Below are 115,343 nucleotides of genomic sequence, written 5' to 3' on the forward strand. Positions count from 1 at the left end.
CGAGAATGCGGTCGCCGATATGACCTCGCTATTGAACCGAGGCTCCATTCCGCTCTCCAAGTATGCTTCGTCCGTGCAGACGACGTATACCGATTATTTGCGACTCTTTATGCTGCTGCATGGCGGCTCCGCCGGTCAGATCGCCAGGAGCATCGCCGTTATGGAGTCGGCGACGGGACTCGCGTTCGAGCGCCTCTACACCTATGTAAGCGGGGAGGCGGCCGCTTCGCTCCGCCTGTGGTTTTTCCCGGGCATCGTCAAAGTCGTCGGCAGAACCGGGAATTGGGGAGGGAAGGTGACGGGAGACCGGTATGAAGTCAACTACCAGGCGGACGACGCTTATCAGTGACTCCCGCGAAGGCTCCATCACCTTGGAAGCTTCGCTCGTAACGCCTTTATTCCTCTTTGCCATGCTGTTTCTTATCTATCTGATCCAAACCTCGGTGACGGCGATGGCGCTGCACGGGGCGCTTTCGCAGACCGTCCGGCAAGCGGCGGCGGAGTGGTATCCGATATCGGCGGAACTCGATTCTATCCGCTCCTCTTCCGTCTACCAGAAAGAGCAGGAATGGGAACAGAAGCTGGAGGATGCGGGCCAGACATTGGCTCAATTCGGGGATTTGCTCCCTTCTCCGCTAAGCGATTGGGTCATGCAGGCGGAGGACGGTTCTTTTTCATTGGAGCAAGCGGCAGCGAAAAAGACGTTCGAGGTTTGGGCAGCACGCTATGCGGACCAGGGTGTCCTGGATTCGTCGCGCCTGTCGATCGTTTCCGCCGGCATTCCGGCGGAGGAAGATCGAAACGACGCGTACCTCTCGATCGAGGCGGAGTATCGGCTGCCTTTTCGCATCCCGTTTATCGGTCAGCCGTTGTCATTAAGCGAAGCGGCAAAGGAACGGGCCTGGATCGGGGGCTCTCCGTCGACAGCCTTGCTGGAGAAGCCGGAGGCGCGGCAAGGAGATTTGACGGTCGTTTCGATCGAGCCGAGCCCGGTCACGCGAGGCCATGATGTCACGTTGACGTTGAAAGCCGCGCCCGGAGAGAGCGTCGACCTGACGGTTTATTACAAAAGCGGCGAGAGTCAGGCGAAGCATTTGGGCAGGGCGACGGCCGACGGCGCGGGACAGATCTCTTGGACCTGGCATGTGTCCGGCAATACGACGCCGGGAGACTGGGACTGGGTTGCCGTATCGGGGAGCGGAGCCGAGCTGCGGCAGAAGTTCAAGGTGGTGCCTGCTTCCAAGTAGCATGGGGATCAGTAGGGAGGAGAACGATGAACGGATTGGAATGGGCGGCAGCCAGCGTCATGCTTGCGCTCGCATGCTGGACGGACGTTCGGCGGATGGAAATTCCGAATCGTCTGACGGTGTTTTTCGCTTGCGGAGGATTCGTGTACCAGACGGCGGCAAGCGGATTCGACGGATTGAAAGGGGCCGTCTTGGGCGCGGCTGCGGGGCTTTTTCCATTGCTGGCCATGTACTTGCTTCGCGGGATCGGCGGAGGCGACGTCAAATGGTTTGCGGCGTTCGGGACGTGGGGCGGTGTATGGCCGGTCTGGAAGCTGATGGCTTTGTCGATGCTTGCGGCGGGAGGGCTGGCGCTGGCCGTGCTGATCGTCCGGTTGGTGCCCGCATGGAGGCGAGCGCTGGCGCGGATCGAGTGGCCATGGCAAAAAGGGCAAGAACAGGCGGGCGCGGCCGCCGCGGCAGGAGGCACGGCGTTCCCCTTTATGCTGGCCGTCGTTCCCGCGTTCGTATGGCTGGCGTTCATTTCATGAGAGCGAGGAGAGATTTCGTATGGACGGTTATCGGGTTCGATTCGAGCATGGCCGTGGACATCGAATGGTGCTGGAAGGGGAACCGCCTATCCGGCCCGAGGAGCTGGACCGGCTGCAACTGCGGATGCTGACCCCTTCCGCGTATCCCGGGCTGCTTCGGCTCGAGACCGAAGAGCTGGACGGCTCGGTCGCGTTCCGCTATTCGCTGTCCGGAAGAAGAATGCTCGCGGCCGTGCTGCGCTCCGGCCGCTGGACGATGGGGGAGGCGGTCGCGACGCTCTGCAGGCTGGCCGAAATATTGGAGCAGGGCCGGGAATATATGCTCGACGTGGAGCGTTACGCCCTGGATGACGAATGGATATTCGTCGGCGAGGAAGGGCACGATCTGGCGCTCGTCTACGTGCCCGTTCAAGGGCGCCAACCGCCCGTCTCCGTCGCCGCCGCCGTCGAGAAATTAATCGTACGCTGGGTCATGAACGTCGAAGCGCCCGACGGCGCCGCTCTCCAGCGCTTGCTCCGGTTGACGGCCTCTCCCGATTTTTCGCCCGGCGCGCTTTTAAGGCTCGCAAGGGAGATCTTGGCCGACCGGGCCATGAGCGGAGATCGGAACGGGCCTAGAAAGGATGCCGCCCCGGCGGAGGAAAAGCCCCTGGCATTCTCCGTTCCCCAGGTTGATGCCGTTCCTGCTGCCCGCCTTCCTTCGGCGAATCGAATTCGCGGTCAGGAACCGGTCGCGGAGCCCAAGCCTTACTCTCGCCTTTCCCTGTCGGATCCGCATCATCTTTCCGGACTGCTGGGAGCGGAGAGAAGCGGCGAGAAGCAGGAGAAGAAGACGTTAGCGAATCCAGCTGCCGATCACTCCCGAAGGCGCGTCCTGATGCTGACCGGGACCGTCATGGTTCTGGCGCTCATCTGGAAGTTTCTGTACATGCCCCATCCGGACAGAAGAAGCCTGCTGATCGCGACGGGGCTCAGCTTGCTAACGATTGCTGCGGCGTATGGAATATGGAAAGGCAACGTTTGGGCAAAGGCGAACCGTTCCTTGTTTGCCGGCCGAGAGGGTGCCGAGAGCGACAAAATCGCGGACGTTCCGGGAGACGCTTCTGGCGTTCGGGAGGAAGCGCTGTGGAGCCGGTCGCGGGCCCAAGCCGGAATGTGGCCCCGAGAGGAAGCCGCCGCTGAACAGGAAGCCTCAAGTCGGCGGAATGGGGAGGAAGCCTCGTCCGGCGGCGCTTCGGACGGGGACCGTCAAGGGACCCGTTGGCCCTCCCGATTCGGAGAAGAAGCGGAACGGCCGATCGGGTGGGGCGGCGCTTCCGACGAAAAGGAATGGTCGAACGTTAAGGGGATGGTTCATTCCTCTGTCGGCGCCGAGAGTGCGGGAAGCGATCGGACGGGATTTCGCGGTTGGCAAGGAGGCGGAGGAAACGAAGAGCGCGAGGGTAGCCGGATGGCGTGGTCGGATTGGCCCGCGGAAGAACGGGTGGGCTTCGATTCCGTACCGTTAGAGCCGCATACAAGCTGGTTGTCTGCGGACGGGAACGAGACGGCGCTGTTGCCGGCAGATGGCTCGCTTTCCGCCAAAGAGCCTTTTCTCGAATGGGAATCTGACGGCGTCAAAAGAAAAATACGTCTGCAGGGGGAGTCGATCGTAATCGGACGCTCCAAAGATGCGGCGCAACATGTGGACGAGACCCAAGGCGTCTCCCGTGCTCATCTGGAGCTGGTGCGGGGGGAAGGAACGTGGCGAGCGAAAGATTTGGGATCGCGAAACGGCAGCTGGCTGAACGGAGTGCCGATGGCCCCTTACGAGAGCTATCCCCTTCAGGAAGGGGATAGCATCCAGATCGCTTCTTCTCTCTATCGCTTCAACTGCGGCTGAACGAGAACGAGGACCGCCGAAAGCAATCGGGGTCCTCGCCTATAGGGGCCGGAATTCGCTGCGCTGATCCTTGCGGCGATTCACTGCGATGCCGTGCCAAGTTAGTCTAACGAAACTATGCGTTCTTATTTGGCCATAAAGTCAAAGATTCACATTATAACGAATCTGAGCGATCTTATTTGCCTCGGATTATCCAGGACACGGGAGGCGTAAGCCCAATAAGGTCTCTCAAGTTCGTTACTTTCGGAAATCCCTTGATTTTTACCGAATAGCGTCGTTCAGATTCGTTAGAGCGGCGGTGGCCCCAGGGCCCGCCTCTCAACCCTCTATTCGAAAAGGCGGAGGTGATTCACTCAGCTTCAAGAGAAGTCTATTCACCCGATTTCAAGAGAAGTCTAATCCTCTGATTTCAAGAGAAGTCTATTCACCCGATTTCAAGGGAAGTCCACTCCCCTGATTCAAGGAAAGTCTATTCACCCGATTCAAGATAAGCCTCTCCGCTCGAGTTCAAGAGAGGCCGATTCGCCAAACTTCCAGGGCTTCCATTTCAACTGCCGGAATGTCGGCCCGTCAAGTCGCGAAGCGCGTCCTCGAGCTTGGGAAAAGCGAAAGTAAAGCCGTGTTCCAGCGCCTTTCGAGGGTAGGCGTGCTGCCCGGTCAGCAGCAGGACCGACTGCTCGCCGAGCGCTTTTTGCAGCACGAACGGCGGCACGTGCAGCCAATGGGGCCGGCGGGTGACCCGGGCGAGCGTGCGGCCGAACGTGTCGTTGTTGACCGGATCGGGAGCGACGGCGTTGACCGGCCCCGACAGGTCGGGACGATCGAGGCTGAACAGGAACAGCGAGACCAAGTCCTGAAGGTGAATCCATGGGAACCCTTGCGTTCCGCTCCCCATGCGCCCGCCCACGAAGAAGCGATAGGGCAGCCGCAGCAGCGGGAACGTGCCGCCATTGCGTCCCAGCACGAGGCTGATGCGCAGCTTCACGATCCGTTCGACCGGAATTTGGTCGACGGCCTCCTCCCAGGCGATGATCGTTCTGCCCAGAAGGTCTTCGGGCTGCGGCGGATCATTTTCGTCGAACCAGCCGGGTTCTTCGGAATCCGGAATCGAGTCGTTCTCCGCAGCCGAAGGATTGCCGGCGATGTCCGAATCGAACCGATTGCGCTCTTTATCCTTCGGTCGAAGCGAGGCCAGGAGCTCCTCCAGATCGAATTCCTCCGAAGAGGAGCCGGAAGCGCCGGGTTCGCCGGCAACGGACGCCCAATCGTCATCCTCGCGCAGATCGGCGGCACGGGGATTCGCCGCCGGCTGTTCCGTTTCGACCGATTCTTCCTTCTGCGACTCGACCGAATGCCGATTGAAAGCTTGCGTTTCCTGCGCCTGCGCACGGTACTCGTCGGCAGAGGATTCCCCCGCATGAATATCATCCAAGTAAAACTCGTGCGAATCAAGCTCCGTCGAGCGAACGGGCTGCGGGCCTGCCGCGGGCGGTTCGGCCGGCGAAGACGCGTTTGACCGCAACGCGTCTCGTTCCGTCTCGGGATGCATGTCCGCAACGCCCTCGTCTTCGCGACGTTCTGAGGCGGAAGCGTCATTTCGCTCCGGTCGGGCTCCATACGTGAATCCGCGAATCCCCACTTGTTCCGCCTGGCTGACGAATGGACGCGGCCGGTCATCCTGTTCGGCTTCCCATTCCTCGCGCCAATTGCCGATGTCGTCTCGTTTTTTCTTCATTTTCATTTTCTTCGGCTTCGGCGCGAATTCGGGTTTGACGATCGGCGAGTACGAATGTCCGTAAAGCGAAATGCCGGAGGCATTGACCAGCACCTTCGGCGGCTCCGGCATTCGTTTGACGATGTCGGCGATATGCAGGGCGGTCTGGGTGCGCGAGACCAGAATGCGGCGCTTGGCCTCTTCGGTCCAGCGCTTGCTGATCGTCTCGCCGGAAAGGCAGACGATGGCGTCGATTCCGCTCCACCGTTCCGGCCGCTCGGACCATTCCTCCCAAGTAACATACAAAAGGCCTGCAGCCGGAGCCGCAGGCAATTGGCGCGTGACAATCCATACCTCGTCCCCGCGCTCCAGCAGAGCCTCGGAGAGCGCCGTTCCGATAAAACCGGTACCTCCGCACAGCATTACGCGCATTGAATCGCTTCCCTTTTCTCCGTTATTGCTTGTCGATGCTGACAATGGTGTACTGCTTCAAAGAATTGCCGTCCGACACGATGGTCGTCTCCGTATATTGGAATTTGACGGCAGTTCCTTCTTCCCAGCCGGACAGCTTGTCCGCGATGGACGGATCGATCCGGAACGGAGTCGGTTGTCCGTTAAATTGAATTTCGATGGAATTGGCGTCCCCCAATCCATTGTACGTTCCCGTTCCGTCCAGCGTATCCGCGGACGGAGACGGAGACGGAGTCGGGGATGGGGAGTCGTCCGGAGAAGCGACGGCCGGGTCGCTGGCGCCGGGATCGGAGGGAAGCGTCGCGCTTGCGCTCGCACTCGAGCTTGCGCTCGGGGTTACGGAGGCGCTGGCGTTCGAATTGTCTTTATCGCTGCTGCACGCGGTACCCATCAATAGCATGGATAGAACGGCAACGGTCCAGGCTGAATGCTTGCCGATTCGGTTCATGATGAAACACCTCCAAGAGTTGGTCCGATTTCTAGGCTGTTAAAATAATCCCTCAAGAGGTTAGACGACCGGGACGCCTAAAGGTTTCGTTTTTTCAAATTCGGCCGGTCTAGCCGAGCAGATGGCGATAAGGCGAGTAGTCGATCTGGTTTTTCTCCAGAAAGCTGATCAGGAAGCTGTGGTCCCGCTTCGGCGTCGCCAGTATGTATCCTTCGATGCAGTGGTCCACCGTGACTTCCTTCGCGCCGCTCTCCACCGCGACCTGGCCGATCCGGGCGGCGATGGAATGCTTGGCGATGTCCCGGAACGGCGCCGGAACGGGAGCCGCGAGCTGTTCCAGCATTTCCTTCGACTGGTCGGTCCAAAGCGGCCGGCTGCGCTCTACCCAATAGTTCTGCCAGTCGAGCTTGGACTTGCCGTCGCCCTTCGGCAGCACCTTCAGAAACTTGCGGAACATGAAAAAACCGCCGATGCTGACGAATACGACCAGCAAGAAGGCCCAAAAGGCAATGAAGTACATTACCCAATCGGGAGCGGATTTCATCTCGAATCACCTCGAATTCAAATTATACCGCATTTTCGGATCGATTTCGACGTTTTCGCCGCATGCGGGAGCGTGATGGCCAGGGGATATTTTTCGGCGTTGAAATCGGTCGGTATTTTCAACATTCGGCCGCAACGGCCTTATGGCATAATGGCGGTGGCGGTTTAAGACGGCAATGGGGAGGCGGAGAGGATGGAAAGGCGCGATTACGGAAATACGGGCATGTCGGTCAGCGCCCTAGGTTTCGGAGCGGCGGAGATCGGTTTTATTGGGGCGGACGCGAAGGCGATCGAACGGCTGCTCGGCAGCGCCCTGGATGCGGGGCTTAACCTGATCGATACGGGCGAGTGCTACGGCGACAGCGAAGCGCTGATCGGGGAAGCGGTCGGACACCGCAGGAGCGAATACTTTTTGTTTACCAAATGCGGCCACGGCAAGGTTGCCGGATATGACCGGCCGGACTGGGAGCCGGCGCTCCTGGAAGAGACGATCGACCGCAGCCTGCGGCGGCTGCGGACGGATTGCCTGGACGTCGTGCATCTGCACAACTGCTCGGAGGAGCTGCTGCGGCAAGGCGACGTGATCGACGTGCTGCTGCGGGCCCGGGAAAAGGGCAAGATTCGGTTTCTGGGCTACAGCGGCGATCATTTCGCAGCGCTGTACGCGGCGACGTGCGGAGCGTTCCAGTCGCTTCAAACCTCGGTCAGCATCGCCGACCAGGAAGCGATCGAGCTGACGCTGCCGGAAGCGCGCAAGCGGGGAATCGGCGTCGTCGCCAAGCGTCCGATCGCGAACGCGGTCTGGACGGCCCCGGGCAAAGTCGAGAACGAACGCCATCGGGAATACGCGGAGCGTCTCGGCAAACTGGATTACGATTTTTTTCGCGAACGGCCGGAGGAGGCGATCGGGATTGCGCTCCGCTTCACCTTGTCGGTCCCCGGGGTTCATTCGGCGATCGTAGGGACGGCGAAGCCCGGCAGATGGGAGGAGAACGCCAAGATTCTGGCAAACGGTCCGCTCGAAATCGAAGAATACGAGGCCATCCGGACGGTATGGCGAGAGAGAGCGGAGGCCGGCTGGCGCGGATTGGGCTGACCGAAGGCGGCATCGGCAACAGAGGGCGAATGGCGAGATGCGGGATTCGGCGCGAAAGCGTCGGGGCCGCATCCCGCTTTTTTTATGCCCTGCGCAGATTCTGCCAGGTCTTTCTTCGCCGCGAATCTTTTTAAGAGGCTAGGAACCTGTTACAATAAAGGTTGATTTAAAGGGCGTCCCGGGCCGAGCGGAAAAGAGCGCGGGCGCGAAAGGAGAAGACGATGCTGAAGATCGGATCGCACGTTTCTTTTTCGGACAAAGGGTTGCTGACCGCAACCGAGGAAGCCGTCTCATACGGTTCCAGCACGTTTATGATTTACACCGGCGCGCCGCAAAATACGAGGCGCAAGCCGATCGAGGACTTATACATCCCGGAAGGCAAGGATGCGATGACGTCGGCGGGCATCGACGAGATCGTCGTGCACGCGCCCTACATTATCAATTTGGGCTCTTATAAAGAAGCGACGTTCGATCTCGCGGTGAACTTCCTTCAGGAAGAGATTCGCCGCACGCACAAGATCGGCGTCCGCAACATCGTGCTGCATCCGGGCGCCTACACGGAAAAGGATCCCGAATACGGCATCGCGCGGATCGCGGAAGGCTTGAACGAGGTGCTCGACGGCACGAAGGAAACCGACGTCAACATCGCGCTGGAGACGATGGCGGGCAAGGGAACGGAGATCGGGCGCAGCTTCGAGGAGCTGGCGGCGATCATCGAGAAGGTCCGCGCGAACGACCGGTTGACGGTCTGCATGGACACGTGCCATATGCACGACGCGGGCTACGATATCGTAGGCGATATCGACGGCGTGCTCCGGAAGTTCGACGACATCGTCGGGCTGGACCGCGTCGCCGTCGTGCATGTCAACGACAGCAAAAATCCGCAAGGTGCGGCCAAGGACCGCCACGCGCCGATCGGCTCGGGCTGGATCGGCTTCGAGGCGATCGACCGCGTCGTTCACCACGAAGCGCTGCAAGGCCGGCCGTTCGTGCTGGAGACGCCGTGGATCGGCAAAAAGGAACGGCCGATGTACGAAGCCGAGATCGCCATGCTGCGCGCGGACGCGGAAGATCGGTTCGGCGGCGAGTTCATGGAGGATGTCGAGCGGCTTCATCATTTTTACGCGAAGTCGGACGTCGTGCCGCGTCAGTACGTGCTGCAGACGTGGGACCTTCTGAAGTCGGATGCCAAGGCGAAGAAGGCGGACCCCCGCGAACCGATGGAACGGCTCTACGACATGATCAAGGAGAACCGGGTGTTGTCCGAAGATTACAGCGAAGAGCAAGTGAACCAGCGGCTTACCGCAAGCCTGGCCGGCAAGGAATGGCTGGCGAAAGTATAAATCAGCATTTTCAAGAAGGAAGAGGTTTTGGAAGATGAGTCAATCGGTCTATCAAACGCAGCGTCCCGCCGAGGACAAGAGCAGCCGGGCGCGCATGCTGATCTCCTGCCCGGACCGGGCGGGCATCGTGGCGACGGTGTCGCATTTCCTGTACGAGCACGGAGCCAACATCGTGCAGTCCGACCAATATACGATGGATCCCGAAGGCGGCATGTTCTTCATGCGGATCGAGTTCGACCTGGACAACCTGGAGAGCTCGCTGCCGACGCTTCAGGAGGATTTTACGCGGGTGGCGGACCGATTCTCGATGAAGTGGAGCGTCTACCGGGCGGGCCGCCGGAAGCGGATCGCGGTGCTCGTCTCCAAGGAGGATCATTGCCTGCTGGAGCTGCTGTGGCAGTGGCAGGCGGGCGATCTCGACGCGGAGATCAGCATGGTCATCAGCAACCATGACGACATGCGCTCCTTGGTGGAATCGTACGGCATTCCGTACCACCACATTCCGGTTACGGCGGACACGAAGGCGGAAGCGGAGCGCAAGCAGCTCGAGCTGACGGAGGGGAAAATCGACCTGATCATCCTCGCCCGCTATATGCAGATCGTCACGCCGAAGTTCATCGAGCGGTTCCCGAACCGGATCATCAACATCCACCATTCGTTCCTGCCCGCCTTCGTCGGGGGCAAGCCTTACCACCAGGCGTACAGCCGGGGGGTCAAGCTGATCGGCGCGACCGCCCACTACGTGACGGACGAGCTGGACGCCGGCCCGATCATCGAGCAGGACGTGCAGCGGGTCAGCCACCGCGAGAACGTGAACGAGCTCAAGCGGATGGGGCGCCATATCGAACGTACCGTCCTGGCGCGCGCGGTTCGCTGGCATGTCGAGGACCGGCTCGTCGTCTACCAGAACAAAACGGTTGTTTTCATTTGACCCGGGCACGGACAACCGGCGCTTTCGCGGCTTTACCGGCGAAGCGCCGGTTGTCCGTACAAGTGTGGCATTGGCAAGGGTCGCATGATACAATAGGCAAGACTGGCGCAGCACCTCCGGAGATCGGGAAACCGACGATCCGGGGCCGGCCATGAACGTTCGTGCAAATGATGGAGGAGGCCAAACAAGGTTATGACAGTAAGCTCGAAATCGATTGAACAGCTATCCGTAACGACGATCCGCACGCTCGCGATCGACGCCATCGAGAAGGCGAAGTCCGGCCATCCGGGCATGCCGATGGGCGCCGCTCCGATGGGCTACCAATTGTTCGCCAAGACGATGACGCACAATCCTTCCCGCCCGGATTGGATCAACCGCGACCGCTTCGTGCTGTCGGCCGGCCACGGCTCGATGCTGCTCTATGCGCTGCTTCACTTGAGCGGCTACGATCTTCCGCTGGAAGAGATCAAGAACTTCCGCCAATGGGGCTCCCTGACGCCGGGCCACCCGGAATTCGGCCATACGGCCGGCGTCGACGCCACGACCGGTCCGCTCGGCCAAGGCTTCGGCATGGCGGTCGGCATGGCGATGGCGGAAGCGCAGCTCTCCGCCACCTATAACCGCGACGGCTATGCTCTGATCAACCATTTCACTTACGGCATCTGCGGCGACGGCGACCTGTCCGAGGGCATCTCCGGCGAAGCGGCTTCGCTGGCGGGTCACCTGAAGCTCGGCAAGCTGATCATGCTGTACGATTCGAACGACATTTCGCTGGACGGCGAACTGAGCCTGTCGTTCTCGGAAAATGTGGCCAAGCGCTTCGAAGGCTACAACTGGCAGGTGCTTCGCGTCGAGGACGGCAACGATCTGGACGCCCTGGCCAAGGCGATCGCGGCGGCGCAAGCCGAGACGACGAAGCCGACGCTGATCGAAGTGAAGACGGTCATCGGCTACGGTTCCCCGAACAAGGGCGGCAAGGGCGGCCACGCGGGCCCGCACGGCTCTCCGCTCGGCACGGAGGAAGCGAAGCTGACGAAGGCGTTCTACGAATGGGACGAGCCGGAATTCTTCGTTCCGGAAGAAGTTCGCGCCCACTTCGCCGAAGTGAAGAAGCGCGGCGAAGAGGCTAACGCGGCTTGGGACGCGCTGCTCGCGAAGTACAAAGCGGCTTACCCGGAACTGGCCGCGCAGTTCGAGACGGCCGCCTCCCGCAAGCTGCCGGCCGGCTGGGACGCCGACCTGCCTTCCTATACGACGGAAGACAAGCCGCTGTCGACCCGCGTCGCTTCCGGCAACGCGCTGAACGGCCTGGCCAAGAACGTGCCTCATCTGGTAGGCGGCTCCGCCGACCTGGAGAGCTCGACGATGACCCACCTCAAAGGGCTGCCGATTTACAAAGCCGGCCAGTACGACGGCCGCAACATCTACTTCGGCATCCGCGAATTCGCGATGGCCGCGGCGATGAACGGCATCTCGCTGCACGGCGGCCTCAAGGTGTACGGCGGCACGTTCTTCGTGTTCACCGATTACCTTCGTCCGGCGGTTCGCCTCGCATCGATCATGAAGCTGCCGGTCGTATACGTGCTGACGCATGACTCGATCGCGGTCGGCGAAGACGGCCCGACCCACGAGCCGATCGAGCAGCTCGCTTCGATCCGCGTCATCCCGGGACTGACGGTGATCCGTCCGGCCGACGGCAACGAGACTTCCGCGGCATGGGCTTACGCGATGGAGAACACCGCGAATCCGGTCGCGCTCGTGCTGACGCGCCAGAACCTGCCGATTCTCGAAGGAACTGCGGACAAGGCTCGCGAAGGCATCCGGAAGGGCGGCTACATCGTCTCCGAAGCCGCGAACGGGCAGCCGCAAGGCATCCTGATCGCCACCGGCTCCGAGGTCCAGCTTGCCGTCGCTTCGCAGAAGGCGCTGGCGGAGCAAGGCATCCACGTGCGCGTCGTCAGCCTGCCGAGCTGGGATCTGTTCGACAAGCAGCCGAAGGAATACCAGGGCAGCGTCATTCCGAAGTCGATCAAGGCTCGCCTCGCGATCGAGATGGCTCACCCGTTCGGCTGGGATCGCTTCGTCGGCGACGAAGGCGCGGTGTTGGGCATCGAGACGTTCGGAGCTTCCGCTCCGGGCGACCGCGTGATCAAGGAATACGGCTTTACCGTCGAGAACGTCGTCGACCGATTCAAGAAGCTGCTGTAAGGACTTGGGGGAGGAACAACCGATATGTCGCAGTTCGATAACGTATCCGTCGTCAAGGCGGCCAACATCTACTTTGACGGCAAAGTAACGAGCCGAACCGTGATCTTCGCGGACGGCACGCGCAAGACGCTCGGCATCATGCTGCCGGGCGAGTACGAATTCGGCACCGGCCAGCCGGAATTGATGGAGATTCTGGCGGGAGAGCTGACCGTTCAGCTTCCGGGCTCTCAAGATTGGATCTCCATCTCCGGAACGGGCGAGTTCACCGTGCCGGGAGACTCCAAGTTCAAGCTCAAGATCGCGCAAACGACCGACTACGTCTGCTCTTACCTATAAGGGCGGCGGGAACGGCTCCTTCGGGAGCCGTTTTTTTCTTTGCCGCGGGCGGGCCAACCATAAAAAAACGCTGACTGTATCTGTCAGGGGGAATCGTGTACAATGCAGGCAAGGGGTGAGATCATGAGCGGTAAATCCGGCGAATTGCCCATTTTGTTTTTCGAGAATCCCGCATCGCTTATCGAATGGCTGGAGGAGAATCACGCCGCGTCTCCGGGCTTCCGGCTGAAGCTGGCCAAGAAAGGCTCCGGCTTGAAGTCGGTTACATACGACGAGGCGATGGACTGCGCGCTCCGGTACGGTTGGGTGGACAGCCAGAAAGAAGCGCTCGACGACCTCGCCTGGCTGCAGCGCTTCACGCCTCGCGGACCGCGAAGCATCTGGTCCAAGATCAATCGCGAGAAAGCGGAGCGGCTCATCGCCGCAGGGCTGATGAAGCCGTCCGGTCTGGCGGCGATCGAAGCGGCCAAGCGGGACGGCAGATGGGACAAAGCATACGCCTCTCAAAGTATCGCCGAAGTGCCGGAAGATTTCGCCGCGGAATTGAAGCGGAATCCGAAGGCGGCGGCGTTTTTCGAAACGCTGGACCGGCAGAACCGCTACGCCATGCTGTTCCGCATCCATCAGGCGAAAAAGCCGGAAACCCGGGAGAAGCGGATCCGGGAGTTTATCGGCATGCTCGAGCGGGGCGAAACGCTGTACCCGAAAGCCAAAGCCAAGAAGGTCTGACGATCGATGTCCAAAGCGACCAACATGCTGTCCATTCTGTGGCTGCTTCGTTCCGGCGGGAGAATGACCGCCCAGCAGCTGGCGGACGAGCTGGAGATTCACATTCGCACCGTTTACCGCTGCATCGACTCGCTGTGCGCCAGCGGCGTCCCGATCATCGCCGACCCGGGGCGCAGCGGCGGCTACCGGATTTTGGAGACGTTCTCCGAATCCCCGCTCCTGTTCGACCTGGACGAGCAGAAGGCGCTTGTCCACGCGTCCACGTTCGCCCAGGAAGCGGGCTATCCGTTCCAGGAAGCGCTCGTTCGGGCGATCGACAAGCTGAAGCGGTATACGAACGAGAAGCAGCTTACCCGGATCGAGAGGCACCTGGAGGGGCTGTCGGTCATTCAGACGCCGGCCGGCGAGAAGGAGCAGGAGCGGCTCCGGGTGCTGGAAGAGGCGGCCGCCACAGGCATAACAGTCGAGATGACGTACGACAAGGGCAAAGGCGCAGGCCCTGAGGCGCGACCGTTCGATCCCTATGGCATCGTGCATTGGAAGGGGAGCTGGTACACCGTCGGTTATTGCGGCCTGCGCCGGGAGATGCGCAGCTTCCGGACCGACCGGATCATCGACCTGCAAATGACGGATCGCCGCTTCGGGCGCCCGGCCGCCTTTTCCGCGAAAGAGTTCCTGATGAATCAGCTGCTTCCGGACGCCTTGGCTTCGGAAACGTTGGTTCTTGTGCGGATTCGCGGGCACGAGCATGCGCTCGAAGAGCTCGGCCGCCATTGGCTGTTCGGGCACGCGCAGACGGAACGGGGAGAAGGCGAAGCCGTGTACCGGCTCGGCCTGTCCTCTCTGCTCACGTACGTGCCGTATTTTTTGCTGCCGTACGGGCGGGCAATCTCGGTCGTCGAGCCGTACGAGCTGATCGAGAAGCTGGCGGAAGTCAGCTCCGGCCTCGCCGATCACTACCAAGCGATGAAAGATCAATCCAAATCAAGAAAAGGATGAGGATCATGAGCAAATTCGCGATGTACGGAAAGTTTACCGCCCACCCCGGCAAAGGGGACGAACTGGCGAAGATTTTGCTGGAGGCGGCGGAGCAAAGCAAAGACTTCGACGGCTGCGAGCTGTATATCATCAATACGGCGGAAGAGGATCCGGACACGATCTGGGTGACGGAGCTGTGGCGAGACGTCGAGTCGCACGACGCTTCGCTGCGCCAGGAGGGAGCCGGAGAGCTCATCCGGCGCGCCCGTCCGCTCATTGCCGGCGTTCAGCCGATCAAGCTTCGCCCGCTCGGGGGCAAAGGGTTCGACCGTTCGAATTAACTAGACGACGGGCAAAGGTCCGATTTTTTTGCAAAGGATGAGAAACCGATGGACTTCCAACCGCTGTCCCGCTTTATCGATCGCCTGACTTCCTGGCGCATTCCATGGGCCGAAGTAACGGTCATGCGCGGCAACGAGACGATTTTCCGTTATCGCAACGGCTATGCCAATCTCGAAGAGCAGACTTCCATCGGCGACCGCGGAATTTTCAACCTTTACTCGCTGACGAAAATTCTGACCTGTACGGCGGCGCTTCAGCTGTTGGAAAAAGGCGCTTATCTGCTGAGCGATCCGCTGTCCGCCTATTTGCCGGAGTACGCCGACATGACGGTGCGCAGGACGCTGGAGGACGGCCGAACCGTTCTGGAAAAGGCAGAAAGACCGATCACGGTGCGCGATTTGTTTACGATGACGGCCGGATTCTCTTATGACCTCGGAGCGCCCTCCATCCGAGAGGTTAAGGAGAGTACGAACGGCAAGGTGCCGACCCGCGAATTCGCGAGGGCGCTGGCGAAGGAGCCGCTCCTGTTCGAACCGGGCACCCGCTGGAACTTAGCTTATGCCACGACGTTCTCGCCGCGCTTGTCGAAGCGGTGGACGGAAGGCGATTCGGCGCATACGTAAAGGACGAGATTACCGGGCCGCTCGGCATGAGCGACACGGGCTTCGAACTGTCGGAAGAGCAAAGAGGCCGTTTGCTTCCGCAGTACGAATACAACGACGCGCTGGGCAAGCCCGTGCGCAAGGACGGGAACGGGTTCCGGATCGGCACGGAGTTCGAGAGCGGCGGAGCGGGGCTGCTGTCGACCGTCAGCGATTACGCGAAGTTTCTGAGCGCGCTGACCCATCGGGGCACGAGCCCGGACGGTACTCGCATCCTGTCCTCGGCAACGGTGGAGCTGATGCGGACGGATCATCTGACCGAGAGCACGCGCGGCGATTACAATTGGGGGCAGTTAGCCGGCTACGGCTACGGGCTCGGGGTCAGAACCCATGTCTCCAAAGCCGGCAGCGGATCGCTGAGCCCGCTCGGCGAATTCGGCTGGAGCGGCGCGGCCGGCTGCCTTGCGATCATCGATCCGGATTCGCGGCTGACCGTCCTGTATGCGCAGCATTTGCTCAACAACCAAGAGCCCTATGTCCATCCGCGGCTCAAAAATATCGTCTACGCCTGTCTTTAAAAAATACTGACCGTAATTGTCAGGGGACGCTCTTTATAATGTCGTTGTAAGGCTAAATCGACAGGCGGAGGCGGTACAAGCATGTTTACGAAGATCGACGATTTCTTGAAGGAATGGGAGACGGATACCGCGGTCACGGAGCGGGTGCTGGACGCGCTGACCGACGAATCGCTCGGCCAGCCCGTGACGGACAAACACCGGACGCTGGGCGGCATTGCCTGGCATCTGGTCCAGTCGTACAACTATATGACCGGGCTTGGACTGGAATATGACGAGCCGCTCGCGGGCGATGAGATCCCGGCATCGGCGGCGGTTATCGCTTCCGAGTACCGGCGGATGAAGGAAGTTTTCCGGCGGGCGCTGACCGGCCAGTGGACGGACGAGACGCTTCGGCGTACGGTTTCGATGATGGGAGAAGAGTGGGCCAACGGAGCTTCGCTCCGGTTCACTTTAAACCACGAGATTCATCACCGCGGTCAAATGTCGGTGCTGATGCGCCAGGCGGGGCTGCGCGTGCCCGCCATCGCAGGCCAGACCCGCGACGATTGGATCGACATGGGCAGGGATCCTTTGCCTTGAGCCGCTGACGCCGAGCAGACGAAGACGCACCGCATCCCGCGGATTATCCGTGTGATACGGTGCGTCTTGACGTTCAAAAAGAGTAACGCCGCCCAATCAACGGCCGATGCGCTTGCCGATCCACTCCTCGTACACCCGGCTCAGCGCCGCCAGGTCGTCGTCGCCGTATCCTTTGGCGTCGCCGGCCTGGAACATGCTTTTGGCGGCTTCAAGCATCGGCGTCGGAACGCCCATGCCGTCGGACAGGACGGACGCGAGCCTAAGATCCTTGAGCATCAGGGAGAGCGCGAACTGGACCGAATAGTCTCCGGCGACGATCTTCGGTCCTTTCAGGTCGGCCTGCTTGCTGGCCGCTCCGCCGCCCTGGACGACCCGAACGAACGACTCCATGTCGAGCCCGCCTTTGGCGGCGATCGCCATCCCTTCGATCAGGCCGGCGGCGTTGATGCCGACGATGGCATTGTGGCCGAGCTTGGCGGTCGCGCCGCTGCCGCTCTCGCCCATGCGGATAATTTCCCGGCCCATGGCGAGGAAAATGTCCCGGCACGCTTCGATCGTCTCTTCGGCGCCGCCGACCATGAACAGGAGCGTCCCCTGGATCGCTCCGTCCTTGCTGCCGGTCACCGGCGCGTCGAGGAAGGAGCCGCCGGCTGCGGAAGCGTCCGCCGCCAGCCGGCGGGCGAGCGCCGGCGAGATCGTGCTGCTGTCGATCAACTTCGTTCCCGGCCTCAGGCCGTTCAGAATGCCGTCCGCGCCGTAGTAGATTTCTTCGACGGCGCTGTCGTTGCTGACGATCGTGATCACGACGTCCGCTCGATCGGCCGCTTCCCGCGGCGTGGCGGCGACGGCCGCCCCTTCCGAGGCAAGCTCGTCCGCTTTGGCGGGGGTCCGGTTGTAGACCGTAACGGCGTACCCTTTGCGAAGCAGGTTGGCGGCCATCGGCAGCCCCATCGTGCCCAAGCCGATAAATCCGATTCTCGACATGCTCTGGTCCTCTCCTTTTCGGATTGACTCGTATTTTCTGATTATAGACCACCCGCAACGGCAAAGGAAGGACCGGCAGGTCTTAACGGCAAGGCAAGGGGCCGTTCCCTTTTCGTCGAAATCCGCCAAAAACGCCCTGTCGAATTTATCGAGATCCTCATAGGTTTTTGCCAAAGCTTGTATCTCGGTGCCCCGTTGAAGTATGCTAAGGCTATGGTCGCAAGGCCCGAAAGATCGTTCACGAAGGGAGCTTGTTCAAAGTTGAGTCAAAGCATTCGTCTGGACTATTCCAAAGCGCTGAAGTTCGTCGGTCAGAACGAGATCGACAACCTGGCGCCCGCCGTCAAGCTGGCACACGAGCAACTGCATAACGGAACCGGGGCAGGCTCCGATTACCTGGGCTGGATCAACCTTCCGTCCGATTACGACAAGGAAGAGTTCTCCCGTATCCGGCAAGCCGCCAAGAAGATCCAATCGGATTCCGAAGCGCTCGTCGTCATCGGCATCGGCGGTTCCTACCTCGGAGCCCGTGCCGCTATCGAGATGCTGTCGCATTCGTTCTACAATACGCTCTCCAAGGAACAGCGCAAGACCCCGCAGATCTTTTTCGCCGGGAACAACATCAGCTCCACCTACGTAACGCACCTGCTGCAGGCGCTCGAGGGCAAGGACTGGTCGATCAACGTCATCTCCAAGTCCGGCACGACGACCGAGCCGGCCGTGGCGTTCCGCATCTTCCGCGAAGCGCTGGAGAACAAGTACGGCAAGGAAGCGGCCAAGGGACGCATCTATGCCACGACGGACAAGTCGCGCGGCGCGCTGAAGAAGCTGGCGACCGAAGAAGGCTACGAATCGTTCGTCATTCCGGACGACGTGGGCGGACGCTATTCCGTGCTGACGGCCGTCGGCCTGCTGCCGATCGCTGCCGCCGGCATCGACATCGAAGAGATGATGCAGGGCGCTCAGGAAGCGGCGACTCTTTACAACAACAGCAATTTGAGCGAGAACCCCGCTTACCAATACGCGGCCATCCGCAACGCGCTGTACCGCAAGGGCAAGACGGTCGAAATTCTCGTCAACTACGAACCGGGCCTGCACTACGTATCGGAGTGGTGGAAGCAGCTGTACGGCGAGAGCGAGGGGAAAGATTTCAAAGGAATTTACCCGGCGTCCGTCGACTTCTCCACGGATCTGCACTCGATGGGGCAGTTCATTCAGGAAGGCAACCGGATCATTTTCGAGACGGTCATCCAAGTGGGCGAAGTGAAGGAACAGATCACGCTGAAGAGCGATCCGGACGATCTGGACGGCCTGAACTTCCTTGCCGGCAAGACGCTGGACTTCGTCAACAAGAAGGCGTTCGAAGGCACGATCCTGGCGCATACGGACGGCAACGTGCCGAACCTGGTCGTGCAAATTCCGGACATGACGCCGCGCTCGTTCGGCAAGCTCGTCTACTTCTTCGAGATCGCCTGCGGCGTCAGCGGCTACCTGCTCGGCGTCAACCCGTTCGACCAGCCGGGCGTCGAAGCGTATAAAGTGAACATGTTCGCGCTGCTCGGCAAGCCGGGCTTCGAGGACAAGAAGAAAGAACTGGAAGCCCGGCTGTAAGAGGAGACCGGACGTTCCATATCCGTAACGAAGGGCTGCTCCCGGATGAGAATTTGCCGGCGGGCGCCCTTTTTTTATTCATTAAGAATTTATAAATTCCCGGGGCCCCCGCAAAGTACCTGAGTAAGCTTCGAAGCTAAGCCCCACTTTGTGGGGTTATCTTATCGTGTCGATAATTTTGGGATTTTGGCTGAAAACGGCGGCAAATCGCCATCCGATCCTGTACAATATGAAAAGATGGCAAAACAGTTCGGTCGCACGAGGAGTGGAGTCCCGATGGTTCGCAGGCTTGCGGCGGTTTCGGCGCTATTGGTCTGTCTGCTGCTGCCCGCTTATTCCGTATACCTTTCTCTATCGTCCGAGCGGGGGCCCGTCGCTTCGGCGGGGCTTATCAACCTGAGCCATTGGGATTTCGACGACAAAGGAACGGTAGCGCTGAACGGAGAATGGGAATTCTACCGGAATCAGCTGCTGACGCCGGCTTCTTTCTCGTCCCATGCGGCGGAGCGTCCCCGGCGAACGGCTTTTGCGGATCTGCCGGGCACGTGGAATTCGTATATGGGCGAGGACGGCGAAGCGACTCCTTACGGTTACGGCACTTACCGCCTTCGCGTTCGCCTGCCGGGAAACGGGAGCGAAACGTGGGGCATCTATACCGATTCGATCCGGCTGTCCTGCCGGGTGTACCTGAACGAATGGGAGGTCGCCTCCTGCGGCCGGCCGGACTCTTCCCCGGAGCGGGACAAGGCGGCCAACGTTCCGGAGGTCGGGTACGCTGCGGTGAACGGGAACGAAGTCGATATTCTCGTGCAAGTATCGAATTATTTATACGGATCGGGAGGAGTCGTCTCCCCGATTCTGTTCGGCGAGCAGAATTCCGTAACGAAGCTCAGGGAATGGAGGACGCTGCAGGATCTCATTCTCGTCGCGGGCTTCATCGTGCCGGCCGTTTATCTGCTGCTGATCTACCGCAACCGCAGGCAGGAGAAGGGGCTGCTGCATCTCGGCGCTTTCGGCATCTCGGGCGCCTTCTTTGCGCTGACGCACGGCGAGAAGCTGATCTCGGATGTGCTTCCGGGCCTTCCCTATGAGTGGATTCTGAAGCTGCAATTGATATCCACTACGTTCGGCTATTATTTTCTGCTGCGATACTGCGCGGGCTCCGTTCTCGGGCGCGGGCACCGAACGCTGCTCCGCGTCATGGGCGGCTTCTGCCTGCTCTCTTTGGTGTTGTCTCTTCTCCCCTACGGCCTATACGGCAGGCTGGAACCGATCATGTTCGCTTATACGCTGTGCGCTATCCTGTACACGTTGTACCTTGTCGTTCGCAACCTGAGAAACGGCCGCAGGTCCGTACTCGAATGGATCGGCATGCAAAGCGTTCTCGTGATCATCATCCTGATCACGATGTCCGTATTCGGCGGCTGGGAGACGCGAACGACCGTCACCTTCGAAATGCTCGTGTTCGTGCTGTCGCAGGGAATTTTGCTGGCCGGCCGCTTTTCGAGGTCGTTCCGGGACGTGGAGCAGCTGTCCAACCGGCTTCTGACGCTGGACGGCCTCAAGGACGAATTTCTCGCGAGCACGTCGCACGAGCTCAAGACGCCCTTGCACGGCATGATCAACATGGCCGATTCGCTGCTGCAGGGAGCGGCGGGGCCGCTCAACGACAAGCAGGCGCGGGATTTGTCCATGATCTCTTCGACCGGCCGAAGACTGTCCCTGCTTGTCCGCGACATTCTCGATCTGGCGCAGCTGAAGAACGGCGGCACCATGATTCTGAGACGCAGGGCCGTGCAGCTTCCCGCCGTGGCGGCATCGGTGCTGGAGGTCGTCAAGCATACGACCGGCGGCCGGCGCATCGCCTTCGCTCAGCGCTGGCCCGAAGATTTGCCGCCGCTGGAAGCGGACGAGGACCGGCTGGCGCAAATTTTGTACAACCTGCTCGGCAACGCGGTCAAGTATACGCCTGCCGGCGAGGTGACGATCTCCGCGCGGACGAACGAACGGGAGGCGATCGTGACGGTGTCGGACACGGGCATCGGCATTCCGGCCAACAAGCTGGACGGAATCTTCCTGTCGTTCGAGCGTCTTGGCGTGGAACATGAGCTGGGCGAGGAGGGCACCGGTCTCGGACTCAGCATTACGAAGCGTCTCGTCGAGCTGAGCGGCGGCCGGATCTGGGTCGAATCGACCGTCGGCGTCGGCACTTCGTTTCATTTTACGCTCCCGCTGGCGTCGGCCGGGACGGAGATCTCGGCGGAGAAGCAGCTTGCTGCGGCAGCGGAGACGGAAGCGGAGGTTCCGCTTCTTCCGGAGGAGTCTTCTCCCCCAAACGGGAAAGCCGTCACCGAAGGCACGGTGCTGATCGTCGACGACGACCCGGTCAATCTTCAGGTGCTCGTCAACCTGCTGTCTCTTGACCGCTACAAAGTGCTTTTGGCGGAAAGCGGGGAAGAAGCGCTCCGAACGCTTCGGGGAGGCGCCGGTGCCGACCTCGTCATCGCGGACTGGATGATGCCTGGCATGTCCGGCCTGGAGCTGTGCCGCGACATCCGCAAGCGCTACCCGCCGTCCGAATTGCCGGTGCTGCTGTTGACCGCCCGAACGAGGCCCGAAGACGTGCTCGCCGGATTCCGGGCCGGCATCAACGACTTCCTCGGAAAGCCGGTCGATTCCGGAGAATTGCGGGCGCGGGCGAGGACGCTGATCCAGCTGCGCAAGTCCGTGCAGGAGACGATCCGCACCGAAATGGCGTTCCTTCAGGCGCAGATCAAGCCGCATTTTCTGTTTAACGCGCTGAATACGATCATGGCGACGAGCCAGGTCGACACGGACATGACGATGGAGCTGCTCGGCGAATTAAGCCGTTACTTGCGCGGCAGCTTCGACTTCCGGAACCGGGAGAAGCTGACGACGGTAGACAAGGAAATCGAGCTCGTGCGCTCGTACTTGCATCTGGAGCAAGCGCGGTTCGGCAGCCGGCTGCGGGTGGAATTCGAACTGGACGAGGACCGAAGCGCGGCCATCCCTCCGCTGACGATTCAGCCGATCGTCGAAAACGCGGTTCGCCACGGCGTCATGGGCAAGGTCGAGGGCGGAACGGTTCGAATCTCCGTACATACGGGCAATGAAGGAACGACCGTCGTCGTGTCGGACGACGGGACGGGCATGACGGAGGAGCGTGCCGCGAACCTGCTCTCCGGGCCGGGAGAGGCGGCGGGCGGCGTAGGCGTCATCAATATTCACCGCCGTCTGCTCGCCTTGTTCGGCCAAGGACTGCTTATCGAGAGCGAGCCGGGACGCGGAACGACCGTTCGTTTCTCGGTTCCGCGGGAAGGCGTCTGACGCGGCGAAGCTTTGTCGAGAGAATGGAAAATAGAAAGGAGGAGGCGGCATGCTGCCCGAATACGCAACGGTCAGACAATACGGAGATAGCGAGATCGTCATCCGCAAATCGCGGTTTATCGGTCACGCGATGCCGGCAGGGAGCGAGGAGGAGGCGATCGCATTCGTCGAGGAGATCCGCAAACGCCACAAGACGGCCACTCACAACTGCTACGCCTACATGGTCGGGGAACGCGATGAGTGGCAGAAAGCGTCGGACGACGGGGAGCCGAGCGGGACGGCCGGCAAGCCGATCCTGGAAGTCATCAAGAATCGCGGGCTCCAGAACGTAGCCGTTGTCGTCACCCGGTATTTCGGCGGCATCATGCTGGGAGCCGGCGGGCTCGTCCGGGCGTATACCGACGGTGCCGTGGCCGGCATCGAGGCCGCCGGTCCGGTCGTGAAGGTGCTCCACCGCGAGGTGGCCGTCGAGGTCGATTACACCTGGTACGGCAAGCTGGAGAACGAGCTGCGGGCGCGCGAAGCCCGGGTGTCGGATACGATCTTCACCGACCGGGTGCGGGTCGTCTGCTGGCCGAGGACCGGGGAGGCCGAGCGGTTCGCCGCCTGGATCACCGACCTGACGCAAGGTCAGGCGGTCGTGGAGCCGGGCGGAACGAACTACTGGATCGACGGGGAATGAGCCGAGGGCTCGTCCGGGATCAGCTTCACGAGGAACTCCCTCGTGCGGGGGCCGTCGAATTCGCAGAAATAGATGCCCTGCCATCTCCCGAGCAGCAGTCTCCCTCCGGAGACGATGACGGTCTGCGAGGTGCCGGTCGTGATCGCCTTCAGATGGGAAGCGGTATTTCCTTCGGCATGGCGGTACTTGGGATGCGTCCACGGGTACACTTCGTCCAGGCGCATCAGCACGTCCCGCTTCACGTCCGGATCGGCGTTCTCGTTGATGGCGATACCGGCCGTCGTATGCGGGCAGTAGACGATCGCGATTCCTTCCTTCATGCCCGAGCGGCGGACCGCCGCGTCCACTTCCCGGGTAATGTCGATCATCTCGTCGCGCTTCGACGTTCGAAGCTGCTCTTTATGGACCATGCGTCGATTTCCTCCTTTGAGCGTTTTCCTCGATTATAGCGAAATTCCCGCCCATGATACCAGCATGAACAAAGCACCTCGTATAAGCAATCTGAATAGCCTTCATTAGGAAACTTGATAAAACTGTGAACTTTGAGCGGATTTGCATTGACGGCAAGATATCGTTTCTGCTACAGTATCAATACCTACTAAGTTAATAGGAATTATGTTTTTGTGCTACGGCTCGATACGCCCGGGAGGTTCGCATACGTGACGAACATGCTGCAGAACCGATGGTGGAGCTGGGGATTTCGCAGCGCCATCCTTTTGTATTTCATTTTACTGATCGTTTTTCCTATCATCGGAATTTACGGGCAGTCCCTAACGAACGGCTGGGCTGCCCTTGTCGATAACTTAACCGAACCGATCGCCTGGAAATCGGTGCTCCTCACCGCGAAGCTGGCGTTGTTCGCCACCATCATCAACATCCTGATCGGCACGATGGCCGGTTGGGTTCTCATCCGTTACCGGTTCCCGGGGAGAAGCTTGCTCAACAGCATGGTCGATCTGCCGTTCGCGCTGCCGACCGCGGTCGTGGGGCTGATGATGCTGCTTCTGCTCGGTCCCCGCAGCGAGGTCGGGCATTGGGCGGATTCGCTCGGCTTCACGATCCTGTTCCATGAGCCGGCCATTGTCGTGGCTATGGTGTTCGTGACGTTCCCGTTCGTCATCCGCGCCGTTCAGCCGCTGCTGGAGGAGATGGACGCGTCCGAAGAGGAAGCGGCGTATACGCTGGGCGCTTCCCGCGCGAAGACGTTCTTCCGCGTCATCCTTCCGGCGATGGTTCCGGGCATCATGAGCGGAGCGATGCTCGCTTTCTCGCGGGCGCTGGCCGAATTCGGCGCGGTTGTCCTCGTCGCGGGGAACATTCCCGGACGGACGCTTGTGGCATCGGTCTACATTTACGGTCAGATCGAGAGCGACAACCCGGCCGGCGCGGCGGCGGTCTCCGTGCTGCTGCTTACGTTCTCGTTCCTCGTCCTTTGGCTCGTCAGCTACGTGCAGTCGAGGAGGACGGGACGATGAAAGCTCTGTGGATTACCCTTACGTTTATCGTCTTTGCGCTGCTGCTCGGCATTCCGGTCGTCCGCATCGCCGGCGGCGCTTGGGACGACGGCTGGAGCGGCTTCGCGGCCGGGCTCTCGAGGCCCGAGGCGGTTCATGCGCTGATGATGACGGGACTGATCGTCGTAATCGTAACGGCGGTCAACGCGCTGTTCGGCGTTATGCTCGCCCTTTATCTCGTCCGCGCGAAATGGCTCGGCACCCAGCTGAAGCGGATCATGAACAGCATCGTCGATTTGCCTTTCGCGGTGTCTCCCGTCATCGGCGGGCTCATGATCGTGCTGCTGCTCGGTCCGGATACGGCGCTCGGCTCGCTGCTGAACAAAGCGGGCGTGCCGATCGTCTACGCGCTCCCGGGCATGGTGATCGCCACGCTGTTCGTGACGTTCCCGCTCATTGTCCGCGAGGTGATGCCGGTCCTTCAGGAGATCGGCGATCAGCAGGAGGAAGCGGCCCATTTGCTCGGCGCTTACGCCTGGACGACGTTCTGGCGGGTGACTTGGCCGTCGATCCGGTGGAGCGTCGTGTACGGCGTCGTGCTGACCGTCGCCCGAACGCTGGGCGAATTCGGCGCGGTGCTCGTCGTGTCGGGCAACATCATCAACAAGACGCAGACGGCGACGACGCTCGTGTACGAGGATGTCGAGAACTTCAATCTTACGGCCGCGAACGCGGTCGCGCTCGTGCTGGCCGCATGCTCCATCGGCTTGCTGCTGTTCATGGAATGGGCGAAATCCCGGAAAGCTAGCTGAAGCGGGAGCCGCTCTTGAAGAAGGAGGGAGGCCGCATGCACGTAGAGGTGCGCGGTTTGAATAAGAAATTCGGCGATTTTCAGGCGGTTCGGGATGTGGAATTCGCGATCGGCAAAGGACAGCTGATCGGGCTGCTCGGTCCGAGCGGCGGCGGCAAGACGTCCATTCTGCGGATGCTCGCGGGGCTCGAGAAGCCGGACTCCGGCGACATCCTGTTCCACGGCCGGCGCGTGAACGACCTGCCGCCGCAGGAGCGGGGCATCGGCTTCGTCTTTCAAAACTATGCGCTGTTCAAGCATATGACCGTCGCCGACAACATCGCCTTCGGCCTCCAGGTGAAGAAGTGGCCGAAGCCGAAGATCAAGGAGCGGATCGCGGAATTGGTCGAGCTGACCGGACTGGCCGGGTTCGAGAAGCGCTTCCCGCACCAGTTGTCCGGCGGACAGCGGCAGCGCGTGGCGTTCGCCCGGGCGCTGGCTCCGGAGCCGCAGCTGCTGCTGCTCGACGAGCCGTTCGCCGCCATCGACGCCAAGATCCGGCATGAGCTGCGGTCGTGGCTCCGCGAGATGATCGACCGCCTCGGCATCACGTCGATCTTCGTGACGCACGACCAGGACGAAGCGATCGAAGTGGCCGACGAGATCATGATCATCAGCAAGGGAAAGGTCGAGCAGAAGGGAACGCCGTGGGAGATTTACAAAAATCCGCAGACGCCGTTCGTCGCTTCTTTTATCGGAGAGTCGACCGTCATCGAGGATATCGCTTCCCTGAAGGGCTTTGAGGCGGCAGCCTCATGGCCCGGAACGAAGGGGCTGATTCGGCCCGAGTATATCGAAGTCGGCAAGGAGAACGAGTTCATTCTGCTCTCCGCCACCGAAGCGGGGCGGGTCAGCCACGTTCACTTCCGCGGCAGCGAGTGGCTGGTGGAGGTACAGGTCGGAGAGATCAAGCTGGTCACGTACCGCTCCTTGGAGAAAAAAGTGCTGCAGCCGGGAGAAGAGGTGCGCGTGCTCGTGCATCGGGCGTACCTGTTCAACGATAACGACAATTGGGTGATGGAGAACAAGCTGAAGGAAGATCCGTTGCCGGTTCATATTTAGGGGAGGCCAGCCATGATTCGGGGAAGCCGACAACAGACACGCCAGACTCGCCGACATCGCGTCCTGCCCAGGCTGGCCGGACTCGCCTCCGTCCTGACGCTGGCATTGGCCGTTAGCGCATGCGGCGGCGGGAACGGGGGAGCGGGGCAGGCGTCGCCGGGATCCGCCGGCGGAGGCAAAGGAAGCGTGACGCTGGTCATCGGCGCATACTCGGTGGCGAAGGACGCGCTGCAGGAGATCATGCCCGAATTCCGCGAGGAATGGAAGCAGAAGACCGGCCAGGACGTGAAGTTCCAGGAGTCCTACGACGCATCCGGCACGCAGGCGCGCGCCATCGCCGGAGGCTTTGAGGCCGACGTCGCCGTCCTGTCCATGGAAGGCGACATCGACAAAGTGGAGAAGGCCGGCTTGATCAAGAACGACTGGAGAAGCGGCCCGGACGGCGGGATGATTACCCGGTCCATCGTCGTGATGGGAACGAGGGCAGGCAATCCGCTCGGCATTCGGGATTTCGACGATTTGACGAAGCCGGGCGTCAAAGTGCTGTACCCGAACCCGGATACGTCCGGCGGAGCGCAGTGGGACATCAACGCGATCTACGGCGCAGGACTCAAAGAGTCGGAAGACAAGACCGGCGCGAAAGATCCGGCCGCGGCGAAAACGTTCCTGGCGGCGGTTCATCGAAACGTGGAATCGATGGACAAGAGCGGCCGGGCATCGATGGCCGCGTTCGAATACGGCGTCGGAGACGTCATCGTCACGTACGAGAACGAGCTGCTTGCGCGCATCGCCCAGGGCGTGAAGTACGACGTCGTCACCCCAAGCCGCACGATTCTGATCGAGAACCCGGCGGCGGTCGTCGACGTCAATGCCGACAAGCACGGCGTACGTGCGGCGGCGGACGCTTTCGTCGCCTTCCTTCACGGCGAGAAGGCGCAGGAGATTTTCGCGAAGCAAGGCTTCCGCCCGATAGCCGCCGACGTAGCGGCCGAATGGCAGAGCAAATTCCCGCAGCCGAAGGAATTGTTCGACATCGGTTACCTGGGCGGCTGGGACGAAGTGCGCAGCACGCTCTATTCGAGCCGCGGCGTCTGGTACCAGGTGCAGGCGGGCCGCTGATCCTCCGGTATGCGTTGCTATTTATCACAGCCTCGGCTCGTCCGGGGCTTTTTCATTTTGGAGCCAGAGCGCCATCGAGAGCTCGTCCCGCTCGACAACCAGGCCGCTTCGGGCCAGGCGGTACGGTTCTCCTTGCAGATAGACCGTCTGCACCATCCGAAGCAGGAACAACAGCTGCTCTACGTCGGAACAGTCGTACTCGTGAGGCGGCAGATCCGGGCGGTGCCAGACGACTCTCATGGCTTGTTCTCCTCTTCCTTGGCTTTGTCCTTGCGGCTCTTGAATTCCATCACAAAAGCGAGAACGACGCCGGGAATGAACAGAACCCACAGCCACCACGTCATCTGAAGCATTCGATCAGCTCCTCCCGAAAGTCGGATTTTCAACCAATAGACGCATTCTTTTGAAAATACTTCAATCCCCCCTATTGTAACTTGTAAAATATACCTATTTCAAGGGCATTATTGAAGAATCGTCAACGTTCTGTTGAAAAAATGTCGAATCTCTTATACTGATACCTATGAGAGGTGAAGCGGATGTCGTTCGGAACGCGGTTAAGACAAGCCCGCAACGAGAAGCATCTGACTCAAAATCAGGTAGCGGTCAAGCTGGGGATCGACTTTACGACCATATCCAAATACGAGAACGACCGGTCACAGCCCGATAACGAAATCTTGAAGGAGCTTGCCGGGATTTATGAAGTTTCGCTCGATTGGCTGCTGAAGGGCGATCGCAAGGAGGAGCCGGCTTCCGGCAACAAAATTTTGGTGGGCGGAACGGTCGAGGAGCTGACCGACGAAGAGGCGAAGCATCTGCTGGACAGCCTGGAGATGTTCCGGCTGCTGAAGGCGAAGCGGGAGAAGGAACAGAGACGGGACGACTTGTACCGGAACAAATAGGCAGAGATGGCCGAATTCGACCAACGCCGCCCGGATGCGATATAATGAATTATCAAAGTCCAAGCAGGAGGTTCCCCTTTGCCGAAACCAAGCAGCATCAAGACCGTTCAACTCGTTCTTTATTTCAAGCTGGCCCTGATTCTGTTCTTGCTGGTCCTGGCGCTGCTGCTGCTCGTCATTCCCGACAGCTTCTCGGGCGGCTGGAGCAGCTACCGGTCCAAGACGATCCATTCGATGTTCGACTTGCAGCCGGATGAGTACAAGGCGGGACACTTCGGAGTCGTAGCGCTTAATTTGGCGCCATCCATCGTATTTACCGGACTGACGCTGTTTTTCGTCCAGAAGCGGAAGCGCATTCTAGCGATCGTGCTCTCGCTGCTGGTGCTGTGGTTCTCTTCCAGCAACATGATCCAGCTGGTGCTCTCGTTCGCCGTCGTCGTGCTGCTGTTCACGCGCTCTAGCCGCGCTTATTTCCAAGGAAATGCGGCCGCCCTGGGGCCCGTGGACGTGGAAGCGGAGGTAGTGGAGGAGCAGTCGGAGGACGACTCGGAATCGGACGATGACGAGCAAGACGAGCCGGAAGCGGATCGTTCGCGCGAGGACAAGCCTCGGGCACTGCCGGGGGCCCGGCCGAAGCCCAGCGCCGATCCCGTCGTCGAGATTCGCGAAGCGGCGGCAGACGATGCGGAGACGATCCATTCGCTGATGATGGAAGCGTTCGAGGAGTACCGCGCGGCGGTGCCTCCGTCCAGCGCGCTCGACGAAACGGTCGATTCGATCCGCGAGGCGTTGGAGAGCGGGCAAGAGGAAGCCGTCATCCTGACCGAAGACGGCATCCCCGCCGCAATGGTGCGGTATCGTTATGAGGAAGACGCGATCTATTTCTTCCGCCTGTCGGTCATTCCGCCGAGACGGAAGCGCGGTTACGCGCGGAGGCTGATCCAATGGGTCGAGCAGCGCGGCCGGAGCAAGGGGCTGCCGATCAGCCGCTGCAAAGTCCGTCAGTCCGTCTCCCGGAATTTGATGCTGTACGAGAATATGGGCTACGAGGTCAAAGACCAGGAGCTCGTCGTTCGTCCCGAAGGATCGGTCAAAGCGCTGATCCTGGAGAAGAAACTCGGGCCGTAAACAGAGCGCGGAAGTCCAATACGAATGAAGAAGGACCGAGGGCGAGCGCCTCCGGTCCTTCTGCCGTTTATTCCGCTTCGCTTCTCAGCAGTTCGTGCAGAAAGCCGGAAATTCGGGAAGGCGCCTCCGCCCGTCGGGCGGCCTCGGCGAGAAGACCGACGTCCTTCATCGGAATCTTGCTCTGGCCGAACGGCGCTTGCTTCTGGGCGATCCGTTTGCCGTAGCTTTGATAAATCGGGGCGTTGAACAAGGTTTGCGTCAGCATGTCGGCGACGGCGACCGGATCGACTCCGTTCTTCTCGGCGATCGTGAGCGCTTCGCCCAGCGAATGCCCGGCGGAGACGATCAGGAAGTTGCCGACCAGCTTGACAAGCGTCGCCGCTCCGGCTTCTTCGCCGAAATCATAAAGGCCCTCTCCCCCCATCGCCGCCAGGATCGGCCGAACCCGATCCTTGGCGTCCTTCGGTCCTGCCAGCGGGATCAGCAGCTTCCGCTCCTCGGCCGCCTCCGGTCTGCCGAAGATCGGCGCTTCGACCAGCGTGCTGCCGCGAGCGGCATGGATCGAAGCCAGCTTCCTGGATGTCTCGGGCGACACGGTGCTCATCGAGATATGAATGCCGCCTTGGCCGAGATTTTCCAAAAAGCCCTCGCTCATAACGACGCTTTCCAACGCCTCGTCATCCCATACGAGAGTCGCGACAACGCCTCCGGCAGCCACGGCGTCCGCCGGGCGGGCCGCCAGCCGTGCTCCCTGCGCGATCAAAGGCTCCGCCTTGCTCGCCGTCCGGTTGTATACCGCCAGCGAATAACCGGCTTGAAGAAGATTGGTTGCCACCGGCAGTCCGAGCCGGCCCAGGCCGATAAATCCGATCGTTTCGCTCATTTTCTTCTTCCTCCTCAAAAGTATTAACATTACGTTAACGTCATGTTTTGGCTAAAAAAATTAGCGGCGTTCTTGCTCTCTCTCCTCGAGCCAGCGTTCGAAGCGCTCGATATGGGCCTGAAGTTCCGTGCGGAATTGCTGCAGTCCGCCGATTTTCTCATCCGTCTCGGCCAGATGTTGGCGCAGGATGGCGAGCACCTTCTGTTTCGGCTGGACACCGCTGGAATCGGTAAAATAAAGATCGATCACGTCGCGGATCTCCTCCAGGGTCAGCCCGAGCTTCTTCAACTGGTCGATCTTCCGCAGGCGCTCGACGGTCTCGTCCGTGTAATAATGCTGGCCGGCGCCTTCCCGTTCGCCAGGGGGGATGAGCCCGATGCTCTCGTAATAGCGAACCGTCCGCGGCGTGACTCCGGCCCTTTCCGTCAAATCGCCGATGCGCATGCGGCCTTTCATTGCGGTTTCCTCCTTTCCTTTAAACATTACGTTAACGTCATGTTGAGATGATAGCATGTCCCTGCGGCAAAGTAAAGGGACACCTCCGCATGCGGCGGATGGCGACAAGGGAGGGGCTTTTGGCTGTTTGCTTCGAAATCCCGTTCCCTCAGGAAGGCGGTGCCGGCGTGTGAGATGTCTTTTTTGCCTCGAAATCCCATTCCCTCAGGGAGGGAGTCTAGAGGAGGAAGCCCAGGGGAAGGAACCCAATGAAAGGAGTCGAGGGAATCTGGGGAAGGGAGTCCAAGAAAAGGGGGCTGGGAAAAGGATCGAGGGGGGCTCGAGCCTGAGAAGCCAGACTCGAATACTCGCCACAGGAAATGTTACGTCAGGAAACCTGGGACGGATGGTGGAGAAGCGGAAGGGTGAGCGCCTGTCCCCAAACCCGAACCCGATCCCAATCTTGCCCCGAACCCGATCCCAATCTCGGCCCCGAACCCGATCCCGATCCTGTCCTGAGCGAAGGGGATTTCGAAGAAAAGAGAGAAAAAGGGATCAGGCTATAAGAAATGTCGAAAAATGTCGAAATTTCAGTCCGATGCTTGGAATAGCAAACTCCGAGCCTCTTCAGACTTGGCGGCCCAGCACGAACTTCTCCAGCACGTGGGCGACGCCGTCTTCGTTGTTGCCGAGCGTGACGTAGTCCGCGATCTCGCGCAGAGCCGGGACGCCGTTCGCCATGGCGACGCCGAGGCCGGCGGCCTCGATCATCTCGCGGTCGTTCCAAGCGTCGCCGATCGCGATCGTCTCCTCCATCGGGATGCCGTAGTGGGCGGCAAGGAAGCGCAGGGCGTGACCTTTCGTGCCTTCCCGGTGCACGAATTCCAGGAAGTTGGGCTTCGACTTGGTCAGATGAACTTCCTCGCTGAGCCGGCCGCGCAAAATCGGCAGTAACGAGTCGAGCTTCTCCGGGTCGTCGATGATGATTAGCTTCGTATGACGGCCTTCCGGCAGACGGTCGAAGAGCGGCTCGACGACATACGGAATCGAGGATTGCTTGGCGTACGCGAAAAGCTTGTCTCCTTCATCGAATGCGTACAGACAGTCGCCGATAAACGTTTGCAGATAAAGGCCGTGCTCGCGGGTGTAGTCGTACAGTTTGCGCGCTTCCTCGACCGGAACGGATCGTTCGTACAGCGTCGCTCCGTCCAGCAGATTGCGGATGAGCGAACCCTGATACGTGATAATCGGGACGTTCAGGCCGACCTGCCGCGCAATGAGCTGCGCCGAAGCGAACATGCGGCCAGTGGCGATCGTCAGGTGAACGCCTTGCGCGATGGCCGATGCCATCGTTTGCTTCGTATGTTCCGTAACGGTCAGATCGTCGGTCAGCAGCGTATCGTCCAAATCCGCGGCCACCAAACGGTAATTCGTATGGGTCATGATCTTGACTGTCTCCTTTTGCGTCATTCGGCTGTCAAAGCTCGTCCTTCGATTGTAAAGCATGCCGGAAAAGGCGGCAACGGTCCGTCCCGGAGGTTTCCCGACCTTAACTCCGTTCCGAGCGGGACGAGAGCCAGTCGCGAACGACCGAGAAGACGGCTTCGCGGCCGGACTCGTTATGCAGTTCGTGGCGATAGCCCGGCCATTCCATGAACGTGCAAAGAGTTCCGGCTTGCTCGGCGAACGAGCGGCTGGCGGCAACGGACGTCACTTTGTCGTCTCCGCCGTGCATCAGCAGGATCGGCGTGCGAAGCTGATCCGCATGACGAAGCGCCCAGAGCCCCGCCCGTTGAACGCCGAAGAAAAAGCGGGCCGTAATGTGGCCGTGGCCCAGCGGGTCTTCAGAGATCCGGCGGGCCATCTCCGGATCGGTCGTCAACCGCTCGACGACAAGCGGGCGATGATTGGAAAATTGCGGGTAGATTCTCTCCAGCAGCCGGCCGGCGATCGCCGTGACGGGAGGCGGGTCGAACGCCAGCTTCAGCCACGGGCCGACGACGACGGCGCCCGCAAGCGCAGGCTGGCGGCGCAGCAAATAATTGAGCGTCACGTTGCCGCCCATGCTGTGCCCGTACAGAAAAGCCGGCGCCTCGGGATACCGCCTGCGCGCCTCTTCAAGCAGCCTTTCCGGCCCTTGAAGCAAGTCCTCGTAGTTCGGGACATGGCCGCGTTTCCCCGGCGTGCGTCCATGCCCGAACTGGTCGAACGCCCACACGACGTAGCCTTCCTCGGCCAGCATGCGGGCCAGATGGTCGTACCGTCCGGCGTGCTCTCCCATTCCGTGCACCAAGCCGACGAATCCGCGGACCGTACCTCGCAGCTCCGGCCGCCACTCGCAGGCGAACATGCGGGCACCGTTTTCCAGCGTCCATTCCGTCTCTTCAAACCTCATTCCGCCGCCTAACCCCTTTCTTTGCGCGCGACATCGCTTCTCTTTTTGTATCCCATTTCCAAACCGAATGCAACGAAGCGTTCGCAACTTTCCCGCACCGTGCATCGTCTGGTTAACAGAGAGAGACCCGGACGGTGCCGCAGATGCCGCGCCGCCGCAGATAAAGAATTTCAAGGAGGGCATTTTCCAATGACTTCAACGCTGACCAAAACGCTTCTCTCGCTCGCTTCCGCCGCCGTGCTGGCCGGCATGCTGGCCGGCTGCAGCGATAACGACGGCAACGGAAACGGCAACAGCGCATCCCCGTCGTCGTCCGCATCGTCATCCCCATCCGCATCGTCATCCTCTTCCGCGACGTCGTCCCCGTCCGCCTCGCCCACGCCGTCCGGCCCGGCGCCGACGCAATCGTCCGCTCCGTCCCAGGACGACGGCGACAGCGCCGCGCTGCTGGCGGCTTTCCAGGCCAAGGTCAAAGCGGGAGCAAGCGCGTCCGAGCTGAACAAGCTGCTTGACGATTCGATTCCGAAGGCGAAGCCGGAAGATGCGGACGAGATGATCCGCGAGATGATCGCCTACTATGATTCCCATCTTCAAGACGCCGGCAAGCCGCTCGAAGCCCAGGACGTTCAGCAGAGCCTGCTGAAGCTCAAATGGCCGTTTACCGTTAACGATATCAAGGACGAGAAGGCCCGCAAAGCGGTGGAAGAGGTGACGGCCGGCGGATACAAGCTGGAGACGGCGGAAGGCTCTTTCTTTCCGGTCGTCGACTACGGCAAGCTCAAACGGTTCGATGACCAAGTATCGGCCGAGATGAAGGATTACGTGGCGCTCCTGGCGACGGAATCCGATGCCAAGACGGCCTCCGACGGCGCTTTGGTCATCTCATGGGACGAATTGGCGAAGCGGGCCCTCGCGGCGGAAACGTTCGTCAAGACGTATTCCGATTCGAAGGAGAAGGACGCGGCGGAGCAGCGGTTCCTGCTATATATGAACGACTACCTGGTCGGCCTTCCCAACACGCCGATTTTCGATTTCGACACGTTCAAGTTCAAGGCGGAAGTGAAGACTTCGTACGAAAAGGTCATTTCCGAGCATCCGGATTCCGCGGTCGCGACGATGGCCAAAGAACTGCTCGACATCCTGCAGAAGACGAACGGCGCGGTGTTCACCAAAGGCAAGAACGGACAGCAGGTCGACGTGCCTGAGGTGAAAACATTCCGCGACAATCTTCAGAAAGAAGCCGCCAGTCTCCTGTCGTCTTCCGCCAATGCGAATAAATAGACGCCAAAATCGCACATTCGCAAACCGCCCCTTTTCCGCGCGAAATGAATTACAATAAGGGATGGAAAACGTTTTACGTTCGTTTTGACATCCGAAGCGCGGAGGGGTTTGATTTGGCCAAGTTGCAATTCCCGCAAGATTTCGTATGGGGCACCGCGACGGCTTCTTACCAGATTGAAGGAGCGGCCGGGGAGGACGGACGCGGGCCGTCCATCTGGGATACTTTCTCGCATACGCCGGGCAAGGTCGTAAACGGCGACACGGGCGACATGGCCTGCGACAGCTATCATCGTTACGAGGAAGACGTGGCGCTGCTTAAGAAACTGGGCGTCAGCGCTTATCGGTTCTCGATCGCGTGGCCCCGCATTTTCCCGCAAGGGACGGGCGAAGTGAACGAGAAAGGGCTGGATTACTACCGCCGCGTCGTCGATGCGCTGCTCGCCGCCGGCATCGAGCCGGCCGTCACGCTGTACCATTGGGATCTGCCGCAGGCGCTGCAGGACAAAGGCGGATGGGCGAACCGCGATACGATCGACGCGTTCGTGAAGTATGCGGAAGTCGTTTTCAAGGCGTTCGACGGGAAAATCAAGCAGTGGATCACGTTCAACGAGACGTGGTGCGTGTCGTTCTTGTCCAACTACATCGGCGCCCATGCGCCGGGCAACACCGACCTGCAGCTTGCCGTCACGGTCGCGCACAACTGCATGGTCGCGCACGGCGAAGCGGTGAAGAAATTCCGCTCGCTCGGCATCCAGGGCCAGATCGGCACGACGCATAACCTGTACTGGTTCGAGCCGTACACGACCAAGCCGGAGGACGTCGCCGCCGCCCATCGCCAGCGCGCTTACAACAACGAATGGTTCATGGACCCGACGTTCAAGGGCTCCTACCCGCAGTTCATGGTCGACTGGTTCCGGGAAAAGGGCGCCGAAGTGCCGATTCAGCCGGGCGACATGGAGACGATCAGCCAGCCGATCGATTTTATCGGCGTGAACTTCTACAGCGGCGGCTTCGGCCGGTACAAGAAAGGCGAAGGTCTGTTCGACTGCGAGGAGGTTCAGGTCGGCTTCGACAAGACGTTCATGGACTGGAACGTCTATCCAGACGGACTGTACAAGGTGCTGTCGTGGGTGAGGGAGGCGTATGGGGACGTGCCGATCTATATCACGGAGAACGGCTCCTGCTACGACGATACGCTGACCGCCGACAACCGCGTCCACGACGCCGAGCGCGCCGAGTACTACAAGAAACATTTCATCCAATGCCACCGGCTGATCGAGTCCGGCGTGCCGCTCAAAGGCTACTTCGCCTGGTCGCTGCTCGACAACTTCGAGTGGGCGGAAGGCTACAAGAAGCGCTTCGGCATCGTCTACACCGACTACGAGACGCTGGCGCGCCACCCGAAGGACAGCTTCTACTTTATCCAGAAAGTCATCCAAGACGGCGGGCTGGACGTCTAGTCGTCCAGGACGGCGGACGGTCGGGACGCCTGGTATCCGGGGGCAGACCGGATGCCGAATGCTCGCGTTGCTCAATACTTCGGAAGCCCGAGCGATCGGGCTTCTTTCCTTTTGTGTCGATGCATGATATCGTCCATGAACAGGAAATTCTCCCTTTATCGCTCGGAAGGTGACCATACAGGTCGCATGAACCGGAAATCCTCCGCTTATTTCAGCCATTCCGCACCAACTACCGTCTCCGACCAAGAATATAAGGAGATTTTCCCTTAAAAGCGGGAAAATCGGCGTTGGAGGACGAAATGTACGGAGATTTTCCGGTTCGTGAGGCTAACCTCCAGTCAAAGTGCAAGAAAACCGTCGACTCGGCCGGGAACAAGCTCGTATTGGACTACTCTCTGACTGGCGCCGCGAGCGATGGGAATGAGGATCCCTTTATCACACATTTTTCGCAGCATTAACGACGCCGATTTGGGATCGATTTCGAAATGAGCTGAAACGTCGACAGGACGAACGGGTCTCGCGAGCTGCAGCGCCAGCCGGATAATCTCCTTCTCCGCGAGCAAAGCCCGGGAGACGGGAGCGCGTCCGGGAAGATAGCGGCTGAGCGCCATGCGCAGCAGGCTCACGCAAAGCTCGGGCCGCTGCTCTACGTCGTCGTATGCGAAGGAGAGGACGCCGAAGCCCATGCCGTGCAGGAACGTTTCGCGATTCAACTCCGCGCAATATTTGAGCCTGTCCATGTCGCGAACGTGCGGTCCGTAGCCTTTCACTTCGAACAGCAGCTTGACGTGCCCTGGCAGCCAGGCGAAGTCGGCGAAGTAGGAGCGTCCGCGCCAGTCCGGCACTTCGTACTCCGGATGCAGATGGTCGAACTGCCCGAACAGCGGCCACCAGACTTTCCGAGCGAACAGCTCTTCTCCGTGGCTGTGCCCGCGTTCCAGGCGGCCTTTCCGTTCGCCCGTTCTTCGCTGCAAATGATGCCGGATCCAAGCATCGTGTGCCTCTTCAAAGTTCATGGGGAACATGCTCCTCTCGTCTGCTTCGGGAATAAAAAAGAACGTCCCCTCCTCATCGCGCCAACGCGAAAGGCATGGGACGTTCTTCGTCTCTTGGAGCCAATTATAGCGAGAAAAGAGGGTGGCAGCAACGGGCAACGTCAGGCCGGTCGCCTTCGTCTGCGTTCGCGGTCTCGCCCGCGATACCCGCGGAGCCGACTCTGCCATGCTTACGTCCGAGGTCTCGCTTGCGCGACTTGCGGAGCCGACCCCGCCATGCTTACGTCCGCGTTCTCGCCGGCGATACTCGCGGAGCCGACTCCGCCATGCTTACGTCCGAGGTCTCGCCCGCGATACTCGCGGAGCCATCCGGTTCTCGGCTTTTACAACGCCAGCCGCCATCCGTTACAATAGAATCAACTTGCAAGACAGAAAGGAACCTGGCCATGAACGTCGTCCTGGCGACGCTGAACGCGAAATACATCCATACCTCGCTCGCGTTGAGGTGCCTCAAAGCCTTTGCCGAGCCCGAGTTCAAAGTAGACGTTGCCGAATATACGATCAAGGACCCGCCGATGGCGATCGTCTCCGACCTGTACCGGCGAAAGCCCGACGTGATCGGCTTCTCCTGCTATATTTGGAACATCGAAGAGACGATCGTCGTCATCGACATGCTGCGCAAAGTGCTGCCGGAAGCGACGATCGTGCTCGGCGGACCCGAGGTATCCTACGACACCGAAGAGTGGATGCGCCGGCTGCCCGCGGTCGACCATATCGTGATGGGCGAAGGGGAGGAGACGTTCCGCGACCTGCTCCGAGAGTTGGCCGGAAGCCGCAAGTTCCACTTCGCGTTCGGGCTCGCCTACCGCAAGAACGGAGAAATCGTGCTGAACCCCGGCCGGCCGAAGCTGGACCTGGGCACGCTGCCGTCGCCCTACCGCTTCGCGGAAGATGTGCCGGCGCTTCCGAATCGGATCGTCTACTTCGAGACGAGCCGCGGCTGCCCGTTCAGCTGCCAGTTCTGCCTGTCCAGCATCGAGGTGGGCGTCCGCTATTTCGATATCGACCGGGTCAAAGCCGATCTGACCTACTTGATCGACAGCGGCGCGAAGCTGATCAAGTTCGTCGACCGGACATTCAACATCAAGCGGGATTACGCGCTGGAGATGTTCCGGTTCCTGATCGAGAACCATCGAGGCTGCGTGTTCCAATTCGAGATCACGGCCGACATCATGAGGCCGGAAGTGCTCGATTACTTGGCGGAGCATGCGCCGCCGGGCATTTTCCGGTTCGAGATCGGCGTCCAGTCGACGAACGACGAGACGAATCTCGCCGTGAAGCGCCGCCAGAATTGGTCCAAGCTCGTTCGCACCGTCACCAAGGTGAAGGAGAGCGGGAAGATCGACCAGCATCTGGACCTGATCGCCGGCTTGCCGCACGAGGATTACGACCGGTTTCGGCAGACGTTCAACGACGTGTTCGCGCTGGGTCCGGAGGAGCTGCAGCTGGGTTTTCTGAAAATGCTGCGGGGAACGGGACTCCGAATCGAAGCGGAAAAGCACGGCTACGTCTATATGGATCGCGCGCCTTACGAGATTCTCGGCAACGATCTGATGCCGTTCTCCGATCTGGCGCGGATCAAACGGGTGGAGGACGTGCTCGAGAAATACTGGAACGCTCATCGGATGGACCGGACGATCTCGTATTTGACCGGGGAGGCGTACCCGTCCGCATTCGATTTTTTCCAAAAATTTGGCGACTACTGGGAGGAAAAAGGCTGGCAGCGGATCGGCCACCAGTTGGAGGATTTGTTCGCAAGGCTATGGGCGTTCCTGAGGGACGACGCGAACCCGGAAATGGATCTCGAATTGACCCTCGGTCTCCTGAAAATCGATTACTTCCTCCAGCACAAGTACAAACCGCGCAAGGTGTGGTGGGAAGAACGGGTGGACAAGGACGAATGGGCGGGCTTGCTCCGGGAAGCGGCAGCCGGACTCGGAATGGAGGAGCGGGAACTCGCCAAGAGGGCGGCGCTGGAACGGCTGCCATTCGACTACGCCGTCTGGACGGCGGAAGGCCGGGTGTCGCGGGAGAACGAGACGCTGCTGGTCGTTCTGTATGGGGGCGAAGAGGCGCCGCCGAAGCTCGTTTCGCTGGCAAGGGGCGGAAGCCGCGTCGGCCGGGCAATTCGGTAGACGGAAGGGCGACGCGTTCCGTTAAGACACGTTTCGCCTCTATCCGGGGCCCCGCCGATTCCGCGATTCGACGGAAGGAGGCCGCGCGCCGTGCCATTGCCGAAGAGCTGCCGCTCCGAGCCGGACGGTTGCTAGGCCTGCAACGTCCATCGGAAATAAAGCTGCAGTTTCGCGAGAGGCAATTCGAATCGGCCGGAGGGCCGGGCGGAATGCCTCTTTTATTTGCGCGATTCGGGGATCCGGCGGTTCTTATGTTGACGGATGAAGTCATCAGATGATACGATCTATTTGGTTATTATCAAGAACTTAGTTTAATATATTAAACTTAGCTAAACAAATCGATTCGCCTTGCCGCGGATCGCTCCTGAGGAAAGGGGAGACCATCTTGAACTTGTTGATTACCGGCGCCAATCGCGGGCTCGGGTTTTGGCTCGCGGTTCGCGCAGCCGAGCGCGGCTGCACCGTTTACGCCGGCGTGCGTAACGCCGTGTCGCCGAATCCGGGCTTGATCGCTTTGTCGGAACGTTTTCCGGGGAAGGTTCTTATCCGTCAATTGGATATTACGAACGATCGCGATGCCGAGCAGCTGGCGGAATCGCTCCGGGAGGAGAACGCGCGATTGGATGCGCTGATCAACAACGCGGCCATTCTGCTCGGGCGCGCCGACGGCATCGATACGCTGAAGCCGGCCGATGTCGCCGCTTCGTTCCAGGTGAACGTCGTCGGTCAAATTCGGGTCGTTCAGCACCTGCTTCCGTTCTTGGGCGGCGAATCCGGCGGACAAATCGTCAACGTTTCCTCGGGCTCCGGCAGCTTTCACCATGCCCGCGGCGGCGATTATCCGTACGGCATGTCCAAAGCGGCGCTGAATATGTTCACGAAGCAGCTGCACCTGCAGCTTCAAGATCGCGGCGTGCACGTCTGGGCCGTTCATCCGGGATGGATGCAGACGGACATGGGCGGCCCGCAAGCGCCGGACGATCCGGCCCGGAACGCCGATCTTCTGCTGGACTTGATCGACGGCACCCGCCCTCTGCCGCGGGAACGGTTCTACGTCGACCTTGACGGCGCGGACATGCCGCTATAAGGCTTGAGGGGCAGCCGCGTGTCCAAGCTGGATTACCGAAGTTGGCCGCTCTCGCTGAAGATCAGCGTCGCCTTCTCCGCGTTGCTAGTCGTCATTCTTTCGCTGACCGGCTTCAACTCTTATCGCGTTTATCAAACGGCCATGCAGGATCAAATCAAAGAGTATGTCCCTCAAGTATTGACCCAGATCAACAAGCATCTGGAGACGTATTTCGACGAAGTGAACGCCGTATCGAAGCTGCTGGACGGCGCGACGCAGCAGTTCGAAGAGCTGGGCGTTTGATCGGGGGCCGCGCCAAGTGCCTGAGCGTACTTCGAAGCAAATAGGATGGAGGAGAGCCGCGAATGGACATCGATCGTTTCTTAACCCCGTACAAATGGGGACGGCCGGTGCTGACCGCATCGGGAGCCGAAGGCGCATTCGACAAGCATGCCGTCGATTGCCCGTTCGTGTTCCGGCACAAAGACCGATTTTACATGATGTACGTCGGCTTCGACGGCATCGGGTACCAGACGGCGCTGGCGGTCAGCGACGATTTGCTCGAATGGCGGCATCTGGCCGTCATTCTGCGGCATGGGGAACGCGAAGGCTGGGACGCCAGCAACGTGGCCGGCACTTGGCTGCTGAGAGACAACGAGCTGAACGGTCCGGCCACGCTGAAAAAGTGGGACGGAAAGTATTGGATGGCGTATCACGCTTATCCGGGCACCGGCTACGAGGAAGGCTCGGCGAAGATCGGTCTCGCCTGGACGGAGGACGAGGATTTGCTCGTCTGGAACCGGTTGGAGGACCCCATTCTGACGCCGGAGGAGGGCGCCGACTGGGAGCGGGGCGGACTGTACAAGGAATGCCTGCTGGAGCATGAAGGCACTTTCTATCTGTTCTACAACGCCAAAAACCAAAATCACGGACGCTGGACCGAGCAGACGGGTCTCGCCACCTCCAGGGATCTGACGAATTGGCGGCGTCATGAAGGCAATCCGGTGCTGGGCGTGACGCCGGACGCCTGGGACAGCGGCTTCGCCAGCGATCCGTGCGTGCTGCGCGACGGCGGGATTTGGGCGATGTACTTTTTCGGCTACGACTACAAAAAGGCGCAGGAGGGGCTGGCGCTGTCGGACGATCTGCTCCATTGGAGCAAGCATCCCGAGCCGATCATCCGCACGGGAGGCGAAGGCGAGCTCGACAGCGCGTTCGCCCACAAGCCGTCGATCATCGCGCATAACGGCGTGCTGTACCATTTCTACACCGCCAGCCGGCCGCCCCGGGAAGGGGATGCGTACGTCAACGTTTTTCCGGAGTATCGCTCGATTACCGTGGCGACTTCGCAGCCGCTGCGTTAAGAGGCAGGCAAGGAGCATTCGAACCGCACTTTCATGCGAAATGAAAGGAGCGGTTCGTTTTCATTCCGGGAACGCATTGACTTTTGGAACGTTCGGAAAATATAATTCATATATAAAAATTATTTTAATATATAAAAAGAGCTGAAACGCTTCGTGGAGGAGACACGCGGATGAAGCTGTTGGAGGATTTGCTCGTTCTCGATTTCAGCCAGTTTATGGCCGGACCGTTCGCGGCGATGCGGCTGTCCGATCTTGGCGCGCGCGTCATCAAGGTCGAACGGTCGGAGGGAGGCGACGCCAGCCGCGGGCTGACCTTGTCGAACTTGAAGGTCGACGGGGACAGCACGGTGTTCCACGCCATGAACCGGAACAAGGAAAGCTATGCCGCGAATCTCAAAGATCCGGACGATCTGCGGAAGGTGATACGGCTGATCGAACAGGCCGACGTGCTGATCGAAAATTTCCGTCCGGGAACGATGGCCAAGTTCGGACTGGATTACGCTTCCGTCCGGGAGCTGAATCCAAGGCTTGTTTACGCCAGCATTACCGGCTACGGTGCGGAGGGGCCGTGGAAGGACAAACCCGGGCAGGACTTGCTCGTGCAAGCGCTGTCGGGAATTCCGTGGCTGAACGGCAATGCGGATCAGCCCCCGGTTCCGTTCGGCCTGTCCGTCGTCGATATGTTTACCAGCGCCAACACGGTGCAGGGCATTCTGGCCGCGCTGATCCGGCGGGGCCGGACAGGAGAAGGCGGGCTCGTCGAGACGAGCCTGATGGAAGCGGCGCTCGATCTGCAGTTCGAGGTGCTGACGACGCACCTGAACGACGGCGGCCAGCTGCCGCAGCGCAGCCGGATCAGCGGCGCGCACGCTTACTTGGGAGCGCCGTACGGCATTTATGCGACTCGGGACGGTTACCTCGCTCTGGCCATGGGTTCCGTCGTCCGATTGGGCGAGCTGCTCGGCTGCGAGCCTCTGACCCGGTATCCGAATCCAAGCTCGTGGTTCGACGAGCGGGACGAGATCAAGGAGATTCTCGCTTCGCACCTGCGATCCCGCCCGACCGGCGAATGGCTCGCCCTGTTGGAGCCTGCGGATTATTGGTGCGCCGAGGTGCGGACGATGGAGGAGGCGCTCGGTCACGAAGGCGTCCGGGAGCTGGACATAGTGATCGAGGTCAGCCGACGCAACGGCGCGAAGCTGCGAACGACGAGGTGTCCGATTCGCGTGGACGGACAGCGGCTTGGGAACGAGGTGGCCGCTCCTTCGCTCGGAGAGGACACGGCCGCCGTCGACCGCGAGTTCGGGCTCGCGAGGTAACCGGGCGTGGCCGACAAGCCGCTGAGCGGGATTACGGTCGTCGATTTCAGTCAATTTCTGTCCGGGCCGTACACGGGGCTTCGGCTTGCGGATCTCGGCGCGCGCGTCGTGAAGATCGAGAATCCGCGAGGCGGCGATTTGTGCCGGCGGCTTTACATTTCCAATGTGGAGATCGAAGGGGACAGTTCGCTTTTTCACGCCATCAATCGGAACAAGATGAGCTTCTGCGTCGATCTGAAAGACGAGCGGGAGCGGCTGCCCCTCGTCCGTCTGCTGGAGAAGGCCGACGTCGTCATTCAAAATTTTCGTCCGGGGGTCATCGAACGTCTCGGCTTCGGTTACGAGGATGTACGGCGGATCAACCCTCGCATCGTATACGGCTCGATCAGCGGTTACGGAACGGAAGGCCCGCTGGCGGAAGCGCCGGGACAAGATCTGCTGGTGCAGTCGCTGACCGGACTGGCTCGGCTCGGCGAAGAAGACGGCGAAGCGCCGATGGCGTACGGCTTGGCGGTTGCGGACATGAGCGCGGGCGCGCTGCTGGCGGAAGGCATTCTGGCCGCTCTTGTCCGGAGGAGCATCGCCGGGCAAGGAGCGCTCGTCGAGGTGAGTCTGCTGGAATCGACGCTCGATCTAATGCAGGAAGCGCTCGCAGACGCGCCTGTCGGGGCTTTGGCGGCGAAGCCGGACGGGCTGCCGGCGGAAGCGCCGGTCGCCGGAGCAGCGGGGGCGTTCCGGGCAGAGTCGGGTCCGCTTCCGGCCGAGAGGCCGGACCTGGCGCCAGCGGAAATGTTCCGGGCAGAGTCGGGCTCCGAGTCGGCGAAGGCGCCAGACGTCGCACAAGCGGAGATATACCGGCCCGAGTCGGGCTTCGAGTCGGTGAAGGCGCCGGACGTCGCGCCTGCGGGAATTTACCGTACTGGGGATAGTTACATCGCGATCGGGCGGGGCGCTCCGCTGTTCGCGCTAGGTCGGGCGATCGGCTGGTTTGATGCGGAGGAACGGGTCCTCGCCCCGGCCGGCAGCCGGGCAGCGCAGCCGGGCATCAGAGAGCGGTTGCAGTCGAAGTTTGGCGAGCGAACCACGGCGGAATGGCTGGCCTCGATTGAGCAGGCGGGCATTCCTTGCTCCGAAGTGCTCGATTGGCCCAATCTGCTGAAGCATGACGGCTTCCGCGCGCTGGAGATGATCCAGACCGTCCGGCGAGCGAGCGGCGCGACTTTGGCGGCGCTTCGCTGTCCGATCCGGATCGACGGGAAGCGCTTGACCTCGGCCACGGGTTCCCCGGGCATCGGGGAGCATAATACGGCTATTTTGCGAGAGTTGGAAGGTCGCTGAGGATTTGGCTCCTGTTGCGCAAGAGAGCAACTAGATTGCTCACATTGGCTAGAATCCAGCGGATGGGTCGCAAGAGAGTAACCGGATTGCTCACATTGGCGAAATTCCGACGGATGGGTCGCAAGAGAGTAACCGGATTGCTCACATTGGCGAAATTCCGGCAGATGGGTCGCAAGAGAGTAACCGGATTGCTCACATTGGTGAGATTCCAGCGGATGGGGCGCAAGAGAGTAACCAGATTTCCTACATGGGCAAAGGAGGCGTTCGCATGATCGTCGATGCGCACCAGCACTTCTGGAACTTGGAGAAAGTCGCCTATCCATGGCTGGGGCCTCAGCACGGCGTCATCAACCGGACGTTCGAAGCGCCGGAGCTGGAACCGCTGCTGAAGGGCGCCGGCGTCGATCGGACGGTGATCGTTCAGGCGATGGATTCATCCGAAGATACGGCGTACATGCTGGAGACGACGGCCCGGCACGATTGGGTGGCGGGCGTGGTCGGCTGGGTCCCGTTGGACCGGCCTCGGGAAGCTCGCGAGCAGCTTAAGGAGTATGCGCGGAATCCCGTTTTCAAAGGGGTCCGGCACCTCATTCACGAAGAGGCCGACCCCGATTGGGTCGTGCGGCCCGAGGTCATCGAAGGATTGAAGGTTCTCGCCTCGTTCGGGCTGACGTTCGATGTGGTCGCGGTGTTCCCGAACCACCTGAAGCACGTTCCGACGCTCGCAAAACTCATCCCCGATCTGAAAATGGCGATCGACCACCTCGCCAAGCCGCCGATCGCCTCCAAAGGCTGGGAGCCGTGGGCGTCGCAGCTGGCGGAAGCCGCTTCATACCCGAACGTCTGCGCCAAAGTATCGGGGCTGAACACGGCGGCCGATCCGGACAACTGGACCGCGGGAGATTTGAAGCCGTACATCGATTTCGCGAAAAAGCATTTTACGGCGGATCGGCTGATGTTCGGCAGCGATTGGCCGGTCGCCAACCTGGCCGGCAACTACCAACGTGTGTTCGAAGCGACCCGGGAAGCGGTCGCGGATTACGGGGAGGAGGAGCGGCAGGCGATTTTCGGCCGGACGGCGATCCGGTTTTATCGGCTGGCGCTCTGACCTTCAAGAAAGGCGGGAACCGAATTGGCGGATCGATTGGAATTGGATTACAAGCCGAAGCTTCCGCGTGACAAAACCATGGGGATCGGCATCGTCGGCGCGGGGGAAATCGTACGCGAGGCTCATCTGCCCGCTTACCGGATGGCAGGCTTTCATGTGGTCGGCATCACGAACCGGACGCGCAGCCGGGCGGAGGAAACGGCGCGAAAGTTCGGCATTCCGAAGGTATACGACACCGCGCGGCAATTGATCGAAGATCCGGACGTGCAGATCGTCGATATCGCGCTGACGGCGGATCTGCAGCCCGAGATCGTGCGGATGGCGGCGCAAGCGGGCAAGCACGTGCTCTGCCAGAAGCCGCTGGGCGAGACGTACGAAGCCGCCGAGGAGATCGTCGCCATCTGCGACGAGTACGGCATCCGCGGAGCGGTCAATCAGCAGATGCGCTGGGCCCCCGGCATTCGGGCCAGTCATGCGGTTATGCAGCGCGGCTGGTTCGGCGAGCCGGTTCAAGCCGACGTTCAGGTCAACGTGCATACCGACTTTGCGGGCTGGCCGTTCTTGCGCGAGATCGAGACGCTGGAAGTGATGTATCACAGCATTCATTACCTCGATTCGATCCGCTTCCTGTTCGGCACGCCGGAAGCCGTCTTCGCCGACGGCGCCAAGTATCCCGGCCAAGCGTGCCGGGGCGAGACGCGCACGACGATTCATCTGCGTTTTCCGGGGGAGACGCGCGGACTCGTTCATGATAATCACAACAACTGGGCGCCGATGGACGACTGGTACGCGACGTTCCGGTTCGAAGGCACGAAGGGCATCATTACGGGCACGAACGGCGCGCTGTACAACTATCCGGAAGGCCGGGAGGATACGATCCGCTTCCTGTCCAAAGAGCTGTCGCCGGCGGTCTGGCACGAGCCGAAGCTGGAGGGCCGCTGGTTTCCGCATGCCTTCATGGGCACGATGGGCGAGCTCATGCGGGCGATCGAGGAAGGACGCGAGCCGGAGAACAGCGTTCGGGACAACCTGCTCACGCTGCAGATGGTGTTCGCCGCCTACCGCTCGATGGCGGAGCGCCGTCCGGTGCTTCTGTCGGAGATCGGAAAAAAAGAACCGGCTACCGGCGGCCGGACCGAAACGGAGTCGAGACCAAGTTGATCACGCTAAAAGGAATGACCTGGCGGCACGAACGGGGCATTCGTCCGCTCGAGGCGGCTTCCGAACGCTTCGCACAGCTGCAGCCCGGCGTGCGGATCGAGTGGGACGCCCGGTCGTTGAGCGATTTCGAACAGTATCCGCTGGAGCTGCTGGCCGACCGGTACGATCTGATCATGATCGACCACCCGCACCTTGGCGCGGCCGTCCGGCAGGACCTGCTGCTGCCGCTGAACGACTGGCTGCCGGAGGAGTTCCTCCGCGACCAAGCCTCCCACAGCGTCGGCCCGAGCTATGCCAGCTACACCTGGGAAAATCGCCAGCTGGCGCTGCCGCTCGACGCCGCGGCCCAGGTGAGCGCCTACCGCGCCGATCTGCTGGAACGGCTGTCGCTGACGGTTCCGCGGACGTGGGAGGAGGCCGCACGGCTGGCTCGGTCGCTGCCGGACGGCATGGCGATCGGCTTGCCGCTCGTTCCGGTTCATGCGTTCGCCAGCTTTTTTACGCTGAGCTCGCAGTATGCGAAAAAGCCGTTCTGGAGCGACGGTTCGCCGCTCCCCCCGTCGGCGGGAGAATATGCGCTCGGCGTGCTGCAGGAGCTTGCGCCGAGTCTGCACCCGCTGTCGCTGCATGAAGATCCGATCGCGATGTCGCAGCGGATGGGGGCAACCGACGAGATCGCTTATATCCCGCTCATTTACGGCTACTCGAATTATGCCCGAGACGGCTTCGTGCCGCATGCGCTGCGCTTCGCGAACATCCCTTCGGACAACGGCGCGCCGCGCGGCAGCATGATCGGCGGCGTCGGCCTGGCCGTATCGGCGCGCTGCCGCCATCCCGAGATCGCCGTCCGGTTCGTCCGGATGACGGCGGACGGTGAATTCCAGCGCACGGTTTTCGTCGAGAACGGAGGGCAGCCCGGTCATCGAAGCGCCTGGCTCGACGAGGAGGCGAACCGGCGCGCCAACGGCTTTTTCAGAGAGACGCTGCAAACGCTGGATGAAGGCTCCGTCCGCCCGCGCTTCGACGGGTACATTCAATTCCAGGAGCAAGCAGGCAGTCTGATTCGCGAATTTATCGCCGGCAACGGCACGGACCGGAAGGCGCTCGTCGCCAGGTTGAACGACATGCTGCGGGAGGCCGAAGGATGAAGGACTTCAAAGTGCCGGCTTTGGAAAAAGGCCTGGAAGTGATCGAGACGCTGTCGCAAAGCGCGGCACCGATGTCGATCGCGGAGCTGTGCCGGACGCTCGATCGCAGCACCGGCGAGCTGTACCGCGTGGTCGGATTTCTGGAGGAAAAGGGCTACATCGCAAAGGATCCCCATACCGGCAATTTCCGTCTGACGCTCAAGCTGTTCGAGTTGGCGCATATGCATTCGCCGGTGGAGCAGCTGCTGCGCGCGGCGGCCATTCCGATGCGCGAGCTGGCCGACGAGCTGAAGCAGTCTTGCCATCTAAGCGTGCTGCGCCGCACGGAACTCATCGTGCTGCATCAGGAGGAGAGTCCGCTCAAATACCGGTTGTCCGTCGAGGTGGGAGGCCGGTTCGACGCGCTCGGCACCGCCTCGGGGCGTCTGCTGACCGCCTATCTGCCGCGGGAGGAGCGGGAATGGCTGTTCGAGCGCCACACGGGCTTCCAGGAGATGTCCGATGGGGAGAAAGCGGCCCTGACCGAGAAAATCGAGCAAGTGAGAGCGGCCGGATACAGCTTCGCGGACAGCGAGTCCCATACCGGCGTCCGGGACTATGCCGTGCTGATCGGCAATCCGCAAGCCGGGTTTATGGCGGCGCTCGCCGTTCCTTGGCTGACCGTGCCGGGCGGAGCCATTCCCGAAGAGGAACTGCTCGCGAAGCTTCGGGAGCGGGCGAACGGGATCACGGGAGCGCTCGGAATGACGCCGGCCATCTGAATAATTCGCAACGTTTTCTTAAAAATGAGCGCTGTCCGCCCTCCGGAACCGAGTGTATGATGGCCGTAGATTCAACTTCGTAAAGGAGGACGGGCATGCGCATCGTCGGAATGAAAGTGGAAGGCCGGGAGCACCCGCTCGGCCTCGATTGTCCGGCCCCGGGCTTCGGCTGGTCCTATGAGGAATCGGCGGAGCGTTCGGTCCTGCAGTCGGCGTACCGGATTCGCGTGTATTCGGACGAAGCCCGTGAGGCGGCGAATGACGCGGACGTGTGGGACAGCGGAAAACGGGACGGGAGAGATCAAGCCTCTATCGTCTATGAAGGAAGTGCCTTGCAATCGGGAACCCGCTATTATTGGCGGGTGACGGTATGGGACCAGAAGGGGCGTTCGCGGGAAAGCGGGACGTCCTGGTGGGAGACGGGACTCTTGCATGAAGCCGACTGGCAGGGCGTATGGATTGGCGCGCCGGAAGGCGTAAGCGGTTCCGGCCGTCCGCTGCCGCTGCTCCGGAGGGAGTTCGCCGTCCGCCCGGGACTTCGGTCCGCCCGCGCCTACGTTTGCGGCCTCGGCCACTACGAGCTCCGTCTGAACGGAGCGAAAGTCGGCGAACGGGAGCTGGAGCCCGGCTGGACGCAATACGACCAAACGTGCCTCTATTCGGTGTACGATGTCTCCGATTGCCTGACGGAAGGGGATAACGCGGCCGGCATCCTGCTCGGCAACGGCTTCTACCATGTCGAGGGCGGCCGTTACGCGAAATTCAAAGGCTCGTTCGGCCGTCCGAAATGTCTCGTTCAGCTCGAATTGCGATATGAGGACGGAAAGAGCGAGACGATCGCAAGCGACGAAAGCTGGAGCGTCACCGAAGGGCCGATCGCCTTCTCGTGCATTTACGGCGGCGAGGATTACGATGCCCGCCGGGAGCAGCCCGGCTGGGACCGGCCCGGCTTCGTCGAAGACGGCCGGTGGACGCGAGCCGCCGCCGTTCCCGCCCCGCGCGGGACGCTCCGCAGCCAGCATGCGCAGCCGCTCAAGGTCATGCGGCGCTTCGAGCCGCTGGACGTGAAGCGGACGAAGTCGGGGGCGCGTCTGGTCGACTTCGGGCAGAATTTCTCGGGCTGGACGGAGATCGCGGTGGCCGGTCCGGCCGGGTCGACCGTTACGCTCATACCGGGCGAACGGTTGACGGACGACGGCGAACCGGATCAACGGATGTCCGGCTCGCCCTATCGGCTCTCCTACACGCTGAAGGGAGACGGCGAGGAGCGGTGGCGCCCTCGGTTCACGTATTACGGCTTCCGGTACGTGCTGATCGAAGGGGCCGCCCCGCTTGGAGACGGATCCCGGGAAGAAGCAAAGGCGGAAGCGGAGCCGCAGACAGCCCCGGCGGAAGCGGAGCCGCAGGCGGATTCGACGGAAGCGGAGCCGCAGGCGACGCTGCTCGGGATCGAAGGGCAGATGATCTATCCGGACATCGCGACGACCGGGGCGTTCCGCTGCTCGGACCCGATGCTGGAGCGGATTCACGAGATCATCAACCGGGCGATTCTGAGCAACACCAAAAGCGTCTTCACCGACTGCCCCCACCGCGAGAAGCTGGGCTGGCTGGAGCAGGTGCATCTGATGGGGCCGTCGATCCTGTACAACTACGATGCGGAAAGCCTGTTCGCCAAAGTGATGGACGACATCCGCGACGCCCAGCAGCCGAACGGGATGGTGCCGACGATCGCGCCGGAGTACGTGGTATTCCAGCCGCCGTGGGACATGTTCCGCGATTCGGTATCATGGGGAGCGGCCTATGTGCTGACGAGCCTGGAGCTGCTTCGCCGTTGCGGCCATTCCGGCAGCATGCGCAAGCATTACGACGGCATGAAGCGCTATGCCGAATACGTTTTTTCCCGCTTGGAAAACGGTCTCGTGCCGCACGGGCTGGGCGACTGGTACGACGTCGGCGAGGACGGCCCCGGCTTCGCGCAGAACACGCCGGTTCCGCTCGTGGAGACCGCGATGCTTTACGCGATGCTGACGGCTCTGGGCGAAATCGCCCGGCTGCAGGACCGTCGGGAAGATGCCGCCCGCTACGCGGAAAGACAAGCCGAGCTGAAGCGGTCGTTTAACGCCGCATACTCCAATGCGGAGAGCGGCTTGTACGCCGGAGGCAGCCAAACGGCCCAAGCCATGCCGCTGGCGCTCGGACTCGTCGAGCCGGAGCAGCGCCGGCGCGTGCTGGGCGTCTTGGTCCGCGACATCGAAGCGAAAGGCTCGCATACGACCGCGGGCGATATCGGCCACCGCTTCGTACTGGCGGCGCTGGCGGAAAACGGGCGGTCCGACGTCATCTATCGGATGACCCGGCAAACGGACCATCCCAGCTACGGATACCAGCTCGCGCACGGGGCGACGACTTTGACGGAGGCTTGGGACGGTCCGACCGTCGGCAAGTCGCAAAATCACTTCATGCTCGGACATATCGAGGAATGGTTATACAAGGGGCTGGCCGGCATCGATCCGGAATTCGAACCCTCGGCAGGAGCGGTTCACATTCGGATCAAGCCGGCCGTCGTCGGCGATTTGCGCTACGTGGACGCCCATTGCGCCACGCCGGCCGGACGGGTCGCCGTCCGCTGGGAACGGCTCGGCGAGGACGGTCTTCGCTTGCGCGCCGACATTCCGGCGAACGCTCGGGCGACCGTGCATGTGCCGGCGGTTTCGCCGGAGTCGGCCAGGGAGGAGGGAGCCGCCATCGCGAGCGCTTCCGAGCGTGCGGCTTATCTCCGATATGAGGACGGCTGCGCCGTGTTCGCGGTCGGATCGGGAACGTACGCGTTCGAGAGCGCGATCTCGCCGGGGCTTGAGCCGCAATCATCGCGAATGGAGGGAAGTGCGTGAGAACGATTTTTTTCGAGGAATACGAAACGGGGGTCGAGCGTCTCTCGGCAGGGCGCACCGTCACGGAGACGGACATCGTGATGCATGCCGGCCAAACCGGCGACTTCTACCCGCATCATATGGACGCCGAGTGGTGCCGGACGCAAGAATTCGGACAGCGGATCGCGCACGGCACGCTCGTGTTCAGCATCGGCATCGGCATGACCGCGGGCGAGATCAACCCCGAGGCCTTCTCCTACGGGTACGACCGGCTGCGCTTCGTGAAGCCGGTGTTTATCGGAGACACGATCCGCGCCAAGGCGACGATCAAGGAGAAGCGCGAGCACCCCAAACGAAGCGGCTACGGCTTCGTCGTGGAGCTTGTCGAGGTGCTGAACCAGCTCGGCGAAACGGTGCTCGTCTGCGAGCATCTGCTGATGGTCCGCAAGCGGCCGCAATAAGAGAAGAACGGAGCGTTCCGCGTGAAGCGGGACGCTTTTTTCGTTATCGACGGCTTATCGCCCATTCCTGCAAAAGTGCAGTTATTATCGGGCGAAAACGGCTATCCGACGCGAAAACCTGCAAAAGTGCAGGCTTTTGATGGCCTGGTGCCTCGACTTGGCTAGGTAACGCCGAAAAAGTTGCACATTTGCAGGAATTTCCACGCCGACGAATGATGCTTTTGCTAAAACCTGCATAATTGCAGGTTTTCGAACCGGGTGTTCATGACGAGGATGCACAAGCGATAAAAAACATCGCCTCGGACAACCCGGCGCCGGTCGCTCTTCGATTCATTAAAAATCGACATCCGAATTTTAAAATCGTTCTCTATATTTCCCCCGTCCGAAAGCGCTAGCATGAGAGTATACGATTCGAAAAGCGAGGCTGATGCGCGTGGGTTACGAGAAAATGAAGCAGCGTTTCGCGAGCGCCGATCCGCGCTTCGGGCCGGTTCCGTTCTGGTGGTGGAGCGGCGAAGAGGTGACCGAAGAACGGGTGCGGTGGCAGCTGGAGAAATTCCGCGCCGGCGGATTGAGGAACATCGGCATCATCCAACTGGCGCCGACCGGCCCGCAGTACGGTTCGGTCGGCGACCGCCCGGTGTTCTTCAGCGAAGACTGGTGGAGATTGTTCGAGGTCGCGCTGCGCGAGGCGGAGCGGCTCGGCATGTATCTGTGGTTCTATGATCAAATCGGCTTCTCGGGGGCCAACTTGCTGGCAAGGATCGTGGCCGAGCGTCCGCAGCTCGCGGGCTATCAGCTGCGGCGGTTCCGCGACAGCGGCGACATTCCCGAAGGGTCGGTCCGCTTGGCCGAGCATGACGGCTTTTGCTACGCCGCCGTGCGGCAGGGCTTCAACTGGCTCGACCCGAACGCGACGCTGCTGCTCATCGACCGCGTTCACGGCGAGTTCGAGCGGCGCTTCCCGCACGATCTCGGCCGGACGATCGCCGGAAGCTTCCAGGACGAGCTGCCGCCGCTGCCGCTCTGGACGCCGGAAATTTCCGAAGCGTACCGGGACAAGTTCGGGGAGAGCCTGGACGATTCGCTGCCGGCGCTGTTCGAGGATTTGCCGGGCGCGGCCGAGGTGCGCAGGCGGGTTTACCGTTTGGCCGCGGAGTTGGCGGAACGGGCGTTCTTTATCCCGCTCGGGGAGTGGCACGAGAAGCGGGGCATGCTGATCGGATGCGATCAGGCGGGACCGGCAAGGCGGGTCGAGGTTCACGGGGCGCAGCGGCTGTACCTGGACTATTTCCGGACGCATCGCTGGTACAATTCGGCCGGCTGCGACATGGACGGAGAGATCAAGCCGCATTCGTCGATGGTTCATTTGCACGGCGGCAAACGAGTGTGGCTGGAAGCTTTCCACTCCAGCGGATGGGGCGGCACGCTGGAAGAGACGATGCACTGGCTCGTTCCCTGGTTCCAGGCGGGAGCGACGCTTTACAGTCCCCATGCCGTCTATTACAGCACGAGAGGCGGCTGGTGGGAGTGGGCTCCGCCGGATACCGGCTGGAGGCAGCCTTACTTCGAGCACTATCCGGTGTTCGCGGACACGGTTAGCCGCGTCTGCGGCCTGTTGTCAGAAGGGACGCACGTGGCCGACGTGGCCGTTCATTATGCGTCCTATGCCGTCAGCGGGTTCCTGTCGCTCGAGGACGGCGGCAAGAACGAGCATCCGATGGCGGTGTCCAACCGGGTGCCGAACGAGAAGGTCGCGCATATCGACCGCGTCTACAAAAAGCTGACCAGCCGCTGGAACCGCAAGGAGCCGGAGGAGACCGGCGCGCTTCGCGATGTTCGGCGGGACTACGACGTCGTGGACGATTCCGCGCTGATGAAGGCCATGCCGGAAGGCGAAGAATTGGCGATCGCCGGCGAACGGTTCTCCGTCGTCGTCCTTTGCGGGACGGAGGCGATGGACGAGGCGGCGAAGCAAAAGCTGGAGGAATGGATCGCCCAGGGAGGCTGGGTGATCGCCGTGGATGTTCCCGCCGAAGAGCGGACGCTGGCGGGCGCTGCGTACGCGGAGACGCCCGAGGAGGCGGCGGCGCTCATCGACGAACGCCTGCCGAAGCGGATCGAAGGGGCGGGGATGGCGCTGCAGCGCCAGACCGATGACGCGGATGTGTTCCTGCTGCTGCCGCCGCACGGACTGCTGGCGATGCATGAACCCGCCGAGCCGGAAACGAAGCTGCCGGAATCGGCGAGCTATCGGCTGCGGACGGCGGGCGAGCCCGAGCTGTGGAATCCGGTAACGGGGGAGCGCAGGCCGCTTCCTCACAAGCGGGAGGGAGAATGGGCGGAGCTTGAGGTTCCGTTCGCCGATTGGCCGGCCGCTTTGATCGTTTGTCCGCGCGGACGGGAGGCGGATGCCGGGAAAGGGGATGCCGCCGGACGGAATGGAGACGACACGGCGCCGGACGCCTCTTTCGGTGTGCCGGACACATCCCGAAGCGTCGGCCTGAAGCCGGCCGTTCCGGCGGCACCGCTTCAAGCGGCGGGCAGCGTCGAATGGGCCGGGCCATGGAACGTAACGGCCGTGCCGACGCTGGATAACCGTTACGGAGACTTCGACTTGCACGACGAGCGTCCGGAGCTGCTCGGCATCGAGCGCCGGTCGTTCAAGGTCTGCGCCGAACGCGTCCCGGCGGAGGGCGAGCAGGCCGGCTGGCACCGGCCCGAGCTCGACGATTCGGCCTGGGCCGAACGATTGTGGAGCGAATCGGCGTATTGGCTCGCCTCCAAGGGCGAGTCGTTCGACCCGGAAGCCGCATGGCCCGTCGTGTACAGCCAGACGTTCGGCGATCTTTCCTTCCGCACATGGGCCGGCCGCATGGGGCGGGTTCCGCGCCGGTTCCTCAACCTCGGCAAGGCGGAGCCGGGAGAGACCGTCTGCGCCCGGACGCATGTGATCGCACCGCAAACAGGCCGTTATTGGATCCGCGCGGAGACGAACGCAGCGCTGACGGGACGGGTGAACGGCCGCGCGATCGAATGGACGGGCGGACCGGAAGAGATGACCGCCAGGATCGACCTGAAAGAAGGCGGCAACGAGCTGGAGCTTCTGGCGAAGGCGCGTTCTTCCGGGCTCATCCGCGTCGGCGTCGAAGTGAACCGGCAGGCGGGCGAACCGCTGCCGAAATACATCTACGTCCGCAGCCCGAACCTGCAATCGGCGCTCGTCAAGCGGCTGGAAAGCCCGTCCGGGCGAGCCGTGCGGCAGGTCCGGATCGAGTTTGCCGCCAGAGGGCGGGCGGCCTTATGCGTGAACGGAACGATGCTGACCGAGCACGGCGACTTCAATCCGTATATCCGGCAAGGCCAGGAGGAAGTCGATGCGTCGGCCTGGTGGAAGGAAGGGCTCAACGAAGTGAAGGTGACGCTTCCCGAAGGCCAGGGGGAAGTGCTCATCGACGGCGTCGTCGAATTTGAGGACGGCGGCCGGACGGTGTTCTGCACCGGCACCGATTGGCGCGACGAACGGGGCGGAGAACCGCTCGTCTACCACGAAGCGGTGCTGCAGTTCGCCGAGACCGAGACGCTCTGGATTGCGCCCCGTCCCCATCCGCTGAAGGATGTCGGCTGGCTGATGCCCGAGTCCGCGCCGGAGATCGATCCGCTTCCGTTCCTGGCCGATCCTTCCGCGATCGGCAAGCCGGTCTGGCTGCGCTTCCCGCTTCCGGCCGGAGCGGCGGAGATGACTCTCCGCTGCACGGGTCGGGCGCGCGCATGGCTGAACGGCGCCGAGATCCCGCTTCGCGGCGGCAAAGCGGAATTTCCGCCGCAGCCGGCCGGGACGACGATGGCGATCCGCGTCGAGCCGGCCGGAGCCGAATCCGAAGCGGCGGTGCTGACCGGCCCGATCCGCTTCCGGACGGCGAAGGTACAGGGAGAGCTCGGCGACTGGCGAACCGCGCTGAACCTGCCTCACCACAGCGGCGCGGTCGAGTACGAGACGACGTTCGAAACGGACGGCCGCGGTCGGATCGCGCTCGACCTCGGGCACGTGCGCGGCACGGCGGAGGTTTGGATCGACGGCAAGCCGCTCGGCGTCCGTCTCTGGCGGCCGTACCGGTATGCTAGCCGCGAGCTGGAGGCGGGGAGCCACCGTATGCGCGTCCGCGTGACGAATACGCTCGGCGCCCACTACGAGGTCGGCCGTCCGTCCGCCGTCGTCGGCGCGAACAATGCGGTCATGTACTGGACGCACAGGGATCAATCGGCCTGGCGGCCGGTATTCCCGGCCGGCGGATTGTTCGGTCCGGTGCGTCTGGCGGCAGAATGAGATACGGGAGGAACGCAGCATGATCGACCCGAAGACGCCGAAACTGTTGTACGGCGGGGATTATAATCCGGACCAATGGCCGCGGGACATCTGGGAAGAGGACATGCGCTTGTTCAAGCTGGCCGGAATCGACGTCGTGACGCTCAACGTGTTCGCCTGGGCGCTCAATCAGCCGTCCGAGGACGTCTACGATTTCGGTTGGCTGGACGAGGCGATGGACCTTTGCGAGCGGAACGGCATCCGCGTCTGCCTGGCCACGGGCACCGCAGCCCATCCGGCCTGGATGGCGACGCGGTATCCCGATGTGCTGTCGGTCGATTTCGAAGGCCGCAAGCGCAAGTTCGGCCAGCGCCACAATTCGTGTCCGAACAGCCCGGCCTATCGCCGGTTCGCCGCGGAGCTGGTGCGAAAGACGGCCGAGCGCTACCGGAACCATCCGGCGCTCGCCGTCTGGCACGCCAACAACGAGATGGGCTGCCAATGCTATTGCGACACGTGCGAGCGGGAATTCCGCAGCTGGCTGAAGCGCCGCTACGGAACGCTCGATGCCCTGAACCGGGCGTGGAACACGCGATTTTGGGGACATACGTTTTACGATTGGGACGAGATCGTCCTGCCGAATCTGCTGAGCGAGCACATGAACCGCAACCGTCCGGAACAGACCGCTTTTCAAGGGATCACGATCGACTATTACCGCTTCAACTCGGAGAGCGTGCTCGCGTGCTACAAGCTGGAATACGACATCCTGAAGGCGGCGACGCCCCGCATTCCGGTCACGACGAATCTGCACGGCCACGGCACCTACAAGCCGCTCGATTATTTCGAGTGGGGCCAGCATTGCGACATCGTAGCTTGGGACAATTACCCGGCCTACGATACGCCGACGGCGACGACGGCGTTCCGCCTCGACCTGATGCGCGGACTCCGGAACGGCCAGCCGTTCATGCTGATGGAGCAGACGCCGAGCCAGCAGAACTGGCAGCCTTACAACTCTCTCAAACGGCCCGGCGTGATGCGGCTGTGGAGCTATCAAGCGGTCGCGCGGGGCGCGGACACGGTCATGTTCTTTCAGCTGCGACGCTCCGTCGGCGCCTGCGAGAAGTTCCACGGCGCGGTGATCGAGCACGCGGGTCACGAGCATACCCGCGTCTTCCGCGAATGCGCCGAGCTCGGGGAAGAGCTTACGAAGCTGGGCGACGCCTTCCTCGATTCGCGCCTCGAGGCCAAAGCGGCGATCGTGTTCGACTGGGAAAACTGGTGGGCCGTCGAGGCTTCGAGCGGACCCAGCGACGCGCTGCGCTACGTGGACGAGGTGCAGAAATATTACGACGCCTTTTTCGAGAATCGGATCCAGGTCGACATCGTCAACGCGGAAGCGGACTTCGACGGCTACGACCTGATCGTCGCGCCGGTTCTGTACATGATCAAGCCAGGCGTCGCCGAGCGGATCGAGCGGTTTGTACGAAAGGGCGGAACGTTCGTCACGACGTTTTTCAGCGGCATCGCGAACGAGACCGACTTGGTGACGACCGGCGGCTATCCGGGCGAGCTGCGGCCGCTTCTCGGCTTATGGGCCGAGGAGATCGACGCGCTCTTCCCCGATCAACGCAACCGCATGCTGGTCGAGATGGACGGGATGCAGGCATCCTACGAGTGCGGCATTTTGTGCGACCTCATCCATACGGAAGGGGCCGAGGCGCTCGCCTGTTACGGAGACGATTTCTACAGGGGCATGCCTTGCCTGACGCGCAACGCCTTCGGACAAGGGCATGCCTGGTATGTGGCGACCAGCCCGGAGCCGGCTTTCCTGCGGGATTTCGTCAAAAAGCTGTGCGATGACCATCGGATTCGGCCGGTGCTTGCGGAAGCGCCGGCAGGCGTCGAAGCGACTTGCCGGACAAAGGGCGGAATGTCGTACACGTTCCTGCTTAACCATAACGACGAGGCCGTCTCCGTCCGGATGGAGAAAGGCGGCAAACGCGAATTGCTGACCGGCAGAGAGCTGCCGGAAACGTTCGAGCTTCCCGCCAAAGGCGTCATGATCGTCGAGCGGCCGAGAGAGGAGAATGCGCCATGCAGCTGAGCCGGGACCGCGTCGTGGCGGTATATCTGGTGGAAACGCCGCACTCTCTGGAAAAAGCGGCCGAGGTGCTGGCCGGCGAGCAGTCGACCGGCACGTTCACGGCGGTTCCGGGAGAAACGGCCGATTTGAAGAAGCGGTTCGGAGCCCGGGCGGAAGGAATTCGCCCGCTCGGAACGGCGGCCGCTCCATCCTTGCCTGGGGCTGCTATTCCGGCGCCCGGCGGCGGATACAACCGGGGGGAAATTCGCATTTCTTTCCCTCTCCACAATTTCGGCCCGTCCATTCCGAATCTGTTGGCGGCCATCGCCGGCAACTTATATGAGCTGAAGGAGCTGTCCGGCCTGCGGCTCGTCGATCTGGAGCTTCCCGCAGCGTTCACGTCCGCCTACCGCGGGCCCAAGTTCGGCATCGAAGGGACGCGGGAGCTGTGCGGCGTCCGGGGCCGGCCGATCATCGGCACGATCGTCAAGCCGAGCGTCGGCCTGTCCTTGGAGGAGCTTGGGAGGCTCGTCTTCGAGCTGGCGATGTCCGGCCTCGATTTTATTAAGGATGACGAGTTGAACGCCGATCCGCCTTACGCACCGTTCGAACGGAAGGTGGATACGGTCATGGACGCGATCCATCGGGCCGCCGACAAGACGGGCAAAAAGGTGATGTACGCCTTCAACATCACCGGAGACCTGGACCAAATGCGCCGCAATCACGACCGGGCGATCGCGGCCGGAGGCAACTGCGTCATGGTCAGCGTCAACAGCGTCGGTTACGCGGCGTTGACGGAACTCAATCGTTACAGCGAGGCGCCGATCCACGGCCACCGCAATCAATGGGGGATGCTGACTCGCAGTCCGATGCTCGGCATGGACTTCCGCGTCTACCAGCAGCTGTGCCGGCTGGCCGGCGCGGACCATCTGCACGTGAACGGGCTGAGCAGCAAATTTTACGAGTCGGACGAATCGGTCGTCCGATCGATCCAATCTTGCCTTATGCCGCTCGGCGACACCCTCCTGCCGATGCCGGTCCTCTCTTCCGGGCAGTGGGCGGGGACGGCGGTGAAGACGTATGCGCAGACCGGTACGCTCGACGTCATGCACTTGGCGGGCGGCGGCATTCTCGCGCATCCCGACGGACCGGCCGCCGGCGTGGAGAGCATGAAGCTCGGCTGGGAAGCGGCCCTGAGCGGCGAACCGCTCGCCGTCTATGCCGAGCGTCACCCGGCCTTGCGGCGGGCGATCGAGAAGTTCGGCCGGCCGGTGGAAACGGTTTCTGAGAAATCGACATTCGAATCTTAGTTTTCATCCGTTTCGGGTCCATCCGCCCAGGCTGTATCATAAAGACATCGGATGACAACGGTTTCAATCATGTTCAACATCGGTAATTCGGAAAGGAGGGGAAGCCGTTTGAACGCGGAAACGAAAAGGTTAAATGGGACATCGGTTTCCTCGGATTCGGCCGCTTCGCGCTCCATTTGGAAGCAGCTGGGCAGACAAAAATACCCTCAGCTGTTCGTATGGATCGGAATCGCTTATCTTTGCGTTTTTCATTTTCTGCCGCTGTTCGGGATCCTGATGGCCTTCAAAGACTATTCGGTCACGGACGGGATTCGCGGCATCTTCACGGCTCCGTGGGTCGGATTTCGCTATTTCGAGGAGTTCTACCACGATTATCAGTTCGGCAGCATCGTCCGCAATACGCTGGCGCTCAGCCTGCTGAAGCTGATCTTCACGTTCCCGATGCCGATTCTGTTCGCGCTCATGCTGAACGAGGTCAAGGTGCGGTGGTTCAAGCGGACGGTGCAGACGGTCAGCTATCTGCCGCACTTCATTTCCTGGGTCGTCGTGTACGGCTTGGTCGTCGTCTTCATGTCCGGAGAGTCGGGGATGATCAACCACATCCTGATGTCGGTCGGGATCATCAAGGAGCCGATCGGCTTCCTGACGAGTCCGAACAACTTCTGGGGCCTCGCCGTCGGCAGCGCGATCTGGAAAGAGATGGGCTGGTGGACGATCATCTTCCTCGCCGCCTTGTCGGGAATCGATCCGGCGCAATACGAAGCCGCCCAGATCGACGGGGCGGGGCGCTTGTCGCGGATCTGGCACGTCACGCTGCCCGGGATCAAAGGAACGATCGTCGTCGTCTTGATTCTGGCGCTGGGAAGTCTGCTCGGCGGCGGCCTGGTCGGCTCGAACTTCGAGCAAGCGTTCTTGCTCGGCAATCCGCTCAACGCGGACAAATCCGAGATCCTGCAGACATATGCGTTCCGCATGGGGCTGGCGCAAGGACGGTATTCGTTCGCCACCGCCATCGACCTCATGCAGTCGGTCATCTCGATCGCGCTAATCCTCGGCAGCAACTTCGCAGCCAAGAAGACGACGAAGACGGGGCTTTTCTGATTCCATTCGAGAAAGGAGGAGATGACGGTGCGGAGCAAAAGCTTGGAGGACCGGCTCGTCGACGGCGTCAACTACGTGCTGCTGATTGCCGTGTTTATCGCGACGTTTTATCCGTTCTGGTACCTGCTGATCGTTTCCTTCAACGAAGGGATGGATACGGCGCTCGGCGGCATCTATCTGTGGCCGCGCCAATTTACGGTTGAAAACTACTCGACCTTTCTGAACGATCCGAGCTGGATCAAAGCGTTCGGCGTCAGCGTTGCCCGTACGGTGGTCGGGGCCTGCCTCGGGTTGTTCGTCACTTCGCTCGTCGCTTACGGGCTGGCGACCAAGCAGCTGGTGCTGCAAAAATTTTATTACATGCTGTTTATCGTCGGCATGTACGTGTCCGGCGGACTCATCCCGTATTATGTCATCCTGCGCCAGCTGCACTTGCTGAACACGTTTTACGTTTACGTCGTTCCGACGATGCTCAATCTGTTTTTCCTGATCATCGCCGTTTCGTTCTTCCGGGAATTGCCGCCGGAGATGGAGGAATCGGCCAAGATGGACGGAGCGAACGAATGGACCGTGTTCGCCCGAATCATCCTGCCCGTATCCAAACCGCTCCTGGCGACGATGGCGCTGTTTCTCGGGGTCGGGCAGTGGAACTCCTGGCTCGATTCCGCCTACTTCGTGCAGAGCGACAACTTGCGCACGCTGACGTTCCGTATGATCGATATCATCAACAAAGGCAACGTGCCGCTCAGCGGACCGAGCGGGGACTACGCGTCCAAGGTGGCGCAGGTGACGCCGTTCTCCTTGCAGGTGACGGCCATGGTGATCGCAGTGCTGCCGATCGTCTGCGTCTATCCGTTCCTGCAGAAATACTTCGTCAAAGGCGCCACGATCGGCGCGGTCAAAGGCTAGGCCGACTTGGTATATTATTGGAAAGCCCGCCGCAGCCTCGCGCTCGGTCGCGCCGTTCCGATCCAATAGTATAAACTTAATTCAAGGACTTTGAAGGAGGATTACCAATGAAGGGGTCAAGCTCAAGAAAATGGGTCACGCTTGTCGCCGCATTCTGTCTGGCGATCTCGCTGGCCGCATGCGGCAGCGGCAACAACGGCAACCACGCTCAAGGGTCGAACGCATCCGGCAGCCCGTCCGCATCCGGCAGCCAGCCGGCTTCCGACGGCGGAGCAAGCGGAGGCGCCCAGGCGCAGAAGACGCTCACGATGTTCGTCGATTTTCCCTGGTGGCCGCTGACCGATTGGAGCGGCAAAATTCCCGAGGAAATCACGAAGAAGACGGGAATCAACATTAAAGTTCAAGTCGCCACCGACGCGAACCAGCTTCCGCTGATGATCGCCTCCGGCAACCTGCCCGACTTGGTCTTTACGTACGACAATATCTCCAAGATGTCGGATTCCAAAGTGTCGCTGCCCTGGCAGCCGTTGATCGACAAGTATGCGCCGGACTTCAAGATCGACGACATGACCAAAGCGGTCAACACCGTATCCGACGGCAATTATTATACCGTTCGCGACGGCTTCTCCACTCCGGAAGAGCTGGCCAAATATCCGAAAGCGTTGTTCCGCGGGGGCGGCATGGCGCTGCGGACGGACATCATGCAAGCGATCGGCAATCCGGAAATCAAGACGCTGGACGACTTCGTGAACGTGCTCGAGACCGTCAAGAAGAAGTATCCGGATATGACCCCGCTCGCGCTCACGCCGGGACAGATCGATTCCTACTTCCGTCTTCAGCTCGGCCTGCCGCGCTTTGGCTTCAATATGGCGAACGGCAAGCCGACGTACTACATCGGCGATCCGAGGCAGCTGGAGTATTACAAGCTGATGAATACGCTGTACGCCAAAGGCCTCATTACCGCCGATCAATTCACGTGGAAGGACCCGAACCAATCGAAGCAGCTCGCTCTGACGGGCAAAGCTTTCGCGTGGGAATATACCGAGACGGCCGCCGAGACGCTCAACTCCGAGCTGAAGAAGAACGGCAAAGACTTCACCTTTACGCAGCTGACGCCGATGCTTAGCGACAAAGCGGCACTGATCAACAACAATCCGGGCTGGGCCGGCCTGTTCATCACCAAGGACGCCAAGGATCCGGAAGCGGCCATCAAGTTCATCCAGTTCATGCGCAGCGACGAAGGGATGCGCCTCGGCGATTGGGGCCTCGAAGGCGAAGATTACACCATGGCCGACGGCGGCTACCCGGTTCTCAAATACAACACCAACGATATGGACGTCGTAAAAAGAGACGGCGAAGTATATTGGGGGCTGCTCGCCGACACGTACATTACGCAGGGCCTGGCCCGCTATCAGCCGGACAATCAGCCGCAATCGACGGCCGCGATGGAAGCGATGACCAAGGTGTACAAGTCCGATCCGCTGCTCGGCACGCTCGTGCCGGAGGCCGGGACGAACGAGGCGATCATCCAGTCGAACCTCGACAACATGATCAAAACCGAAGAAGTGAGAATCTTCCTCTCGAAGTCCGAGGACGAAGCGGTGAAAGCTTACAACGCGATGATGGATCAAGCGAACAAGATCGGCTTGGACAAATTGAACGCTTGGGCGGCCACGCAGTACGACAAAGCCAAAAGCAGGCTGAACAGCAATCAATAGCGTTCGTCCCCGGGGTAGAGGCAAAGCGTTTCCAGGCTTTGTCTCTGCCTTTATATAGCAAATCTGTTGTTTCGCTCTTGCGGCGGGTGTATCATGTGGAGTGCGATACGTCATTTTCGGGCAAGGCAGTGAGGCTTGATGTTTCTTCGCAACGCAGCGGCGCGGTTTCGCGACATGCGGATCGCCAGCAAAATGCTGATCGGCTATCTGGTGCTCGTCATGGTGCCGACGATCGCGTTCGGCGCTCTCTTCTACCATCAGTTCTACTCGAATATTTTCAAGGATTATTCCGAGAGCCAGCAGCATCTCGTCCAGCTCGCCTCGAACAGCTTCGAGGTCAGCCTGGCGCAGGCGGAATCGATTTATAACTTGTTTCAATATAATCCGGAAGTGACCGATCATCTCGGCGGCCATTATACTTCCGATGCCGATCAAGTGTACAACTACTTGAAGAACATTCGCCCGGTCATCAATTTCGCTTTATCGGGCAATTCCTTCATCCGTTCGGTGCAGCTTTACGTTCGGAACAAGCAGGTTCTACCCGTGCAAGGGGAGCTGGGCTACGAGAGCGACTTGACGAACCCACGGGTCGTAGATACTTTGAAAACGCTTTCTGTCAACCGAGGCGTATGGATGGCCGAGTCGAAAGCGGCGGATCAAGCGCCGACCATGACTTATTACCAGAAAATATACGATCCGACGTTCTCGTTCGAGCTCGGCGTCTTGAAAGTGGAAGTGCGCCCGGACATCATGACCGATTTTTTCAATTCGGTCGCGCCGGAGCCGAACCGCAACATCGTGTTTTATCAGGATGGGCAAGCGCTTTACCGGTCCTTGAACATCGACCTGCCCCGGCAGCAGATGGACGCTATCCTCGCACGCCTGCAGAGCGGAGACGACCATTTCTATTGGCAGGAGCACAAGCTCTTCATCAACTCGATCGCGATCAAGGGACTTCCCTTCCGCATTATGCTGATCAACGGGGTGGACGGAGCTTTCTCCCACGTCCGGGAGAGAACGATCGGCTTCGCCGGCGTGCTCGTCGGTCTCCTGGCGCTGCTCTCGCTCGTCTATTATTTGATCGTCTCGACGATTACGAAGCGGATCGTCCGCCTGGCCAAGCATATGCGCAAGGTGGACCAGGATCATCTTCCGGAGTATGTGGGGCGGGTGGACAAGGACGAGATCGGCCTGCTCACCGCCTCGTACAATCTGATGATCCGGCGCATCGACGACTTGCTCAACCGGGTACACCGCGCGGAGCTGATGAAGAAGGAAGCGGATTATCAGGTGCTGCAGGCGCAGATCAAGCCGCACTTCCTGTACAACACGCTCGAATCGATCCGCATGCTGGCCGAGATCAACGACGACGAGGAGGTCGTGGAGGCGATCTATACGTTCGGGCGGCTGCTTCGCTACAGCCTGTCTTCCGGGGAGAACGACACGCCGCTTGCGGAAGAGATCGAGAACGTCCGGCATTACTTGCAAGTTCACAAGATCCGGATGGAAGACAAGCTGAAGTTCGATTTTCGCATCGAGACCGATCTGTCCGACATTCGCTGTCCTCGGTTCATCCTGCAGCCGCTCGTCGAGAATTGCATCGTTCACGGACTGGGCAAGTCCCGAAAGGGCGGGCGCATCGACGTTCACGTGTGCAGAGAGGACGACCGGATCCGAATCTCCATCGCGGACGACGGCGGCGGCGTGCCGCCTGAGCGGCTCGAGACGATCCGCGGCGTCCTGGATAAGCGGCTGAACAAAAACAGGCTGCAAACGACCGGCTCCGGCATGGGATTGTACAATGTGAGCGAGCGGATCAAAGCTTATTTCGGCCCAGGCAGCGAGCTTCGGATCGACAGCGGTCCGGACGAGGGCACGCGTTATACGATCATTTTCCGACCCGGGAGGGATTCCGATGCTGAATCTGATGATCGTCGATGACGAACCGATCATTATCAAAGGGCTTACGAATATCGTGAAAAAGTCGAATACCCCGTGCAAAGAAATCGTCACCGCTTCGGACGGGCACGACGCTCTGGAGAAGATGGAAGCGTTCAAGCCCGACCTGCTCATTACCGACATCGAAATGGCGGAGATGAACGGGCTCGAGCTGATCCGCGAAGCGCAGGAACGGCAGCTTTGCAAACGGTTTATTATTTTGACCGGCTACGAGGAGACGGTCTATCTGAGAGAAGCGATCCGCCGCAAGGTGATCGACTACCTGCTGAAGCCGATCAACAAGGCGGAATTTCTCGGCCTGCTCTCGGACGTTTGCCTTGAGATCGTCCGCGAGCATAGCGCCGCCCGTCCGAAGACGGCGCTTGCCGAGGTCGGCCCGGTGCTTCCGGAAGACAAGCGCGGCCAGATGTCCCGCAATATCCGCAACGTGGTCGAATACATCGATTTGCACTATATGCAGGATTTGTCTCTCGATATGATCTCGGAGCACGTCGAGCTGCACCCGAATTATATCAGCAGCTTGTTCAAGAAAGAGACCGGATTGACCTTCATTCATTATTTGCATCTGTGCCGCATCAAGAAGGCGAAGCGCCTGATGCTCGAAAGCGATGAGTTCTCCTTCCAGGAAATCTCCGAGGAGGTCGGCTACGAGAACGTCCGGCATTTCTTCAGCGTCTTCAAGAAATATACCGGCGTCACCCCCGGCGAGTTCCGGGAAGGGTGTCGCCAATCTCTGCCGATGACGCACTGATACGGATTCGCTACCTTCACGTTGGGCGTGAAGGTTTTTCTTTTTTTAAGAGCTTAGAAATGATCATTCAAACCTTAAGGATGAACCCTATTTTTACCCGGGCGAAGTGCGATACGATGGGGGTGAAATCGCTATCACGCACGTGAAAGGAGCTTGACGATGGAAGGACAAAGCAAGCGGATGATCCCCGATACGCTGCTGCTCGAGGAACGGGCCGGGCACGTATTAAACGCCATCATCGGAATGGCGGACGAAGACTACGATTACATTCCGTTTTTCAATGCGAATTTTGTCTCGAAGCCGGCATTCATGACGCACGGAGACTGGGACTACGGCTCCAGCCACGGGCGGCTGATCGACGCGGCGACGCTGGCCAGGCACATGAGCGGCGAGACGTTCGGCTTGGAGACGGAGAAGCGATATAAGGAGAACCTGCTTCGCTTCTTCAAGGAAGACGGGCTGAGCTACCGCCGGAAGAATCCGCAAGGCCGCTGGGAGGAAGCGGCGAACCTGATCGATCAGCGCGCGGTCATTCTGTCGCTGACGACCTGGTTCATGGCGACCGGCGATCCGCGGGCGAAGGAAGCGGCCGACAAGCATGTCGCGGCGCTGAAGCGGATTGCCGTCAAGGAGAAGGACGTGTGGTATTACCCGGCTTCCGAATATTTCGAGGGCGGCTGGCCGTCGAAGAACGCCGTGCAGATCCGCCTGGCCCCCGATCCGGCATCGTTCTGCGGCCGGCTCATGATGCCGCTGCTGAAATATCACGAGGTCACCGGGAACCGGGACGCGCTCGAGCTTTGCGAGTTTTTCTCGGCGCTGATCGTCAAGCGGAGCGGCGTCTACAACGAGGACGGCAGCTTCAACAGCTCGCTGGCTTATCGCAGCGGGCATTTCCATACGCGGATCGGCACGTTGGACGCGCTGGCGCGGTACGGGCGGCATACGGGCGACGCTTCGCTCCTGCACTTCGTCAAGAAGAGCTACGATTGGGCGCTGACGCAGTGTACCCGCTTCGGCTGGACGCCGGGCGACATGCAGGAGCAGAAATACGAGCACGAGACGTGTTCGCTGGTCGACTTGATCTCCACCGGCATTACGCTCGCGAAGTGCGGCTACCCCGAGTACTGGGGCGTGGTCGAGCGGTTCCTCCGCAATCATCTGACCGAATCCCAACTGCTCGATCTGGATTGGGTGGACGAAGCGGACAGCAAGGAGAAGGACGTGCCGGGCATGAAAACGTACTTCAAGGTCGCGCAGCGTACGCGCGGCGCGTTCGCCGGCTATTCCGCCCCGAACGACTTCTGCTGCGACGTCAACCACGGCCGGGGCCACACGAGCGATCTTCAGCTTTGCTGCATCGGCTCGGGAACCCGAGGGCTGTTCATGGGCTGGAGCAACGCGATCGCCGAAGAGGCGGGCGGAACGGTCCGGGTCCATTTTCTGCTGAGCCGCGGCTCCAAGGTGTTGGACGTGAGCAGCTACTTGCCGCATGAAGGCAAGCTGGAGCTCGCCGTTCATCGGGATATCGCCAATCTGGAAGTGCGCATTCCCGAATGGGCCGGCTATAACCAAGTCCAAGCCGAATGGACAAGCGGCAGCGATGCTCGCGTCATTAAGGGAAATCAGCCGAGCGTCTGGGTGAAGGACGTCTTCCTGCGCTTGGGCGAAGCCAAAGCCGGCGATACGATCGTCGTCACGTTCCCGCTCAGCCGCTACAAGACGGTCGAGAACGCCGTCGGGCAGCAATTCGAGGTGGAGTGGCAGGGAGACGACGTCATTCATATTTCGCCCGAAGGCCGTTACCAGCCGCTATACAACGGCCGCCGGATTTACGACAAGGCGCCGATGCGGGAAGGCGATTACCGCCGTCCGGAGACGGAATTGACGTGGTAATGAGGGCGATGCCGGATTCGAGAAAAAGAGTCGCTTTTTACGGCGACGATTTTACCGGCTCGACGGACGCGATGGAGGCGCTGACGCTGGCCGGACTGCGTACGGTCCTGTTTCTGGAGCGGCCGGCGCCGGCGACGCTGCGGACGGAGTTCGCCGACTCGGAGGCGTTCGGAATCGCCGGGGTGAGCCGCTCGCTGACGCCTGCCGAGATGGAGCGGGAACTGCCGGAGGCATTCCGCTTGATGGCGGAGTCGGGAGCGGCGATCTGCCACTACAAAACGTGCTCTACGTTCGATTCCGCGCCCGAAGTCGGCAATATCGGCCGGGCGATCGAGCTGGCGCGGCGGACGTTCGTCCGGCAGCGGTACGTGCCGCTTCTCGTCGGGGCTCCGGCCTTGAAGCGGTACACCGTGTTCGGCCAGCATTTCGCCGCGCTGAACGGCGTCGCGCACCGGCTGGACCGGCACCCGGTCATGTCCCGGCATCCGATGACGCCGATGCGGGAGGCGGATCTGCTGCGGCACCTGGCCGGGCAGACCGATCTGCCCGGCGCTTTAGTGGACATTGTCGAGCAGTCGGGCTCGCTCGAAGAGGTGCAGGCGGCGATCGACCGCAAGGTCGCGGACGGAGCCGCGGTCGTGCTGTTCGACGCGCTCGACCGCGAGCGCCTGGCGAAGGTAGGCGGTCTGCTGTGGCGGGAGGCGGCCGCCGAGCCTCTTTTCGTTGCCGGTTCTTCCGGCATCGAGTATGCGCTGGCGGCGTGCTGGCAAGCGGAAGGGCGGACCGAGCCGCGGACGCGCTTTCCGAGCCCGGGGCCGGCCGAGCCGCTGCTCTTCGTCTCCGGCAGCTGCTCGTCGGTGACGCAAAGCCAGATCGACTTCGCGCTGGCGCACGGGTTCGCCGGCATCCGGGTCGATCCGGCCGATTGGATCGGCGACGACCGGCCGGAAGAGACGGTCCGGCAGTTGGCGCGGGAGGCGCTAAGCCTGCTGGCGGACGGCCGGAGCGTGCTGCTTTTTTCCGCGAAAGGGCCGGAGGACGCGAGCATCGCCCGTACGCGGTCCGGGCTCGCAGCGAACGGGCGGGGGAGCGCGGACAGCGGCCGGCTCATCGGGGAGCGGCTCGGTCTCGTCTGCCGGGCGGTGCTGGAGGAGCGGCCGCTTAAGCGAATCGCTATCGCCGGCGGCGATACTTCCGGCTTTGTGATGAAGCAGCTCGGCGTCTACGCGATGGAGATGGCAGCGCCGCTCGTGCCGGGAGCCCCGCTTTGCCGGGCTTATTCCCGGGACGGGCGGTTCGACGGGTTGGAGGTTGTCTTGAAGGGCGGCCAGATGGGCGGGGAAGACTTCTTCGCGCAAGTTCGCGAAGGGCGGGCTTCTTAGGCCGCCCGGGTGGTCGGGAATTTCGGCGGAATATGAGAAGGAAGGCGGTTAGACTGCCTACCTGGACGAGGCTTCACCGCCATTTTATAAGGAGGGCGTTATCGATGAAAACGGTCGTGGCCGTCTATACCGGGCAAGGGTTGGCCGAACCGATGAGGGACATCTACCGGGAACTGCTCCCGGATTGCAGAATCGTGACGATCGTGGACGACAGCCTCATTCACGACGTGGTGAAGGCGGGGCAAGTTACCCCGGCCGTTACCCGCCGCTTGATTCAATATTATCAGAACGGCGCGGAGATGGGCGCCGACGCGATCTTCAACACTTGCTCCTCCGTCGGAGAGGTGGCGGAGCTGGCGCGCGGCATAGTCGACGCGCCGATCGTCCGCATCGACGACGCGATGACGTACGAAGCGGCTTCGAAGTACGAGCGAATCGGCGTTCTTGCGACGCTCCCGACAACGCTGGAACCAACCAAGCGCCTCCTTCGCCGCCAGGCGGAGAAGCTCGGCAAGCCGGTCGCCATCGTGGACGGACTGGCGGAAGGCGCGTACGACGCGCTCGTCGGCGGCTCGCCGGAGCGGCACGATCAAATTTTGCTGGAGACGGCCGAGCGGGTCGCCGGTCAAGCGGATGCGCTCGTGCTGGCCCAAGGGTCGATGGCCCGGATGGAGGAGCGACTCGCCGCCCTCGGCATTCCGGTGCTGTCCAGTCCGTACCGGGGCGTTCTGGCGGTCAAGAAGCTGCTGGAGGAAGCCGGCCGTGGCCGCTGACCGGAAGAAGTCGGGAGCGCCGCTTCCGGACTGGTCCAACCTGGACGTGCTGGAGCGGAACACGGTCGCGCCTCATGCCGATTTGATTCCGTATGCAGACGAGGAGTCCGCGCTGGAAGCGGAACGGGGAGCGACGCCGTACGTCCGGCTGCTGAACGGCGACTGGGCGTTCTCGTACGCGGGATCGCCGGCGTTGGCGCCGCAAGGCTTCGAAGCGTCGGACTACGACGCGTCGGACTGGGATACGATTCCCGTTCCGAGCAATTGGCAGCTTCACGGCTACGGAAGGCCGCATTACAGCAGCTGCCCGTATCCTTTTCCGATCGACCCGCCGCACGTGCCGCTCGCCAATCCGACCGGCTGCTACCGCACCGAGTTTGCGATCCCGCCCGGCTGGGAGGGACGGTTCGTTCACCTCGTGTTCGAGGGAGTCGATTCCGCCTTCCACGTATGGGTCAACGGTCAACCGGCCGGTTATAGCCAAGGCAGTCATTTGCCCTCCGAATTCGACGTCACGAGTCTCTTGAAGCCCGGGCGCAACGTGCTGGCGGTGCGGGTCTACCAATGGTCGGACGGCAGCTATCTGGAGAGCCAGGACAAATGGCGGCTGAGCGGCATTTTCCGCGACGTCTATCTGATGGCGCCGTCGGCCGTTCGGATATCCGACATATGCGTACGGACGCGGTTCGACCCGCGCTTCGAGGACGCCGAGCTGGACGTCCGCATCGACGCCGAGAACCGGATGGGCCGCCAAGCCGAGGGCTTCGAGCTTCGGCTCACCTTGCTCGGAGGCAATCGCGAGACGGTGTTCGACCGGCGCATCCCCCTGTCTTTCGCTCCCGAGGACGAGAAGCAAAGCCGGCTCCGTTGGAGCGAGACGGTCAAGCGTCCGTTGCATTGGACGGCGGAGACGCCGAATTTGTATTCGCTGCTGCTCGCGCTTTATGACGCGGACAAGCGGGTTCTGGAGGTGAAGCGGGTCGCCGTCGGCTTCCGCGAGGTGCGGGTCTCCGGCGGACGCCTGCTCGTGAACGGCCGGCCGGTGACGCTCAAAGGCGTCAACCGCAACGAATTCGATCCGCGGCTCGGATTCGTCACGACCCGGGAGGCGATGGTCCGCGATATCCTGCTGATGAAAAGGCACAACCTGAACGCGGTGCGTCTGTCCCATTATCCGAACGACCGGCGGTGGCTCGACCTGTGCGACGAATTCGGCCTGTACGCGATCGACGAAGCCGACCTGGAGACGCACGGGATCCGGTTTATCGAGAACGTCGCCTACAAGGAGTCGAACGCCGCGGAATTTTTCGCCGGCGAAAGCTGGCTGTCCAGCCGGCCGGAGTGGCGGGCCGCTTACGTGCAGCGGGCGAAGCGGATGGTCGAACGGGACAAGAATCATCCTTCGGTCATCGTCTGGTCGCTGGGCAACGAATCCGGCTACGGCCCGAACCACGACGCGATGGCCGAATGGGTCCGGCAGGCCGATCCGACTCGGCCGATCCATTACGAGCGCGCCTATGAGGCGCCGGTCGTCGACATCGTCAGCTCGATGTATCCGTCGGTGGAGACGCTGATCGCGGAAGGGTGCAAACCGGACGACCGTCCCTTCCTGATGGTCGAGTACGGTCATGCGATGGGCAACTCCGTCGGCAACCTGAAGGAATATTGGGACGCAATCTATGCCCATCCGCGCCTGCTCGGCGGATTCATCTGGGAGTGGCAGGACTTAGGAGTCGCGCGGCGGTCGGAGACGGGCGAGGAGCGGATCGCGTACGGCGGCGATTTCGGCGAGGAGCCCCACAGCGGGCACTTCTGCATCGACGGGCTGCTGTTCCCGGACCGAGAGCCGAAGGCGTCGATTCTCGAATACAAAAAAGCGATCGAGCCGGTCCGAATAGAAACGGCGGACGCCAAGGCGGGACGCGTCAAAATCATCAACCGCTACGATTTCCTGACGTTAGCGCATCTGCGGGGGGAATGGCGGCTGATGCGCGACGGCGAAGCGGTCCGGCAGGGCGAGCTGCCGGTTCTGGAGACGCCGGCGGGCGCGGAGGAGATCGTTCGGCTTCCGCCGCAAGCCATAACGCCGGCGGCGGATGTCGGCGAATATTGGCTGCACGTCCGCTTCGCGTTGGCCGAGCCGACGGCTTGGGCCGAACGAGGCCACGAGATCGCCTGGGCGGATCTGCCGTTCGGGACGAGCCGCTCAGAAGCGTCTGCGTCTCTGCCCGGTGCCCGCTTCCCGTCGCCGGTCCTGTCGGAATCGGCCCGCTTGCTGACGGCGCAAGGGCATGACTTCGCGCTCGCGTTCGACAAGCTGACGGGGACGGCCGTCTCCTGGACGTTCCGCGGCATCGAGCTTCTGGCGTCCGGGCCGAAGCTAAACTTCTGGCGGGCGCCGCTCGACAACGACGTGCATCTGGCCAAGGAGTGGCGAAAAGCCGGCTACGACCGGCTCGGCGTCTGGCTGAAATCTTTTGCCGCCGAACCGTATGGCGACGATGCCGTGCGAATCATGGCGGAAGCGGCGGTCGGCGCGCGCGGCGAGCCGGTGGCTTTTCGCTCGCGCATCGCGTATACGCTGAATGGGAGCGGGGAGCTGCTGATCGAAGCGTCGATTGAGCCGCGGGACGGTTTGCCGCCGCTTCCCCGCTTCGGACTCGAGCTGGCGATGCCGGAACCGTTCGACCGGTTTTCCTGGTTCGGCCGGGGGCCGCACGAGTGCTACGCCGACCGCAAGATGAGCGGCAAGCTGGGGGTTTACGGCGGTACGGTACAGGAGCAGTTCGTCCCGTACATCAAACCGCAGGAGAACGGCAACAAGACCGACACGCGCTGGTCGGCGGTCACCGACGCGCGAGGGGTCGGCCTGCTGTTCTCGGCAATCTGCCAACCGAACAATCGGCCTTCGGCCGACGTTAACGGTTGCAGGTCGACGGACGGCTTTTTCGATACGAGCGTCCACCATTACTCCGCCGAAGATCTGACGAAGGCGAAGCACGTGCACGAGCTGACCCGCTTGAAGAAGACGATCGTCAAGCTCGACCTGGCGCAGAGCGGAATCGGCAATCACAGCTGCGGCTACGCGCCGACGCTGGACGAATATTTGCTGAAGCCGCGGCCGATGACGTTTCGAATCCGCCTGACGCCGATCTCGCTGAACGAATCGTCGCCGATGCGGGTCGGCAGACGGACGTTCGCCGGTCTATCAACCGAAGGGATGTGAACACGGATTGTTCAACAAGAAAGTCGATAAAATCCTCTACGGCGGCGATTACAATCCCGAGCAGTGGTCCAAGGACATTTGGCGGGAGGACATGCGGCTGTTCGAGCGGGCCGGCGTCGACATCGCGACGGTCAACGTCTTCTCCTGGGCGCTCAACCAGCCGGACGAGAATACGTACCGCTTCGACTGGCTGGACGAAGTCATGGACATGCTGCACGAGAACGGCATATGGGCCTGCCTCGCCACCTCCACCGCGGCGCATCCGGCCTGGATGGCGACGCGGTATCCGGACGTGCTGACGGTCGATTTCGAAGGCCGCAAAAAGAAATTCGGCAGACGGCACAATTCGTGTCCGAACAGTCCGACGTACCGGACGTACGCGGCCCGGATGGCGGGCAAGCTGGCGGAGCGGTACAAGGACCATCCGGCGCTGCTCGTCTGGCATGTCAACAACGAGTACGGGCTGCGCTGCTATTGCGACAACTGCGAGAAGGCGTTCCGGGTTTGGCTGAAGCGCCGCTACGGCACGCTGGATACGCTGAACGCGGCGTGGAACGCCCGCTTCTGGGGCCATACGTTCTACAGCTGGGACGAGATCGTGCTGCCGAGCCTTCTCAGCGAGCATCTGGATCCGAACGACGTCGACAAAACGGCGTTCCAAGGCATCTCGCTGGACTACGACCGGTTCATGTCGGACAGCGTCCTCGACTGTTACCTGGACGAACGCCGGGCGATCCGTGCGATTATTCCCGATGCGGTCGTCACGACGAATTTCCAGAGCAACGGCGCCTACAAACCGCTCGATTATTTCAAATGGGCCCCTCATCTCGACGTGGCCGCGCTCGACTGCTATCCGACGAACGACATGCCGACGAGCATCGTCGCGATGCGCCACGATCTGATGCGCGGACTCAAGAACGGCGATCCTTACATGCTGATGGAGCAAAGCCCGAGCCAGCTGAACTGGAAGCCTTACAACGCGCTCAAGCGTCCCGGCGTCATGCGCTTGTGGAGCTACCAGGCGGTCGCGCGCGGGGCCGACACGATTTTGTTCTTCCAGATGCGGCGCTCCGTCGGGGCGTTCGAGAAATTCCACGGCGCGATGATCGATCATGCCGGACATGAAAATACGCGGGTCTTCCGCGAATGCGCCGAGCTTGGGGGCGAGCTGAAAAAGCTGGGCGGCAAGCTGCTCGGGGCGCGCACGGAATCCCGGGTCGGCCTGCTGTTCGATTGGGAAAATTGGTGGGCGATCGAGCACTCCAGCGGTCCGAGCGCCGGCCTGAAGTATTTGAACGAAATGCAGAAGTATTACGATGCCTTTTACGAGCAAAACATTCCGGTCGATCTGGTCGCCGCGGATGCGGACTGGAGCCGCTATTCCATCCTTGTCGCGCCGGTGCTGTATATGGTCAAGCCGGGGGTGGCGGAAAAGCTGGAACGGTTCGTCGAAGCCGGCGGAACTTTCGTGACGACGTTTTTCAGCGGCATCGTGAACGAGAGCGATCTGGCGACGACCGGCGGTTACCCTGGAGAGCTGCGGAAGCTGCTGGGCATTTGGGTCGAGGAGATCGACTCCCTGTTCCCCGACCAACGCAACCGCATCGCGATGAAGCAGCCGTTCGGCTCATTAAAAGGCGACTACGAGTGCGGCCTGCTGTGCGATCTGCTGCATGCGGAAGGGGCCGAGATCGTGGCGGAGTACGGCGACGATTTTTACCGGGGAACGCCGGTATTGACACGCAACCGCTTCGGCAAGGGGGAAGCGTGGTACGTGGCGAGCAGCCCGGATGCCGATTTTCTAAGCGATCTGACCGGCAGCCTGTGCGCGCTTCGCGGCATCGAACCGCTGCTGGCTCCCGTTCCCGGCGTGGAGGTCGCCCGGCGCGCGAAGGGCGACCGGCAGTTTCTGTTCGTGCTGAATCACAACGAAGCCGACGCGGCGGTCGATCTCGGCGCCGGCGAGCGGACCGAGCTGCTCAGCGGCCGGATATTGAGCGGCGCGGTCACGATCGGGCCGAAGGACGTGCTCATCTTGGAAAGCGCCGTCGGGACGGCGTCCGAATAGGTCGCCAGAGTTTGAGAAGCGGCAGCCGACAACCGATCCATCAGCCTTCGGCTGACGATAACGGTTGCGGGTGACGATAACGGCTGCGTGGAGGAGGTAAAAGAGATGGACCGAGCGAATTCGACGCTCTGGTACCGCCGGCCGGCGGCGGAGTGGGAAGAGGCGCTGCCGATCGGCAACGGACGTCTGGGCGGCATGGTCTACGGAGGAATCAAGCGGGAGCGGATCCAGCTGAACGAAGATACGTTATGGTCCGGCCGCCCGACCGACGGCAACAATGCGGAAGCGTTGCGGTATTTGCGGCAGGCGCGCGACTTGGTCTTTCGCGGCGAGTATGCGGAGGCTCAGAAGCTGATCGAGCATCGCATGCTCGGCCCGTGGAACGAATCGTACCAGAGCATGGGCCACCTGGAGATCGAGCTCGGCCATGGAGAAGACGCCCGGGATTACCGGCGCGAACTCGACCTGAACGAGGCCGTCTGCCGGGTTCGTTATTCGCATCGAGGCGTGGTTTATACGCGCGAAACGTTCGTTTCCGCCGAAGATCAGGTCATGGTCGTGCGGCTGACGGCGGACCGGCCGGGCAAGCTCAGTCTCGAAGCCGCTCTGAACAGCCCGCTGACGTACCGGGTCGGGCCGAAGGACAACGACGGCCTCGTTCTTGCCGGACAGGCGCCCGATCACGTCGAGCCGAATTTCATTCAAGCGGACGAAACGGTGCGGTACCGGAACGGCGAGGGGATGAAGTTCGAAGTTCATTTGCAGGCGCTCAATAAGGGAGGCCGGCTGGAGACGCACGGCGGCCGGATCGTCGTTCGGGACGCGGACCGGGTCACTTTTCTGTTGACGGCCGCAACCAGCTACAACGGTTTTGACAAAGATCCGGTCAAAGAAGGCAAAGATCCCGGAGAGACATGCCGAAGCCGGCTCTCCGAAGCGGTTCAGATCCCGTACGCGGAATTGCGCAGCCGCCACGCGAAAGAGTATCGGCGTTATTTCGAACGGGTGACGTTTGAGCTCGAAGCACCGGGCCGCAGCGACCTGCCGACCGACGAGCGGATCGCCGCGCTGGCGGCGGGCGGCGCCGACGAGCAGCTCGCGGCGCTTTTTTTCCAATACGGCCGCTACCTTCTCATCTCAAGCTCCCGCCCGGGTACCCAGCCCGCGACGCTGCAGGGCATCTGGAACGGGATGACCCGGCCGCCGTGGACATGCAATTATACCGCCAACATCAACGTTCAGATGAATTACTGGCCGGCGGAGACGTGCAACCTGAGCGAGTTCCATACCCCGCTGTTCGACATGATCGGGGAACTTGCCGTCACCGGAGCCCGAACCGCGAAAGTCCATTACGATTGCGGAGGATGGGTGTCCCACCATGGGATCGATCTGTGGCGGTCGGCGACGCCTTCCGGCGGGCCGACGAAAGGCTCGGCAAGCTGGGCGTTCTGGCCGATGGCCGGTCCGTGGCTCTGCCGGCACCTGTGGGAGCATTACTTGTTTGGCGGCGACCGAACCTTTCTGGCCGAACGGGCTTATCCGCTCATGAAAGGCGCGGCGCAATTCTGTCTCGATTGGCTGGTCGAGGACGGCCAAGGCCGCTTGGTCACGAATCCGTCCACCTCGCCGGAGAACTCCTTCATCGGACCGGACGGCCGGAAAGCCGCCGTGACGATGGGGTCGACGATGGATTTGACGATGATCCGGGAGCTGTTCGGCCATTGTATCGAGGCGAGCCATATCCTGGGCATCGACGACGCGTTCCGCCGCTCGCTCGAGGAGGCGCGGGCCAAGCTGCCTCCGCCGCGAATCGGCCGCCACGGCCAGCTGCAAGAATGGCTGGAAGACTTCGAGGAGGCGGAGCCGGGACACCGGCATACGGCGCACCTGTACGGCTTGCATCCGGGGCGCGAGATCACGCCACGCGGGCAGCCGGACTTGGCGCAGGCGTGCCGGGTGACGCTGGAACGGCGCGCCCGCTACGAAGGGGAAGATACGATCGGCTGGTGCTTTGCCTGGTTGATCAACCTGTATGCGAGATTAGAAGACGGGGAGACGGCGCACCGGTATTTGACGAAGCTGCTGAAAAATCCGTTCCCCAACCTGCTGAACGCCCATCGCCATCCGAAGCTGGTCTTCTATCCGACCACCCTGGAGGCGAATTACGGCGCGACGGCGGGTATGGCCGAGCTTCTTCTGCAAAGCCACGACGGAGAGCTCCATTTGCTCCCGGCGCTTCCCGAAGCTTGGCCGTCCGGGAAAATCGCGGGGCTGCGCGCGCGCGGCGGCTTCGAGGTGGAGATGGAATGGGCCGAGGGGCGCCTGACCCGCGCGCGAATCCGTTCGACGCTTGGCGGAACGTGCCGCGTGCGCTGCCGCACGCCGGTCAGACCGGCCAACCTGCCGGATACCGAGTTTGAGCGTTCGTCCGGTGGAGTCATCGCGTTCGCGACTTTGGCGGGCGACACCTGCGAGATTACGAGCTTTTGAGCAAAGGGCATCCCGTACCGGCCGAAACGCCGGTCGGGATGCCCTTTCTTGATACGAAGTATCGCCGCAGTCAGGCGGAAGCCTGCCCGGCCACGTCCGCCTGCCGGTTCCACGAGCGTTTCCAGGCGCCTTGAACCGCCAGCAGCAGCAGGACGCAGACGAGAGCGATGCCGCTCAAGATAAGAAAACCGTACGTGTATGTGCCCGTCGACTTGTACAGGCTGCCGAGGATGAGCGGAAGCGCGTATCCGCCCAAGCCTCCGGCCGCGCCGACGATGCCGGTCATAATGCCCATCTCTTGGCCGAAGCGCTGCGGAACGAGCTGGAACACCGAGCCGTTCCCCGCTCCGAGGCACATCATGCCGATGAACAGCAGGGCGATGACGAGGGCAAGCGGCGGCAGCGTGGAGACGCCGGCCAGCATGAGGCAAGCTCCGGCATACAGAATGCACAGCATCCGGACGCCGCCGACCCGATCCGCCAGGAAGCCGCCGATCGGACGGAAGAAGCTGCCCGCAATGACGCACACCGTCGTGAAGTCGGCCGCATGAACGGCCGAGAGGCCGTATTGCGCGTTGAAGAAGATCGTCAGGTAGTTGGACATGCCCACGAATCCGCCGAAGGTGACGCTGTAAAAGGCGCAGAACAGCCAAGCGTCGCGCTGGCGGAGAACTTTCGAATAATGGCTCAGCGTTTTGCGCTCGGGACGGTTCGGACTGTTCTTGGCGAAGATCGAGAACAGGACGAACACCGTCAGAATCGGGATAAGCGCAAGGCCGAACACGACCTCCCAACTGCCGAAGTGCTGCGCGATGCGGTTGGCGAACAGGGTGGAGAACACGGTCCCGCTGTTGCCGGCTCCGGCGATGCCCATCGCCAGTCCCTGGTGCTCCTTCGGGTACCATTGGCTGGCCAGCGGCAGCGCGGCGGCAAACGAAGCGCCGGCGATGCCGAGCAGCAGGGCGACGACGTACAGCTGATCGAGGGAATGCACGAATTGCCAGCCCCACACGAGCGGGATCGTCGTGGCGAGCATACCGATCTGCCCCGTCCTCTTCGGGCCGATATAGTCGGCGAGCGACCCGAACACGAGGCGAAGCACCGAGCCGCCCAGTACGGGAAGCGCCACGAGGTTCGCTTTTTGCACCGCGTCCATCGGGTAATCTTGCATAATGATGACGGCCAGCGGCCCGATCAGCCCCCAAATCATGAAGCTCATGTCAAAATAGAGGAATGCGCTGAATAGGGTCGGCCTGTGTCCGCTTTGCCAGAAGCTTTGTTTGTTCATTGAATGATCGACTCCTCCCGTTCGGATCTTCCTTATCAGAAAAACCAAGAAGCCGCACTTCTCCCCGGGGGAGAAGTGCGGCTACGATGCCGACGGAGGCACGACCATGTGCCCTCCGGTATTGTTTCGGTCACGTCATTGTGAACCCAAGCTGATTATAGATTCTCTGTAAAGTTCATGTCAATATATATAACTCTACAAAATCGACAGTAAACAAATCGTGAAGTTTTACAAACGGGATCGCATTATTGTGTTATAAATATTGACGCGATAGAAGAAATTCCGTATTCTGATATCATACCGAATAGGAGCGGCACAGCGCGGTGCCCGATCAGCGGCAATGAAGCCCGTACCCATGCAGAGAGCGATGGGGCGGGCTTCTGCTGTTGTTTTCGGCCATGAGACGATGGGGGGTGAACCGATGGCGGCGATACAAGAAGCGGAAGCGGCGCTTGCGGCCACGGTGGAGGATGCTGTAGAGAGGCTGTGCCGGCAAGCGGGCGATTTGTCGGCGGAAACGGTGCCGCTGCCGGAAGCGGCGGGCCGATACCTCGCGCAGGACTGCGCGAGCCCGATTCCGATCCCTCCGTTCCGCCGGGCGGCAATGGACGGGTATGCCGTCCGCGCGGCGGACACGGCGGAGGCGTCGCCGGAGCGGCCGGTCCGGCTGACGGTGGCGGCGGAAGTGAGGGCCGGAGAGAAGGCATGGTTCCCGGCTCCGCCGGAAAAAGGAAGCGCGGTTCGGGTATTCACCGGCTCGCCCGTCCCGGAGGCGTTCGATTCCGTCGTGATGCAGGAGACGGTCGTCCGGTACGAGGAGGGCATGCGGCCGTTCGTCCGGCTGGACCGCCCGGCTCCGTCGGGGCGGCATATCGCCGAAGCGGGCGAGGACTGCGCGGCCGGAGCGGTGCTGCTGAAGCGGGGAACGGCGCTCGGCGCGAAGGAGATCGCCGTGCTTGCGTCTTTCGGCATCGACCGGGCGGCGGTGTACCGGCGGCCGTCGGTCGTCGTGCTGCCGATCGGCGACGAGCTGGAACTGCCCGGGCGGCCGCTTCCGCCAAGCCGCGTCTACGAGGCGAACGGGTTTATGACGGAAGCGAAGCTGAGATTGCTCGGCGCGGACGTGCGGCGGCTGCCGCCTATGCCCGACCATCCGGCGATGATCGGCCGGTGCCTGGAGCAGGCATGGGAAGAGGCCGACCTGGTCGTAACGACGGGCGGGGCCAGCGTCGGCAAGTACGACTATGTCAAATGGGCGGCGGAGACGGCCGGCGCCGAGCCTCTTTTCAAAAAGGTGAGAATGCGTCCGGGAACGCCGACTTCGGCCTACGTCCGAGGCGGGAAAACGCTGATCAGCCTGTCCGGCAATCCGTCCGCGTGCTTCGCGGGACTGGAGCTGCTCGTCAAGCCGTACGTATGGAGCCGGATGGGAAGGCTGAATCCTCGCAACGATTGGCGGGAGGGCAGGCTGGCGGCCGCCGTGGAGAAGCCTTGCCCGTATCCGCGCTACATCCGCTCCCGGGCCTGGATGGAAAACGGAGAGTGGCGTTTGCTGCCGCTGGCGAACGACCGATCGGGCAATATCGCGGCCTTTGCGGAGGCGGACGCGCTTGCCGTCGTGCCTGCGGGCGGCGGCGGCGCGGATGCCGGCCAGACCGTTCGCTGGTTCAGCTTGGTCGAACAGTGACTCGGGACATGCGGATCCAAACGATTATCGAAAGAAAAAGGCGGTGCGGACATCATGGAGAAACCGAGGCTGGTCGTCGTCGGCAACGGAATGGCGGGAGTGCGGTGCGTGGAGGAGATTTATCGTCTTGAGCCGGAACGCTTCGACATTACGATCATCGGGGCCGAACCGAGCCCCAATTACAACCGGATCCTGCTGTCCAAGGTGCTGCAGGGCGACGCGTCCTTCGACGACATCGTGCTGAACCCGTGGGAATGGTACGAAGAGAGGGGCATTCGGCTGATGGCCGGCGATCGGGCGGTGCGCGTCGATCCGGACGAGAAGCGGGTGGAGACGGCTTCCGGCGCGTCGATCGGGTACGACAAGCTGCTGCTCGCGACGGGTTCGTCCGCCTTCGTTCCGCCGCTTCCCGGCGCGGGCAAGCCGGGCGTGATCGCCTTCCGCACGCTGGCGGACTGCCGGGCGATGATCGAAGCCGCGGGCACGTTCCGGAGAGCCGCCGTCATCGGCGGCGGACTTCTCGGCCTGGAGGCGGCGCGGGGGCTGCTCAACCTCGGAATGGAAGTGGATGTCGTCCATAACGCTCCTTATTTGATGAACCGGCAGCTTGACCGGACGGCGGCGGATTTGCTGCGGAAGGAGCTTGAGGAGCAGGGCATGCGGTTCCATCTCGGCAAAACCACGGAGCGCATCGTCGGACGCAGGCGGGCCGAAGGGCTGGCGTTCTCGGACGGCACCCGGCTGCGGACCGATCTGATCGTCGTCGCCGTCGGCATCCGGCCGAACGTCGAATTGGGCAAGTCGTCCGGCGTGTTCGTCAACCGGGCTTTCGTGGTGAACGACTACCTGGAGACGAACGTCCCGGACGTGTACGCCGTGGGCGAATGCGCCGAACACGACGGCATCGTCTACGGTCTCGTCGCCCCGCTGTACGAGCAGGGCAAAGTGCTCGCGGCGGTTCTGTGCGGCCGGGAGACGCCGCCGTACCGCGGCTCCGTTCCTTACGCGCAGCTCAAAGTATCGGGCGTGGACGTGTTCTCGGCCGGGTCCGTTCAGGACGGCGAAGCGGAGGTCGCGTTCCAGCAGTACGACGGCATTCGCGGCACGTACAAGAAATTAACCGCCGTCGGGGGCAAGCTCGCCGGCGTCGTCCTGTTCGGAGATACCGGGGAGGGAAACGTCCTGCTCGGGCATTTGAAGCGCCGGGCGGACGTTGCCGTTTTGCAGGGATCGGCCGCTTCCGGGCAAGCGGATGACGGAGGCGGAGCTGCGGCCGCGATGGCGGACCACGAGACGGTGTGCAACTGCAACGGGGTCAGCAAAGGAGCGATCGCGCTGGCGGTAAGGGAGCACGGCTTGAACACGGTGGAGCAGGTTCGCGACCGGACGAAGGCGTCCGGTTCCTGCGGCGGGTGCAAGCCGCTGGTGGCGGCGGTGCTGAGGCTGGCCGCTTCCGGCGCGGGCGGGGAGGCGGCGGCCGAGCCCGCCGTCTGCGGCTGCACGAGCCTTGGCCACGCGGCTCTCCGGGCGGCGCTCTCCGGCGGCGCGTACGCGAACGCCGCGCAGGCGATGCGCGCGCTCGGCTGGCGAAGCGAGGGCGGCTGCGCGGCTTGCCGCCCGGCGATCCGCTATTACCTCGGCTCGGCGGAAACGGCTGCGGCCTCCGGCGAAAAGGCCGGGGCGGACCGCACCGCGGAGCGGGTAACGCTCATGCCGAGACTGCCGGGCGGCCTGGTCGAGGCGGCGCGGCTGCGAAGCTTGGCGGAAGCAGCCGAACGGTACGGAGTCCCTTACGTCCGGCTGACGGAAGCGGCTCGTCTGGAGCTGGCCGAAGTGCCGGCGGAGCTCGCCCGCCGAATGGCGGAGGAAGCCGGCGTGCCGATGGAGCTCGCCCGGAGCGGGGATCATACGGCACGCGTTTACAGCGGCGCGGAGACGGACGGGGGCGAACGGGAGCTGTCGCTTCTCGGAGCCGATCTGGAACGTCGGCTCGGCTCGCGGCGGCTGCCCCACGCCGTGACGGTAGCCGTCGTGTCCGCGCTGGGCGAGAAAGCGGGCCTGGCGGTGCGCGATCTCGGGCTGGCCCGGGCGCCGGCCGGATGGGAGCTTCATGCGGGCGGACGCGCGGAACCGCCCCTGCGGCCGGCGAAGCTGCTGACGGTGGAGCCGGACGGCAAGGCGGCCATGGCTGCGGCGGCCGCCTGCCTGCAGCTGTATCGCGACTCGGCCGCTTACGGCGAACCGCTCTGGAAGTGGCTGGAGCGGATCGGCCTGACGGCCGTACGCGAGAAGCTGCTGGACCCGGACGAACGGGAGGAGCTCCTGATGAAGTGGAACGGCGGCGCGGACCCGATCGGCGAAAACGGAAACCGGAAGGAGGAGCTGCTCTATGGCATCGGCGGTTGAACGGGAAGCAGGGTTAGGGGAAAAGCCGGAGCGGATCCGGATGGAGACGCAATGCCCTTTTTGCAGCGTGCAGTGCAAGATGACGGTGACCGAGGAGCGCGGTCCGGCAGGCCGGCCGGCGTTCCGGACGGAAGGACGGATGAATGCGGCTTCCGAAGGCCGGCTGTGCGTCAAAGGAATGAACGCGGTGCAGCACGCGGCCAGCCGGGAGCGGCTGCGGCAGCCCCTGCTGAAGCGGGACGGGGAGTGGACGGCGGTCTCGTGGCCGGAAGCTTACGCCGAGATTCGCCGCCGCTGGGCGAAGCTGCAGGAGACGGCCGGACCGGACGCGATCGCGCTGTACGGCGGCGGTTCGCTGACGAACGAATCGGCCTACCTGCTCGGCAAATTCGCGAGAGTGGCGCTGCGAACCCGCCATATCGACTACAACGGCCGGTTCTGCATGTCCGCGGCCGCGTCCGCCGGCGTCAAGACGTTCGGCATCGACCGGGGACTGACGAACCGGCTGTCGGATATTCCGCTGGCCAAGTGCATCATCCTTGCCGGCACGAATATCGCCGAATGCCAGCCGACGCTGATGCCTTATTTTACGAAGGCCAAAGAGAACGGGGCGTTCATCGTCGTCATCGATCCCCGGAGCACCGGAACGTCCGAGCTGGCCGACCTGCACCTGAAAGTCCGCCCGGGTACCGACGCGGCGCTCGTCAACGGACTGCTTAAGGTCGTCGCGGAGGAAGGGCTGGTGGACTTCGATTTCCTCCGAGGCCGGACGAACGGCTGGGAGGCGGTACTGGCGCATGCGGAGCGGCAGGACCTGGACGCCGTCTCGAACCTGACCGGCGTCGACGGGGAAGAGATCCGCCGCGCCGCCTTATCGTACGGACGGGCGGAGACGGGCATGATCTTCACCGCCCGCGGCGTCGAGCAGCACCGCGACGGGCATCTGGCGGTCCGCAATTTCCTGAACCTGGCGCTGATGACGGGCAAGATCGGCAAGCCCGGCTGCGGATACGGCGCGATCACCGGCCAGGGCAACGGCCAAGGCGGACGCGAGCACGGGCAGAAGGCCGACCAGCTTCCGGGCTACCGGTCGATCGAGAACGAGGCGGACCGGCGCTACGTCGCAGGCGTCTGGGGGGTCGACCCGGACGATCTGCCGGGCAAAGGGGTATCCGCCTACGAGATGATCGAGCGCGCCTACAAGGGAGACATTCGTTCCATGCTCGTCATGGGCTCCAATCCGATCGTGTCGAATCCGAACGCGCTGCTCGCCGAAGAGGCGATGCGGCGGCTCGATTTTCTCGTGGTGGCGGATTTGTTCCTGTCGGAAACGGCGCAGCTCGCCGACCTCGTCCTACCGGTGGCCGCCTATCTAGAGAGCACGGGCACGCTGACCAATCTCGAAGGGAGGGTTCTGCTTCGCGAAGCGGCCCGTCCCGCCCCGGGAGAAGCGAAGCAGGACTGGCAGGTACTCTGCGAGCTGGCGCGGGAGCTCGGGGAAGGAGAACGGTTCCCGTTCCGTTCGGCGGAGGAGATCTTCGAGGAGCTTCGCCTCGCAAGCAGGGGCGGCATCGCGGACTATTACGGAATTACGTATGACCGGCTGCGGAAGGAAGAGGGCGTCTACTGGCCCTGTCCGTTTCCGGACCGGCCCGGACCCGGCCGCCTGTTCGAGGAGAAGTTCGCGCACGAGGGCGGCCGGGCCGCGATGACGGTTGTCGAAGGCTTGCCGCCGGAGGAAGAGCCGGACGCGGAGTTTCCGCTGCTGCTGACGAACGGGCGGGTGCTTCCGCACTATCTGACGGGCGTTCAAACCCGCAGAAGCCCGGCTCTTGCGGCGAGGGCGATCGAGAACACGATCGATATCCACCCGGCGGCGGCGAGGCGGTTCGGTATCGAGGGCGGGGCGCTCGTTCGGGTTCGCTCCCGCCGGGGCGAAGCGATCGTGCGAAGCCGGCTGACGGCCGACATCCGCGAGGATACCGTCTTCATCCCGATGCATTGGGGCGGCGTGCAGAACGTGAACCGGGTGACGAACCCCGTGCTGGACCCGTTCTGCCGGATGCCGGATTTCAAAAGCTGCGCGGTCGCGTTGGAGACGTTGGCTTAGCGCTGGACCGGAGCGGCGAGCCGGAAAATGGAAGGAGGAACGGGGATGAACCTATCCGGAGCGATCCTGGCCGGCGGAGCGGGCCGGCGCATGGGAGGGACGCCGAAAGCGTGGCTTCCGGTCGAAGGGAAGCCGATGATCGCTCGCATCGCGGAGCAGATGCGTTCGGTATGCGCCGACGCTGCGGCAGCGGGCTAATCTGCGCCTTCGTGCTCGGGCCGGAACTGCCGGAAGATCGAAGCCTTCCCGGCTTGCCGGAGGCCGTTCCCGTTTACGGCAGGGACGAGGCGGAGTCCATCGCCCTGCGGATCTGCGGCGTGCTGGGCCTCTCTCTTTACTCCACCCGCGAAAAAGAATAACATTTGAGATAATATCGCCTTCGCGGGCATCGGAACAGGGAGGGGATGGATTTGGACGTCGATTGGGGCGAGCTCGCCGGGCAATTCGCCCGCGCCGCGCTGACGATCGAAGGGGTGTACCGGACCGCGCTGGAGCCCGGCGTATACGGCGGCCACAGCCGGGCCCACCCGACGCCGCATTCCGGCTTCGTGTTCGCGCTGCAGGGCTCGGCCGCGTTCGCGTTCGACGGCGTCTCCTGCGAGCTGTCCCCGGGCAAGATCGTCCACGGCGCCAAGGATGCGGAGCTTACGCTTACCGTCGGCGCTGCCGGCTTCGAATACGTACTGGTGCACTACTCTCTTGCGGGAACGGGGGCTGAGCCGGAGCCTTACGCCCACAAGCACTTTCTGATCGACGCGGGAACCCGGCCGCCTGCCGTCGAGCCGCTTCTGAAGCTTCATGAAGCCGCCCGCCGGCCGGATGCGTTCTCCGCTCTCAAATCGCGGGAGCTGTTTTACGCCGTTCTTCACGAAGCGCTTACCGGCGCCCGCCAGAGGAGTCATGGGGCGGAGAACGATGCCGTCGAGCGCGCGATCTCCCACATCCATGAGCGTTACGCGGAACCGCTGACGCTGGCCTCCTTGGCGGAGAGGCACGGAATCAAGCCGAAGCGCTTCGCCTACCTGTTCCGCCAATACGCCGGACTTTATCCGATCGATTATCTGATTCGCCACCGGATCGAGAGGGCCAAGGAGCTGCTCGCTTCGCAAAGCCTCGCCGTTTCGGAAGTCGCAGAGAGCGTCGGCTACGCGGACGCCCACTATTTCAGCCGGCTGTTCCGCCGCCATACCGGCCGCTCCCCGAGCTCGTTCCGGGACAAGTCGGGAAATCGTCCACCCGGTATTTGAGATTTGTCTATTCCCATTCGCCCCCTCCATTGTTTATTCTTTTATTCGATAATGAAAATCATTATCATAGAAGAATGAACATACCTGGGGGAATCCGAACATGCGCAGCAACCGAAAAACGTTCACAGTCCTTATGGCGATCCTTCTTATTGCCTTGATCGCGGCCGGCTGCGGCGGCAGCAACGGCAACGGAAGCGGGAATTCCGCCGCAACCGCGTCTTCGGAATCGCCTTCCGCCTCCGCCGCTTCGCCTTCCGCTTCCTCTTCGGACGCGTCGGAAGCCTCTTTTCCGCTGACCATTCATCAGCCCGAAGGAGACGTGGTGATCCCGGAAAAGCCGAAGACGGTCGCGGTCACTTATTTCCCTTACGCGGACCACTTGTTCGCCATCGGCGACGAGACCCTCGTGGGCGGCGTGGTCGGAATGAGTTCGCTCCGGAACTTTGCCGCGTACCAGCCGTATCTGAAGGACGAACGGATCGCCGACCTGGGCGACGAGACGAATCTCGAGAAGCTTCTGGCCCTGAAGCCGGACGTGATCATCGCCTGGGAGTACGACGAGAAGATGTACGACGAGCTCTCCAAGATCGCTCCGACGGTCGTCGTCCATTCGTCCGAGAATTGGGAGGAGACGATCAAGCAGGTGGCCGATGTAGTCGGAGACGGCGACAAGGCGCAGCAATACATCGACGGTTATCGCAAGAAGCTGGAGGAGGCCGCTGAGCAAATGGAAGCCTCCGGCATGAAGGGCAAGACGGCGATCTTCATGATGACCTGGGAAAAAGGCTTCAACTATTACGACGGGGTGCGAATGAAGCCGTATTACGACGGCCTGGGTTTCAAAAACTTCGATTCCTTGAAGGATTACGGGGAGATCGACATGGAGGGCGTCAGCGAGCTGAATCCGGATTACATCTTCCTCGGCCAGGACTTCACGAAATCCGCGGAAACGACGCTGGCGGAGCTGGCGAAGAATCCGGTCTGGAACCGGCTGAACGCCGTTCGCAACAAGAAGCTGTACGTCGTCGATACGGAAATCATGGGTCCGCTCGCCATGGGACAGTCGAAAGGGCTGGATTACATGGAAAGCCTGATCAAGGAAAACGGATGAGCGACGGGGCCGCGAAAGCGGCTCCTTTTTCGTCTGCATGCCATCCCTATCGGGGGCAGGACCAAAGTTCGGAATTCTGCTAAATTTTTCTTCTCAATGCGAACGTATGTGTGCTATAATTCATTCGGAACCGGAGCCTTGCGATTCGCCCGTCGCCGCATTCGCTTCGGAACCGGGGAAGAACGCTCGGCGATTGATCATCGACTGCAAGTAGCGATCCACCTCTTGCGCCGGAATCTCCTTTCCCGACAAGACCCACCAGGTAGCGAGCGAAGAAACCGCTCCCGAATAAAAGGAAGCCAGCGCTTCGAGGGGAATCCGGAAGCGGGCGCCGTTCCGCTCGGCTTCTTCCAAGTCCTTCATCAGAGAGTCGCATGCATGCTTTTGCATCATGTTGATCAGGAATCCGTTCTCCGGCTGGGAACGAAGCACGGCTTCCAGCGGCAGGGGTTGACCGAGGCGCTCGAATGTCAGCATCGGGTGGAGAATACGGTCTTCGTAGCTTCTTGCCGCCAACATCTCCCGAATCTCCGTCAATCCGTAAGAAAGCAAGCTGAATTTGTCTTCGAAGTGTTTATAGAAGGTGGTGCGGTGAACCATGGCTTGATCGCATATTTCCTGAATGGTGAGCGATTCGAAGGAACGGCTTTGCAGCAGCGCGAGCAGCGCCTCCCAGAGAAGTTTGCGGGTACGTCGAACGCGCAGATCGGTTTTGTCGCGATGCGGCTTATTCGTATACATATTGGTCCTCCTTGTAGCTTAGACTACAACGACGCTCCGTTTGGCTCTTGACACGGGGGCGGGTGTCCAAGGTATATTGCTCATATACATTTGTGCAATTACGCATACAAGTGTAGACAAAAAAAGAGAAAAGGGAAAGGCAGGAGGGAAACAGAAGTTATGAACGCATCAGGCATGGAGGGGCAAGGCCCGTCGGTCGACCTCAGCAAGATCAAGAGAGGGCCAATCGTCGTTGCTCTCATTATCGGGGCCTTCGTGGCCATTTTGAACGAGACGCTGCTTGCCAACGCGCTTCCCGATTTGATGAAGGAATTCGCGGTTTCCTATTCTACGATTCAATGGCTGTCGACGGCTTACATGCTCGTCATCGGGGTGCTCGTGCCGGTTACGGCGGTGCTGCAGCTATGGTTCACGACCCGGCAGATGTTCTTGTCGGCGATGATTTTGTTTTTTGTAGGAACGCTGATTTCCGCGTTCGCTCCAGAATTTGGAGTGCTGCTGACCGGCCGGATCGTTCAGGCGCTCGGAACCGGCTTGATGCTGCCGGTTATGATGAACACGATTCTCGTCATCTTCCCCCCGGAGAAGCGGGGCGGGGCGATGGGGCTCATGGGGCTCGTCATTATGTTCGCCCCCGCCATCGGCCCGACGGTGTCCGGCCTTATTCTCGACTCGCTGGAATGGCGCTGGCTGTTTTATCTGGTGCTGCCGCTTGCGCTGTTCTCGATCCTGTTCGCAGCCGGCTTCTTGAAGAACGTCTCGACGCTCACCAAGCCCAAAGTCGACGTGCTGTCGATCCTGCTCTCCACGATCGGATTCGGAGGCGTCGTTTACGGCTTCAGCAAATCCGGGGAGATCGGCTGGTCGGATCCGGAAGTATATTGGACGATCATCGTCGGGATCGTCGCCCTCATTCTGTTCGTATGGCGGCAACTGCTGTTGAAAGAGCCGGTCATGGATCTGCGGGCGTTCAAATTCCCGATGTTCACGCTGGTCACGATTTTGCTCTTTGTCGTCATGATGACGCTGTTCTCCACGCTGACGCTGCTGCCGCTGTTCATGCAGGGAGCGCTGCTGATGACGGCGTTCAAGTCCGGGCTTACGCTGCTTCCCGGCGGCGTCGTCAACGGGATTATGGCGCCGGTCTCCGGAAAGCTGTTCGACAAGTTCGGTCCGAGATTGCTCGTTGTCCCCGGACTCGTAATCGTCTGCGTTGCCATCTGGATGTTCACCGGAATTAACGAGACGACGAGCAACGGTTACATCATTTTGATTCACATTATCATGATGGTCGGGATCTCGGCGGTGATGATGCCGGCCCAGACGACCGGGCTCAATCAGCTTCCGCGCAATCTGTATCCGCACGGAACGGCGATCATGAATACGCTGCAGCAAGTGTCCGGCGCGATCGGGACGGCCTTGTTCATCAGCATCATGTCCAACCGTTCGAAGGACTATCTGAGCAAGTCCAGCGATCCGACGAACCCGCTGGAGGCGGCGAAAGGCATGGTATCCGGCTTGCACAGCGCATTCTGGATCGGCCTTGCCATCGGCGTGCTCGCTTTGATCCTCGGATTCTTCGTCAAGCGGACCAAGTCGCCTGACCAAGACGCAGGAATCCAAGCGGAAGGGCAGCCCAAGCCCGCGCGCGCGTCTCATTGATCGTTTCATAGCGAAGCCCGGCTCCTAACAGGAGCCGGGCTTTTCTTCATAGTGAAGAAGCAGTTAACGATTTGGGGTTATTTCATTTGGGAGAATCCTTGTACAATTCCCGCATCACATGGCGCAGCTCCGGGACGATCAGCCGCGTCATCGCAAGGCGGACCGCCCCCGTAGAGCCGGGCATGGAGAAAACGGCGGTCGTGCCGATCGTGCCGGCGATCGCCCGCGTCAGCATGGCGGCCGAACCAATGTCCTCGGCGAAGCTGAGCATCCGGAAGATCTCCCCGAAGCCGGGCATTTCCTTTTGCAGGACGTCACGGACCGCTTCGAACGTCGTATCCCGCCCGGCAATTCCGGTTCCTCCGTTCAGCAAGACGGCTTCGATGGCCGGGTTGGCGGCCGCATCTTGCAGCAGCTCGCGGATGAGATCGTACTCATCGGGAACGATCCTCGCTTCCGCAACTTGATATCCGTTCTCTTCGAGCAGGTCGCGTACGAGCCGACCGCTTTTGTCCGTGTCGGGCGTCCGCGTATCGGAGACGGTAACCACGAGGCATGTGACGGATGAAGGGGCTTCTCGTCGATGCTGCTCGGCAGATGGGCTGGTGGGCATACGCTGGTTTGCTCCTTTTTTTATTGTTTAGGAAATGATGCGATTAAATTTCCTGTGGATAACCGGGGGTTCCCCCAAAAGGAATCGGAATTAACTTCAGAGCATCCCTTCACTTTTGGGGGATTTGTTCTGGGCAATGGCATCTCTTTGAGTCTATGGTAAACTATAGGCAACCGGAGGTGAGGCGGGATGGCTACGGGCTTTCAGGCGTTTCGTTACGTTTTGATCAAGCTGACCGCGTCGGGAATCTCCTGGCTGCTGTTTCAACTCATCATGTTGATTTTCTTAAATGGCAACCTTTCCGCAACCTTCCACTTGATGCAAAATTCCTTTTTGGCTTTCCTATTTTTCGTGTACGGGACGACTTGTTCCATTGTCATCGACGGCATCCTGCTCTTCTTCCGGCGCGAGGAACACAAACGGGCTGCCAGATGGCTGCTGTTCACGCTATCCGGATTCCTATTTTTCGGCTTCACAATGGGGTGGAACGCCGGTATGGCCGCCGTCGGACCGATCGGAACGTTCTTCGCGCTCGTTCAGTCCGCCGCGTCTTTCGGTCTTGCCCGTTCCCGGAAGGCTGTTTATCCGTTCTCCGCGGTCGTGGCATTCGCATGGCTGGCGAGTCTGGCATATGGCTGATCGGTCGTTATCGGTGTGAAAGCAGGACAAAAGCGCAGCCGGCTGCGATCTCCAGGCTGCGCTTCTGTTTTTAACGGTCATCGCTGTCTGCTTGGGCTTCGGCGGACGACTGGCGAACGGACGGGCCCGTCCGAACGAGCCGATCCGTTACGGCCGGCACGAGAAGGAATAACGCATAGGCAAGCGTCATCCACACGGTGAAGGCGCGATGCTGGCCGGCGTCGAACTTGGGAAAGACGCTGTCCTCGTACCAGACGGCGAAGGTGTCCAGAATCAGTCCCACAAGCGTGCCGATAAAACCGAAACGGGTGGCTGAACCGCTCTCCCGGAACAGCTTGAGTCGGACGACGAGAGAGAGGCCGATCAGCACCAGAACGGTCAAAGCCTCCAGCAGAAACAGGGAAGCCCCGAAACGGGCGTCGCCGACGTCCACCAGCACCCAATGCCCGAACAGCATGAAAAACAATGTGGCGACCGCCCACGCCGCCAGTCCGATCCCGGCGAAAATCAACGATTGACGCAGCAAAAGTCCGTCATCCTTTCGCGCCAGACGCGCAGTTGGCTTCACGTTTCTACGAGCTTTTCCGGAAAGCGGAAGTCATCTCGAGAGCGAGGACACCGACCCCGGAACGTTCGTCCTATTCCACCCGGCTGCGGAGCACGGTAAAGCGGCCGGCTAACGTATATTCGCCGAGAGGAGCCGGAATCAGGAAGCAATCTCCCGCTTTGGCGTCCAGCGTGCCGGCGCCCCAACGAATCGCTCCCGTTCCTTCGGCCACGATCAGAATATCGAAGCTCTCCGGTGTCGTGGATACCTTCCATTCACCATCGACGATTCCTTTGTCCGTTACGAAGTAAGGAGAACGAGCCAGCGTCAACCATTCGCCGGGTTTGGCTCCATCCGTCTTCATGCGCGTCGCGCCGGCACCCTCATACGCGGTGACGTTGAGCGAATCTTCGATGTGCAGCTCGCGCGGTTTCCCGTCCAGACCCGGGCGGTCGTAGTCGTACAGCCGGTACGTCGTGTCGGAGTTCTGCTGGATCTCCGCGACGAGTACGCCCGCGCAGAGCGCGTGAACCGTTCCGGCCGGTATGTAGAACGTATCTCCCGCTTGAACGGACACGACTTGCAGCGAATCCATGATCCGGTGCTCCGCAATGGCGGCAGCGAACGATTCGCGATTCACGCCGGACTTCAGGCCGTAGATGATTTTGGCGTCCGGCTTGGCGTCCAGGACGTACCACATTTCCGTCTTGCCGAGCTCGCCCTTGGGCAGCCCCGCGTAATCGTCGGTCGGATGAACTTGCACAGACAAGTCGTCGTTGCAATCCAGCAGCTTGATCAGCAGCGGGAACCGGCCGTTGCCGGAATGGCTTCCTTTGGAACCGAACCATTCGGCGCCGAGCTTCTCGCGGATTTGATCCAGTCCCTGGCCGGCCAGCTCGCCGTTGAGCACGTGCGAGACGCCGTTCGGGTGGTCGGCGATCATCCAGCCTTCGCCGATGTGTCCCTCCGGAACGTCATAGCCGAACCGTTCCAAGGCGCGGCCGCCCCAGACGCGTTCTTTGAAATCGGGCTTGAAGTGAAGCGGGTAAGGTTGCACGGTTTGACTCATCATCATTGTCCTCCTCGCGTGGATTGGAAAAATTCGATCGATTCGCCGTCGGGGCCGAGGAAAAAGAAGTAGCGGCTTCCGTTCGGCAGCGTCGTGATCGCGTCGTCGAGCCCGCGGACGGACAGCGAGCCGATGCGGCGGTACTCCTCTTCGATGTCGTCGACGGCGAAAGCGACATGGTGGACACGGCCTTCCGCGGCCAATTGGCCGTCATAGCCTTCGATCAGCTCGACCTCGGTCTCCCGATGACCGGGAAACGAGAGGAAGGCGAGACGAATGACGCCGTTCGTATGCGTCATCGTCTCCAGATGCTCCAGGCCGACGACCTGGACATAAAACGCTATGGACTTCTCCAGGTCGCTCGACATGATGCCGACGTGTTCGATTTTGCGGACGGTCATAGGTTTCTCAGTCTCCTTAACAATGATTGGGGCAATAGGAATCAGCGCTTCGAGACGGCGATCAGATAGGGAGCGGACGGCTTCTGCGGGAACCGGTACTGTACGGACTGGGCCAGAACGGAAGGCAGCGCCGCCGCCCACGCTTCAACCGCCGCCGCTTCGATGTCCCCGCCTTCATGTCCAGGGTAAAGGACCGCGGTGACGATTCCCTTCGGGGCGAGCAGTCCAAGCGCCGCCTCGAGCGCCGCGACGGTCGTCTCCGGACGGGTGACGATAGATCGGTCCCCGCCCTCCCCCGGCAGGTAGCCAAGGTTGAACATAACGGCGCGGATGCGGCCGCGATGCTCCGGCGCCACCAGCTCGGCCATTCGCTCGTGGCCGGCGAGAAGCAGCTCGACCGGCGCGAGGCTTGGCGGAGCGGAGCCTCCGCCCGAAGCGCGGCGCGCGATGCTCCCGTTCCCGCTGCCGCTCTCCGAGTCCCGCGCCGCCGCGGCCAGCCTTTCGCGCGTCCGATTCACCGCATCCCGCTGCACGTCGAATGCGTACACGCGCCCTTTCGGGCCGCATGCCCGCGCGAGAAACAGCGTGTCCACGCCGCCTCCGGCAGTGGCGTCGACGGCGGCGGCGCCCGGCTCCAGCCGTTCCGCCGCCCAGCGCTGCGCCAGGCTTAGCACGGAGAGAAAGCCCATCGCCTCAGCGTCCTCCCCAAAGCTTGCCCTGCCAAGTATTCCTTCGCGCCAGCTCGGCGTCGAAAGCGTTCAGCACTTCCCACTTGTTCAGGCTCCACATCGGGCCGATCAGCAGGTCGCGCGGCGCGTCGCCGGTCAGCCGGTGGACGATCATCTCGGGCGGCAGCATCTCCAGCGTATCGACCACAAGACCGACGTATTCGTCCCGCTCCAAAAACCGCAAGAGGCCTTCCCGCCATTGGCGGACCATCGGCGTCTTGCGCATCAGGTGCAGCAGATGAATCTTGATGCCCTGCACGTCCATCGCCGCGGTCTGCCGGCCCGTCTCCAGCATCATGTCGCGGTCCTCGCCCGGCAGGCCGTAGATGATGTGGGCGCATACGCGAATGCCCCTCGCCCGCAGCCGCTGCACCGCATCCAGGTAGCAGGCGGTGTCGTGCGCCCGGTTGATGAGCTCCGACGTCGTCTCGTGCACCGTCTGCAGACCCATTTCGAGCCACAGATACGTCCGCTCGTTCAGCTCCGCGAGGTAATCGACGACGTCGTCCGGAAGGCAGTCCGGACGCGTGGCGATGGACAGCCCGACGACGCCCGGCTGGCGCAGGATCGCTTCATAATACTCGCGGAGCGTCTCCAGCGGGGCGTACGTGTTCGTATAAGCCTGGAAGTAACCGATATACTTCGCGTTCGGCCACTTCAGGTGCTGGCGGTCCCGCACGGTATTGAACTGCGTGACCAGGTCGTCCCTCCGGCTGCCGGCGAAGTCGCCCGAGCCGCGGGCGCTGCAGAAGGTGCAGCCCCCTTTGGCGATCGTGTTGTCCCGGTTCGGGCACGTAAAACCGGCGTCGAGCATCACCTTGAACACTTTTTCCCCGAAGTGCTCGCGCATTTCGTGGTTCCATGTATGAAATCTTTTGCCGCTCCACAGATTAGGCTGCAGGACGGTATCGTTCGCTTCGGTCGTTGGCATCAGGCGGACCGCTCCTTGCTGTGAAAATCCGTTACTGCCATTGTACCGAAAAATGGCGTCGATGGCGAGAACGCTCGTCCGTCCCGATAAAGGGAGCTTGCTCCAAAGAGGCATTCCGATAAACAGGATTTTATGCAAAAAGGGCGTATTGACAGGGTTTTCATCTTGAAATACCTCACATGATATGTTATATTAAAAGTGCGTCAAATCAATGAATTTTGCGATTTTCGACCTCTATTTTTCGCATGGATGTCGTCTGCCGTTCCACTCGTCGGGGCACATCCGCCCTTTACTTCATTTTCGGAGAAAGCGAGAGGTGAGGATCATGGCTTCTACCGTTAAAATCCCCCAAGGGGACGACACGCTCAAGGTCGAGCTGACCATTAAAGAGGCAATGGCGCTTGCGGGTATCAAGTTCCACAGCAACCACGGCGTGGAAGTGTCCGCCAAACGGAAGCTGCAAGAAGCGATCGACATTCAATACCACATCGAAGAGCAGCGCCCGGTCAACTGACCGCGGATGCCTTCGCCCGGACCGCGTCGCTCCCATGGAGCGGATGCGGTCTTTTTTGATTAATCGGGAAGCTGCGCCCGGCGCGTCCCTTTACATTTCCGGCCGGATTCGGCACAATAGGTGTCGGTTAACGAGTTCGGAACGCGGTCCGCGCAAGGGCCGCAACGTCTGCAGGGGGATTAAGTCATGCGATTGCGAAGCAGAAAAAATGCGGGAGAGAGTCTCGAAAAGAACGATCTGGTCGTGCTGGAGCCGGGCCGGTACCGGGGGCGTTGGCGGGAGCTGTTCGGCAACGACAATCCGATCCGCGTCGAGATCGGCATGGGCAAAGGCCAATTTATCAGCCGGATGAGCGCAAGCAATCCCGGGATCAATTATCTAGGCATGGATATGTTCGACGAGCTGCTGCGAAAAGGAAGCGCCAAGGCGAAGCAGATTTGGCTGGAGAAGGGCTCGGACACGGTGCCGAATCTGTTCCTCGTGCGCGGCAACGCGGAGCGGCTGGAAGAGATGTTCGCGCCCGGTGAACTGGACCGCATCTACTTGAACTTCAGCGATCCGTGGCCGAAGAGCAAGCATGCCAAGCGGAGGCTCACGCATTCCCGCTTTCTGGAGAAGTACAAGGAAGCGCTGAACGAGCGGGGAGAGATCCACTTCAAGACGGATTCGCTCAGCTTGTTCGAATTTTCGCTGAACAGCTTTTCCGACTCGCTGCTGCAGATGCGCAACATCTCGCTGGATTTGCATCGGAACGGGCTGCGCGACGATCTGGTCATGACCGAATACGAGACGAAGTTCGTCGAGCGGGGACAGCCGATCTACCGGCTGGAAGCGGTCATCGGCAGCGAGGCGATCGCGCGGCACCGCTCCGAAGTCGAAGGCAAGATGCGCTCGGCGGCGGCTCGCGAGGAAGCCCGGCAGCAGGCTGCGGCCGAAGCGGGCGAACAGGACGCCCTTTCGAGCGCAGAGAATGCCGAATAAGATCGGACGCCCGATCGGGAATTTGATCCAAACCGAAACCGCCGGAGAGCTCCCGGCGGTTTTGTTATGCGGCGCTTTCTCGTTGCACCGACGAAATTCCGCTCAAGAGAGCAGCCCAATTCCTCGTATCCGCCCGCTTCTTCACAAAGCTTTCTCAAATTTTTTTGGCCAAACCCGATTGACGAACAGGTTCGTTCGCATATGATGGAATAGAGAGGGGAAACCCAAAAAACCCAAAAACCAAAAAAATGAAAATCCGGCGTCCCCGGATCAGCCGTTTCGAGAAGGAGGAGATAATCGCATGCTGCTGACGAGGCGGCGAAAGCAGTTTCTTGGGCAGCTCGCCGAGTTATACGGCCAGCAGAACGAGCCGGTGCACTACGGAACATTGGCGGCCGCACTCGGCGTAAGCAAGTGGACCGCTTACGACATGCTGAAGGAGATCGAGAAGATGGGCTGCGCCGTCCGCAGCTATGCCGCCAACGGCGGGGAGACGGGCAGAACGCAAGTCCGGTTCGTGCCGACTCCGCTCGGTTACGAGCTGCTCGAAGCGGAACGGGAGGAAACGGCGGTCGATGCGGACGATTGGGAAGCGACCCGCGCCCGGCTGCTCGCGGCGCTCCGCGGCATCTCGTCCCGGAGAACGCTGACCGAACGGCTTCGCAAGCTCAAAGAGGAAGTTCGGCATGTCAAGCGGGGAATGGAAGTATGCGCATACAGCATCGGCGTGATGCTGATGTATTTGTACAAGACGGGCGGCAAGGCGGAGGAGTACGTCCGTCACCTCGTGTCCCGCGCGCCGACGGGAGAGATCGGGATGACGACGTTCGCGGGCGCGGTGCTCGGCACCGTCGCGCCGGAGTCGGCTCGCGAGATCGGCGCGGAGCTGGCCGAGCTCGCGGGGAAATATTTGCGATCCGTAACGGATTTGTCCGAGCGCGAGAAAGTTTTGCTTTCTGATTTTTTGCTTGAAGCGCTGGTTTAACAAGCCGGTGAGCCGCAACATGAAGCGGCATCGCTTCCGACGGGGGAAGCGGTCCGCGCGCCATACACTGTCATTTTCACCGGAACACTTTATATCCGAGGACGGAGGCGTGATTTGCATGGCTCGTTATTATCGCGAATTTTTTACCAATCCCATGATTGCGTTTATGGTGGCTTTGTTTGTCGTCGCCACGACGCTCGCCTGCGTCTTCTATGAAGGCGGACGCTCGGTCTGGGGGTTCGTCGCGGGCATGGCCGTCTATGCCCTGTTCGAATATTTGGTGCATCGCTTCCTTCTTCATGAATTTCCCAAGATGGCTCCTGCGATGTACAAAGGCCATGTCGCCCATCACGATCATCCGAACGACCTGGAGCATCTGTTCAGCCCGCTTCGCTATGACGCAGCAACCCATACCGGATATTTTCTGGTTCTGTGGGCTCTGACGAGGGACTTAAAGCTCGTGGCCGCGATCATGGCGGGAACGGCGCTGTTCCAGCTTTATTATCAATGGATGCATTACGTCGCCCATCGCCCGATCACCCCGATCACCCCGTGGGGGAGATGGATGCGCAAGAAGCATCTGCTTCATCACTTCATGGACGACCACGCCTGGTACGGCGTCTCGCACCCCGCGCTGGATATCGTCATGGGCACGAACAAGCCGCAGCCGAAGAAGAAAAACACGAGTCAGCCGTCCGCCTAAGAATGGAGGCAGGGCGCTGAGCCTACACTAACGGAAATATTTCCGACACGCGAAGGAGCTGAAGGAACATGAAAGATTTGATCAGCAAGACGGTATCGCTCGGCCTCGGCATGGTAATCGCGGGCAAAGAGCAGGTGGAGAAGCTGGCGGACGAATGGGTCAAAAAAGGCGAGATGAGCCGCGAGGAATCGTTCGCGTTCCTGAACGACCTCCTTCGCAAGGGCGAGGAAGCGCAGCGCCGGCTGGAGACGATGGTGCAGGAGCGCGTCCAGGCCGTGATCGGCGACAAGAAATGGGCGACCCAAGCGGACGTGGAACGGATCGAACGCCGTCTCGACGAATTGATGAGCCGCCTGCCGAAACAGGAATTGCCGGTCGCAGCGGACGAGTCGGACCCGTCGCCTTCCTAAGCTTGGCCGGATGGACGCTAGGCCGAGAAAGGGGAGGAAGGCGTGGGGAAAAGAATCCGCCATTTTCAGCGGTATCGGGAGATCGCTTCCGCGTTCGTCCGGTACGGCTTCGGCTACGTGGTCAAAGATTTAGGTTTGTCCGAATTTGTCCCGGTACCCTACCGGCCGCTCCGAGGCGACGATAAGCCGGAGTCCGATCGGCCCACCATCGCCGTCCGGCTGCGGATGTTTCTCGAAGAGCTGGGCCCTACCTTCGTCAAGCTGGGGCAGCTTGCCAGCACGCGGGCCGATCTGATGCCGCCCGAGCTGACCCGCGAATTGCAGCGGCTGCAGGACGACGTGCCGCCTTTTCCGTTCGCGGACGTGGCGAGAATCGTCGAGGAACAGCTCGGCGCGCCGATCGACCAGCTCTTCCGGGAATTCGACGAATTCCCGGTCGCGGCCGCCTCGATCGGCCAGGTGCATTACGCTTCGCTTCCTACGGGCGTACAAGTGGCGGTCAAAGTGCAGCGCCCGCAAATCCGGCAGGTGGTGCAGACCGACCTGGAAATTCTGGCCGAGCTGTCGGCGATGGCCGAGAAGCGGCTGGAATGGGCGAGGCGCTACCGTCTCGGCGAGATGACGCGGGAGCTCGGCGCGGCGCTGCTTGGCGAGCTGGACTACGACAGGGAGCGCCGGAACGCGGAGAAGTTCGCCGTGCTCAGCGAGTCGCTTCCTTACATACGCATTCCGGCCGTGTACCGCCACCTGTCGTCGGATCGGGTGCTGACCATGGAGCGGGTGGAAGGCATCAAGCTGACCGATCGGGAAAAGCTGGACGAAGCCGGCTACGATCGCCGCGAGCTGGCCGGCAAATTCGCGACCGCGATCTTCCATCAGGTGCTGATCGACGGCTTCTTTCACGGCGATCCCCATCCGGGCAACGTGCTGGCGCTGCCGGAAGGGCGGATCGCCCTGCTGGACTTCGGGATGGTCGGCAAGCTGCGGCCGGAGACGAAGGTGCACTTCGCTTCGCTGATCATCGCGCTCCGGGGTCAGAGTACGGACGGGGTGATCCGGGCGGTCGAGAGGCTCGGCATGATTCCCGAGAATGCGGACCGGCATTCGCTCAGGGCCGACGTGGATGAACTGAGGGAGCTGTACTACAACGTCCCGCTGAGCGAGATCAGCTTGGGCGATTCGATCAACCGGCTGTTCGGACTGGCCCAGCGGCACTCCATCCGCATTCCTTCGGAGATGACGCTGCTCGGCAAGACGCTGCTGACGACCGAAGGCGTCGTCTCGTCGCTCGATCCGACTTTCAGCGTCATCAAGGTAGCGGAGCCGTTCGGCCGGCAGCTTCTGCTGGACAGGCTCAGCCCCGGCAAATGGCTGAACCGGCTGAGCCGGCAATTGCCGGAATATGTCGAATGGTTCGGCGAAGCGCCGGGCAAGCTGCGGGAGCTGCTGACGCTCGCGAAGCAAGGCAAGATCAAGCTGGAGCTGTCCATCCCGGCGTCGGAGACGGACAAGTTCGCGAGGAAGCTCGACCGGATCGGCAACCGTCTCTCCTTCAGCATCGTGCTGCTGGCGTTCAGCATCATGATGGTCGGGCTGATCATCGGCTCGTCCATCAGCCATCAGCATACGATGCTGTGGCGCATTCCCGCCATCGAGATCGGATTCGCCGTCGCCGGCGCGATGTTCCTCTGGCTGATTTACTCGATCTTTCGTTCGGGGAGATTTTAGAGAGGAAGAGAAAGCCAGAGGGGAACGAGCAGGGCGGCGGAGCAGCCGAGCAGCGCGCCGGCGATCGTATCGCTCGGATAGTGCTGGCCGAAATAAACGCGGGAAAGCGCTACTCCGACGGCGATCGGCAGCAGCAGCGGGATGAGCATCGGGGCGGCCGCCATCCACGGCGTCAGCATGGCGAAGGCCGCGGTCGTATGGCCGGACGGGAACGACGGATCCTTCAGCGGTTTACGGCACGTGTTTGCTTGCGGATATTTCTGATAGGGCCGGCGGCGCGGGGCGCCCCGCTTGGCCAGCGCAACCGGCAGATGGCTCAGCGCGACGGCGGCGAGCCCCTGCCAGCCGGCCGCGCGCCACGGACCGGATGCGAGCAGTCCGGCCGCCAGCGAGAAGCCGAGGCAGAACGTCGCCCCTCCGAGCAGCGTCAGAATCCGGAACAGCCGGTCCCACAAGTCCCGGTTCCACTTCGTGTTCACGTGCATGAACAGAGGCATTTCCACGCGCTCCAACAGCCGGTACAATCTCTCCATGACGAGTCTCCTCTCCGGTGCATCTTGCCCAAGCCTCCCTTCTAGGATATCACTCATTTGTATCGCCAGCATGAACGGAAACGAAAACGCGCGTAAAACCTTCTTAAGTCCCAAAAAAACGGACAAGCGGGGCCCCGCGATTTGACATTCGCTTGATTTTCCGATCATTTCCCTCCTTTATGATGAAGGCAAATCAGAAGGAGGCGAAGCGATATGAGCTCGACGATGCGTTTGGCTCTGTTCACCGACACGTACGCTCCGGAGATTAACGGCGTGGCCAAGACGCTGGAGCGCTGGGTCGGCTATTTGCGTCGGAACGGCATTGCCTGTCAGGTGTTTGCTCCCGCAAGGCCCAAGGGAGAGGCGATCGTCTCGGAGGAGGCCGAGCGTCTCGCCAGCTTTCGCTTCTTCCTCTATCCCGAGCTCAGGGTCGCGGTGCCGGTCTCGTTCGCGGCGGAGCGCGAGCTGCTTCGCTTCCGGCCGACGGCCGTTCACGTGGCGACGCCGTTCGGAACCGGCCTGACCGGCCGCCGCCTCGCCTTGAAGCACGGCATTCCGCTGGTCGCGTCTCACCATACGCATTTCGTGCGCTATTTGCCGTTTTACAATTTGCAATGGATGGGTAAACTTCTATGGAGCTACCTGCATTGGTTCCATCGTCCTTGCCGCCGGATCTACGTTCCGTCCCGCTCCGTGCAGGAGGAGTGCGGACGCGACGGCTGGCGGGGGCTCGAGGTGTGGAGCCGGGCGGTCGATACCGGCTTGTTCCACCCGTTCGTCGAACGGGAACGATTCTTGTCGGAAGCCGGCGTTCCCGCCTCCCGATTCGTTCTGCTGTACGCGGGCCGGCTTGCGCCCGAGAAGCGGACGGGACTCGCGGTGGAGGCGTTGCGCCGCTTCGTCCGGGATTCCGGCGCCGACGCGGAGCTCGTGTTCGCCGGAGACGGACCGACGGCAGGCGCGCTGCATGCGCTGGCCGACAAGCACGGCGTGCGCGCCCGATTCCTCGGCGCGGTGCCGCAGCCCGAACTGCAGCGCTGGATGGCCGCTTCCGATGCGCTGCTGTTTCCGTCGCCGACCGAGACGTTCGGCAACGTCGTGCTGGAGGCGATGGCGTGCGGCTTGCCCGTCATCGGAGCGGACGCCGGCGCCGTGCCCGACACGGTGCGGGACGGCGCGACGGGGCTGCTCTGCCGGGAGGACGACGCCGACGCCTTCGCGGCCGCCATCGCGCGGCTGCACGCCGACGACGGCCTCCGTTCCCGCCTCTCGGCGGCGGCTCTCGCGGACGCCCGGTCTCGCTCGTGGGACGACGTGTTCGGACGGCTGCTCGCCAGCATCCGCGAGTCGTCGGACGACGCGGGACCTAGCGGCAGGGAAGATGCCGTCGTGTGAACCGGAGCTTTGCCCGCAAGCCGGGACTGAGGTCTTGGAAACGGAGCGAGGCGAAGCGCGCTCCCCGTCCCGCCCAGCAAATCGCATCCAGGAGCCGGTCAGCTTCCCGGAAGGGAACCACGCCGCCCATAGGAACGAATTCGGCTGCAGAAGACTTTTGACAAAGCGATGTGGAACAAAGACAATCGATTCAGCGTCTAAACAGAGAGAGAGAAAAAACGCAATTAAAAAAAAGCCGGGCGAACGACTCCGCCAAACAGAGAGGGAGCGCGCACCGAGCCAAGAAAATGGGGTTTAGGGGGTACAACTGAATATGTTGAACGATTTGCTGCTGGCTTTTCAGGTGTTGTTTTTCCTGATCGGCGCTTACCAGGTGTTTTTATCTTTTTTCGGCTGGTATCGCAAAAAGGAAAGGATCGTCCACGAGCCCACGAAGTCTTTCGCTCTTCTTGTGGCCGCCCACAATGAAGAAGCCGTCATCGGGGCACTGCTGGATAACCTGCTTAAGCTGAAGTACCCGCGCGAGCTCTATGATGTGTTCGTCATCTGCGACAACTGTACGGACGGCACCGCCGATATCGTACGAAGCTACCCGGGCGTCTACGCCTGCGAGCGCACGAATCCGAACGAGCGGGGCAAAGGCTTCGCGATCGAATGGATGCTGCGGGAGCTGTGGAAGCGGCCGAAGAGCTACGACGCGGTCGTCATGTTCGACGCCGACAACCTGGTGGCGACCGACTTCCTCCAGTACATGAACGAGGATCTTCTCGCCGGTCACCGCGTCATCCAGGGCTACCTGGATACGAAGAACCCGCACGACTCCTGGGTCAGCGCCGCCAACGGAATCAACTATTGGTTCTGCAACCGGCTGTGGCAGCTTCCGCGCTACAACCTGGGATTGTCCAACTTCCTCGGCGGCACCGGCATGTGCTTCGAGTCCAAGCTTCTCAAGGAGATGGGCTGGGGCGCGACGAGCCTGGTGGAGGATCTGGAGTTTACGATCCGCTGCATTCAGCGGAACATCTATCCGAAGTTCAACTTCGACGCGCGCGTGTACGACGAGAAGCCGATTACGTTCCGGGCTTCGGCCCGCCAGCGGCTGCGCTGGATGCAAGGGCACTTCGAGATCGCCCGCCGCTACATGTTCCCGACGCTCTGGCAAGGAATCAAGGAGCGTTCCTGGACGAAGATCGATGCCGCATTTTACATTTTCAACGCTTATAATTTTCTGATCGGCTTTACGCTGACCGCGACGCTCTGGTTCGATCTGCTGCTCCCCGGCGAGAAGCATTTCGATTCGATCTACTCGATCTTCCCGAGCTGGATGGCCGTGCCGGTCGCGCTGTATATTTACTTCCAATGCCCGCTGGCGATGATCCTGGAGAAGGTCAATTGGAGAAGCTACGTCCGGTTGATCACCTTCCCGATCTTCTTCGTCTCGTGGTGGCCGATCACGTTCTGGGCGTTCTTTACGCAGAACAACAAGACGTGGAGCCATACGGAGCACACCCGCGTGCTGCGGCTGGAGGAAGTGCAAGGCAAGCAGATGTAAGGCAGGCCGGACGGACAGGCTCCGAATCGGAAGGGCCGGTCGGCATACGAGGTCGAACGCGGCGGTCCCCGGACTGCCGCCTTTTTTTTGAATTCGGGCGGGGTCGGGCTCCCCGTTGACACGTCCCGGCGGGCGTGATATAGTAATCGAGTGACTGTTTGAATCAGCACGCTTTAAGAAGAAGCACCCGCTTCTCACCTGACCGGCGCCGGCCGGCTGGTACGGCGTAGCTTTCGTCAGGCGGCGAACGGTTTTCCGTTCGCGGCGCTATCCACGTTAGCGACGGAATGCGGGTCTTCGGGCCCGCATTTTTTGTTTGTGTCAGAGGCAGCTCAGTCCTTTATGGAGGTGGAACATTATCAGCAAGGATCATCAAATCAACGAGGAAATCCGGGCGAAGGAAGTTCGGCTGATCGGAGCGGACGGCGAACAGATCGGCATCAAGCCGTTCCGTGAAGCGATGCAGATGGCGATCGACGCGAACATGGACTTGGTCAATATCGCGCCGCAAGCGAAGCCGCCGGTTTGCCGCATCATGGATTACGGCAAATTCCGTTACGAGCAGCAGAAGAAAGATAAGGAAGCCCGGAAGAATCAGAAGATTGTCGACCTGAAGGAAGTTTGGTTCCGTTCGAACATCGAGGAGCACGACTACCAGACGAAATTCCGCAACGTCGTGAAGTTTCTGGGCGAGGGCGACAAGGTCAAATGTTCCGTGCGGTTCCGCGGACGCGAGATTGCCCATGCCAACATCGGCCAGAAGATTCTGGAGCGCGTGGCCAACGAAGTATCCGACATCTGCGTCGTCGAGCGGGTCCCGAAGCTGGAAGGCCGCAGCATGATCATGATTTTGGCTCCCAAGAGCCACTGATGACAGGAGGATATACTGATGCCTAAGATGAAGACGCACAGCAGCCTGAAGGATCGGGTCAAGATTACCGGCACGGGCAAAGTGAAACGCTTCAAAGCGTACAAGAACCACTTGCTGTCCCACAAGTCCGGCCGCCAGAAGCGCGTTCTCGGAACGCAGCCGCTGATGGCGCAAGGGGACGTTCGCCGCTTGCAGCAGCAACTGGCCAACCTGAAATAATCGATTGAACCAGTCGCGCGAGCGACGGACCATTCCGTAGGAGGTAATGAGCAATGGCAAGAGTCAAGGGCGGGTTCGTCACGCGCCGCCGTCGCAATAGAGTCCTGAAGCTGGCGAAAGGTTACTGGGGCGCCAAGCATCGCCTGTTCAAGAAGGCAAACGAGCAAGTCATGAAGTCGCTGATGTACGCGTACCGCGATCGTCGCCAGACGAAGCGCAACTTCCGCAAACTGTGGATCGTGCGCATCAACGCGGCCGCTCGTCAGAACGGCTTGTCCTACAGCAAGCTGATGCACGGCCTGAAGCTGGCCGGCATCGACGTGAACCGCAAGATTCTCGCCGACCTGGCCGTGAACGACATTAACGCGTTCAACACGCTGGCCGGCACCGCCAAAGAGAAGATCAACGCGTAACTCCGTTTGCCGCGTTGTCCGGAAACCGCCGTTCGCTCCCCCCGAGGAGCGGCCGGCGGTTTCTTTCTGCCCGACAGGGCGGCGAAAGAGAACCCGCGGGGCCCTTCGAATCCTTGCCGCTTTGTCCCGTCTTTTTCCACGCCGGAGAGGGCAGAGGTACAAGCAGAACGTTCCGATGGGACATAAACTGCAGGACAACGGGGGAGCGATCTTCCGGACCGAGGTTCTGCAGCGGGACCGATTCGGCTCCGGACGATCCCCTGTCGGAAAGGAGGGATTCGATTGTCCCGCGTTACTCGAGATCAAGCGCGCAAGTTGATCGGGAAACGGATCTATGCCGTTCGCAAGGACGGCTCGGTAGTAAGCGGCAAGCTTCTTCGCGTCAGCGGAGACCGGCTCGTGCTGGAACGCCCGGGAGGCAGAGGCAAAGCGAGCACCAAAGCGTTCATTCCGCTCGTGCTGTTCGACCTGCTTGCCATCGGAACGGCTCCCTTTGCCTTTGGGGGCTTTGGGGGCTTTGGGGGTTTTGGAGGTTTCGGCGGATTTGACGGCTGGTGGTAACGGCATAAGGCTGCCGGTTCACCGGCCGATTATAAGCGGAACAGAGATTCTTTTCGGGAGAAAAGAGCCGGCCGGGAGGCCGGCTCTTTTGCCGCAGCCACGGGGAACGTCCGATTTAAAGCCCCAGGAGCCAGTCTTTCTGGAACGATTCGAGCGGCTTCTCCAACCGGTAGCAGCGCAGCTCCCCGACGTGCTGCACGGTACGATAGCCGAGCCGGTTATAGAACCGGTGGGCTTTGTCGTTGCCTTCGTCGACGAACAGAAGGGCGTTCGTGCAGCCCTTGGAGATGCCGTACTCCTCGGCGCGCCGCATCAGCGCGGTGCCCCAGTGCCGGTTCTGCTGGGACGGGTCCACGGCGAGCAGATCGACGAACAAGGTCGAATCTTTAACGATCATGTGCAGGAACGCGAACGGGTCCGAGCTTCGGCTGCTCGAGACAACCAGCGTGGCGCCCTCGCGAAGGCGCCGAACGACGTCTCCATAGAGCCGGCGGTCTCGGGGGTGGTGCCACGGCGACAGCGGAACGAGCTGCGTGCGGACGAGCCGGACGATGCCCGGCATGTCGCGGGGATTTTTCCAACGGATCACGGCCATTCCTCCCGCCACGGCTCGGTTGCGCTTCGGGCCGTTTTCCATATCGTATGAACACGTCCGCCTGGTGGTTCTCCGCGAATTCCCCCGGGTTCCGGAAACGAAATATTGACGAATGCTTCCGGGAAGCATATAATGGGGACTAAATCGACCGAACATGATCAACAGCCGTGAAGAGGAAGAAGCGGGAGGGCTCTTGAGCTCAGAGAGCGTCGGATTTGCTGAGACCGATGCCTTAATCCCTGTACGCCGGGTCTCCTCGGAGCTGTTCGCCTGAACCGTCGGCCTGCCGGCCTTCGTTGTAGGGGGAATCGGAGTGACGCACGTTATCGCGTCCGAAGTATAAGGATCGGCGCTTGAGCGCTCAAGCGATCCGGCCGTACTTTATGAGACCGTCGCTGCGAGGCGTACGGTGAATCCGGGTGGTACCGCGGAAGGAACAGCCTTTCGTCCCGAATATCGTTAATCGATGTTCGGACGAGAGGCTTTTTGATTTTGGGTCCAAGATTTTGTGGAATGAACATTTTGAAAGGAGGATGACGGATGAGCGCGCAAAGTGCCACGCTGAAGTCCAAGGAAGAACTGATTGAGAAATGGAGCAAGCCGGAAGTCATTACGGGATCCGAAATGCTGCTTAGGAGCCTGCTGTTGGAGGGCGTCGACTGCGTCTTCGGATATCCGGGCGGAGCGGTGCTCTTTATCTACGACGCGATGTACGGCTTCTCCGATTTTAACCATCTGCTAACCCGTCACGAACAAGGGGCGATTCACGCGGCCGACGGATATGCCCGCAGCACGGGCAAAGTCGGAGTCTGCATCGCGACCTCGGGTCCGGGAGCAACGAATCTGGTTACCGGCATCGCGACGGCTTACATGGATTCGGTGCCGCTCGTCGTCATCACCGGCAACGTGGCGACCTCGCTGATCGGAACCGATGCGTTCCAGGAAGCGGATATCGTCGGCATCACGATGCCGATCACGAAGCACAGTTACCTGGTGCGCGACGTCAACGATCTGCCGCGCGTCATTCACGAAGCGTTCCACATTGCCAACACGGGGCGCAAAGGGCCGGTCCTGATCGACATTCCGAAGGACGTGTCGGCGGCGAAGGCGTTGTTCCAGCCGGCGAAGGAAGTGCATCTGCGCGGATACAACCCGACCGTTCAACCGAACCGCAACCAGGTTGACAAAATGATCCGCGCGATCGAGGAAGCGGAGCGTCCGATCTTGCTGGTCGGCGGCGGCGCCATCTACTCCGGAGCGCACGAAGAACTGTACGAATTCGTTACCAAGACGCAGATTCCGATCACCACGACGCTGCTCGGACTCGGCGCTTTTCCGACCGGCCACGAGCTGCATATGGGCTTCCCCGGCATGCACGGGACGTGGACGGCGAACACGGCGATTCAGAACGCGGATCTGCTGATCAATATCGGCGCCCGGTTCGACGACCGCGTGACGGGCAAGCTGTCGGGCTTCGCGCCGATGGCCAAGATCGTCCACATCGACATCGATCCGGCCGAGATCGGCAAGAACGTGCCGACCGAAATTCCGATCGTCGGCGACGTGAAGGCCGTGCTGCAGGTTGCGGTCGCGTTGGCGAAGCGCGCGGACAAAGCGGACGTCTGGCGTGCCCAGATTCAGGCTTGGAAGGCCAGCAAGCCGTTCAAGTACGCCGACTCCGAAACGGAGCTCAAGCCCCAATGGGTCGTTTCGATGATCCACGAGACGACGAAGGGCGAAGCGATCGTCACGACGGACGTCGGCCAGCATCAGATGTGGGCGGCTCAGTACTACCCGTTCAACCAGCCGCGTTCGCTGGTCACCTCCGGCGGCCTCGGCACGATGGGCTTCGGCTTCCCGTCCGCCATCGGCGCGCAGATGGGCAACCCGGACCGCACCGTCGTCTCGATCAACGGCGACGGCGGCATGCAGATGTGCGCGCAGGAGCTGGCGGTTTGCGCCATCAACAACATCCCGGTCAAAGTAGCGATCCTGAACAACCAGGTGCTCGGCATGGTTCGGCAATGGCAGGAGCTGATCTACGACAACCGCTACAGCCATATCGACCTGGCAGGCAGCCCGGATTTCGTGAAGCTCGCCGAAGCTTACGGCGTCAAGGGCTTCCGCGCGACGAACAAGGAAGAGGCTCGCCGCGCTTGGGAAGAGGCGCTGAAGCATCCCGGTCCCGCGGTCGTGGAGTTCGTCGTCCGCAAGGAGGAGAACGTCTTCCCGATGGTTCCGCAAGGCAGCACGATCGATCAAATGCTCATGGGGGATTCCGAATGAACCGCAAACATACCATTGCCATTCTCGTGAACGACCATCCGGGCGTTCTGCAGCGGGTGTCGGGGTTGTTCGGACGCAGAGGCTTCAACATCGAGAGCATCACGGTCGGAGCCTCCGAAGAACCCGGCCTGTCCCGGATGGTGATCGTCGCGGGCGGCGACGATCACACGCTGGAGCAGATCCAGAAGCAGCTTTACAAAATCATCGACGTCATCAAAGTCATCGACGTCGGTTCGAGTCCGATGGTCGCCCGCGAGCTCGGCCTGATCAAGATCAACGCCGAGCCTGCGGCCCGTCCCGAAATTCTCGGCATCGTCGAGACGTTCCGCGCGTCGGTCGTCGACATCGGTGCGAACAGCATGATCGTCCAAGCCGTCGGAGATTCCGACAAGCTGGACGCCATGGTCGAGCTGCTGAAGCCGTACGGCATCCGCGAGCTGTCCCGCACGGGCGTCACCGCCATGATCCGCGGCGGCCGTTAATCCTTAGCCGTCTGTCTTCTTCATCCGCTTCCCGCTGGAGCGGGTGTTCGAGGGGAGAAGCGCGGAAGCCGCCGCCCGCGGCCGGGGCTTGTCCGCCCCGCCCGAACGGCCGCATCGCGCCGCTCCTCCCTTGGGACGCCCGTTTCATGAGGGTTGCCATAAAGGTTTTTTAATTTAAGGAGGCATATATTCAATGGCAGTCAAGTTGTTCCACGAAAAAGACGCCGATCTCGGCGCGCTCAGAGGCAAGACGATCGCAGTTATCGGTTACGGCAGCCAGGGCCACGCCCAAGCGCAAAACCTGCGCGACAGCGGCCTGTCGGTCATTATCGGCCTTCGCGAAGGCAAGTCCGCGGAAGCGGCCCGCAACGACGGCTTCGAAGTCTTCCCGGTCGCCGACGCTACCCGCAAAGCCGACGTCGTGCAAATTCTGATGCCGGACGAGACGCAAGCGTCCGTCTATAAGAACGAGATCGAGCCGAACCTGAAGAAGGGCGCCGCTCTGATGTTCTCCCACGGCTTCAACGTTCACTTCGGCCAGATCGTGGCTCCGGCCGACGCGGACGTCCTGCTCGTCGCTCCGAAGTCCCCGGGCCACATGGTTCGCCGCACGTACGTCGAAGGCTTCGGCGTTCCCGGCCTGATCGCCGTTCACCAGAACGGAACGGGCAAGGCGTTCGAGATCGGCATGGCTTATGCCAAAGGCATCGGCTGCACCCGCGCGGGAGTCATCGAGACGAGCTTCCGCGAAGAGACCGAAACCGACCTGTTCGGCGAGCAAGCCGTTCTGTGCGGCGGCGCGAGCGCCCTCGTCAAAGCGGGCTTCGAGACGCTGGTGGAAGCCGGCTACGCTCCGGAAATGGCATACTTCGAGTGCCTGCATGAGCTGAAGCTGATCGTCGACCTGATGTACGAAGGCGGTCTGGCCGCTATGCGCAGCTCGATCTCCAACACCGCCGAATACGGCGACTACGTCTCCGGACCGCGCGTCGTGACCGACGAGACGAAGAAAGCGATGAAGGCGGTTCTGTCGGACATTCAATCGGGCCGCTTCGCACGCGACTTCATCCTGGAAAATCAATCCGGCCGCGCCGTTCTGACGGCGACCCGCCGCAACGAAGCCGAGCATCCGATCGAAGTGGTCGGCGCGCAGCTTCGCGGCTTGATGCACTGGATCAAGAAGTAAGCGAACGAACGCACCGGCTGTTCCGGATGGCAGGCAACTGCCTTTCGGAACAGCTTTTCCTTTTGGTCTTCGGAGCCGACCGGGTTCCGGGCCGGGATGAGAACGCTGCCGCGAGGCGCGGCGGCAATACGACGCGGGGCCGAAGCGGGGAGCTCGGACTTCGCAACAAGGAATGGGGAACCCCGAATGAACTATCGATTTTCCGCGCGGCTGGGAAGCTTCTCCTCGTCCGCGGTTCGCGAAATTTTGAAGCTGACGCAAGGCGATTCCGTCATCTCGTTCGCGGGAGGCCTTCCGGCCGAAGAGCATTTCCCGGTGACGGCCATCTCGGAAGCGTTCGAGCGCTCGATGCGGCTCGGCAAGAAGGCGCTTCAATACGGGCTGACCGAAGGCTATTTGCCGCTGCGCGAATCGCTGGGCAGGCGAATGGCGCGCAAAGGCATGAACGTAACGCCGGACGATATGCTGATCACGACGGGCTCGCAGCAGGTGATCGATCTGCTCTCCCGCATCTACATCGATCCGGGCGACGTCATTCTGGTCGAGCGTCCGACGTATTTGTCGGCGCTGCAGGTGTTCCGCTCCTACGGCGCGGTGCCGGTGTCGGTGAACGGAGACAAGGACGGCATCGATCTGGCCGATCTGGAAGCGAAGCTGAAGCAGTACCGTCCGAAAATGCTGTACGTCATCCCGACGTTTTCGAATCCAACCGGAAGAGTCTGGAGCGAGGAGCGCCGCCGCGGCGCGCTGAAGCTTTGCCGGGAAGCCGATACGCTGATTCTGGAAGACGACCCGTACGGCGAGCTTCGCTTCGGCGACGGTTCCCGCACGTACCCGTCCATTTTCTCGCTGGATGAGCATCCGCAAGGTTCGTGCGTCGTGTATACGAGCACTTTTTCCAAGACGGTCGCTCCGGGTTTGCGCACCGGCTGGGCGCTTGGAGACCCCGAAGTGATCCGCCAGATGGCCCGCGCGAAGCAAGCGGCCGATCTGCAGTCCAGCTCGCTGGACCAGCAGACGCTGCACCAATTGCTGGAGCACTTCGATCTGGACGGCCACATCGAGCTGGTTCGGAAGGAATACGAGGGCCGGATGCGCCGGATGGCCGATCTGCTGCGGCAGTACAATTGGCCGGGCGTCTCCTGGGAGGAACCGGAAGGCGGCATGTTCTTCTGGGTGGAGCTGCCCGAGGAAGCGGACACGGCCGAGCTGCTCAAGACGGCGGTGGAACTGGGCGTCGCCTTCGTGCCCGGCGTTACGTTCTTCGCGGACAATCCGAAGCGCAATGCGATGAGGATGAACTTCTCCTACAACGATGCTTCGGTCACGGAGATCGGAATGGAGCGTCTGAACAGGGCGCTGGCCGGGGTATTGGTATAGAAAGCGCGTTTTTTCTTCATGCCCGATCCGCACTCCTCCAAGCCCGCCGGTCAGCTTCCGCGCTGATCGGCGGGCTTTTCGCCGTTAAAGAATCTAAGTTCCAACGGGTCCCGGACGCGGACGACGCGTTCGTCGACGCTCGCGCTGTACGGCAAGGTTCGTCCATTGTCAGAGCGAAGCGGCTTGTCGTACAGTAAATCTACCGTATGGAAAGGGGACTTCGCTTCATGAGCTTTCAACAGCTTGCCGATTTGATCCCCGAGCTGATCGGGATCGAGACGGGACACCGCTCGCGTACTATCGACGAGCCCGCCGGCACTTACGTGCTGCTGTCCGTCCGCCGGGGCCATGTCCGAATCCGGCCTGCGGGCGCGGAGCCTCTTGTTTGCGCGCAAGGGTACGCTTGCCATCCGGGCCGGGGACCTTATCGGATCGAAGCGCCGAAGACCAAGGAGGCCGACTACGTCCTGCTTTATTACCGCATGCTGCCGGCGGACGGGAGCTGGTCGTTGGAGGGTCCGCTGCAGACGGTCAGCGAGACGAAAATCCGCTACATGCTCGACGAGCTGCTGAGCATGAAGGCGCCCGTCGGAGCCGCCGTGGAACGGGAGGCGGCGTTTCGCTACAAGCAGCGGATGATGCTCGAACGGGTGCTGTACATCTATTTGTACGAGACCGGCCTGAAGCCGGCGGACGGGCCCTCGGCCGACGCGCTGGCGGAGACGCTGTCGTACCTGAACGAGCATTACATGCTGAAGTTGACGCTGCCGATGCTGGCCAAGCGGGCGGGGATGAGCGAGGGACATTTCACGGTCCTGTTCAAGCGGCTGACAGGCACGACCATGACGGGTTACCTGCGCGCGCTGCGAATCGAGAAGGCCAAGCGAATGTTCGAGGAGACTCGGCTGTCCGCCAAGGAGATCGCGCAGCGGGTCGGCTTCGCGGACTATTTCCACTTCAGCCGGGTATTCAAGCAGGAAGCCGGTCTGTCCCCCCTCGGATACAAGCAGGAACGCGAGCGAAATCTAAAAATATAACATGTCCGATCTTGCAAACAAGCATGGCGCGATCGACGACTTCCCGCTATGATTCTAAATGATAATAATAATCATTTGCAGGAGGAATCATCATGCGTTGGGGAGTCAAAAAAGCGCTCGCGATCGCGCTTGTCTGTTTATGGTCTGTCGCTCTGGCGGCATGCGGGGCGGCGGGAAATTCGAATTCCGGCGCGGGACCTGCTGCGTCGTCTTCGTCTCCGTCCGCATCCGCACCGTCGCCGTCCGCCGCATCGCCGCAGGCGTCCGCCGAATCCGCAAGCGGGCCGATCACGATGGAGGACGCGGTCGGAACGGTGACGCTGCAGAAGGTGCCCGAGCGAATCGTGGCGATGGATTTCAGCTTCACCGACGCGCTGGCTACGCTGGACGTCCAGCCGGTCGGCATCGCGGACGACGACGATCCGGGCTTGTTCATGGACGCCGTCAAAAGCAAGCTGACGAATTACCAATCGGTCGGTTCGCGCTACGAGCCGAACATCGAGCGGATCAGCGCGCTGCAGCCGGACCTGATCATCGTGGACATCAACAAGCACAAAAACGCACTGGAGCAGCTCAAAGGCATCGCGCCGCTCCTCATCCTCGACGATTACGAGGCCGACTACGACCAGATGATCAAGAACTATCGGATTATCGCCAAGGCCGTCGGCAAGGAAGCGGAAGGAGAGAAGCGGCTGGCCGAGCACCAGGCGATCATCGACGAGGCCAAGGCGAAGCTTGGCGGCGCCAAGCTGACCGTGCTGCCGGCGGTCGTCAACCCGACGGGCTTCTTCGCCCATTCGGAGCATTCGTTCTCCGGGTCGTTCCTGGCGATGATGGGCTTCGACGATCCGGTGAAAAACGAGACGTCCTACCCGCAATTGTCGCTGGAGCAGCTCGTCGAGACGAATCCGCAGGCGCTGTTCCTGCTCCCGACCGACCAGAAGACGATCGTCGACCAGTGGGAGAGCAACCCGCTGTGGAAGCAGATCGACGCGGCGGCGAACGGGAAGGTGTTCACGGTGGAACGGCGGGATTGGTCGCTGTCCCGGGGACTGCTCGGCTCGGAGAAGATGGCGGCCGATCTTGTAAGCGCCCTGGGAGCCTGATCGATGACAAGCGAATCGTTGGCGGAGAAGCGGACCCGACCGGGGCGTCCGCTCCTCTTCATTTCGTTGTCCGCGCTTTTGCTTCTGCTCGGCATCGTCGGCAGTCTGAAATGGGGGCAGGCGCCTGTCTCCTGGCACGGTCTGCTCGGAGCGCTCGTCGGCCCGGGCGACGGCAAGACGGACCTGTACGTCCGGCTGCTGCGGCTGCCCCGCGCTCTGACGGCCTGCATGGCCGGGGCGCAGCTGGCGCTGGCCGGACTGCTGACCCAGCTCGCGACGAGGAACCCGCTCGCCTCTCCGCATCTGTTCGGAGTGAACGCGGGGGCTTCGTTTTTTGTCGTGATCGGCTTGGTGGCGATTCCGGACTTCTCGGCTCCGCTAGCCGTCGGACTGGCTTTCGCCGGTGCCGCCGCCGGAGCAATCCTGGTCTGGTCGTTGGCCGGAGGCGGCCGCTTCAGCCCGGTTCAGCTGGCGCTGGCCGGCATTACGGTCCACTTCCTGCTGTCCGCGCTGACCGAAGGGATGATGGTGCTGAACCAGCAGTCGACGGACAGCATGATCTTCTGGCTCGTCGGCTCGGTGAGCCAAGCTTCGTGGCAGGACGTTCGCCTGCTGTCCCCCTTTCTCGGATCGAGTCTGATCTTCCTGTTCGCTCTGCTTCCGTCCTTGCGTCTTCTCGCCGTCGAGGATGAGATCGCCTCCGGGCTCGGCCAGCGGGTAGCGGCCGTGCGAACGGCCGCGTTCGTTCTCGTCCTGCTGCTGGCCGGCTCCGCGGTCGCGCTGTGCGGGCCGATCGGCTTCCTGTGCCTGATCGTGCCCCATATCTCGCGGGCGCTCGTCGGCGGCAAGCTCGGCGCGCTGGTACCGATGACCGCGCTGCTCGGCGGGGCGCTGCTCGTCTGCGCCGACTTGGCCAGCCGCTTTATCGCGTTCCCCTTCGAATCGCCGGTCGGCATCGTCACGTCCGCGCTGGGCGCCCCTCTCTTCTTGCACCTGGCACGACGGAGAGGAGGGACGGTCCGATGAGAAGAACGACTGCGCTAGCCGCCGCCTTCCTGCTGATGCTGCTGCTGACGGCGGTTTCCCTCCGGTTCGGGGCCGTCGCGGTTCCCTGGCGGCACATCGGCGAGACGCTGCTCGGCCGGCCCAATCCTTCCTCCTTTGTCGTGGACAAAGTTCGCCTGCCCCGCATCGCCACGGCTGTCCTGGCCGGGTTCGGGCTTGCCGTCTCCGGGGTCATTCTGCAGAGCCTGCTGAGGAACCCGCTCGCCAGCCCGGATGTCGTCGGCGTCAGCAAAGGTGCCGGCTTCGCCGCGGCGG

103 protein-coding genes (2 of these 103 only partly in view) are annotated in these 115,343 nt (G+C 61.5%); 82 read left to right on the top strand and 21 right to left on the bottom strand.

The annotated features are described in order from the left end of the window. The 4 genes in view from H7C18_RS08655 to H7C18_RS08670 are tightly spaced (at most 26 nt apart) and all read left to right on the top strand, a layout consistent with a single transcriptional unit that may run on beyond the window. A protein-coding gene (locus H7C18_RS08655) for a hypothetical protein (protein WP_185128625.1) crosses the window boundary here: on the top strand, nucleotides 1-349 show its final stretch. Its footprint begins 1,922 nt before the window's first position; only the last 349 of its 2,271 coding nucleotides appear in the window; its start codon lies beyond the left edge, outside the window; the stop codon is at nucleotides 347-349. Continuing rightward, nucleotides 312-1,247 carry a hypothetical protein gene (locus H7C18_RS08660; RefSeq protein ID WP_185128626.1) on the top strand — a complete coding sequence of 312 codons (936 nt, stop codon included), beginning with the start codon at nucleotides 312-314 and terminating at the stop codon, nucleotides 1,245-1,247. Before H7C18_RS08655 ends, H7C18_RS08660 begins: the two co-directional genes overlap by 38 nt. A gap of 26 nt (nucleotides 1,248-1,273) precedes the next feature. Continuing rightward, on the top strand, nucleotides 1,274-1,777 hold the full coding sequence (locus H7C18_RS08665; RefSeq protein ID WP_185128627.1) for an A24 family peptidase: 504 nt from the start codon (nucleotides 1,274-1,276) through the stop codon (nucleotides 1,775-1,777). 19 nt (nucleotides 1,778-1,796) lie between these two features. Next, entirely contained in the window at nucleotides 1,797-3,659 is a 1,863-nt protein-coding gene (locus H7C18_RS08670) for a DUF6382 domain-containing protein (RefSeq protein ID WP_185128628.1), read from the top strand. Nucleotides 3,660-4,206: 547 nt separating this feature from the next. On the opposite strand, the gene H7C18_RS08675 is transcribed toward H7C18_RS08670, so the two are convergent. The 3 genes from H7C18_RS08675 to H7C18_RS08685 all read right to left on the bottom strand — a co-directional run bounded on the left by H7C18_RS08675 (nucleotide 4,207) and on the right by H7C18_RS08685 (nucleotide 6,836). Further along, nucleotides 4,207-5,805, bottom strand: coding sequence for a DUF1731 domain-containing protein (locus H7C18_RS08675; RefSeq protein ID WP_185128629.1), 1,599 nt, complete (start codon nucleotides 5,803-5,805; stop codon nucleotides 4,207-4,209). A 22-nt stretch (nucleotides 5,806-5,827) separates the two neighbouring features. Next, on the bottom strand, nucleotides 5,828-6,292 hold the full coding sequence (locus H7C18_RS08680; RefSeq protein WP_185128630.1) for a hypothetical protein: 465 nt from the start codon (nucleotides 6,290-6,292) through the stop codon (nucleotides 5,828-5,830). 109 nt (nucleotides 6,293-6,401) lie between these two features. Next, on the bottom strand, nucleotides 6,402-6,836 hold the full coding sequence (locus tag H7C18_RS08685; RefSeq protein ID WP_185128631.1) for a DUF2621 domain-containing protein: 435 nt from the start codon (nucleotides 6,834-6,836) through the stop codon (nucleotides 6,402-6,404). Between the two features lie 192 nt (nucleotides 6,837-7,028). Between H7C18_RS08685 and H7C18_RS08690 the strand changes: the two genes are divergently transcribed. The 11 genes from H7C18_RS08690 (at nucleotide 7,029) to H7C18_RS08735 (ending at nucleotide 16,557) form a co-directional block, all read left to right on the top strand. Then, the gene (locus H7C18_RS08690) at nucleotides 7,029-7,931 is read left to right on the top strand and encodes an aldo/keto reductase (protein ID WP_185128632.1); all 903 of its coding nucleotides are present in this window, start codon (nucleotides 7,029-7,031) and stop codon (nucleotides 7,929-7,931) included. A 221-nt stretch (nucleotides 7,932-8,152) separates the two neighbouring features. Further along, entirely contained in the window at nucleotides 8,153-9,274 is a 1,122-nt protein-coding gene (locus tag H7C18_RS08695; protein WP_185128633.1) for a deoxyribonuclease IV, read from the top strand. Nucleotides 9,275-9,308: 34 nt separating this feature from the next. Further along, the gene (gene purU / locus H7C18_RS08700; RefSeq protein ID WP_185128634.1) at nucleotides 9,309-10,205 is read left to right on the top strand and encodes a formyltetrahydrofolate deformylase; all 897 of its coding nucleotides are present in this window, start codon (nucleotides 9,309-9,311) and stop codon (nucleotides 10,203-10,205) included. A gap of 192 nt (nucleotides 10,206-10,397) precedes the next feature. Further along, complete coding sequence (gene tkt, locus H7C18_RS08705) at nucleotides 10,398-12,413, top strand: transketolase (RefSeq protein WP_185128635.1); 2,016 nt, start codon at nucleotides 10,398-10,400, stop codon at nucleotides 12,411-12,413. A 24-nt stretch (nucleotides 12,414-12,437) separates the two neighbouring features. Then, nucleotides 12,438-12,749, top strand: a complete 312-nt coding sequence (gene ppnP / locus H7C18_RS08710; protein WP_185128636.1) for a pyrimidine/purine nucleoside phosphorylase — start codon at nucleotides 12,438-12,440, stop codon at nucleotides 12,747-12,749. A 123-nt stretch (nucleotides 12,750-12,872) separates the two neighbouring features. Then, the gene (locus tag H7C18_RS08715) at nucleotides 12,873-13,478 is read left to right on the top strand and encodes a YdeI/OmpD-associated family protein (RefSeq protein ID WP_185128637.1); all 606 of its coding nucleotides are present in this window, start codon (nucleotides 12,873-12,875) and stop codon (nucleotides 13,476-13,478) included. A gap of 6 nt (nucleotides 13,479-13,484) precedes the next feature. Then, the gene (locus tag H7C18_RS08720; RefSeq protein WP_185128638.1) at nucleotides 13,485-14,477 is read left to right on the top strand and encodes a helix-turn-helix transcriptional regulator; all 993 of its coding nucleotides are present in this window, start codon (nucleotides 13,485-13,487) and stop codon (nucleotides 14,475-14,477) included. 5 nt (nucleotides 14,478-14,482) lie between these two features. Then, nucleotides 14,483-14,797: a putative quinol monooxygenase gene (locus H7C18_RS08725; protein ID WP_185128639.1), complete on the top strand. Its 315-nt coding sequence runs from the start codon at nucleotides 14,483-14,485 to the stop codon at nucleotides 14,795-14,797. 48 nt (nucleotides 14,798-14,845) lie between these two features. Continuing rightward, nucleotides 14,846-15,421, top strand: a complete 576-nt coding sequence (locus H7C18_RS35500) for a serine hydrolase domain-containing protein (RefSeq protein WP_273386241.1) — start codon at nucleotides 14,846-14,848, stop codon at nucleotides 15,419-15,421. Then, nucleotides 15,391-15,978: a serine hydrolase domain-containing protein gene (locus H7C18_RS35505; protein WP_337913157.1), complete on the top strand. Its 588-nt coding sequence runs from the start codon at nucleotides 15,391-15,393 to the stop codon at nucleotides 15,976-15,978. The genes H7C18_RS35500 and H7C18_RS35505 overlap by 31 nt, the downstream gene beginning before the upstream one ends. 81 nt (nucleotides 15,979-16,059) lie before the next feature. Further along, complete coding sequence (locus H7C18_RS08735) at nucleotides 16,060-16,557, top strand: DinB family protein (protein ID WP_185128640.1); 498 nt, start codon at nucleotides 16,060-16,062, stop codon at nucleotides 16,555-16,557. A 96-nt stretch (nucleotides 16,558-16,653) separates the two neighbouring features. Here the strand turns inward: H7C18_RS08735 and H7C18_RS08740 are convergent, their stop codons facing one another. Next, nucleotides 16,654-17,565, bottom strand: coding sequence for an NAD(P)-dependent oxidoreductase (locus tag H7C18_RS08740; RefSeq protein ID WP_337913232.1), 912 nt, complete (start codon nucleotides 17,563-17,565; stop codon nucleotides 16,654-16,656). 237 nt (nucleotides 17,566-17,802) lie between these two features. Here H7C18_RS08740 and H7C18_RS08745 point away from each other — a divergent pair, with 237 nt between their 5' ends. From H7C18_RS08745 to H7C18_RS08755, 3 genes are all read left to right on the top strand, one after another. Then, entirely contained in the window at nucleotides 17,803-19,152 is a 1,350-nt protein-coding gene (locus H7C18_RS08745; RefSeq protein ID WP_185128642.1) for a glucose-6-phosphate isomerase, read from the top strand. 276 nt (nucleotides 19,153-19,428) lie between these two features. Next, nucleotides 19,429-22,500, top strand: a complete 3,072-nt coding sequence (locus H7C18_RS08750; RefSeq protein ID WP_185128643.1) for an ATP-binding protein — start codon at nucleotides 19,429-19,431, stop codon at nucleotides 22,498-22,500. 49 nt (nucleotides 22,501-22,549) lie between these two features. Then, nucleotides 22,550-23,182 carry a YigZ family protein gene (locus H7C18_RS08755; protein ID WP_185128644.1) on the top strand — a complete coding sequence of 211 codons (633 nt, stop codon included), beginning with the start codon at nucleotides 22,550-22,552 and terminating at the stop codon, nucleotides 23,180-23,182. Here the strand turns inward: H7C18_RS08755 and H7C18_RS08760 are convergent. Continuing rightward, entirely contained in the window at nucleotides 23,161-23,592 is a 432-nt protein-coding gene (locus H7C18_RS08760; RefSeq protein ID WP_185128645.1) for a secondary thiamine-phosphate synthase enzyme YjbQ, read from the bottom strand. The genes H7C18_RS08755 and H7C18_RS08760 overlap by 22 nt on opposite strands. Nucleotides 23,593-23,850: 258 nt before the next feature. Here H7C18_RS08760 and cysT point away from each other — a divergent pair, with 258 nt between their 5' ends. Genes cysT through H7C18_RS08780 form a run of 4 tightly spaced genes read left to right on the top strand, consistent with a single transcriptional unit; the run spans nucleotide 23,851 to nucleotide 27,667 of the window. Next, the gene (cysT, locus tag H7C18_RS08765) at nucleotides 23,851-24,657 is read left to right on the top strand and encodes a sulfate ABC transporter permease subunit CysT (protein ID WP_202886997.1); all 807 of its coding nucleotides are present in this window, start codon (nucleotides 23,851-23,853) and stop codon (nucleotides 24,655-24,657) included. Continuing rightward, nucleotides 24,654-25,448, top strand: a complete 795-nt coding sequence (locus H7C18_RS08770; RefSeq protein ID WP_185128647.1) for a sulfate ABC transporter permease subunit — start codon at nucleotides 24,654-24,656, stop codon at nucleotides 25,446-25,448. The genes cysT and H7C18_RS08770 overlap by 4 nt, the downstream gene beginning before the upstream one ends. 35 nt (nucleotides 25,449-25,483) lie before the next feature. Beyond that, entirely contained in the window at nucleotides 25,484-26,548 is a 1,065-nt protein-coding gene (locus H7C18_RS08775) for a sulfate/molybdate ABC transporter ATP-binding protein (protein ID WP_185128648.1), read from the top strand. Nucleotides 26,549-26,560: 12 nt separating this feature from the next. Continuing rightward, complete coding sequence (locus H7C18_RS08780; protein WP_185128649.1) at nucleotides 26,561-27,667, top strand: sulfate ABC transporter substrate-binding protein; 1,107 nt, start codon at nucleotides 26,561-26,563, stop codon at nucleotides 27,665-27,667. Nucleotides 27,668-27,691: 24 nt separating this feature from the next. Here H7C18_RS08780 and H7C18_RS08785 read toward each other — a convergent pair whose 3' ends face one another. Beyond that, nucleotides 27,692-27,907 (bottom strand): hypothetical protein, encoded by a 216-nt coding sequence (locus H7C18_RS08785; protein WP_185128650.1) that lies wholly within the window; start codon nucleotides 27,905-27,907, stop codon nucleotides 27,692-27,694. A gap of 296 nt (nucleotides 27,908-28,203) precedes the next feature. Between H7C18_RS08785 and H7C18_RS08790 the strand changes: the two genes are divergently transcribed. Continuing rightward, complete coding sequence (locus H7C18_RS08790) at nucleotides 28,204-28,566, top strand: helix-turn-helix domain-containing protein (protein ID WP_185128651.1); 363 nt, start codon at nucleotides 28,204-28,206, stop codon at nucleotides 28,564-28,566. A gap of 78 nt (nucleotides 28,567-28,644) precedes the next feature. Continuing rightward, entirely contained in the window at nucleotides 28,645-29,694 is a 1,050-nt protein-coding gene (locus H7C18_RS35035; RefSeq protein WP_238357556.1) for a GNAT family N-acetyltransferase, read from the top strand. A gap of 67 nt (nucleotides 29,695-29,761) precedes the next feature. Here H7C18_RS35035 and H7C18_RS08800 read toward each other — a convergent pair whose 3' ends face one another. The 4 genes from H7C18_RS08800 to H7C18_RS08815 all read right to left on the bottom strand — a co-directional run bounded on the left by H7C18_RS08800 (nucleotide 29,762) and on the right by H7C18_RS08815 (nucleotide 33,407). Then, nucleotides 29,762-30,577, bottom strand: coding sequence for an NAD(P)-dependent oxidoreductase (locus tag H7C18_RS08800; protein ID WP_185128652.1), 816 nt, complete (start codon nucleotides 30,575-30,577; stop codon nucleotides 29,762-29,764). Between the two features lie 60 nt (nucleotides 30,578-30,637). After that, complete coding sequence (locus tag H7C18_RS08805) at nucleotides 30,638-31,033, bottom strand: MerR family transcriptional regulator (protein WP_185128653.1); 396 nt, start codon at nucleotides 31,031-31,033, stop codon at nucleotides 30,638-30,640. A 606-nt stretch (nucleotides 31,034-31,639) separates the two neighbouring features. Continuing rightward, nucleotides 31,640-32,455, bottom strand: coding sequence for a Cof-type HAD-IIB family hydrolase (locus tag H7C18_RS08810; protein ID WP_185128654.1), 816 nt, complete (start codon nucleotides 32,453-32,455; stop codon nucleotides 31,640-31,642). A 106-nt stretch (nucleotides 32,456-32,561) separates the two neighbouring features. Then, nucleotides 32,562-33,407 (bottom strand): alpha/beta hydrolase, encoded by an 846-nt coding sequence (locus tag H7C18_RS08815; RefSeq protein ID WP_185128655.1) that lies wholly within the window; start codon nucleotides 33,405-33,407, stop codon nucleotides 32,562-32,564. Between the two features lie 189 nt (nucleotides 33,408-33,596). Here H7C18_RS08815 and H7C18_RS08820 point away from each other — a divergent pair, with 189 nt between their 5' ends. Together H7C18_RS08820 and H7C18_RS08825 are read left to right on the top strand one after the other, a co-directional pair. Further along, complete coding sequence (locus H7C18_RS08820; protein ID WP_185128656.1) at nucleotides 33,597-34,688, top strand: hypothetical protein; 1,092 nt, start codon at nucleotides 33,597-33,599, stop codon at nucleotides 34,686-34,688. 113 nt (nucleotides 34,689-34,801) lie between these two features. Further along, a complete protein-coding gene (locus tag H7C18_RS08825; RefSeq protein WP_185128657.1) occupies nucleotides 34,802-36,148 on the top strand; it encodes a GH1 family beta-glucosidase in 1,347 nt (448 codons plus the stop codon). Nucleotides 36,149-36,486: 338 nt separating this feature from the next. On the opposite strand, the gene H7C18_RS08830 is transcribed toward H7C18_RS08825, so the two are convergent. Then, complete coding sequence (locus H7C18_RS08830; RefSeq protein WP_185128658.1) at nucleotides 36,487-37,164, bottom strand: hypothetical protein; 678 nt, start codon at nucleotides 37,162-37,164, stop codon at nucleotides 36,487-36,489. A gap of 425 nt (nucleotides 37,165-37,589) precedes the next feature. On the opposite strand from H7C18_RS08830, the gene H7C18_RS08835 reads away from it, so the two are divergent. The 27 genes from H7C18_RS08835 (at nucleotide 37,590) to H7C18_RS08965 (ending at nucleotide 77,906) form a co-directional block, all read left to right on the top strand. Beyond that, entirely contained in the window at nucleotides 37,590-39,338 is a 1,749-nt protein-coding gene (locus H7C18_RS08835; RefSeq protein WP_185128659.1) for a B12-binding domain-containing radical SAM protein, read from the top strand. Between the two features lie 385 nt (nucleotides 39,339-39,723). After that, nucleotides 39,724-40,425, top strand: a complete 702-nt coding sequence (locus H7C18_RS08840; RefSeq protein WP_185128660.1) for an SDR family oxidoreductase — start codon at nucleotides 39,724-39,726, stop codon at nucleotides 40,423-40,425. A gap of 18 nt (nucleotides 40,426-40,443) precedes the next feature. After that, a complete protein-coding gene (locus H7C18_RS08845; RefSeq protein WP_185128661.1) occupies nucleotides 40,444-40,707 on the top strand; it encodes a hypothetical protein in 264 nt (87 codons plus the stop codon). 62 nt (nucleotides 40,708-40,769) lie between these two features. Beyond that, entirely contained in the window at nucleotides 40,770-41,768 is a 999-nt protein-coding gene (locus H7C18_RS08850) for a glycoside hydrolase family protein (protein WP_185128662.1), read from the top strand. Between the two features lie 170 nt (nucleotides 41,769-41,938). Further along, nucleotides 41,939-43,087, top strand: a complete 1,149-nt coding sequence (locus tag H7C18_RS08855; RefSeq protein ID WP_185128663.1) for a CaiB/BaiF CoA transferase family protein — start codon at nucleotides 41,939-41,941, stop codon at nucleotides 43,085-43,087. Between the two features lie 6 nt (nucleotides 43,088-43,093). After that, nucleotides 43,094-44,425 carry a CoA transferase gene (locus H7C18_RS08860; protein ID WP_185128664.1) on the top strand — a complete coding sequence of 444 codons (1,332 nt, stop codon included), beginning with the start codon at nucleotides 43,094-43,096 and terminating at the stop codon, nucleotides 44,423-44,425. Between the two features lie 268 nt (nucleotides 44,426-44,693). After that, nucleotides 44,694-45,533 carry an amidohydrolase family protein gene (locus H7C18_RS08865; RefSeq protein WP_185128665.1) on the top strand — a complete coding sequence of 280 codons (840 nt, stop codon included), beginning with the start codon at nucleotides 44,694-44,696 and terminating at the stop codon, nucleotides 45,531-45,533. A 24-nt stretch (nucleotides 45,534-45,557) separates the two neighbouring features. After that, complete coding sequence (locus tag H7C18_RS08870; protein ID WP_238357557.1) at nucleotides 45,558-46,694, top strand: Gfo/Idh/MocA family protein; 1,137 nt, start codon at nucleotides 45,558-45,560, stop codon at nucleotides 46,692-46,694. Continuing rightward, complete coding sequence (locus H7C18_RS08875; RefSeq protein WP_238357558.1) at nucleotides 46,691-47,842, top strand: ABC transporter substrate-binding protein; 1,152 nt, start codon at nucleotides 46,691-46,693, stop codon at nucleotides 47,840-47,842. The genes H7C18_RS08870 and H7C18_RS08875 overlap by 4 nt, the downstream gene beginning before the upstream one ends. Next, on the top strand, nucleotides 47,839-48,603 hold the full coding sequence (locus tag H7C18_RS08880; protein ID WP_185128666.1) for an IclR family transcriptional regulator: 765 nt from the start codon (nucleotides 47,839-47,841) through the stop codon (nucleotides 48,601-48,603). Before H7C18_RS08875 ends, H7C18_RS08880 begins: the two co-directional genes overlap by 4 nt. Before the next feature lie 95 nt (nucleotides 48,604-48,698). Continuing rightward, nucleotides 48,699-51,494, top strand: a complete 2,796-nt coding sequence (locus tag H7C18_RS08885; protein WP_185128667.1) for an alpha-L-rhamnosidase — start codon at nucleotides 48,699-48,701, stop codon at nucleotides 51,492-51,494. Beyond that, nucleotides 51,491-51,934, top strand: a complete 444-nt coding sequence (locus H7C18_RS08890) for a MaoC/PaaZ C-terminal domain-containing protein (RefSeq protein ID WP_185128668.1) — start codon at nucleotides 51,491-51,493, stop codon at nucleotides 51,932-51,934. The genes H7C18_RS08885 and H7C18_RS08890 overlap by 4 nt, the downstream gene beginning before the upstream one ends. A gap of 21 nt (nucleotides 51,935-51,955) precedes the next feature. After that, nucleotides 51,956-52,099 (top strand): hypothetical protein, encoded by a 144-nt coding sequence (locus H7C18_RS08895; RefSeq protein ID WP_185128669.1) that lies wholly within the window; start codon nucleotides 51,956-51,958, stop codon nucleotides 52,097-52,099. Between the two features lie 268 nt (nucleotides 52,100-52,367). After that, nucleotides 52,368-56,261: a glycosyl hydrolase family 2 protein gene (locus tag H7C18_RS08900; RefSeq protein ID WP_337913176.1), complete on the top strand. Its 3,894-nt coding sequence runs from the start codon at nucleotides 52,368-52,370 to the stop codon at nucleotides 56,259-56,261. A 19-nt stretch (nucleotides 56,262-56,280) separates the two neighbouring features. Then, nucleotides 56,281-58,344 (top strand): beta-galactosidase, encoded by a 2,064-nt coding sequence (locus H7C18_RS08905; protein WP_185128671.1) that lies wholly within the window; start codon nucleotides 56,281-56,283, stop codon nucleotides 58,342-58,344. Beyond that, nucleotides 58,335-59,633: a RuBisCO large subunit C-terminal-like domain-containing protein gene (locus tag H7C18_RS08910; RefSeq protein ID WP_185128672.1), complete on the top strand. Its 1,299-nt coding sequence runs from the start codon at nucleotides 58,335-58,337 to the stop codon at nucleotides 59,631-59,633. The genes H7C18_RS08905 and H7C18_RS08910 overlap by 10 nt, the downstream gene beginning before the upstream one ends. A 108-nt stretch (nucleotides 59,634-59,741) precedes the next feature. Then, on the top strand, nucleotides 59,742-60,734 hold the full coding sequence (locus H7C18_RS08915) for an ABC transporter permease (protein ID WP_238357559.1): 993 nt from the start codon (nucleotides 59,742-59,744) through the stop codon (nucleotides 60,732-60,734). Between the two features lie 21 nt (nucleotides 60,735-60,755). Then, entirely contained in the window at nucleotides 60,756-61,643 is an 888-nt protein-coding gene (locus H7C18_RS08920) for a carbohydrate ABC transporter permease (RefSeq protein WP_185128673.1), read from the top strand. Nucleotides 61,644-61,750: 107 nt separating this feature from the next. Beyond that, nucleotides 61,751-63,361, top strand: a complete 1,611-nt coding sequence (locus tag H7C18_RS08925; protein ID WP_185128674.1) for an extracellular solute-binding protein — start codon at nucleotides 61,751-61,753, stop codon at nucleotides 63,359-63,361. A 138-nt stretch (nucleotides 63,362-63,499) separates the two neighbouring features. Then, entirely contained in the window at nucleotides 63,500-65,302 is a 1,803-nt protein-coding gene (locus H7C18_RS08930) for a sensor histidine kinase (RefSeq protein WP_185128675.1), read from the top strand. Then, complete coding sequence (locus H7C18_RS08935; protein WP_185128676.1) at nucleotides 65,277-66,071, top strand: response regulator transcription factor; 795 nt, start codon at nucleotides 65,277-65,279, stop codon at nucleotides 66,069-66,071. Before H7C18_RS08930 ends, H7C18_RS08935 begins: the two co-directional genes overlap by 26 nt. A gap of 159 nt (nucleotides 66,072-66,230) precedes the next feature. After that, entirely contained in the window at nucleotides 66,231-67,967 is a 1,737-nt protein-coding gene (locus H7C18_RS08940; protein ID WP_238357560.1) for a glycoside hydrolase family 127 protein, read from the top strand. Beyond that, nucleotides 67,967-69,349 (top strand): four-carbon acid sugar kinase family protein, encoded by a 1,383-nt coding sequence (locus H7C18_RS08945; RefSeq protein WP_238357597.1) that lies wholly within the window; start codon nucleotides 67,967-67,969, stop codon nucleotides 69,347-69,349. The genes H7C18_RS08940 and H7C18_RS08945 overlap by 1 nt, the downstream gene beginning before the upstream one ends. 104 nt (nucleotides 69,350-69,453) lie before the next feature. Beyond that, nucleotides 69,454-70,122 (top strand): aspartate/glutamate racemase family protein, encoded by a 669-nt coding sequence (locus tag H7C18_RS08950; RefSeq protein WP_185128677.1) that lies wholly within the window; start codon nucleotides 69,454-69,456, stop codon nucleotides 70,120-70,122. Further along, entirely contained in the window at nucleotides 70,112-73,348 is a 3,237-nt protein-coding gene (locus tag H7C18_RS08955) for a glycoside hydrolase family 2 TIM barrel-domain containing protein (RefSeq protein WP_185128678.1), read from the top strand. Before H7C18_RS08950 ends, H7C18_RS08955 begins: the two co-directional genes overlap by 11 nt. A gap of 7 nt (nucleotides 73,349-73,355) precedes the next feature. Continuing rightward, a complete protein-coding gene (locus tag H7C18_RS08960) occupies nucleotides 73,356-75,416 on the top strand; it encodes a beta-galactosidase (protein WP_185128679.1) in 2,061 nt (686 codons plus the stop codon). A gap of 105 nt (nucleotides 75,417-75,521) precedes the next feature. Next, entirely contained in the window at nucleotides 75,522-77,906 is a 2,385-nt protein-coding gene (locus H7C18_RS08965; protein WP_185128680.1) for a glycoside hydrolase family 95 protein, read from the top strand. A gap of 70 nt (nucleotides 77,907-77,976) precedes the next feature. Here H7C18_RS08965 and H7C18_RS08970 read toward each other — a convergent pair whose 3' ends face one another. Continuing rightward, nucleotides 77,977-79,194: a nitrate/nitrite transporter gene (locus H7C18_RS08970; RefSeq protein ID WP_185128681.1), complete on the bottom strand. Its 1,218-nt coding sequence runs from the start codon at nucleotides 79,192-79,194 to the stop codon at nucleotides 77,977-77,979. 421 nt (nucleotides 79,195-79,615) lie between these two features. Between H7C18_RS08970 and H7C18_RS08975 the strand changes: the two genes are divergently transcribed. From H7C18_RS08975 to H7C18_RS09005, 7 genes are all read left to right on the top strand, one after another. Then, entirely contained in the window at nucleotides 79,616-80,881 is a 1,266-nt protein-coding gene (locus H7C18_RS08975) for a molybdopterin molybdotransferase MoeA (protein WP_185128682.1), read from the top strand. Nucleotides 80,882-80,935: 54 nt separating this feature from the next. After that, nucleotides 80,936-83,287 carry a nitrite reductase large subunit NirB gene (gene nirB, locus H7C18_RS08980; RefSeq protein ID WP_185128683.1) on the top strand — a complete coding sequence of 784 codons (2,352 nt, stop codon included), beginning with the start codon at nucleotides 80,936-80,938 and terminating at the stop codon, nucleotides 83,285-83,287. Then, nucleotides 83,271-85,397: an assimilatory nitrate reductase catalytic subunit NasC gene (nasC, locus tag H7C18_RS08985; RefSeq protein ID WP_238357561.1), complete on the top strand. Its 2,127-nt coding sequence runs from the start codon at nucleotides 83,271-83,273 to the stop codon at nucleotides 85,395-85,397. The genes nirB and nasC overlap by 17 nt, the downstream gene beginning before the upstream one ends. A gap of 45 nt (nucleotides 85,398-85,442) precedes the next feature. Then, entirely contained in the window at nucleotides 85,443-85,595 is a 153-nt protein-coding gene (locus tag H7C18_RS08990) for an NTP transferase domain-containing protein (RefSeq protein ID WP_202886977.1), read from the top strand. After that, the gene (locus tag H7C18_RS08995) at nucleotides 85,568-85,756 is read left to right on the top strand and encodes a hypothetical protein (RefSeq protein ID WP_185128685.1); all 189 of its coding nucleotides are present in this window, start codon (nucleotides 85,568-85,570) and stop codon (nucleotides 85,754-85,756) included. The genes H7C18_RS08990 and H7C18_RS08995 overlap by 28 nt, the downstream gene beginning before the upstream one ends. Before the next feature lie 51 nt (nucleotides 85,757-85,807). Then, complete coding sequence (locus H7C18_RS09000; protein WP_185128686.1) at nucleotides 85,808-86,644, top strand: helix-turn-helix domain-containing protein; 837 nt, start codon at nucleotides 85,808-85,810, stop codon at nucleotides 86,642-86,644. A 100-nt stretch (nucleotides 86,645-86,744) separates the two neighbouring features. Continuing rightward, nucleotides 86,745-87,755 (top strand): ABC transporter substrate-binding protein, encoded by a 1,011-nt coding sequence (locus H7C18_RS09005; protein ID WP_185128687.1) that lies wholly within the window; start codon nucleotides 86,745-86,747, stop codon nucleotides 87,753-87,755. A gap of 120 nt (nucleotides 87,756-87,875) precedes the next feature. On the opposite strand, the gene H7C18_RS09010 is transcribed toward H7C18_RS09005, so the two are convergent. Beyond that, nucleotides 87,876-88,496, bottom strand: a complete 621-nt coding sequence (locus tag H7C18_RS09010) for a TetR/AcrR family transcriptional regulator (RefSeq protein WP_185128688.1) — start codon at nucleotides 88,494-88,496, stop codon at nucleotides 87,876-87,878. A gap of 174 nt (nucleotides 88,497-88,670) precedes the next feature. Between H7C18_RS09010 and H7C18_RS09015 the strand changes: the two genes are divergently transcribed. After that, the gene (locus H7C18_RS09015) at nucleotides 88,671-90,158 is read left to right on the top strand and encodes a DHA2 family efflux MFS transporter permease subunit (RefSeq protein ID WP_185128848.1); all 1,488 of its coding nucleotides are present in this window, start codon (nucleotides 88,671-88,673) and stop codon (nucleotides 90,156-90,158) included. Nucleotides 90,159-90,240: 82 nt separating this feature from the next. Here the strand turns inward: H7C18_RS09015 and H7C18_RS09020 are convergent, their stop codons facing one another. Further along, nucleotides 90,241-90,771 (bottom strand): MogA/MoaB family molybdenum cofactor biosynthesis protein, encoded by a 531-nt coding sequence (locus H7C18_RS09020; protein ID WP_185128689.1) that lies wholly within the window; start codon nucleotides 90,769-90,771, stop codon nucleotides 90,241-90,243. Between the two features lie 189 nt (nucleotides 90,772-90,960). On the opposite strand from H7C18_RS09020, the gene H7C18_RS09025 reads away from it, so the two are divergent. Further along, the gene (locus H7C18_RS09025; protein ID WP_185128690.1) at nucleotides 90,961-91,410 is read left to right on the top strand and encodes a hypothetical protein; all 450 of its coding nucleotides are present in this window, start codon (nucleotides 90,961-90,963) and stop codon (nucleotides 91,408-91,410) included. Nucleotides 91,411-91,480: 70 nt separating this feature from the next. Here the strand turns inward: H7C18_RS09025 and H7C18_RS09030 are convergent, their stop codons facing one another. From H7C18_RS09030 to mnmL, 5 genes are all read right to left on the bottom strand, one after another. Further along, nucleotides 91,481-91,936 (bottom strand): DUF5367 family protein, encoded by a 456-nt coding sequence (locus tag H7C18_RS09030; RefSeq protein ID WP_185128691.1) that lies wholly within the window; start codon nucleotides 91,934-91,936, stop codon nucleotides 91,481-91,483. A gap of 112 nt (nucleotides 91,937-92,048) precedes the next feature. After that, nucleotides 92,049-93,026: a type I phosphomannose isomerase catalytic subunit gene (locus H7C18_RS09035; protein ID WP_185128692.1), complete on the bottom strand. Its 978-nt coding sequence runs from the start codon at nucleotides 93,024-93,026 to the stop codon at nucleotides 92,049-92,051. 2 nt (nucleotides 93,027-93,028) lie between these two features. Then, complete coding sequence (locus tag H7C18_RS09040) at nucleotides 93,029-93,427, bottom strand: VOC family protein (RefSeq protein WP_185128693.1); 399 nt, start codon at nucleotides 93,425-93,427, stop codon at nucleotides 93,029-93,031. A gap of 41 nt (nucleotides 93,428-93,468) precedes the next feature. Next, on the bottom strand, nucleotides 93,469-94,116 hold the full coding sequence (locus H7C18_RS09045; protein ID WP_185128694.1) for a class I SAM-dependent methyltransferase: 648 nt from the start codon (nucleotides 94,114-94,116) through the stop codon (nucleotides 93,469-93,471). 4 nt (nucleotides 94,117-94,120) lie between these two features. Then, on the bottom strand, nucleotides 94,121-95,086 hold the full coding sequence (mnmL, locus tag H7C18_RS09050; protein WP_185128695.1) for a tRNA modification radical SAM protein MnmL/YtqA: 966 nt from the start codon (nucleotides 95,084-95,086) through the stop codon (nucleotides 94,121-94,123). Between the two features lie 325 nt (nucleotides 95,087-95,411). Here mnmL and H7C18_RS09055 point away from each other — a divergent pair, with 325 nt between their 5' ends. The 6 genes from H7C18_RS09055 to H7C18_RS09080 all read left to right on the top strand — a co-directional run bounded on the left by H7C18_RS09055 (nucleotide 95,412) and on the right by H7C18_RS09080 (nucleotide 100,407). After that, complete coding sequence (locus H7C18_RS09055) at nucleotides 95,412-95,600, top strand: hypothetical protein (RefSeq protein ID WP_185128696.1); 189 nt, start codon at nucleotides 95,412-95,414, stop codon at nucleotides 95,598-95,600. A gap of 186 nt (nucleotides 95,601-95,786) precedes the next feature. After that, entirely contained in the window at nucleotides 95,787-96,581 is a 795-nt protein-coding gene (gene trmB / locus H7C18_RS09060; protein ID WP_185128697.1) for a tRNA (guanosine(46)-N7)-methyltransferase TrmB, read from the top strand. A gap of 301 nt (nucleotides 96,582-96,882) precedes the next feature. Continuing rightward, nucleotides 96,883-97,566, top strand: a complete 684-nt coding sequence (locus H7C18_RS09065; RefSeq protein ID WP_185128698.1) for an Lrp/AsnC family transcriptional regulator — start codon at nucleotides 96,883-96,885, stop codon at nucleotides 97,564-97,566. Nucleotides 97,567-97,684: 118 nt separating this feature from the next. After that, on the top strand, nucleotides 97,685-98,269 hold the full coding sequence (locus tag H7C18_RS09070; RefSeq protein ID WP_185128699.1) for a sterol desaturase family protein: 585 nt from the start codon (nucleotides 97,685-97,687) through the stop codon (nucleotides 98,267-98,269). 68 nt (nucleotides 98,270-98,337) lie between these two features. Beyond that, entirely contained in the window at nucleotides 98,338-98,679 is a 342-nt protein-coding gene (locus tag H7C18_RS09075; protein ID WP_185128700.1) for a phasin family protein, read from the top strand. 42 nt (nucleotides 98,680-98,721) lie between these two features. Beyond that, nucleotides 98,722-100,407: an AarF/UbiB family protein gene (locus H7C18_RS09080; protein WP_185128701.1), complete on the top strand. Its 1,686-nt coding sequence runs from the start codon at nucleotides 98,722-98,724 to the stop codon at nucleotides 100,405-100,407. Here H7C18_RS09080 and H7C18_RS09085 read toward each other — a convergent pair. Next, nucleotides 100,404-101,108: a phosphatase PAP2 family protein gene (locus H7C18_RS09085; RefSeq protein ID WP_337913188.1), complete on the bottom strand. Its 705-nt coding sequence runs from the start codon at nucleotides 101,106-101,108 to the stop codon at nucleotides 100,404-100,406. The genes H7C18_RS09080 and H7C18_RS09085 overlap by 4 nt on opposite strands. A 45-nt stretch (nucleotides 101,109-101,153) precedes the next feature. On the opposite strand from H7C18_RS09085, the gene H7C18_RS09090 reads away from it, so the two are divergent. From H7C18_RS09090 to H7C18_RS09115, 6 genes are all read left to right on the top strand, one after another. Continuing rightward, complete coding sequence (locus tag H7C18_RS09090) at nucleotides 101,154-102,335, top strand: glycosyltransferase family 4 protein (RefSeq protein WP_238357563.1); 1,182 nt, start codon at nucleotides 101,154-101,156, stop codon at nucleotides 102,333-102,335. A gap of 313 nt (nucleotides 102,336-102,648) precedes the next feature. Then, complete coding sequence (locus H7C18_RS09095; protein ID WP_185128703.1) at nucleotides 102,649-103,887, top strand: glycosyltransferase family 2 protein; 1,239 nt, start codon at nucleotides 102,649-102,651, stop codon at nucleotides 103,885-103,887. A gap of 316 nt (nucleotides 103,888-104,203) precedes the next feature. Then, nucleotides 104,204-104,758 (top strand): translation initiation factor IF-3, encoded by a 555-nt coding sequence (gene infC, locus H7C18_RS09100; protein ID WP_202886978.1) that lies wholly within the window; start codon nucleotides 104,204-104,206, stop codon nucleotides 104,756-104,758. Nucleotides 104,759-104,776: 18 nt separating this feature from the next. Then, complete coding sequence (gene rpmI, locus H7C18_RS09105) at nucleotides 104,777-104,977, top strand: 50S ribosomal protein L35 (protein ID WP_185128704.1); 201 nt, start codon at nucleotides 104,777-104,779, stop codon at nucleotides 104,975-104,977. A gap of 53 nt (nucleotides 104,978-105,030) precedes the next feature. Beyond that, nucleotides 105,031-105,390 (top strand): 50S ribosomal protein L20, encoded by a 360-nt coding sequence (gene rplT / locus H7C18_RS09110; protein WP_185128705.1) that lies wholly within the window; start codon nucleotides 105,031-105,033, stop codon nucleotides 105,388-105,390. Between the two features lie 282 nt (nucleotides 105,391-105,672). Continuing rightward, on the top strand, nucleotides 105,673-105,951 hold the full coding sequence (locus tag H7C18_RS09115) for a 50S ribosomal protein L33 (protein ID WP_185128706.1): 279 nt from the start codon (nucleotides 105,673-105,675) through the stop codon (nucleotides 105,949-105,951). A 115-nt stretch (nucleotides 105,952-106,066) separates the two neighbouring features. On the opposite strand, the gene H7C18_RS09120 is transcribed toward H7C18_RS09115, so the two are convergent. Next, nucleotides 106,067-106,540, bottom strand: coding sequence for a GNAT family N-acetyltransferase (locus H7C18_RS09120; RefSeq protein ID WP_185128707.1), 474 nt, complete (start codon nucleotides 106,538-106,540; stop codon nucleotides 106,067-106,069). Between the two features lie 546 nt (nucleotides 106,541-107,086). Here H7C18_RS09120 and ilvB point away from each other — a divergent pair. The 8 genes from ilvB to H7C18_RS09160 all read left to right on the top strand — a co-directional run. Further along, nucleotides 107,087-108,832 (top strand): biosynthetic-type acetolactate synthase large subunit, encoded by a 1,746-nt coding sequence (gene ilvB, locus H7C18_RS09125; protein ID WP_185128708.1) that lies wholly within the window; start codon nucleotides 107,087-107,089, stop codon nucleotides 108,830-108,832. Beyond that, on the top strand, nucleotides 108,829-109,314 hold the full coding sequence (gene ilvN / locus H7C18_RS09130; protein ID WP_185128709.1) for an acetolactate synthase small subunit: 486 nt from the start codon (nucleotides 108,829-108,831) through the stop codon (nucleotides 109,312-109,314). The genes ilvB and ilvN overlap by 4 nt, the downstream gene beginning before the upstream one ends. A gap of 193 nt (nucleotides 109,315-109,507) precedes the next feature. Then, complete coding sequence (gene ilvC, locus H7C18_RS09135; RefSeq protein ID WP_185128710.1) at nucleotides 109,508-110,500, top strand: ketol-acid reductoisomerase; 993 nt, start codon at nucleotides 109,508-109,510, stop codon at nucleotides 110,498-110,500. 186 nt (nucleotides 110,501-110,686) lie between these two features. Continuing rightward, on the top strand, nucleotides 110,687-111,880 hold the full coding sequence (locus H7C18_RS09140) for an aminotransferase-like domain-containing protein (protein WP_185128711.1): 1,194 nt from the start codon (nucleotides 110,687-110,689) through the stop codon (nucleotides 111,878-111,880). A 227-nt stretch (nucleotides 111,881-112,107) separates the two neighbouring features. Beyond that, nucleotides 112,108-112,917, top strand: coding sequence for an AraC family transcriptional regulator (locus H7C18_RS09145; RefSeq protein ID WP_185128712.1), 810 nt, complete (start codon nucleotides 112,108-112,110; stop codon nucleotides 112,915-112,917). Between the two features lie 92 nt (nucleotides 112,918-113,009). Continuing rightward, nucleotides 113,010-114,023: an ABC transporter substrate-binding protein gene (locus H7C18_RS09150; RefSeq protein WP_185128713.1), complete on the top strand. Its 1,014-nt coding sequence runs from the start codon at nucleotides 113,010-113,012 to the stop codon at nucleotides 114,021-114,023. A gap of 3 nt (nucleotides 114,024-114,026) precedes the next feature. Continuing rightward, a complete protein-coding gene (locus tag H7C18_RS09155) occupies nucleotides 114,027-115,049 on the top strand; it encodes a FecCD family ABC transporter permease (RefSeq protein ID WP_185128714.1) in 1,023 nt (340 codons plus the stop codon). Then, on the top strand, nucleotides 115,046-115,343 hold the start of the coding sequence (locus H7C18_RS09160; RefSeq protein ID WP_185128715.1) for a FecCD family ABC transporter permease. The gene runs 701 nt beyond the window's last position; the window shows 298 of its 999 coding nt (coding positions 1-298); it begins with the start codon at nucleotides 115,046-115,048; its stop codon lies beyond the right edge, outside the window. Before H7C18_RS09155 ends, H7C18_RS09160 begins: the two co-directional genes overlap by 4 nt.

Origin of the sequence: Cohnella zeiphila (assembly GCF_014212055.1) — a bacterium.
Classification (GTDB): Bacteria; Bacillota; Bacilli; order Paenibacillales; family Paenibacillaceae; genus Cohnella; species Cohnella zeiphila.

Excerpts from the sequence above, each read along its gene's own strand:
- H7C18_RS08660 (WP_185128626.1), top strand. The coding sequence starts at position 312 with ATGAAGTCAACTACCAGGCGGACGACGCTTATCAGTGACTCCCGCGAA.
- H7C18_RS08665 (WP_185128627.1), top strand. The coding sequence starts at position 1,274 with ATGAACGGATTGGAATGGGCGGCAGCCAGCGTCATGCTTGCGCTCGCA.
- H7C18_RS08670 (WP_185128628.1), top strand. The coding sequence starts at position 1,797 with ATGGACGGTTATCGGGTTCGATTCGAGCATGGCCGTGGACATCGAATG.
- H7C18_RS08675 (WP_185128629.1), bottom strand. The coding sequence starts at position 5,805 with ATGCGCGTAATGCTGTGCGGAGGTACCGGTTTTATCGGAACGGCGCTC.
- H7C18_RS08680 (WP_185128630.1), bottom strand. The coding sequence starts at position 6,292 with ATGAACCGAATCGGCAAGCATTCAGCCTGGACCGTTGCCGTTCTATCC.
- H7C18_RS08685 (WP_185128631.1), bottom strand. The coding sequence starts at position 6,836 with ATGAAATCCGCTCCCGATTGGGTAATGTACTTCATTGCCTTTTGGGCC.
- H7C18_RS08690 (WP_185128632.1), top strand. The coding sequence starts at position 7,029 with ATGGAAAGGCGCGATTACGGAAATACGGGCATGTCGGTCAGCGCCCTA.
- H7C18_RS08695 (WP_185128633.1), top strand. The coding sequence starts at position 8,153 with ATGCTGAAGATCGGATCGCACGTTTCTTTTTCGGACAAAGGGTTGCTG.
- purU (WP_185128634.1), top strand. The coding sequence starts at position 9,309 with ATGAGTCAATCGGTCTATCAAACGCAGCGTCCCGCCGAGGACAAGAGC.
- tkt (WP_185128635.1), top strand. The coding sequence starts at position 10,398 with ATGACAGTAAGCTCGAAATCGATTGAACAGCTATCCGTAACGACGATC.
- ppnP (WP_185128636.1), top strand. The coding sequence starts at position 12,438 with ATGTCGCAGTTCGATAACGTATCCGTCGTCAAGGCGGCCAACATCTAC.
- H7C18_RS08715 (WP_185128637.1), top strand. The coding sequence starts at position 12,873 with ATGAGCGGTAAATCCGGCGAATTGCCCATTTTGTTTTTCGAGAATCCC.
- H7C18_RS08720 (WP_185128638.1), top strand. The coding sequence starts at position 13,485 with ATGTCCAAAGCGACCAACATGCTGTCCATTCTGTGGCTGCTTCGTTCC.
- H7C18_RS08725 (WP_185128639.1), top strand. The coding sequence starts at position 14,483 with ATGAGCAAATTCGCGATGTACGGAAAGTTTACCGCCCACCCCGGCAAA.
- H7C18_RS35500 (WP_273386241.1), top strand. The coding sequence starts at position 14,846 with ATGGACTTCCAACCGCTGTCCCGCTTTATCGATCGCCTGACTTCCTGG.
- H7C18_RS08735 (WP_185128640.1), top strand. The coding sequence starts at position 16,060 with ATGTTTACGAAGATCGACGATTTCTTGAAGGAATGGGAGACGGATACC.
- H7C18_RS08750 (WP_185128643.1), top strand. The coding sequence starts at position 19,429 with ATGGTTCGCAGGCTTGCGGCGGTTTCGGCGCTATTGGTCTGTCTGCTG.
- H7C18_RS08755 (WP_185128644.1), top strand. The coding sequence starts at position 22,550 with ATGCTGCCCGAATACGCAACGGTCAGACAATACGGAGATAGCGAGATC.
- H7C18_RS08760 (WP_185128645.1), bottom strand. The coding sequence starts at position 23,592 with ATGGTCCATAAAGAGCAGCTTCGAACGTCGAAGCGCGACGAGATGATC.
- cysT (WP_202886997.1), top strand. The coding sequence starts at position 23,851 with ATGCTGCAGAACCGATGGTGGAGCTGGGGATTTCGCAGCGCCATCCTT.
- H7C18_RS08770 (WP_185128647.1), top strand. The coding sequence starts at position 24,654 with ATGAAAGCTCTGTGGATTACCCTTACGTTTATCGTCTTTGCGCTGCTG.
- H7C18_RS08775 (WP_185128648.1), top strand. The coding sequence starts at position 25,484 with ATGCACGTAGAGGTGCGCGGTTTGAATAAGAAATTCGGCGATTTTCAG.
- H7C18_RS08780 (WP_185128649.1), top strand. The coding sequence starts at position 26,561 with ATGATTCGGGGAAGCCGACAACAGACACGCCAGACTCGCCGACATCGC.
- H7C18_RS08785 (WP_185128650.1), bottom strand. The coding sequence starts at position 27,907 with ATGAGAGTCGTCTGGCACCGCCCGGATCTGCCGCCTCACGAGTACGAC.
- H7C18_RS08790 (WP_185128651.1), top strand. The coding sequence starts at position 28,204 with ATGTCGTTCGGAACGCGGTTAAGACAAGCCCGCAACGAGAAGCATCTG.
- H7C18_RS08800 (WP_185128652.1), bottom strand. The coding sequence starts at position 30,577 with ATGAGCGAAACGATCGGATTTATCGGCCTGGGCCGGCTCGGACTGCCG.
- H7C18_RS08805 (WP_185128653.1), bottom strand. The coding sequence starts at position 31,033 with ATGAAAGGCCGCATGCGCATCGGCGATTTGACGGAAAGGGCCGGAGTC.
- H7C18_RS08810 (WP_185128654.1), bottom strand. The coding sequence starts at position 32,455 with ATGACCCATACGAATTACCGTTTGGTGGCCGCGGATTTGGACGATACG.
- H7C18_RS08815 (WP_185128655.1), bottom strand. The coding sequence starts at position 33,407 with ATGAGGTTTGAAGAGACGGAATGGACGCTGGAAAACGGTGCCCGCATG.
- H7C18_RS08820 (WP_185128656.1), top strand. The coding sequence starts at position 33,597 with ATGACTTCAACGCTGACCAAAACGCTTCTCTCGCTCGCTTCCGCCGCC.
- H7C18_RS08830 (WP_185128658.1), bottom strand. The coding sequence starts at position 37,164 with ATGAACTTTGAAGAGGCACACGATGCTTGGATCCGGCATCATTTGCAG.
- H7C18_RS08835 (WP_185128659.1), top strand. The coding sequence starts at position 37,590 with ATGAACGTCGTCCTGGCGACGCTGAACGCGAAATACATCCATACCTCG.
- H7C18_RS08850 (WP_185128662.1), top strand. The coding sequence starts at position 40,770 with ATGGACATCGATCGTTTCTTAACCCCGTACAAATGGGGACGGCCGGTG.
- H7C18_RS08855 (WP_185128663.1), top strand. The coding sequence starts at position 41,939 with ATGAAGCTGTTGGAGGATTTGCTCGTTCTCGATTTCAGCCAGTTTATG.
- H7C18_RS08865 (WP_185128665.1), top strand. The coding sequence starts at position 44,694 with ATGATCGTCGATGCGCACCAGCACTTCTGGAACTTGGAGAAAGTCGCC.
- H7C18_RS08880 (WP_185128666.1), top strand. The coding sequence starts at position 47,839 with ATGAAGGACTTCAAAGTGCCGGCTTTGGAAAAAGGCCTGGAAGTGATC.
- H7C18_RS08885 (WP_185128667.1), top strand. The coding sequence starts at position 48,699 with ATGCGCATCGTCGGAATGAAAGTGGAAGGCCGGGAGCACCCGCTCGGC.
- H7C18_RS08905 (WP_185128671.1), top strand. The coding sequence starts at position 56,281 with ATGATCGACCCGAAGACGCCGAAACTGTTGTACGGCGGGGATTATAAT.
- H7C18_RS08910 (WP_185128672.1), top strand. The coding sequence starts at position 58,335 with ATGCAGCTGAGCCGGGACCGCGTCGTGGCGGTATATCTGGTGGAAACG.
- H7C18_RS08920 (WP_185128673.1), top strand. The coding sequence starts at position 60,756 with ATGACGGTGCGGAGCAAAAGCTTGGAGGACCGGCTCGTCGACGGCGTC.
- H7C18_RS08925 (WP_185128674.1), top strand. The coding sequence starts at position 61,751 with ATGAAGGGGTCAAGCTCAAGAAAATGGGTCACGCTTGTCGCCGCATTC.
- H7C18_RS08930 (WP_185128675.1), top strand. The coding sequence starts at position 63,500 with ATGTTTCTTCGCAACGCAGCGGCGCGGTTTCGCGACATGCGGATCGCC.
- H7C18_RS08935 (WP_185128676.1), top strand. The coding sequence starts at position 65,277 with ATGCTGAATCTGATGATCGTCGATGACGAACCGATCATTATCAAAGGG.
- H7C18_RS08940 (WP_238357560.1), top strand. The coding sequence starts at position 66,231 with ATGGAAGGACAAAGCAAGCGGATGATCCCCGATACGCTGCTGCTCGAG.
- H7C18_RS08945 (WP_238357597.1), top strand. The coding sequence starts at position 67,967 with ATGAGGGCGATGCCGGATTCGAGAAAAAGAGTCGCTTTTTACGGCGAC.
- H7C18_RS08950 (WP_185128677.1), top strand. The coding sequence starts at position 69,454 with ATGAAAACGGTCGTGGCCGTCTATACCGGGCAAGGGTTGGCCGAACCG.
- H7C18_RS08965 (WP_185128680.1), top strand. The coding sequence starts at position 75,522 with ATGGACCGAGCGAATTCGACGCTCTGGTACCGCCGGCCGGCGGCGGAG.
- H7C18_RS08970 (WP_185128681.1), bottom strand. The coding sequence starts at position 79,194 with ATGAACAAACAAAGCTTCTGGCAAAGCGGACACAGGCCGACCCTATTC.
- H7C18_RS08975 (WP_185128682.1), top strand. The coding sequence starts at position 79,616 with ATGGCGGCGATACAAGAAGCGGAAGCGGCGCTTGCGGCCACGGTGGAG.
- nirB (WP_185128683.1), top strand. The coding sequence starts at position 80,936 with ATGGAGAAACCGAGGCTGGTCGTCGTCGGCAACGGAATGGCGGGAGTG.
- nasC (WP_238357561.1), top strand. The coding sequence starts at position 83,271 with ATGGCATCGGCGGTTGAACGGGAAGCAGGGTTAGGGGAAAAGCCGGAG.
- H7C18_RS08990 (WP_202886977.1), top strand. The coding sequence starts at position 85,443 with ATGAACCTATCCGGAGCGATCCTGGCCGGCGGAGCGGGCCGGCGCATG.
- H7C18_RS08995 (WP_185128685.1), top strand. The coding sequence starts at position 85,568 with ATGCGCCGACGCTGCGGCAGCGGGCTAATCTGCGCCTTCGTGCTCGGG.
- H7C18_RS09005 (WP_185128687.1), top strand. The coding sequence starts at position 86,745 with ATGCGCAGCAACCGAAAAACGTTCACAGTCCTTATGGCGATCCTTCTT.
- H7C18_RS09010 (WP_185128688.1), bottom strand. The coding sequence starts at position 88,496 with ATGTATACGAATAAGCCGCATCGCGACAAAACCGATCTGCGCGTTCGA.
- H7C18_RS09015 (WP_185128848.1), top strand. The coding sequence starts at position 88,671 with ATGGAGGGGCAAGGCCCGTCGGTCGACCTCAGCAAGATCAAGAGAGGG.
- H7C18_RS09020 (WP_185128689.1), bottom strand. The coding sequence starts at position 90,771 with ATGCCCACCAGCCCATCTGCCGAGCAGCATCGACGAGAAGCCCCTTCA.
- H7C18_RS09025 (WP_185128690.1), top strand. The coding sequence starts at position 90,961 with ATGGCTACGGGCTTTCAGGCGTTTCGTTACGTTTTGATCAAGCTGACC.
- H7C18_RS09035 (WP_185128692.1), bottom strand. The coding sequence starts at position 93,026 with ATGAGTCAAACCGTGCAACCTTACCCGCTTCACTTCAAGCCCGATTTC.
- H7C18_RS09040 (WP_185128693.1), bottom strand. The coding sequence starts at position 93,427 with ATGACCGTCCGCAAAATCGAACACGTCGGCATCATGTCGAGCGACCTG.
- H7C18_RS09045 (WP_185128694.1), bottom strand. The coding sequence starts at position 94,116 with ATGGGCTTTCTCTCCGTGCTAAGCCTGGCGCAGCGCTGGGCGGCGGAA.
- mnmL (WP_185128695.1), bottom strand. The coding sequence starts at position 95,086 with ATGCCAACGACCGAAGCGAACGATACCGTCCTGCAGCCTAATCTGTGG.
- H7C18_RS09055 (WP_185128696.1), top strand. The coding sequence starts at position 95,412 with ATGGCTTCTACCGTTAAAATCCCCCAAGGGGACGACACGCTCAAGGTC.
- trmB (WP_185128697.1), top strand. The coding sequence starts at position 95,787 with ATGCGATTGCGAAGCAGAAAAAATGCGGGAGAGAGTCTCGAAAAGAAC.
- H7C18_RS09065 (WP_185128698.1), top strand. The coding sequence starts at position 96,883 with ATGCTGCTGACGAGGCGGCGAAAGCAGTTTCTTGGGCAGCTCGCCGAG.
- H7C18_RS09070 (WP_185128699.1), top strand. The coding sequence starts at position 97,685 with ATGGCTCGTTATTATCGCGAATTTTTTACCAATCCCATGATTGCGTTT.
- H7C18_RS09075 (WP_185128700.1), top strand. The coding sequence starts at position 98,338 with ATGAAAGATTTGATCAGCAAGACGGTATCGCTCGGCCTCGGCATGGTA.
- H7C18_RS09085 (WP_337913188.1), bottom strand. The coding sequence starts at position 101,108 with ATGATCGGAAAATCAAGCGAATGTCAAATCGCGGGGCCCCGCTTGTCC.
- H7C18_RS09090 (WP_238357563.1), top strand. The coding sequence starts at position 101,154 with ATGAGCTCGACGATGCGTTTGGCTCTGTTCACCGACACGTACGCTCCG.
- H7C18_RS09095 (WP_185128703.1), top strand. The coding sequence starts at position 102,649 with ATGTTGAACGATTTGCTGCTGGCTTTTCAGGTGTTGTTTTTCCTGATC.
- rpmI (WP_185128704.1), top strand. The coding sequence starts at position 104,777 with ATGCCTAAGATGAAGACGCACAGCAGCCTGAAGGATCGGGTCAAGATT.
- rplT (WP_185128705.1), top strand. The coding sequence starts at position 105,031 with ATGGCAAGAGTCAAGGGCGGGTTCGTCACGCGCCGCCGTCGCAATAGA.
- ilvB (WP_185128708.1), top strand. The coding sequence starts at position 107,087 with ATGAGCGCGCAAAGTGCCACGCTGAAGTCCAAGGAAGAACTGATTGAG.
- ilvN (WP_185128709.1), top strand. The coding sequence starts at position 108,829 with ATGAACCGCAAACATACCATTGCCATTCTCGTGAACGACCATCCGGGC.
- ilvC (WP_185128710.1), top strand. The coding sequence starts at position 109,508 with ATGGCAGTCAAGTTGTTCCACGAAAAAGACGCCGATCTCGGCGCGCTC.
- H7C18_RS09140 (WP_185128711.1), top strand. The coding sequence starts at position 110,687 with ATGAACTATCGATTTTCCGCGCGGCTGGGAAGCTTCTCCTCGTCCGCG.
- H7C18_RS09145 (WP_185128712.1), top strand. The coding sequence starts at position 112,108 with ATGAGCTTTCAACAGCTTGCCGATTTGATCCCCGAGCTGATCGGGATC.
- H7C18_RS09150 (WP_185128713.1), top strand. The coding sequence starts at position 113,010 with ATGCGTTGGGGAGTCAAAAAAGCGCTCGCGATCGCGCTTGTCTGTTTA.
- H7C18_RS09155 (WP_185128714.1), top strand. The coding sequence starts at position 114,027 with ATGACAAGCGAATCGTTGGCGGAGAAGCGGACCCGACCGGGGCGTCCG.